The organism is Clostridium sp. C8-1-8, assembly GCF_009928445.1.
In the GTDB taxonomy this organism is placed as follows: Bacteria; Bacillota; Clostridia; order Clostridiales; family Clostridiaceae; genus Clostridium_AR.
This window is the reverse complement of sequence record NZ_JAABNO010000008.1, coordinates 115,343-230,685: the sequence shown is the minus strand read 5'-3', so window position 1 is coordinate 230,685 and position 115,343 is coordinate 115,343. Positions and strand designations below refer to the sequence as shown.

At 31.5% G+C, this 115,343-nt stretch carries 113 protein-coding genes and 1 riboswitch (1 of these 114 cut by a window edge); of the genes, 104 read left to right on the top strand and 9 right to left on the bottom strand.

Annotation, left to right across the window (positions count from 1 at the left end):
* Positions 1-222: 222 nt before the first annotated feature.
* On the top strand, positions 223-969 hold the full coding sequence (locus GXK57_RS11045) for a hypothetical protein (protein ID WP_160675811.1): 747 nt from the start codon (positions 223-225) through the stop codon (positions 967-969).
* A 227-nt stretch (positions 970-1,196) separates the two neighbouring features.
* Here the strand turns inward: GXK57_RS11045 and GXK57_RS11040 are convergent, their stop codons facing one another.
* Complete coding sequence (locus tag GXK57_RS11040; RefSeq protein WP_160675808.1) at positions 1,197-2,006, bottom strand: DUF368 domain-containing protein; 810 nt, start codon at positions 2,004-2,006, stop codon at positions 1,197-1,199.
* Positions 2,007-2,210: 204 nt separating this feature from the next.
* Between GXK57_RS11040 and GXK57_RS11035 the strand changes: the two genes are divergently transcribed.
* The 10 genes from GXK57_RS11035 to GXK57_RS10990 all read left to right on the top strand — a co-directional run bounded on the left by GXK57_RS11035 (position 2,211) and on the right by GXK57_RS10990 (position 15,005).
* Complete coding sequence (locus GXK57_RS11035) at positions 2,211-2,813, top strand: TetR/AcrR family transcriptional regulator (RefSeq protein WP_160675805.1); 603 nt, start codon at positions 2,211-2,213, stop codon at positions 2,811-2,813.
* A 181-nt stretch (positions 2,814-2,994) separates the two neighbouring features.
* On the top strand, positions 2,995-3,699 hold the full coding sequence (locus tag GXK57_RS11030; protein ID WP_160675802.1) for an ABC transporter ATP-binding protein: 705 nt from the start codon (positions 2,995-2,997) through the stop codon (positions 3,697-3,699).
* A gap of 3 nt (positions 3,700-3,702) precedes the next feature.
* Positions 3,703-7,056: an FtsX-like permease family protein gene (locus tag GXK57_RS11025; RefSeq protein ID WP_160675799.1), complete on the top strand. Its 3,354-nt coding sequence runs from the start codon at positions 3,703-3,705 to the stop codon at positions 7,054-7,056.
* 338 nt (positions 7,057-7,394) lie between these two features.
* Positions 7,395-8,285: a D-alanine--D-alanine ligase gene (locus GXK57_RS11020; RefSeq protein ID WP_160675796.1), complete on the top strand. Its 891-nt coding sequence runs from the start codon at positions 7,395-7,397 to the stop codon at positions 8,283-8,285.
* 14 nt (positions 8,286-8,299) lie between these two features.
* Positions 8,300-9,748 (top strand): PLP-dependent aminotransferase family protein, encoded by a 1,449-nt coding sequence (locus GXK57_RS11015; RefSeq protein WP_160675793.1) that lies wholly within the window; start codon positions 8,300-8,302, stop codon positions 9,746-9,748.
* A 57-nt stretch (positions 9,749-9,805) separates the two neighbouring features.
* On the top strand, positions 9,806-10,189 hold the full coding sequence (locus GXK57_RS11010) for a hypothetical protein (RefSeq protein ID WP_160675790.1): 384 nt from the start codon (positions 9,806-9,808) through the stop codon (positions 10,187-10,189).
* 32 nt (positions 10,190-10,221) lie between these two features.
* Positions 10,222-11,307 carry a winged helix-turn-helix domain-containing protein gene (locus tag GXK57_RS11005; RefSeq protein WP_160675787.1) on the top strand — a complete coding sequence of 362 codons (1,086 nt, stop codon included), beginning with the start codon at positions 10,222-10,224 and terminating at the stop codon, positions 11,305-11,307.
* A 294-nt stretch (positions 11,308-11,601) separates the two neighbouring features.
* Complete coding sequence (locus tag GXK57_RS11000) at positions 11,602-12,855, top strand: MFS transporter (RefSeq protein ID WP_160675784.1); 1,254 nt, start codon at positions 11,602-11,604, stop codon at positions 12,853-12,855.
* Between the two features lie 293 nt (positions 12,856-13,148).
* On the top strand, positions 13,149-13,889 hold the full coding sequence (locus GXK57_RS10995; RefSeq protein WP_160675781.1) for an N-acetylmuramoyl-L-alanine amidase: 741 nt from the start codon (positions 13,149-13,151) through the stop codon (positions 13,887-13,889).
* 816 nt (positions 13,890-14,705) lie between these two features.
* Positions 14,706-15,005: a Dabb family protein gene (locus GXK57_RS10990; protein ID WP_160675778.1), complete on the top strand. Its 300-nt coding sequence runs from the start codon at positions 14,706-14,708 to the stop codon at positions 15,003-15,005.
* A gap of 147 nt (positions 15,006-15,152) precedes the next feature.
* On the opposite strand, the gene GXK57_RS10985 is transcribed toward GXK57_RS10990, so the two are convergent.
* Positions 15,153-16,439, bottom strand: coding sequence for a methyl-accepting chemotaxis protein (locus GXK57_RS10985; RefSeq protein ID WP_160675775.1), 1,287 nt, complete (start codon positions 16,437-16,439; stop codon positions 15,153-15,155).
* A gap of 309 nt (positions 16,440-16,748) precedes the next feature.
* Between GXK57_RS10985 and GXK57_RS10980 the strand changes: the two genes are divergently transcribed.
* From GXK57_RS10980 to GXK57_RS10865, 24 genes are all read left to right on the top strand, one after another.
* Entirely contained in the window at positions 16,749-17,597 is an 849-nt protein-coding gene (locus GXK57_RS10980; RefSeq protein ID WP_160675772.1) for a YitT family protein, read from the top strand.
* Positions 17,598-17,708: 111 nt separating this feature from the next.
* Complete coding sequence (locus GXK57_RS10975) at positions 17,709-17,903, top strand: alpha/beta-type small acid-soluble spore protein (protein WP_160675769.1); 195 nt, start codon at positions 17,709-17,711, stop codon at positions 17,901-17,903.
* 359 nt (positions 17,904-18,262) lie between these two features.
* Complete coding sequence (locus tag GXK57_RS10970; protein ID WP_160675766.1) at positions 18,263-18,544, top strand: hypothetical protein; 282 nt, start codon at positions 18,263-18,265, stop codon at positions 18,542-18,544.
* A 139-nt stretch (positions 18,545-18,683) separates the two neighbouring features.
* Entirely contained in the window at positions 18,684-18,884 is a 201-nt protein-coding gene (locus GXK57_RS10965) for an asparagine synthase (RefSeq protein ID WP_160675763.1), read from the top strand.
* Between the two features lie 147 nt (positions 18,885-19,031).
* Entirely contained in the window at positions 19,032-19,526 is a 495-nt protein-coding gene (tpx, locus tag GXK57_RS10960) for a thiol peroxidase (protein ID WP_160675760.1), read from the top strand.
* A 139-nt stretch (positions 19,527-19,665) separates the two neighbouring features.
* Positions 19,666-19,974 (top strand): hypothetical protein, encoded by a 309-nt coding sequence (locus GXK57_RS10955; RefSeq protein WP_160675757.1) that lies wholly within the window; start codon positions 19,666-19,668, stop codon positions 19,972-19,974.
* A gap of 177 nt (positions 19,975-20,151) precedes the next feature.
* A complete protein-coding gene (locus tag GXK57_RS10950; RefSeq protein WP_160675754.1) occupies positions 20,152-21,138 on the top strand; it encodes an asparaginase in 987 nt (328 codons plus the stop codon).
* 69 nt (positions 21,139-21,207) lie between these two features.
* Positions 21,208-21,307, top strand: a riboswitch (purine riboswitch).
* Between the two features lie 67 nt (positions 21,308-21,374).
* Positions 21,375-22,733, top strand: a complete 1,359-nt coding sequence (locus tag GXK57_RS10945) for an NCS2 family permease (RefSeq protein WP_160675751.1) — start codon at positions 21,375-21,377, stop codon at positions 22,731-22,733.
* 307 nt (positions 22,734-23,040) lie between these two features.
* On the top strand, positions 23,041-23,922 hold the full coding sequence (locus GXK57_RS10940; RefSeq protein WP_160675748.1) for a YicC/YloC family endoribonuclease: 882 nt from the start codon (positions 23,041-23,043) through the stop codon (positions 23,920-23,922).
* A gap of 10 nt (positions 23,923-23,932) precedes the next feature.
* Entirely contained in the window at positions 23,933-24,202 is a 270-nt protein-coding gene (locus GXK57_RS10935) for a DUF370 domain-containing protein (protein ID WP_128213994.1), read from the top strand.
* Positions 24,202-24,840, top strand: a complete 639-nt coding sequence (gene gmk / locus GXK57_RS10930) for a guanylate kinase (protein WP_160675745.1) — start codon at positions 24,202-24,204, stop codon at positions 24,838-24,840. The genes GXK57_RS10935 and gmk overlap by 1 nt, the downstream gene beginning before the upstream one ends.
* A complete protein-coding gene (gene rpoZ, locus GXK57_RS10925) occupies positions 24,821-25,039 on the top strand; it encodes a DNA-directed RNA polymerase subunit omega (protein ID WP_128213992.1) in 219 nt (72 codons plus the stop codon). The genes gmk and rpoZ overlap by 20 nt, the downstream gene beginning before the upstream one ends.
* Position 25,040: 1 nt before the next feature.
* Positions 25,041-26,225: a bifunctional phosphopantothenoylcysteine decarboxylase/phosphopantothenate--cysteine ligase CoaBC gene (coaBC, locus tag GXK57_RS10920; protein ID WP_160675742.1), complete on the top strand. Its 1,185-nt coding sequence runs from the start codon at positions 25,041-25,043 to the stop codon at positions 26,223-26,225.
* A gap of 122 nt (positions 26,226-26,347) precedes the next feature.
* Positions 26,348-28,552, top strand: a complete 2,205-nt coding sequence (gene priA, locus GXK57_RS10915; protein ID WP_160675739.1) for a primosomal protein N' — start codon at positions 26,348-26,350, stop codon at positions 28,550-28,552.
* A gap of 11 nt (positions 28,553-28,563) precedes the next feature.
* The gene (gene def / locus GXK57_RS10910) at positions 28,564-29,010 is read left to right on the top strand and encodes a peptide deformylase (RefSeq protein WP_160675736.1); all 447 of its coding nucleotides are present in this window, start codon (positions 28,564-28,566) and stop codon (positions 29,008-29,010) included.
* A gap of 15 nt (positions 29,011-29,025) precedes the next feature.
* Positions 29,026-29,958 carry a methionyl-tRNA formyltransferase gene (gene fmt / locus GXK57_RS10905; protein WP_160675733.1) on the top strand — a complete coding sequence of 311 codons (933 nt, stop codon included), beginning with the start codon at positions 29,026-29,028 and terminating at the stop codon, positions 29,956-29,958.
* 76 nt (positions 29,959-30,034) lie between these two features.
* Entirely contained in the window at positions 30,035-30,718 is a 684-nt protein-coding gene (locus GXK57_RS10900; protein WP_160675730.1) for a zinc metallopeptidase, read from the top strand.
* Positions 30,719-30,730: 12 nt separating this feature from the next.
* Entirely contained in the window at positions 30,731-32,056 is a 1,326-nt protein-coding gene (gene rsmB / locus GXK57_RS10895; protein WP_160675727.1) for a 16S rRNA (cytosine(967)-C(5))-methyltransferase RsmB, read from the top strand.
* A 4-nt stretch (positions 32,057-32,060) separates the two neighbouring features.
* Complete coding sequence (gene rlmN / locus GXK57_RS10890; protein ID WP_160675724.1) at positions 32,061-33,098, top strand: 23S rRNA (adenine(2503)-C(2))-methyltransferase RlmN; 1,038 nt, start codon at positions 32,061-32,063, stop codon at positions 33,096-33,098.
* 12 nt (positions 33,099-33,110) lie between these two features.
* A complete protein-coding gene (locus GXK57_RS10885; RefSeq protein ID WP_160675721.1) occupies positions 33,111-33,830 on the top strand; it encodes a Stp1/IreP family PP2C-type Ser/Thr phosphatase in 720 nt (239 codons plus the stop codon).
* Position 33,831: 1 nt separating this feature from the next.
* Positions 33,832-35,829 carry a Stk1 family PASTA domain-containing Ser/Thr kinase gene (gene pknB, locus GXK57_RS10880; RefSeq protein ID WP_160675718.1) on the top strand — a complete coding sequence of 666 codons (1,998 nt, stop codon included), beginning with the start codon at positions 33,832-33,834 and terminating at the stop codon, positions 35,827-35,829.
* 91 nt (positions 35,830-35,920) lie between these two features.
* Positions 35,921-36,787 carry a ribosome small subunit-dependent GTPase A gene (gene rsgA / locus GXK57_RS10875; protein ID WP_160675715.1) on the top strand — a complete coding sequence of 289 codons (867 nt, stop codon included), beginning with the start codon at positions 35,921-35,923 and terminating at the stop codon, positions 36,785-36,787.
* Positions 36,781-37,431, top strand: a complete 651-nt coding sequence (rpe, locus tag GXK57_RS10870; RefSeq protein ID WP_160675712.1) for a ribulose-phosphate 3-epimerase — start codon at positions 36,781-36,783, stop codon at positions 37,429-37,431. The genes rsgA and rpe overlap by 7 nt, the downstream gene beginning before the upstream one ends.
* 2 nt (positions 37,432-37,433) lie before the next feature.
* Positions 37,434-38,063 (top strand): thiamine diphosphokinase, encoded by a 630-nt coding sequence (locus GXK57_RS10865; RefSeq protein ID WP_160675709.1) that lies wholly within the window; start codon positions 37,434-37,436, stop codon positions 38,061-38,063.
* Positions 38,064-38,521: 458 nt separating this feature from the next.
* Here the strand turns inward: GXK57_RS10865 and rpmB are convergent, their stop codons facing one another.
* Positions 38,522-38,713: a 50S ribosomal protein L28 gene (gene rpmB, locus GXK57_RS10855; protein ID WP_128213979.1), complete on the bottom strand. Its 192-nt coding sequence runs from the start codon at positions 38,711-38,713 to the stop codon at positions 38,522-38,524.
* A 448-nt stretch (positions 38,714-39,161) separates the two neighbouring features.
* Between rpmB and GXK57_RS10850 the strand changes: the two genes are divergently transcribed.
* The 6 genes from GXK57_RS10850 to GXK57_RS10825 all read left to right on the top strand — a co-directional run bounded on the left by GXK57_RS10850 (position 39,162) and on the right by GXK57_RS10825 (position 45,246).
* Positions 39,162-39,509, top strand: a complete 348-nt coding sequence (locus tag GXK57_RS10850; RefSeq protein ID WP_128213978.1) for an Asp23/Gls24 family envelope stress response protein — start codon at positions 39,162-39,164, stop codon at positions 39,507-39,509.
* A gap of 12 nt (positions 39,510-39,521) precedes the next feature.
* Positions 39,522-41,168: a DAK2 domain-containing protein gene (locus GXK57_RS10845; RefSeq protein WP_160675706.1), complete on the top strand. Its 1,647-nt coding sequence runs from the start codon at positions 39,522-39,524 to the stop codon at positions 41,166-41,168.
* Between the two features lie 283 nt (positions 41,169-41,451).
* Entirely contained in the window at positions 41,452-43,485 is a 2,034-nt protein-coding gene (gene recG / locus GXK57_RS10840; protein WP_160675703.1) for an ATP-dependent DNA helicase RecG, read from the top strand.
* Between the two features lie 177 nt (positions 43,486-43,662).
* Positions 43,663-44,220 carry a 16S rRNA (guanine(966)-N(2))-methyltransferase RsmD gene (rsmD, locus tag GXK57_RS10835; RefSeq protein WP_160675701.1) on the top strand — a complete coding sequence of 186 codons (558 nt, stop codon included), beginning with the start codon at positions 43,663-43,665 and terminating at the stop codon, positions 44,218-44,220.
* A 1-nt stretch (position 44,221) separates the two neighbouring features.
* Positions 44,222-44,704, top strand: a complete 483-nt coding sequence (coaD, locus tag GXK57_RS10830) for a pantetheine-phosphate adenylyltransferase (protein WP_160675699.1) — start codon at positions 44,222-44,224, stop codon at positions 44,702-44,704.
* An 11-nt stretch (positions 44,705-44,715) separates the two neighbouring features.
* Positions 44,716-45,246 (top strand): ATPase, encoded by a 531-nt coding sequence (locus GXK57_RS10825; protein ID WP_202127711.1) that lies wholly within the window; start codon positions 44,716-44,718, stop codon positions 45,244-45,246.
* Here the strand turns inward: GXK57_RS10825 and ylbJ are convergent.
* Entirely contained in the window at positions 45,229-46,383 is a 1,155-nt protein-coding gene (gene ylbJ / locus GXK57_RS10820) for a sporulation integral membrane protein YlbJ (protein WP_160675697.1), read from the bottom strand. The two genes, GXK57_RS10825 and ylbJ, sit on opposite strands and share 18 nt — an antisense overlap.
* A gap of 79 nt (positions 46,384-46,462) precedes the next feature.
* Positions 46,463-47,695, bottom strand: coding sequence for a nucleotidyltransferase (locus GXK57_RS10815; RefSeq protein ID WP_160675695.1), 1,233 nt, complete (start codon positions 47,693-47,695; stop codon positions 46,463-46,465).
* Positions 47,696-47,909: 214 nt separating this feature from the next.
* Between GXK57_RS10815 and pta the strand changes: the two genes are divergently transcribed.
* From pta to GXK57_RS10720, 19 genes are all read left to right on the top strand, one after another.
* The gene (gene pta / locus GXK57_RS10810) at positions 47,910-48,908 is read left to right on the top strand and encodes a phosphate acetyltransferase (protein ID WP_128213970.1); all 999 of its coding nucleotides are present in this window, start codon (positions 47,910-47,912) and stop codon (positions 48,906-48,908) included.
* Positions 48,909-48,942: 34 nt separating this feature from the next.
* Positions 48,943-50,139 carry an acetate kinase gene (locus tag GXK57_RS10805; RefSeq protein WP_160675693.1) on the top strand — a complete coding sequence of 399 codons (1,197 nt, stop codon included), beginning with the start codon at positions 48,943-48,945 and terminating at the stop codon, positions 50,137-50,139.
* Between the two features lie 122 nt (positions 50,140-50,261).
* Complete coding sequence (locus GXK57_RS10800; RefSeq protein WP_160675691.1) at positions 50,262-50,759, top strand: DUF177 domain-containing protein; 498 nt, start codon at positions 50,262-50,264, stop codon at positions 50,757-50,759.
* A 12-nt stretch (positions 50,760-50,771) separates the two neighbouring features.
* Positions 50,772-50,954: a 50S ribosomal protein L32 gene (rpmF, locus tag GXK57_RS10795; protein WP_128213967.1), complete on the top strand. Its 183-nt coding sequence runs from the start codon at positions 50,772-50,774 to the stop codon at positions 50,952-50,954.
* Between the two features lie 245 nt (positions 50,955-51,199).
* Entirely contained in the window at positions 51,200-52,207 is a 1,008-nt protein-coding gene (plsX, locus tag GXK57_RS10790; RefSeq protein ID WP_160675689.1) for a phosphate acyltransferase PlsX, read from the top strand.
* Between the two features lie 113 nt (positions 52,208-52,320).
* Complete coding sequence (gene acpP, locus GXK57_RS10785) at positions 52,321-52,551, top strand: acyl carrier protein (protein WP_160675686.1); 231 nt, start codon at positions 52,321-52,323, stop codon at positions 52,549-52,551.
* A 136-nt stretch (positions 52,552-52,687) separates the two neighbouring features.
* The gene (gene rnc / locus GXK57_RS10780) at positions 52,688-53,386 is read left to right on the top strand and encodes a ribonuclease III (protein ID WP_160675683.1); all 699 of its coding nucleotides are present in this window, start codon (positions 52,688-52,690) and stop codon (positions 53,384-53,386) included.
* On the top strand, positions 53,379-54,416 hold the full coding sequence (locus tag GXK57_RS10775) for a radical SAM protein (RefSeq protein WP_160675680.1): 1,038 nt from the start codon (positions 53,379-53,381) through the stop codon (positions 54,414-54,416). The genes rnc and GXK57_RS10775 overlap by 8 nt, the downstream gene beginning before the upstream one ends.
* A 206-nt stretch (positions 54,417-54,622) precedes the next feature.
* Positions 54,623-58,180, top strand: coding sequence for a chromosome segregation protein SMC (smc, locus tag GXK57_RS10770; protein ID WP_160675677.1), 3,558 nt, complete (start codon positions 54,623-54,625; stop codon positions 58,178-58,180).
* Positions 58,181-58,191: 11 nt separating this feature from the next.
* The gene (ftsY, locus tag GXK57_RS10765) at positions 58,192-59,103 is read left to right on the top strand and encodes a signal recognition particle-docking protein FtsY (RefSeq protein WP_160675674.1); all 912 of its coding nucleotides are present in this window, start codon (positions 58,192-58,194) and stop codon (positions 59,101-59,103) included.
* A 123-nt stretch (positions 59,104-59,226) separates the two neighbouring features.
* Positions 59,227-59,565 carry a putative DNA-binding protein gene (locus GXK57_RS10760; RefSeq protein ID WP_160675671.1) on the top strand — a complete coding sequence of 113 codons (339 nt, stop codon included), beginning with the start codon at positions 59,227-59,229 and terminating at the stop codon, positions 59,563-59,565.
* A gap of 10 nt (positions 59,566-59,575) precedes the next feature.
* Positions 59,576-60,934: a signal recognition particle protein gene (gene ffh / locus GXK57_RS10755; protein WP_160675668.1), complete on the top strand. Its 1,359-nt coding sequence runs from the start codon at positions 59,576-59,578 to the stop codon at positions 60,932-60,934.
* A gap of 33 nt (positions 60,935-60,967) precedes the next feature.
* Positions 60,968-61,216, top strand: a complete 249-nt coding sequence (rpsP, locus tag GXK57_RS10750) for a 30S ribosomal protein S16 (RefSeq protein WP_160675665.1) — start codon at positions 60,968-60,970, stop codon at positions 61,214-61,216.
* 49 nt (positions 61,217-61,265) lie between these two features.
* The gene (locus tag GXK57_RS10745; RefSeq protein ID WP_160675662.1) at positions 61,266-61,493 is read left to right on the top strand and encodes a KH domain-containing protein; all 228 of its coding nucleotides are present in this window, start codon (positions 61,266-61,268) and stop codon (positions 61,491-61,493) included.
* A 64-nt stretch (positions 61,494-61,557) separates the two neighbouring features.
* Positions 61,558-62,055: a ribosome maturation factor RimM gene (gene rimM, locus GXK57_RS10740; RefSeq protein ID WP_160675659.1), complete on the top strand. Its 498-nt coding sequence runs from the start codon at positions 61,558-61,560 to the stop codon at positions 62,053-62,055.
* Complete coding sequence (gene trmD, locus GXK57_RS10735) at positions 62,045-62,770, top strand: tRNA (guanosine(37)-N1)-methyltransferase TrmD (protein WP_160675654.1); 726 nt, start codon at positions 62,045-62,047, stop codon at positions 62,768-62,770. The genes rimM and trmD overlap by 11 nt, the downstream gene beginning before the upstream one ends.
* Before the next feature lie 102 nt (positions 62,771-62,872).
* Complete coding sequence (gene rplS / locus GXK57_RS10730) at positions 62,873-63,217, top strand: 50S ribosomal protein L19 (protein ID WP_128213954.1); 345 nt, start codon at positions 62,873-62,875, stop codon at positions 63,215-63,217.
* Positions 63,218-63,505: 288 nt separating this feature from the next.
* Positions 63,506-64,372, top strand: coding sequence for a ribosome biogenesis GTPase YlqF (ylqF, locus tag GXK57_RS10725; RefSeq protein WP_160675651.1), 867 nt, complete (start codon positions 63,506-63,508; stop codon positions 64,370-64,372).
* A complete protein-coding gene (locus GXK57_RS10720) occupies positions 64,362-65,186 on the top strand; it encodes a ribonuclease HII (RefSeq protein WP_243156405.1) in 825 nt (274 codons plus the stop codon). Before ylqF ends, GXK57_RS10720 begins: the two co-directional genes overlap by 11 nt.
* Positions 65,187-65,490: 304 nt before the next feature.
* Here GXK57_RS10720 and GXK57_RS10715 read toward each other — a convergent pair whose 3' ends face one another.
* The gene (locus tag GXK57_RS10715) at positions 65,491-65,856 is read right to left on the bottom strand and encodes a YraN family protein (protein WP_160675645.1); all 366 of its coding nucleotides are present in this window, start codon (positions 65,854-65,856) and stop codon (positions 65,491-65,493) included.
* Positions 65,857-66,035: 179 nt separating this feature from the next.
* On the opposite strand from GXK57_RS10715, the gene GXK57_RS10710 reads away from it, so the two are divergent.
* From GXK57_RS10710 to GXK57_RS10535, 36 genes are all read left to right on the top strand, one after another.
* Complete coding sequence (locus tag GXK57_RS10710) at positions 66,036-67,568, top strand: YifB family Mg chelatase-like AAA ATPase (RefSeq protein WP_160675642.1); 1,533 nt, start codon at positions 66,036-66,038, stop codon at positions 67,566-67,568.
* A 14-nt stretch (positions 67,569-67,582) separates the two neighbouring features.
* The gene (dprA, locus tag GXK57_RS10705; RefSeq protein WP_160675639.1) at positions 67,583-68,632 is read left to right on the top strand and encodes a DNA-processing protein DprA; all 1,050 of its coding nucleotides are present in this window, start codon (positions 67,583-67,585) and stop codon (positions 68,630-68,632) included.
* Positions 68,633-68,674: 42 nt separating this feature from the next.
* Entirely contained in the window at positions 68,675-70,759 is a 2,085-nt protein-coding gene (gene topA / locus GXK57_RS10700; protein ID WP_160675636.1) for a type I DNA topoisomerase, read from the top strand.
* A gap of 318 nt (positions 70,760-71,077) precedes the next feature.
* Positions 71,078-71,854, top strand: coding sequence for a GTP-sensing pleiotropic transcriptional regulator CodY (gene codY / locus GXK57_RS10695; protein ID WP_128213948.1), 777 nt, complete (start codon positions 71,078-71,080; stop codon positions 71,852-71,854).
* A 480-nt stretch (positions 71,855-72,334) separates the two neighbouring features.
* On the top strand, positions 72,335-73,036 hold the full coding sequence (rpsB, locus tag GXK57_RS10690) for a 30S ribosomal protein S2 (protein ID WP_160675633.1): 702 nt from the start codon (positions 72,335-72,337) through the stop codon (positions 73,034-73,036).
* 68 nt (positions 73,037-73,104) lie between these two features.
* On the top strand, positions 73,105-74,019 hold the full coding sequence (gene tsf, locus GXK57_RS10685; RefSeq protein WP_160675630.1) for a translation elongation factor Ts: 915 nt from the start codon (positions 73,105-73,107) through the stop codon (positions 74,017-74,019).
* 74 nt (positions 74,020-74,093) lie between these two features.
* Positions 74,094-74,804 carry a UMP kinase gene (gene pyrH, locus GXK57_RS10680; RefSeq protein ID WP_160675627.1) on the top strand — a complete coding sequence of 237 codons (711 nt, stop codon included), beginning with the start codon at positions 74,094-74,096 and terminating at the stop codon, positions 74,802-74,804.
* Between the two features lie 11 nt (positions 74,805-74,815).
* The gene (frr, locus tag GXK57_RS10675; protein WP_160675624.1) at positions 74,816-75,373 is read left to right on the top strand and encodes a ribosome recycling factor; all 558 of its coding nucleotides are present in this window, start codon (positions 74,816-74,818) and stop codon (positions 75,371-75,373) included.
* A 260-nt stretch (positions 75,374-75,633) separates the two neighbouring features.
* Positions 75,634-76,395, top strand: a complete 762-nt coding sequence (locus GXK57_RS10670; protein ID WP_160675621.1) for an isoprenyl transferase — start codon at positions 75,634-75,636, stop codon at positions 76,393-76,395.
* Positions 76,396-76,408: 13 nt separating this feature from the next.
* Entirely contained in the window at positions 76,409-77,203 is a 795-nt protein-coding gene (locus tag GXK57_RS10665; protein ID WP_160675618.1) for a phosphatidate cytidylyltransferase, read from the top strand.
* 186 nt (positions 77,204-77,389) lie between these two features.
* Positions 77,390-78,361, top strand: coding sequence for an AI-2E family transporter (locus tag GXK57_RS10660; RefSeq protein ID WP_160675615.1), 972 nt, complete (start codon positions 77,390-77,392; stop codon positions 78,359-78,361).
* Positions 78,358-79,512 carry a 1-deoxy-D-xylulose-5-phosphate reductoisomerase gene (gene dxr, locus GXK57_RS10655; protein ID WP_160675612.1) on the top strand — a complete coding sequence of 385 codons (1,155 nt, stop codon included), beginning with the start codon at positions 78,358-78,360 and terminating at the stop codon, positions 79,510-79,512. The genes GXK57_RS10660 and dxr overlap by 4 nt, the downstream gene beginning before the upstream one ends.
* Positions 79,513-79,523: 11 nt before the next feature.
* The gene (rseP, locus tag GXK57_RS10650; RefSeq protein WP_160675609.1) at positions 79,524-80,534 is read left to right on the top strand and encodes an RIP metalloprotease RseP; all 1,011 of its coding nucleotides are present in this window, start codon (positions 79,524-79,526) and stop codon (positions 80,532-80,534) included.
* 12 nt (positions 80,535-80,546) lie between these two features.
* Positions 80,547-81,596: a flavodoxin-dependent (E)-4-hydroxy-3-methylbut-2-enyl-diphosphate synthase gene (ispG, locus tag GXK57_RS10645; RefSeq protein ID WP_160675606.1), complete on the top strand. Its 1,050-nt coding sequence runs from the start codon at positions 80,547-80,549 to the stop codon at positions 81,594-81,596.
* A 367-nt stretch (positions 81,597-81,963) separates the two neighbouring features.
* Positions 81,964-82,425 carry a ribosome maturation factor RimP gene (gene rimP, locus GXK57_RS10640; protein WP_160675603.1) on the top strand — a complete coding sequence of 154 codons (462 nt, stop codon included), beginning with the start codon at positions 81,964-81,966 and terminating at the stop codon, positions 82,423-82,425.
* Between the two features lie 16 nt (positions 82,426-82,441).
* Entirely contained in the window at positions 82,442-83,488 is a 1,047-nt protein-coding gene (gene nusA, locus GXK57_RS10635) for a transcription termination factor NusA (protein ID WP_128213936.1), read from the top strand.
* Between the two features lie 23 nt (positions 83,489-83,511).
* Positions 83,512-83,778 carry a YlxR family protein gene (locus GXK57_RS10630; RefSeq protein WP_160675600.1) on the top strand — a complete coding sequence of 89 codons (267 nt, stop codon included), beginning with the start codon at positions 83,512-83,514 and terminating at the stop codon, positions 83,776-83,778.
* A complete protein-coding gene (locus tag GXK57_RS10625; protein ID WP_160675597.1) occupies positions 83,771-84,076 on the top strand; it encodes a ribosomal L7Ae/L30e/S12e/Gadd45 family protein in 306 nt (101 codons plus the stop codon). The genes GXK57_RS10630 and GXK57_RS10625 overlap by 8 nt, the downstream gene beginning before the upstream one ends.
* A 32-nt stretch (positions 84,077-84,108) precedes the next feature.
* Complete coding sequence (gene infB, locus GXK57_RS10620; protein ID WP_160675594.1) at positions 84,109-86,205, top strand: translation initiation factor IF-2; 2,097 nt, start codon at positions 84,109-84,111, stop codon at positions 86,203-86,205.
* A gap of 14 nt (positions 86,206-86,219) precedes the next feature.
* Entirely contained in the window at positions 86,220-86,570 is a 351-nt protein-coding gene (gene rbfA, locus GXK57_RS10615; RefSeq protein WP_160675591.1) for a 30S ribosome-binding factor RbfA, read from the top strand.
* A gap of 2 nt (positions 86,571-86,572) precedes the next feature.
* Positions 86,573-87,526 (top strand): bifunctional oligoribonuclease/PAP phosphatase NrnA, encoded by a 954-nt coding sequence (locus tag GXK57_RS10610; protein WP_160675588.1) that lies wholly within the window; start codon positions 86,573-86,575, stop codon positions 87,524-87,526.
* 2 nt (positions 87,527-87,528) lie between these two features.
* Positions 87,529-88,407, top strand: a complete 879-nt coding sequence (gene truB, locus GXK57_RS10605) for a tRNA pseudouridine(55) synthase TruB (protein ID WP_160675585.1) — start codon at positions 87,529-87,531, stop codon at positions 88,405-88,407.
* Between the two features lie 10 nt (positions 88,408-88,417).
* Complete coding sequence (locus GXK57_RS10600; protein WP_160675582.1) at positions 88,418-89,347, top strand: bifunctional riboflavin kinase/FAD synthetase; 930 nt, start codon at positions 88,418-88,420, stop codon at positions 89,345-89,347.
* Positions 89,348-89,465: 118 nt separating this feature from the next.
* On the top strand, positions 89,466-89,729 hold the full coding sequence (gene rpsO, locus GXK57_RS10595; RefSeq protein WP_128213928.1) for a 30S ribosomal protein S15: 264 nt from the start codon (positions 89,466-89,468) through the stop codon (positions 89,727-89,729).
* Positions 89,730-90,141: 412 nt separating this feature from the next.
* Positions 90,142-92,250 (top strand): polyribonucleotide nucleotidyltransferase, encoded by a 2,109-nt coding sequence (locus GXK57_RS10590; protein WP_160675579.1) that lies wholly within the window; start codon positions 90,142-90,144, stop codon positions 92,248-92,250.
* Between the two features lie 273 nt (positions 92,251-92,523).
* Entirely contained in the window at positions 92,524-93,819 is a 1,296-nt protein-coding gene (locus tag GXK57_RS10585) for a pitrilysin family protein (protein ID WP_160675576.1), read from the top strand.
* Positions 93,820-93,870: 51 nt separating this feature from the next.
* On the top strand, positions 93,871-94,146 hold the full coding sequence (locus GXK57_RS10580; RefSeq protein ID WP_128213925.1) for a YlmC/YmxH family sporulation protein: 276 nt from the start codon (positions 93,871-93,873) through the stop codon (positions 94,144-94,146).
* A 15-nt stretch (positions 94,147-94,161) separates the two neighbouring features.
* Positions 94,162-95,355 carry an aspartate kinase gene (dapG, locus tag GXK57_RS10575; RefSeq protein ID WP_160675573.1) on the top strand — a complete coding sequence of 398 codons (1,194 nt, stop codon included), beginning with the start codon at positions 94,162-94,164 and terminating at the stop codon, positions 95,353-95,355.
* A 52-nt stretch (positions 95,356-95,407) separates the two neighbouring features.
* Positions 95,408-96,106 (top strand): ClpP family protease, encoded by a 699-nt coding sequence (locus GXK57_RS10570; RefSeq protein WP_160675570.1) that lies wholly within the window; start codon positions 95,408-95,410, stop codon positions 96,104-96,106.
* A gap of 77 nt (positions 96,107-96,183) precedes the next feature.
* Positions 96,184-98,475, top strand: coding sequence for a DNA translocase FtsK (locus GXK57_RS10565; protein ID WP_160675567.1), 2,292 nt, complete (start codon positions 96,184-96,186; stop codon positions 98,473-98,475).
* An 85-nt stretch (positions 98,476-98,560) separates the two neighbouring features.
* Positions 98,561-99,904: a 30S ribosomal protein S12 methylthiotransferase RimO gene (gene rimO / locus GXK57_RS10560; RefSeq protein WP_160675564.1), complete on the top strand. Its 1,344-nt coding sequence runs from the start codon at positions 98,561-98,563 to the stop codon at positions 99,902-99,904.
* Entirely contained in the window at positions 99,888-100,478 is a 591-nt protein-coding gene (pgsA, locus tag GXK57_RS10555) for a CDP-diacylglycerol--glycerol-3-phosphate 3-phosphatidyltransferase (RefSeq protein WP_160675561.1), read from the top strand. Before rimO ends, pgsA begins: the two co-directional genes overlap by 17 nt.
* Positions 100,479-100,853: 375 nt before the next feature.
* Positions 100,854-101,918, top strand: coding sequence for a recombinase RecA (gene recA / locus GXK57_RS10550; protein WP_160675558.1), 1,065 nt, complete (start codon positions 100,854-100,856; stop codon positions 101,916-101,918).
* A 253-nt stretch (positions 101,919-102,171) separates the two neighbouring features.
* Positions 102,172-103,713, top strand: a complete 1,542-nt coding sequence (gene rny / locus GXK57_RS10545) for a ribonuclease Y (protein WP_202127710.1) — start codon at positions 102,172-102,174, stop codon at positions 103,711-103,713.
* A 342-nt stretch (positions 103,714-104,055) separates the two neighbouring features.
* Positions 104,056-104,316, top strand: coding sequence for a stage V sporulation protein S (locus GXK57_RS10540; RefSeq protein WP_072991331.1), 261 nt, complete (start codon positions 104,056-104,058; stop codon positions 104,314-104,316).
* A gap of 367 nt (positions 104,317-104,683) precedes the next feature.
* On the top strand, positions 104,684-105,412 hold the full coding sequence (locus GXK57_RS10535) for an EAL domain-containing protein (protein ID WP_202127707.1): 729 nt from the start codon (positions 104,684-104,686) through the stop codon (positions 105,410-105,412).
* A gap of 176 nt (positions 105,413-105,588) precedes the next feature.
* On the opposite strand, the gene GXK57_RS10530 is transcribed toward GXK57_RS10535, so the two are convergent.
* Together GXK57_RS10530 and GXK57_RS10525 are read right to left on the bottom strand one after the other, a co-directional pair.
* A complete protein-coding gene (locus GXK57_RS10530; protein WP_160675549.1) occupies positions 105,589-106,047 on the bottom strand; it encodes a staygreen family protein in 459 nt (152 codons plus the stop codon).
* 93 nt (positions 106,048-106,140) lie between these two features.
* On the bottom strand, positions 106,141-107,022 hold the full coding sequence (locus GXK57_RS10525) for an AraC family transcriptional regulator (RefSeq protein ID WP_160675546.1): 882 nt from the start codon (positions 107,020-107,022) through the stop codon (positions 106,141-106,143).
* Between the two features lie 133 nt (positions 107,023-107,155).
* Between GXK57_RS10525 and GXK57_RS10520 the strand changes: the two genes are divergently transcribed.
* The 4 genes from GXK57_RS10520 to GXK57_RS10505 all read left to right on the top strand — a co-directional run bounded on the left by GXK57_RS10520 (position 107,156) and on the right by GXK57_RS10505 (position 111,764).
* A complete protein-coding gene (locus GXK57_RS10520; protein WP_160675543.1) occupies positions 107,156-109,510 on the top strand; it encodes a glycoside hydrolase family 31 protein in 2,355 nt (784 codons plus the stop codon).
* A gap of 249 nt (positions 109,511-109,759) precedes the next feature.
* Entirely contained in the window at positions 109,760-110,950 is a 1,191-nt protein-coding gene (locus GXK57_RS10515; protein ID WP_160675540.1) for a GGDEF domain-containing protein, read from the top strand.
* Positions 110,951-111,093: 143 nt separating this feature from the next.
* Positions 111,094-111,396, top strand: coding sequence for a hypothetical protein (locus tag GXK57_RS10510; RefSeq protein ID WP_160675537.1), 303 nt, complete (start codon positions 111,094-111,096; stop codon positions 111,394-111,396).
* Positions 111,397-111,452: 56 nt separating this feature from the next.
* Entirely contained in the window at positions 111,453-111,764 is a 312-nt protein-coding gene (locus GXK57_RS10505; protein ID WP_160675534.1) for a nucleoside triphosphate pyrophosphohydrolase, read from the top strand.
* Between the two features lie 290 nt (positions 111,765-112,054).
* Here GXK57_RS10505 and GXK57_RS10500 read toward each other — a convergent pair whose 3' ends face one another.
* A complete protein-coding gene (locus GXK57_RS10500) occupies positions 112,055-112,540 on the bottom strand; it encodes a hypothetical protein (protein WP_160675531.1) in 486 nt (161 codons plus the stop codon).
* A 234-nt stretch (positions 112,541-112,774) separates the two neighbouring features.
* Here GXK57_RS10500 and GXK57_RS10495 point away from each other — a divergent pair, with 234 nt between their 5' ends.
* From GXK57_RS10495 to GXK57_RS10480, 4 genes are all read left to right on the top strand, one after another.
* Entirely contained in the window at positions 112,775-113,218 is a 444-nt protein-coding gene (locus tag GXK57_RS10495; protein ID WP_160675528.1) for a GNAT family N-acetyltransferase, read from the top strand.
* Between the two features lie 26 nt (positions 113,219-113,244).
* Entirely contained in the window at positions 113,245-114,138 is an 894-nt protein-coding gene (locus GXK57_RS10490) for a sugar phosphate isomerase/epimerase (RefSeq protein WP_160675525.1), read from the top strand.
* Between the two features lie 99 nt (positions 114,139-114,237).
* Positions 114,238-114,954, top strand: coding sequence for a class I SAM-dependent methyltransferase (locus GXK57_RS10485; protein WP_160675522.1), 717 nt, complete (start codon positions 114,238-114,240; stop codon positions 114,952-114,954).
* An 18-nt stretch (positions 114,955-114,972) separates the two neighbouring features.
* Positions 114,973-115,343 carry the 5' portion of a class I SAM-dependent methyltransferase gene (locus tag GXK57_RS10480; RefSeq protein WP_160675519.1) on the top strand. Its footprint extends 250 nt past the window's final position, so only the first 371 of its 621 coding nucleotides appear in the window; it begins with the start codon at positions 114,973-114,975; its stop codon lies off the right edge, out of view.

Sequence of the window (115,343 nt, the reverse complement as noted above, 5' to 3'; positions counted from 1 at the left end):
TGAAGGCTATTTATAAAAACTCTTCTGGATTTTGAAAGGAATTTTTGTGAATACAAGTAAGTATGAAGTGGTACATCTATATAATAATAAAAAATAATTTAATTCGACAATATTCATGGGAATTTTTATTAAATATATCTTATAATAACCATGATGCATATTTTATAAATAAATATTCATTATAAAACTAAAGAGGATGGTATTTATTAGGGGGATTTAACCGTGGGTAGTGGCTTTTTTAATGATGTAGAAAATATGGGACAACTTATAAAAAGAATTGGCACTGGAATATTAGTGATATTAGTATGTTTACTATATTTATTTGGTATAGAGTTAATGGTGGATAAGCTGGTTGTGAGCAATAGACAAGCCCAAAGCTTCCTAATTGCTAATACCTTTTTAAACACTGCTATATATTCAGTTATTCCTGCAATAGCTATACTAACCTTGGTTTTGTACTTTGTTATTCTAAGGATTTCTAAAAGAGATGTAGTATACGAAATAAGCTTTGGGGCAATAAATGAGATACCTTCAAAGACAAAGATTGGTTCTTTTAGATATAATGTCTGTTTTCTTATGATATTTGTATTTTTATCTGCAGCTTTTTTTTATACCATAAAAAATTATTATGAACTCTCACCAAACAAGATAGTAAGACATAATATCATTCAATCGAAAGAGATACTATATAGCTATAACGATATCGTATCTTGTGATATAAAAGCTAAGACAAGAGGGAGAGGTTATACGGATTTGGTGTATAATATAAATCTTAGAGATGGTAAATCTTTTAATGCAGCTAGTACCATTTATAATGAAGGCGGAAGGTTAGATGCAATACAGGTTCTTAATGATATAATTACGGAAAAAAAGATTAAGAAGAATGTCGATAAGAATCATTATTATGGTCTGCTAGATGGAAAAAGTGAAAATGATATAAAGGTATATGAGAAAATATTTTCTGAATAAATTAAATAGATATAATAAAAAAGGAAGTTGTGCTAACTTCCTTTTTTATTTTACTTAAAGAGTCATCACTTCCAACAAAAATCTAAATTATTTGAGAAGGAAGTAGCTCGTTTTTCTAATGTATCAAGTGGAATATAATTTAGTTATACTGAAGATACAGTTAGTATTTTAATCAATGTATTATTGGGCAGAACTTATGTTGTTTAATAACAATGAAAGTGAATTCATTAATTAGAGGCTTTAAGACTAAAAAAGTATATACCAGTCAAGCCTAAAATAAATGCAATTGCTGAGGCTAGGATGTCCCATCCCAAAGGTATTCCAGGAAATACTGCAATGAGAGAACCTAATACAAAGCCAATTATTAGCATATAGGCTTTGCTTGGGTGTTTATCCAAAAACTTTTCTATAACCTTGGTAGAGGCTAATGTACCAACCAATATTCCTAATCCTATTGGAAGTAAGAAAGTTATATTTTGAGTGTTTATAGCTTTTAAAGTAATTTCATACAAGCCTAAAGTTAAAAGTATAAAGGAGGCGCTGATGCCTGGCAATATAAGTGCTATTGCAATTACTATTCCTGCTATAAAAAGAAATAGTAAGTTAGAAGTTTCTTTACCAGATGCCATTGTACTCACAGTGTTTGGATCCGAGCCTAATAGAAGCACCATAGCAAAACCTAATATAAGAAAAAGAAAATCAGACTTAGATTTTTTTGCTTTTATATTAGATTTATTATACAACACTGGCAGTCCACCAATTATGATGCCAATAAAGAGATATTGCATCATAGTAGGATATCTATCTATAATGCTTTCTAATAATTTACTTAGAAGTCCTATTCCTAAAAGTCCTCCTAAGCCTACCTGAAACAAAAATAAGGAATGCTTTTTCCAGTCAGTGAAAAATGAACCTATAGCATGTATTAAATCATCATATATTCCTAAGATGATTGCCATAGTTCCTCCGCTAACTCCAGGCACTAACGTGGCTATTCCAATAAAAACACCCTTCAAAATACTACTCATATATTTCATTAAAACACTCCTTGTAAAAATATTAGATATGCTATTAAGGGGTTGTATAAAACCTTTAAACAAATACATTATACGATATTGTTTAGCTGCATGAAATGAATTTTACGTAGATTTAACAAAGCAATCATTGTTTGGTATGACCAGCTCAGGTTGACATTAGAAATTTTTAGGAGTAAACTTTTAAAAGTGAACGGAGGTTTTCTAATGCAATATCAAAAGGATGAAATAAGAAAAAATATAATAGAAGAGGCTATAAAAGAATTTGATTGTAAGGGATATAAATCAACTTCAGTAAGAGATATAGCTAAGAGTGCTGGTACTTCTGTAGGAAATATATATAAATACTTTCAAAGCAAAGAGGAGTTATATGAAAGCGTTATTGGTTCTGTTTACCACAAAGTAATGGACTATATAAGTCAATTCAAGAAAGTTGAGCTAAATGATAAGGCAGAAGATATTTTCTATGATCTTTTGGAAAAGATAATGGAGATATTTGATGACAACAGGCTTGAACTATCAATTCTTCTTAATAAAAGCGAAGGCTCAAAATATGAAAACTGTAAGACAACGTTTATAGATTTCATAACTAGAATAGTTACAGAAGTCATGGAGTATGCACTTTCGCTTCAAAATAGAAAAATGAAGGATAACTTTATAATTTATCTGCTTTCTTATAGCTTAGTAGAGAGTATTGCGATTATTTTGAAAGAGAAAAGTGAAAGCTTTGTTGTTAGAAAACTTATATTTGATTTAATTGACTTATTTTTCAAAGATGTTTTATCAAAACTTGAGTATGTAGAACTTTAATATGAAAATTATATAGTATACTTAAGTAAGGATGCCAGAAAAATACAAAAGATGAAACTTTATATCAATGTATTAGAAGATCAAATTTGTTACTCTTATAGTATCATTAAAGAAGGTTATTTTAGAGAAGTTTTAAATTAAAAGAGAACAGAGGTTCACAAATGAACATGGAGGGAAGTCAATGGGGAATTTTATTGAGTTAAAAAATGTAAGAAAAAGTTATACCATGGGCGAAGTTGTTATTAAAGCAGTAGATGATGTTTCTTTCTCTATTGAAAAAGGAGAATTCGTCATTGTACTCGGTGCAAGTGGAGCTGGAAAATCAACTATACTTAATCTTTTAGGTGGGATGGATCAGGTTACTGATGGTCAAATTTTTGTTGATGGCAATGAGATAAGCAAGTATAACACTAAAATGCTTACAAAGTATAGAAGAGAGGATATAGGTTTTGTATTTCAATTTTATAACTTGGTTCAAAATCTAAATGCGGTAGAGAATGTAGAATTAGCTGTGGAGATTTGTAAGGAGCCTATGAATCCAGTAGAAGTTCTTAAAAACGTAGGTCTTGAACACAGAATTAATAATTTTCCTTCTCAGTTATCAGGCGGAGAGCAACAAAGAGTTTCTATTGCAAGAGCACTAGCTAAAAATCCAAAATTGCTCCTTTGTGACGAGCCTACAGGAGCTTTGGACTATAATACTGGTAAGTCTATATTAAAGCTTCTTTCTGACACCTCTAAAAAATATAATATGACTGTTATAGTTATTACTCATAACACTGCTATTGCACCTATAGCAGATAAGATAATAACGGTTAAAAGCGGCAAGGTTGAAAGTGTTAAGAAAAATAGTAATCCAGTGCCAATAGAAAGTATTGAGTGGTAAATTATGAAGAAGACATTTTTTAAAAACTTATTTAGAGATATTAAAAAGACTCTTTCAAGATTCTTGTCTATAGTAGTAATTATAGCAGTAGGAGTAGCTTTTTATGCAGGTGTAAGAGCTACCAGCCCAGATATGAAAACATCGGCAGATGTATACCTAAATGATACTAACTTTATGGATTTTAAACTTATATCTACCCTTGGACTTACAAAGGGAGATTTGGAGGAAGTAAGGAAGCAAAAAGGAGTAATCGATGCAGAAGGTGCATACTCAATTGATGCTGTTATTGAAAAAGACAATCATGAACTAGTATTAAACATAAATACTCTTCCTGAGGAAAAGGCTATAAACAGCATACTTCTTACTAGTGGTAGAAGACCAAGCAGCGCCAATGAAGCTGTTGTGGAAGAGAACTTCTTAAAGGAATATAAGTTTAAGCTAGGAGATAAAATTAAATTTGCCTCAGGTAATGATACAAAGATTGAAGATAACCTGAAAAATGCTGAATTTGAGATTGTAGGTACTGCTAAGTCTCCAATGTACATTTCTGGCCAAAGGCAGCTTAGCTCAGTAGGAAACGGCTCTGTAAAAGGCTTTGTGTACATATTGCCAGAAGTGTTTAAGAGTGAAGTGTTTACCGAAATTTATGTAAAAGCAGATAAGGAAGTAGGTAAAAACAGTCTTTTAGAAAATGACAAATATAAAGATGCTATTGCTAGTATGGATAAGAACTTCAAGGAGCTTGGAGTTGAGAGAAGCAAGGTCAGGTATGCGGAGGTCATAAAATCTGCAGAAGATAAATTGAAAGAAGCAGAAGATAAGCTTAATAGCTCTAAGAAGGAAGCAGCAGATAAATTTGCAGATGCTCATAATAAGCTTGATGATGGCAGAAGTAAACTTGAGCAAGGTAAGGTAGAGCTTAATAAAAATCAAGATTTGTATAATAAAAAGATTGCAGATGGAGAAAAGCAGCTTAAAGATGGAAAAGCAGCTATTAATGCTGGTGAAGCAAAACTAAATGCTAGTGCTGCGGATATAGATAATGGAAAGAATGCAATAGCTTCTGGTAGAAAGCAGCTAGATGAAGGTGAAAGTAAAATTATTGCTGGAAAGAACCAGGCAGCCTCTTCTATATCTGCTTCAATAGAAGGTCAGCTTGCAACTTTAAAAGCAAGTTTAGCTAAAGACCCAAATAATGTGGCACTTTTAGCTCAGTATAATGGTCTCAATCAAGCTTATACTAACCAAGTTAAAGGAAAAGATTTTGACTCAATTTACAATTTTCTTACTACCAGTGGAATGCTAAGTCAAATACCAAATTCACAAGTTCTAACTAACAGTAAAGCTCAGTTTGATTCTGGGTTGAAAGAAATCACAAGTAAAAGAAATGAAATTTCTGCTAAGGAGAGTACCCTTCTTGCTGGAGAACAACAGCTTATAGCAGGAAGAAAAGAACTTGACGCTAATAAAGTAAAAATATCTCAAGCAGAAGCGGACCTAGAAAAAGGTAAGAGAGAAGGTCTTACAAAGATAAATGATGCTAAAAAGAAACTTGAAGATGGAGAAAAAGAATTAAATGATAATGCTGCAAAGCTAAAGGAAGAAGAAGATAAAGCAAATACAAAGATTAAAGATGGGGAAGCGGAGATTCAAAAGAATAGAGATAAATTGAAGGATATAAAAAATCCTGAATGGTATGTTCTTGGAAGATCTCAGAATGTGGGATACGAAAATTATAGACAGGACAGTGATAGAATTGATAACATTGGAAAAGCCTTTCCACTGATATTTTTCTTAGTAGCAGCTCTTGTAAGTCTTACAACTATGACAAGAATGGTGCAAGAAAATAGAATTGAAATTGGTACCTTTAAGGCTTTAGGCTATTCAAGAGCCTCAATAGTTGCTCATTACTTGATATACTCACTATCTGCCAGTCTAATGGGAAGTATTATAGGAATATCCTTTGGTTTTAGATTATTTCCTCCACTTATTATGAAAGCATACACCTCACTTTATGCTATACCTAAGGCTATAGCGCCATTTAATTTTAAGTTAGCTATCGAAGCATGCTTAGTAGCAATCTTATTTACAACTATAGCGGCAGTAGCAGCTACTTTAGGTGAGCTAAGAGAGGTTCCAGCATCCCTTTTAAGACCAAAACCACCTAAGTCAGGTAAGAAAATACTACTTGAAAGAATTACTTTCTTCTGGAAGAGATTAAGCTTTACAAGGAAGGTAACTGCAAGAAATATCTTTAGATATAAGCAGAGATTTTTTATGACGGTAATTGGAATATCAGCTTGTACAGGACTTATGATAACTGGATATGGTCTTAAGGATGGGATCATAGGTGCTGTTGAGAAGCAGTTCAATGAAATTTATATTTATGATATGCAGACCTCCTTGACTCAAAATATAGATAATAGCGAAAAGCAGAACATAGAAAATAAAGTTATGAGTAATAACAACATTAAATCAATTTTATTTACTTATTCTAAGAATTCAACAGTTAATAAGGCTGATGCTTCTAAAGAAGATGCATATTTGGTTGTGCCAGATAAGCCTTCTGAATTAAATAACTATGTGAAGTTATCTATGAACGAAAAGAAACTAGAACTTAAAGATGATGGGGTTATAATCACTGAAAAGCTATCTAAGCTTGTTAACAAAAAAATAGGAGATACTATAGAAATCAGTGTCAATGATAAGGTTATAAAAGCTAAAATTTCTGACATAACCGAGCATTATGTACAGCATTATATTTACATGAGTCCTAAGTACTATAGAAGCCTAATGGGGGAAGATATAAAGTATAGCTCATTCTATGGACGTGTGAAGGATAAGTCTCAGGAAAGTCAAAATAAAATAGCTGAAAGCTTTTCTGGCATAGATAAGCTAGGAGCAACAAGCTTTAAGAGCAATACCCATCTTGATTTTAATAAGAGTATGGATAGTATAAATTCAGTAGTATTACTTCTTATAGCTTCAGCTGGAGTTCTAGCATTTGTAGTAATCTACAATCTTACTAATATTAATATAAATGAGAGAAGAAGAGAGCTTGCAACTATTAAGCTTCTAGGCTTTTACAACCCAGAACTAGCAGCATATATATACAGAGAAAATATGATTTTAACCGTTATAGGAAGTATAGTAGGTATTGGAGTAGGCATATTTATAAATAGTTTTGTGGTATCTACTGCTGAAACCAATGTAATAATGTTTTTGAGAACCATAAAGCCTATTTACTTTTTATATTCAGTTCTGTTAACAATTCTTTTCTCAGTTGTAGTAAATCTTGCTATGTATAAGAGATTCGACAAAATTGATATGATTGAATCTTTGAAGAATGCGGAATAAAATTGTTAACTAATTATTCTTAAATTAGTAATACTGTGTTAATAATCTGCTTATATAATTAAGTTAATAAATCGATCGACCACACTTACAAATAAAAGAAAGCAGTTGGATTCCCCCATCCAGCTGCTTTTTGCTGTTTTTTAAATTATAAAATATGTGATGTTTATAGGATTCCTAACTCAACGATTAAGTTATACATTAAAAAACTTATAGGAGTTTTTATATCTCAAACCACCTATATATGAAAACTCCAATAGGGTGGTACTTAATTATTTAGCAAGCTACTCTTATACTATTGTTATAGAGAGTTATGTATAAGTATAAGGAGTGAGATTTATATGAAAATTGGAGTATTAATGGGTGGAATATCATCAGAAAGAGAAATTTCTCTTTTATCTGGCAATGAAGTGGTGAATAATTTAGATAAAAATAAATATGAGGTAGTTCCAATAATAATAGATTCTAAGGTTGAAATTTATGATAAAGTTAAAGATATAGACTTTGCGTTTATAGCTCTTCATGGAGCATTTGGAGAGGATGGTACTGTACAGGCTTTGCTGGAAGGGATAGGAATACCTTATTCTGGTTGTAATGTACTTACCAGTGCCTTATGCATGAATAAGAAACAAGCAAAAAGAATAATGAGAGATGGTGGCTTAACAGTAGCAAAGGAGATAAGCATAAAAAATAATAGCTATGACATAGAAGGCCTAGAGAGTTTAGGGTACCCTATGGTAGTTAAGCCAAACTCAGGTGGTTCCAGTATTGGAACCTTTATAGTAAAGGATAGAAATGAACTTATAGACGCAGTTAAAGAAGCCTTTAAGTTTGATAATGAATTATTAGTGGAGGAATATATAAAAGGAGAGGAATATACTATACCTTTATTAAATGGTCAGGTTTTTCCTATACTTCAGATTAAAGCAAGCAGCACTTTTTTTGATTACCAATCAAAATACTTTGATGAAAAGACTAAAGAAGAAGTAGTGAAGCTTTCTCCAGAGTTAGAAGGTAAGATGGAAGCTATAGCTAAGAAATGCTGGGACATATTTGATTGCAAAGCTTATGTAAGAGTTGATATTATAGTAAGTAGTGGTATTCCCTATGTCTTAGAATTAAATACTGCTCCAGGAATGACAAAAGGTTCCCTGTTTCCTAGAAGTGCAAAAGGTGCTAATATGGAGTACAGCGAGCTTTTAGACAAAATAATAGAATACTCATTAGTGTAAGAGGTGGGATATATTTGATTTTTTCATTCTTTGATTTTAATAAAGAAGAGCCAATTTATATACAGATTGAAAAGCATATAAAAGAAAGTATAACCAGGGGGCTGCTTCAAAAGGGAAGCAAGCTCCCTTCTACCCGTGAAGTAAGTGAAATACTAAAAATAAGCAGAAGCACAGTGGTGACAGCATACGAAAACTTAGAAAGTGAAGGGGTTATAGAAAGCATCAAGGGAAAAGGTACTTTTGTCAATACTATAACTAAAGTTAAAGAAGAAGACTTTGATATAAAGTGGGACTCTAGAATAAATAACTATGCTGATACCTGTGAAAGTCTGGATATAATAAAAACAGAGTTACCCTGGGAAAGAGGAATGATTTCCTTTAAGAGCATTGCTCCAGATGAAACCTTATTTGATATTGAAGAGTTTAAAAGAGCCTTTTTAAATACGTGGTCTTTTCAAGGAGAAAAACTCTTGAATTATGGTTATGCTCAAGGTTATAAACCTCTTATAGAGTATTTGCTAGAATATATGGCCAATAAAGGTGTAGATATAAAGGGGAAGGATATATTAATAACAAATGGATTTACAGAAGCGTTCGATATACTTATAAATTCATTAACTGTGCCTGGGGACACGATAATATGTGAAAATCCAACTCATAATACAGCTTTAAAAATAATGAGAGCCCATGGACTAAAGATTGTAGGAGTTGATATGACAGAAGAAGGTATGGATCTTGTAAAGCTTGAGAAGTTGCTTAAAAGTAGTAAACCAAAGTTAGGGTTTATAATACCTTCCTACCACAATCCTACAGGAATAGTAATGAAGGGAGAGCATAGAAGAAAGGTTCTAGAAATATTTAAAAGACATTCTGTGCCTCTTATAGAGGATGGCTTTAATGAAGAACTTCTATATTCAAGTTCTCATGTTCCTCCATTGGCCAGCTTATGTGGTAAGGGAAATGGAGTTATTTATGTAGGAAGTCTATCTAAAATACTATTTCCAGGTCTTAGAATAGGGTGGATTCTTGCTGATAAGAAATTACTAGGTACTTTAGAGAGTGTAAAAAGAGCCAGGAATATTCATAGTTCATTTTTAGATCAAGCACTTCTATACAACTATATGAAAAGCGGAGCCTTTAATAAATATCTAAAAAAGGTTAGAAAGCATTACAGAGAAAAATATAGCTTCACTTCTTCAGCAGTAATGAAAAATGTACCAAATGAGTTTATAATGGGAGAAGGGGGCTTGCATATATTTGCAAAGCTGAAAGGCATTGACTCGAGAAAAGTTTTAGAAGGCTGCTATAAGAGAGGTGTGGTTTTTACTCCGGGAGATATATTCTATACAGATGGCGGTGGGAGAGACACCTTGAGAATAGGCTTTTCCAAGGTGAGTATTGAAGACATTGAAACTGGCATAAGAATAATCGGTGAAGAGGTTAAGAAAATCAGTGATAAGTAAGTTTTTTATATGTAGGGAAAGATTCTGATTGATAAATTAAAATATGAGAGGTAGATTATGGTTAATATTTTGGTTTTGTGTGCTGGAGGAATGACTTCCAGTTTATTTGTAAGCAAGATTGTAAGCGAAGCTAATAAGCTTGGATATAATTCTACTATGGAGACATTAAGTAATAAGCATAATGAAGAACTAGATGGCAAAGCGATCAGGTTTTATTATGGTGGTGCCAACTTAAATAAAGTTAATATAAAGGCTCAGGAAGAGTTTTTTAGGACCGTTGAATTTGTCTTTCTAGCACCACAGGTTAAATATGCCTTTAACAATATCAGTGAAGCTTTGAAAATATATGATATACCTTGCAAGGTTATTGACTCAATGGCATTTGGAAGAATGAATGGAAAGTGGGTAATTGATACCCTTATTGATTATCAAATATTATAAGTATAATTTTGAAAGTAACAGAGAGGAAAAGAATGGACATAGAGATAAGAGAAAAACCTAAGGAAGTTATAGAAGTAATTGAGTGTTTTTATTACCTAGCCAATGAAGAGGCAATAAACAGTAGCCGTGCTGAAACCTTAGATAAGTACAACCTTACCAATAATACTACTCTTAAGAAAATGCATGGAGAAATAGAAAAGTATTTGAAGGCCTTCAAGAAGAAGTGTACTATAGATGCTTCTGAATTAGATTTGTTTTTTAAAGATATTTATGGTAATTATGATAGTAAACATATAGCTGGATTACTTATAAATACTGAAGCAGATGAAGACTTATTAGTATATAAAGAAAGTATCATTAATAAAAGTGAAGAAGAAGTAAAAAGTGAAGTTTTCAAAAATATTGTGAATGTATTAGAAGACGCGGAATACGATAATTTAGAAGATTTACCTTTAAAAGTGGATAAGGCAATAGAGTATTTTAGCAATAAGAATATTAGCAGTGAAGCAAAATGGAAGCTAATAGTAATATTAAATGATGCTAAGAGATATATCATAAGGCTAATTGATACAATACTTTTAAATATCCAAGCCTATAAAGTTTCAGTGAAAAATGTTTTAACTTTATCAGATAAAGTTGTTTTAGAGCTTAAGGATAGAATAAAGCAAGATGATAAATATATATGTAATCTTATTAGTATAAATATGGATGGCTTAAAGAAAATTATAGTATATCCTGCTATAGCAAACCAATATAGTGTTACTGCAAAGTTTCATGAAGACGGTTTATTTATTTACTTTGGAGTTATGTTTGAATATATGGTCAGCCTAACTTCAAAAAGTAAGGATTCGAAGAATAAGGTTCAGAACATACTAAGGATATTAAGCGATAAGAGTAAATTAGAGATCTTACAGCTTTTAAAACAAAAGGAGCACTATGGCATAGAAATAGCAGAAAAGCTAAATCTTACCACAGCCACTGTATCCTATCATATGAATAACTTGCTGCTATATGGATTTATTTGTGTTGAGAAAGTAGAAAATAGGGTTTATTATAGATTGAACAAAGATAATATTTCTGAGTTCTTAAAGGATTTAGAGGAAATTCTATTAAAATGATTAAAAGCAAGTAAATAGAGTGTTTTGTCTGATTTGTATCAAATTAGATAAAACACTCTATTTATTTTTATGATTTTATGAATAAATGCTAATTATCAATTAATATTAGATAAGTATCTAATATTAATTGACTAATATCTAATGGAAACATATAATATAATTAGAACAAAATAGAAGCTGTGTTATAGTCATAATACTTTTCAGAAAATAGAATTATAACATTAGATTACAATCTAATGTTATGTTATAAATATCTAATGTGGCTATGATGTAAATAAAATATAGGGGGCTATTATGGAAACAACACTAGAAAAGAAAACCGGCTATAAACTTGTATTGAAGGAAAAGTCTTATATGCTTTATGGAATATCAAATTTGATTTCTAGATTTGGGGACTCAATAGATACTATTGCATATGGATGGATGGTATATCAAATTACAGGATCTACTACATTACTTGCCACTATTTTTGGGGTTAATGCAATCCCTACAATACTATTCCAGCCTTTATCTGGAGTATTAGTAGGATATAGAAAGAAGAAACATGTGATTTTTATATGTAATATGGGAAGAGGAGTAATGGTGTCTATAACTGCATTACTTTTCTATTTTCATTTATTATTACCTATACATTTATTTATAATAACTTTTTTAAATTCAACTTTTGAGGCTTTTCAGAGTCCAGCTAGTATGGCTTCAATACCATATATTTTAGATAAGAAGATGTATTCTTATGGAATGTCACTTAGTTCTACAGCTTCAAGAATTACTGAAATGATAGGACTTGCTGTTGCAGGAGGAATCATAGCGGCTATAGGTATATCTGGGGCCATCTTATTAGATGCAATCACCTTTTATGTATGCGGGAGTTTAATACTTTTAGTGAAATATAAAGGAGAAGAGATTAAAAAAGATAAGATTGCTTTAGACGGTTATTTTAAAGATTTGAAAGGTGGTTTTGTATATTTAAAGAACAATAGGTTAATATTTAACATCTGTTTATTCGGTGCGTTAGTTAATATTCTGCTTATTCCAATTGATACTTTAGTTGTTGCATATGTTAAAGATGTATTAAAGAAAGGTGTAGAAGTAGTTTCAGTAATACAATTTACTGCAACTATAGGATTGGCTTTTGGAACTTTTATTTTTCCAAAAATAAGAGGAAGAGTTAAAGGACTTTATTTACTTATAGTATCAGGCTTTTTTATAGGTTTTGTATATATATTATATTTTATTGTAGGTCAACTAAAACTTGAGATTGGAATCTATCCAGCTTTAGTGACAATAGGATTAGTGTTAGGAATATCTTCAGGGGTATTGTTAATGGTAATAAATGTAGCCTTTATGGAGAAGATTGAAAAAGAGTATTTGGGTAGAGTAGCAGGAGTATTTAATTCACTTGCAATGGCAGCTACACCTTTAGGATCTCTTACAGTAGGAGGGTTATGTATGTTTTTAAATACCTCAAAACTATTTTTAGTATTTGGAATGTTAACTGTAGCGTTGTTTTTATTACAAAAATTTAATAGAAATTTGGCTAAAATATAAATCTCTATTTATAAACTTCAAGTTATATCAATTGATATAACTTGAAGTTTATTTATTATCGTATAGAAAAAATTATTTAACTTAATCTTATCCCTTAAATTTATTATCATATTTATAGCTGTAATTGAGTAATAAAATTTTAAAAAAAGCATATACATAATATTTACACTTTTCAGATATAGATGTAAAATGAAAAGTAAATATACAAATTATGTAAAACGTATAATGAAAAGATAAATTGTTTCGATTTCAAATAATAGTATATCTTTAGTGTTTAAGTTAGGAGATTCAGGATGAGAAAGAAGAGGAAGAGATATAGAATTAAAATCGGAAGATTAGCCTTTAGTTTGTCTGTAATATCAATTTTTATGTTACTTGCTATAAGTGGTATATTTTCAATATTTAAAAGTAAAGGTGATAAGATTAGCGAAAACACTCTTTTAGTAAAATCAAAACAGAATTTTGTAGTGTGTATAGATCCAGGACATGGAGCCTATGATAAGGGGACTAAAAGTGCTGATGGTATACTAGAAAAAGACGTAGTTCTCAAGGTAGGTTTAAAAGTTGGAGAAATATTGGAAAAGAATAATATTAAAGTCGTATATACAAGAAAAGATGATAAGACCATATTAGGATTAAATGATAAAGAAGATTTAAAGAAAAGAGTTAAAATTTCTCATGATAGTAATGCAGATGTTTTTGTGTCTATTCACTGCAATAGCTTTAAAGATTCTTCAATACGAGGAATTGAGCTTTGGTGTAATAAACCTAATACAAAAGATGAGCTATTAGCAAAAAGGATACAAGATGAGCTTTATAAATTAAAGTATTCTGAAAAACGTGATATAAAGTACCAAAGTAATTCCCCTTTGTACGTATTAAAGAATAATGATGCAATTTCAACTTTAGTTGAGATAGGATACTTGACCAATGAACAAGATTGTAAATTTATAGCTTCAAACAGCGGACAAGCTAAGTGTGCAGAAGCTATAGCAAAAGCTATTTTAGATTTAAAAAAAGAATTGAAAAAATAAAATCATAAACAAGGATTATTTGAATTTTCATTATATTAATGCAGATAAAAGTGCAATAGTGTTAGCCAGCCAATATGAAAGCAGTTAATTATTAGATACATTATCATGCAACCATCAATAACTAGATTTGATAAACTTAATTGACTTGCAGTAGCTTTTTTTATTCGGTGATTTAATAATATTATTAATGCACCAGGCAGCATTAATTTGAGAAGGATTGCTATAAAAGGCTTGGTAAGGAATGGTGATATAATATAATTTCCCTCATAAAAGTAGCCGCTATTAATTAAAATCAATGTAAAAAAAATATCTGTAGCATTTAACAAATATATGATAGTTAATTTTATTTTAATGGAAGTGAGGGTATAGTTTTTTAAGAATTTTACCATAAAAACCTCCTTAAAATATGAAAAATTAAAATGTAGCTATATAATTCATGTATAATCCTATATATGTAAAAATAATTAAAAACAACTTATAATGATAATTTAATTTATATGTGACTATCATATTAGTATGCATATAAATGTGAAAAATATAAGTGAACAAATTTTAAACAATGACTAAAAAGATATAGCTTCGTCCTGAAAGTAGGTGTAGCATACCCTCTACAATCATATAATCCAATCATTATTCTTACTTATAAACTTATGAAATTAAAGTATAAAATCAATAATTAACCTTGAGCTTGAAAATAATTTGCCAATAGAATAAAATATAAAATAAATAAAATGAGCCTATGTAATTATTTCAGATAGATATATGATTGCATGATATGGTTCATTCACAAATTTACAGTATAATAGGAGAAATATTATGATAAAACATATTGTCATGTGGAGATTAAAAGAATCTGCTGAAGGAAATGATAAAAAAACAAACGCTGAGAAAATTAAATCAGGCTTAGAAGCTTTGAAAGATAAAATTCCTCAAATACAAGGTATTGAAGTTGGAATAAATAATAACCCTTCCAATTCATATGATGTAGTACTATATTCTGAGTTTAAAAGTTTTGAAGATTTAGATATATATCAAAATCATGCTGAACATTTAAAGGTTGCTGGATTTGTTGGGGCTGTAAAGGAAGATAGAACCTGCGTGGATTACGAAGTATAATATTTCCATTGTCAAAAACTTTACTAGGTTAAAAAGTGCAGTTAAATAAAAAGATCACTGAAGATATTTTCTTCAGTGATCTTTTTATTCTTTAGGAACCTTACATGAAAGCAAAGTATAATAAAAAAACATTGCCTTTTTCGTAGCCTAAGAAATTTTAAATTTATTTGTGTGCTCATGTAATTCTTTTGCTATATCATTTAATTGAGAGGCAGTGCTAAGAACTTGTTCCATGTTGGCACTTTGCTCTTCTAAGGAAGCTGAAATCTCTTCAGTGTTCGCAGCGGATTCTTCAGTTACAGCAGCTATTTCCTCAATGGTATTCACAACATTTTCTTTCTTTTCATTGACAGTATTAATGCTTAAAATAAGCCTATCTACTTTGTTTAATATACTATCAACATTTTCTTTAATTGAGTGAAAAGTACTGCCAGTTTCTTCTGAAACTTGTCCAGTTTTATGTATCATGTTGGATGCCTCTGTCATGTATTCTTGTGTCTCAGATATCATTGATTGAAAATCTGTTATTATTTGTTCAATCTCTTTTGTTGATTGCTCAGTTTCAGTTGCCAATTTTTTGATTTCATTAGCTACTACTGCAAATCCTCTACCGGCTTCACCTGCTCTAGCGGATTCAATAGAGGCGTTAAGTGCTAATAGATTTATTTGACTAGCTATGTCGTTAATGGTATTTGTGATATTGCTTATATGATTTGATTGATCTTTTAAATTACTTATTCTCATAGCTACTTTATCAGAAACAATTTCATTTTCTTTAATAGTATCTACAAGCTTATTAATATTTTCAATACCAGTATCATTTGATTTTTTGGTCTTATCGATATAAATTTTTATTGTTGATGTTGAATCACCTATATCATTTATTTGGGCTGCTAGATGCTCCAATTTTTCAGTACCCTGTAAGGTGCTGCTAGATAGTTCATTTGATGAATTTGCAATTCCATTAACTGCACTAGTTATTGACTCTATTGTGCATGCATTTTGCTCAACGATTCTATTCATATCCTCTGAACGAATCTCTACTTTATCTGAACTTTCTACAATAGCTGTTATAAGTTTTTTTAGCTCTGTTCGCATATTAGAAACTGCATCTGACATTTGTTTTAATTCATCTGTTCCTTTGATTTTACTTAACTGTGAGTATGCCTTTTCATCAAGAGTAAAATCAAAATTGGCTGTTCTTTCCAGAACGTGGTTTACTACTCTAATATTTTTAGTCAAAACATAAGTTATGAAAGATGCAAAGCACATACTTAAAACAAATATCGGTATAGCTATTATAAATACAGTGTTTAAGTGGTCTTTGCTTACGTACCCATTAATTACTAGATACATATAAGTTATTGTGAATATACTGCTTATTGCTACTGCACCAAAAGAAAACATAAGTTTTTTTCTAATTGAAGACTTCATTTTATTACCACCTTGCCAAGATTTTAATGTAATGTAATAATTAATAAAAAAATTTAACCTCCTATTCATAAAAATTATACTCTCTGCCTATTATACAACTAAAATTTGTCAACTTTCAACAAAATATTTAATTATACTGTTGCTTTTATATTATTAAGAAGTATTAAAAATTCTATAAGATCGTAATCCTGCTTAAATTGCGTAAAAGTCATAAATTTGCGTTATAATTGATAATATGTTATTATAATATTATAAAAAATGATAAAAAAGTATTTTAAGACATAATAAATTGATAAGGTAGGTGATTTATTGAAAAACAAATATTTCGTAATACTTTTTAAATTTATATTTATTACATTGGGAGCAGTACTGGCATCTATTGGGCTTGAAATCTTTCTAATTCCTAACAATCTAATAGATGGAGGAGTTGTGGGTATATCTATTATGCTTAGTCATATAACTGGCATTCAGTTAGGTATATTTACTTTTATATTAAACATACCTTTTTTTATCTTAGGTTATAAGCATATAGGAAAAACTTTCACAATAGCAACTTTATATGCAGTAATCTGTTTATCTTTTTCTGTTGCATTTCTTCATCCTATCCCAGGAATAACTAAAGATATATTACTGGCAGCTGTTTTTGGCGGAGTTATTATGGGAACCGGAGTTGGGTTAATAATCAGAAATGGTGGTTCTTTAGATGGTACAGAAATAGCAGCTATTATTTTAGATAAAAGAATAAGCTTTTCTATAGGTGAGATAGTAATGTTTTTCAATCTTTTTATCCTTGGTGTATCTGGATTGATTTTCGGATTTGATAGGGCAATGTATTCATTAATAGCTTATTTTATAGCCTTTAAGGTAATTGATGTGATAGTAGAAGGTCTAGATGAGTCAAAGGCTGTTACTATAATATCTGAGAAGCATAGTGATATAACTGAGGCGATTGTGGACAGGCTAGGACGTGGTGTGACTTTGCTTGATGGTAAAGGTGGTTATAAAGGCATCGAAACAAATGTTATATATGTTGTAGTCTCCAGGTTAGAAATAGCTAAAGTAAAATCCATTGTTCAGGGATTTGATGAGAATGCTTTAATAACAATAGGTAGTGTAGAAGTATCAGGTAAGAGATACAAGAAGAAAGCAATTCATTAAAAGGATTTAAATTCTTTTAATTCCATTAATATACCTAAATATAATATTAAAAACTATACAAAATAGTATTACAAAGAAACACAAAACATATTTATTTAGGAGGGATTTACAATGGCAAGAAATAATAGAACTTTAGTTCCACAAGCTAAACAAGGTTTAAATAATTTAAAACAAGAATCTGCAAAAGAAGTTGGTGTAAATCTAAAGGAAGGCTATAATGGAGATTTAACATCTAGAGAAAATGGATCTGTAGGTGGAAACATGGTTAAAAAGATGATCCAAAGCTATGAAGATGGCTTAAAATAATTAATTAGTACGTATAATAATTTAATAGAATAGATATTGATAAACCACTTGGTGTTCTAATTTACTAACAATAAAGGACTTTAAACGTTGTTAGTGGATATTAAAATAAACTAAGTGGTTTATTGCATTTAATTTCAACAATAATCTTATACATTATTATTTTAAATAAAATACTCGTAAATGAGCATTTATATAATATAAAATTATGTGGATTTTATTAAAGAAATAATATAGTATGTGATATAGTGAAAATATGATATACTAATTTATACCATAATAAAGATGTAACACTTCGATTTGAAGGGGTACATCTATAAATTAAAAATCTGATTTTAAAAGAAGGATAAGAGGTAGATAAGATGACTATTATAGTTTTTTCAACTAATGACGAAGGTGTAAGTGTTGAACTAACAACTGAAAAAATAAATAAAGCTTTAGATAAGTTTAATGAGGATGCAGAAAACTATTTTGTTGAAATTTGGGAAGAAGACGAAGTTAAACTTGGAGAAGTAGTTTTTGACTATGAATCAGAAGATGAAGACTCTGAAAAGTTTTATTATTTTGTAGAGGAAGAGAATGAAACTAAATTTAGTAAATTCGAAGAATTAAGTGAATATATATTAAAAAGACTAAAGGCATAATATATGCCTTTTTTTATTTATTTCACTTTTGTACTAGTAATAAAGCACTTCAGCTTAGAAAAGCAAAAAGTGGAAAAAAGTTTTAGAATAATTAATATTTTTCTCCTTAAAATACTATATATGAAAGGAGTGATTATTAATGAGAATAAAAGAAGGAACAATACCAACAATTATAGGTAGTGTAGTAGTTGCTGGAACCGCAGCTCTAAGAGCAAATGAACTTAGAAAACATGGGATGAGAAAAAAAGAAATTGTACCTATGGCGGAGACTGCTCTTTTAGGTTTTGGTTTAGCTCACGTGGTTTTAGGAACTATAGATTTAGTTCAACATCATAGATAATAAAAGGAGAACCTACTGGTTCTCTATTTTTCAGTGTATTGGGCTTCAACGCATAGGCTAATGTATAACGAAAATATGATGAAAAAACTAGATTAATTTGCTTTTGATAAACTGTATCATTAAATTTTTAAATAAGGAGTGTTTTTTATGAAAGTAAAGTTTAAGGGCAATGATGTAGAGCTTAAGGGAAAACAATTTGCAGTTAATGAAACTATTCCTGAGTTTACTGTAACAGATCCTAATATGAATTCTTTAAATTTTAAAGATACAACTGGTGTAAGAATACTATTAGCAGTTCCATCTATAGATACGTCAGTATGTGATCTTGAAGTTGCTACTTTTAATGACAAGGTAAAAGAACTACCTAATATCACATGTTATACTATATCTATGGACTTACCATTTGCTCAAGCAAGATGGTGTGCAGCTAAGGGCATTGAAAATGTGAAAATATATTCTGATTATAAGGATAGGAGCTTTGCAGATGTAAGTGGTACTTATATAAAAGAACTAGGCTTATTAACTAGAGCTGCCTTTGTTATAGATTCTGGTAACAGAATTGTATATGCAGATTACCTAGAGGAAGTATCTAGTCAGCCTAATTTTGATCAAGTATTAGAAGCTGCTAAAAATGCAAAATAAATTTTAAATAGTAAAATATAAGAGAATATTTTGTTAAGGTATTTAAAGTAAGGCTAATTATAGTAAATATAATTGCCTTATTTTCATTTTTATCGCTCAAGTTGAATATATTTATAAAAAAACTAAGGGGGATAAATTGATGGATAAGTTAGCTAGTATTATTATTTTAGCTGCGGTGGCAGAAGCCTTATGGGAAACAATAAAAATGGTTTTTGATCATGGAAAAGTGGATTTTAATAAACTTGGTGCGATAATGGTTGGAATTCTATTGTGTCTAATAACAGGTGCTGATATATTGAGCTTAATTGGATTTTCTCCAAAGATAAGTTACGTTGGACAAGTATTGACGGGCTTACTTATATCTAGAGGTGCCAATTTTACACATGATTTACTGACAAGCATATATAATCTGCAGCAAAACACCAGAACTGAAAATATAAACAAGTAGTAGAATATTAAAATTATATATATTCATTTTATGCTAACAATAAAGTATAATAAACTTTGGATATAACACATATCTTTTTTTGAATTTAATAACTTATTATTCGGAAATATTCTTTATGCTTAGAAAGGTGAAAGATTTTATACGAGAATAAGTATAATATATCACTTAGGAGGAAATATGAAAAAGGTAGCAATAGTATTTAATGGCGGAACAATTTCAATGAAGGTTGACCCAAGAATAAAAGCAGCAGTTCCTGGTCTTACAGGAGAAGAAATAATGTCAATGGTAACAGGTATAGAAAGCTTTGCAGAAATAGAATCTTATACATTTTCCAGTTTACCAGGTCCACATATGACTCCTGATATTATGTTGAATTTATCACAATATGTGCAAAAAATTATAGATAGGGAAGATATAAGCGGTGTGGTTGTAACCCATGGAACAGATTCTCTTGAAGAAACGGCATATTTACTTGATTTAACAATAGATTCAGAAAAACCTGTTGTAGTTACAGGTGCGATGAGAAGCAGCTCTGAACTTGGTTATGATGGCCCTTCAAACCTTGCTGCATCAATATGTACTGCAGCTTCAGAAGAAGCTAAAAACAGGGGAGTGCTGGTATGTTTTAATGGAGAGCTTAATAGTGCATCAGAAGTAACAAAAGTAAATACAATGGCACTTAATGCTTTTAGAACCCCTAACTTTGGACCAATAGGAATTGTTGACAATAACAGAGTAATATTTTATAGAGAAGTTAATAAGGAACAATCTATAAAAATAGATAAGATAAGTGGAGAGGTTACCTTGCTAAAATGCTTTGCAGGTATGGATTCTAGACTTATTGATTTTTCAATAGCTAATGGGGACAAAGGAATTGTAATAGAAGCTATGGGAAGAGGTAACGTACCTCCAGCAATGGTAGATGGAATAAAAAGAGCTATTGATAAGGGAATAGCAGTTGTTATAGTGTCTAGATGTTTTGAAGGAAGAGTTTTTGAGTCCTATGGATATCATGGAGGCGGAAAAGAACTTAGAGATCTAGGGGTAATATTCGGTGATAATATGCCAGGACAGAAGGCAAGAATAAAATTGATAATTGCATTAAGTTATACCAATGATTTGAAATACATTAAAAATGTATTTGAGAGAGATTTATACAAATAAAGTGAATTATAAAAAATAAAAATAAAAAATAATTCGGATGTATTGACAACGATAATTGACGAATATATAATAATATTCGTGCTTATTGCTCGTATAATTTTGACGATATGGGTCGAAAGTTTCTACCAGGTACCGTAAATATCTGACTATGAGGAATCAGAAGTTGTATTACATCAATATGATGTCGCTTTGGTTCTTCACCTTTGCGGCTTTTATTTTTTAGGAGGATGGTTTTTATGCAAAATATAAAAGCTAAACAAAGAACACTAGCAATATTGGATAACAAAAATGTAGACTATAAGAAGGAGATTGTAGCAGGAATTACTACTTTCTTAGCTATGGCTTACATAATCGCAGTTAATCCAGACATACTTAGTAAATCAGGAATGCCTGTAGGTGCATTAGTAACAGCAACATGTCTTACAGCTGGATTAACATCGATTTTCATGGGAGTTTATGCAAACTTACCTATAGGACTTGCTTCTGGTATGGGATTAAATGCATTTTTTGCTTTCACTGTCTGTGGTAAAATGGGAATCTCTTGGCAGGTAGCATTAACAGCTGTTTTTGTTGAAGGACTTATATTTATAGTATTGTCACTATTTAGCGTTCGTGAGGCTGTAGTAAATGCTATACCTCATAACTTAAAACTTGCTGTTACTGGTGGTATAGGATTGTTTATAGCATTTGTAGGTATGCTTAATTCAGGACTTGTAGTAAAAGATGCTTCTACAACAGTTGCTTTAGGAAGATTTACAACACCTTCAGTAGCTATAACATGTCTTGGAATTTTAATTATAGTAGTATTAGAAAAGAAAAAGGTAAAAGGCGCTATGCTTTGGGGAATATTAGGTGGAACACTAATAGGATGGGCATATGCACTTTATGATACAGCTGGCGCTGCAGCATTTGGTATTTATCTACCTAATGGAATATTTAAATTCGAATCTCTAGCACCAATAGCAGGAAAGGTTGATTTTTCATTCCTTTCAGATACTTCAAAAATACTTACTTTTGTAGGTGTAGCACTAACATTCTTATTTGTTGATTTCTTTGATACAGTTGGTACATTAGTAGGTGTTGCTACTAGAGCTAAACTAATTGATAAGGAAGGTAAAGTTCCTAATGCAGGAAGAGCCTTGTTAGTAGATGCTGTTGGTACAACAGGTGGAGCTTTAGTTGGAGTTTCTGCAATAACTGCTTATATAGAAAGTGCTACTGGAATTGAAGAAGGTGGAAGAACTGGGGTTACTGCTGTAGTAACTGGAGTATTATTTTTACTAGCTATGTTCTTATCTCCAATTTTTGTGGCAGTTCCATCTTGCGCAACTGCTCCAGCGTTAATATATGTAGGTTACTTGATGATGGGTACAGTTAAAGATATCGACTTTGGAGATATTACTGAGGCTGTTCCAGCATTTTTAACAATAAGTATGATGCCATTTACTTATTCAATTGGTGATGGTTTAATGATAGGAATATTATCCTATGTAGCAATTAATTTAATTTCAAATCTAATTTCAAAAGATAAGAAGAAGATTTCTCCAGTGATGTACGTTTTAGCAGTTATCTTCATATTGAAATTAGTATTATAATAGCTTCCTTCAATTTATTATAGCCTTGCTGGTTTATCCAGCAGGGCCTTTTTTAATGTGTAGATCAGTATAAAACCTTTTGCTTGCTAAACCTATGTATAGTAAGGGAGGAGAATAGGAAGTTAGAGGGAAAAGTAAAAAGTGTTATTAGCATACCAAAAGAACTTCTCATACATTTAAAAAAATCAGATGGACAAAAAAATAAAAATAATTGTAAACAATCTGTGAACAAAGTGTTGACTTTTCATCCTATCATTATATACAATGGATATAGTCTCAATCTGGTATTGTTTTAGGAGGATTGACTATGATTAAAAGTATGACTGGTTTCGGTAGAGCTTCAAGTGATGAAAACAGCGCGAGAAGTTTTTCTTTAGAAATGAAGAGTGTTAATCACAGATATTTGGATATAAATATTAGAATGCCAAAGTCTATGATACCGCTTGAAGAAAGAATTAGAAGAATTGTAGGAGAAAGATTAAATAGAGGTAAAGTTGATATCTTTTTAAACTACAAAAATTATGGGCAATTTGATACTGTTGCTAAATTAAATACAGAATTAGCAGATAGTTATGTAAGTTGTTTGAAACAAATTAAGGATAGATATTCATTAAAAGATGAATTGAATTTGAATTTAATATCTAAGTTCCCAGATGTAATAGTGTTAGAAGAACAGGAAGAAAACTTAGAAGAAATTTGGAATGAATTGATGCCTTTAGTGAATAGAGCCTTAGATACCATTATAAATATGAGAGAAACTGAAGGACAAAAGCTTTACGAGGATATTATATTTAAATCTAATGATATTGAAGAAAATGTGAAGAAGATTGAAAAGAAATGTCCAGAAGTACTTAAAGCTTACAAAGAAAAATTAAAAGAGAAACTCCAAGGAATATTAGAAAATATAGAGCTAGATGAGAATAGACTTGCCATGGAAGTAGCTATATTTGCAGATAAATCTACAATTGATGAAGAAATAACAAGGTTGTACAGCCACATAAATCAATTGAGAGGTACTCTTTTACTTAAGGAACCAATAGGTAGAAAACTTGACTTTATTGTGCAAGAAATGAACAGAGAAGCTAATACTATAGCATCTAAGTCTACCGATTTGGAAATTACTAATTTAGTTATCAATATTAAAAATATGATAGAGAAAATAAGAGAACAGATCCAAAATATCGAGTAGGAGGAATAATATGAGTATCAAATTGATCAACATTGGTTTTGGAAATATAGTTTCAGCTAATAGACTTGTTGCGATAGTTAGCCCAGAATCAGCACCTATTAAGAGAATAATTCAAGAGGCTAGAGACAGAGGTATGTTAATTGACGCTACATATGGTAGAAGAACAAGAGCAGTTATCATTACAGATAGCGATCATGTTATTTTATCAGCAGTTCAACCTGAAACAGTTGCACATAGATTATCTACAAAGGATGATGATGTAGAAGAGGTTGATGAATAATGCAACAACACGATAGAGGAATACTTATAGTGATATCTGGACCTTCAGGAGCTGGAAAAGGAACCATTTGTAAAGCATTGGTTGAAAATAATGAAAATCTTTTTATTTCAGTTTCTGCTACAACAAGAAATCCTAGAGTAGGTGAAGTAGAAGGAATAAACTACTATTTTATAAGTAGAGAAGAGTTTTTGAAAAGAGTAGAAAATGATGATTTCTTGGAATGGGCTGAGGTTTACGGTAACTATTATGGAACACCGAAATCAACAGTAGATCAAATGTTAGACCAAGGCATAAATGTAATCCTTGAGATTGATATCCAAGGGGCTTTAAAAGTTAAAGAAAATGCCAAAGACGGTGTTTTCGTATTTATACTTCCTCCTTCAATGGAAGAACTAAAGCAAAGAATTATTAAAAGAGGAAGTGAAACTCAAGAATCTTTAATGACAAGATTTAAGTCAGCGTATCAAGAAATAAATTATGTATCAAAATACAACTATGCAGTGGTTAATGATACTGTTGAAGAAGCAGTTATGAAAATTGAAAGTATTATATTAGCTGAAAAATGCAGGGTTGATAGAATTAAAGAGACAATAATAGAATCAAAGGAGGGTTTAATTCATGAGCAACTCTATGATTAATCCATCAATAGTAGACTTATTACAAAAGGTAGATAATAGATATTCGCTAGTAATAGTAACATCAAAAAGAGCTAGACAAATAATAGATGGTGCAGAACCATATGTAAAGGTAGACTCTAATAAGCCTTTAACAGTATCTATCAATGAAGTTAACGATGGATTTGTTAAATATGAGCAAGTAAAGGAAGGCCTAAAGTAGAATGACTAAAAAGTGTGTTGTTGTTGGCGTTACTGGAGGTATTGCAGTATATAAAGCTTTAGATGTTATAAGTGCTTTAAGAAAAAAAGATATAGAAGTGCATGTAATAATGACTAAGTCAGCAACAGAGTTTGTAACACCACTTTCGTTTCAATCTCTAAGTCAAAACATGGTTGTTACAGACATGTTTGCAGAACCTAAGGCATGGGAAATTCAGCATATTTCTTTAGCAAAAAAAGCAGATTTAATGTTAATAGTTCCTGCTACAGCAAATGTAATAGGTAAAGTAGCAAATGGAATTGCTGATGATATGCTTTCCACCACAATAATGGCTACAAAAGCTCCAGTAGTTTTTGCTCCTGCTATGAATACAAATATGTATGAGAATGTCATAGTACAAGATAATATTGGCAAACTTAAAAGATTAGGTTATGATTTTATCGAACCAGCTAGTGGGAGACTTGCTTGTGGTGACACAGGTCAAGGAAAGCTTGCTGATACTAAATTAATTGCAGAATATACTGTAAGCAGATTAAATGATCAAAAGGACTTAGCTAATAAAAAAGTTTTAGTAACTGCAGGTCCTACGGTTTCAGATATTGATCCTGTTAGATATATAACTAACAGATCTTCAGGCAAGATGGGATTTGCTATAGCTGAAGAAGCAAGAGATAGAGGTGCAGAGGTAGTTTTAGTAACTGGACCAACAGATCTAGAAGCACCATTTGGTATGAAGGTTATAAGGGTTAGGACAAATGAAGAGATGATGGAGGCTGTTCTTGACGATTTTGATTCTTCAGATATTGTTGTAAAATCTGCAGCAGTTGCGGATTATAAACCAAAGCAATATCATGAAAGTAAAATCAAGAAAACAGAAGGAGATCTATCTATAGAGTTTGTTAGGGATAATGATATTTTAAAAACTTTAGGTGAGCGTAAAAAAGAACAGATATTAGTAGGCTTTGCTGCTGAAAGTAATGATCTTATAGATAATGCTCAAGGAAAACTTAACAGAAAGAATTTAGATTTCATAGTCGCAAATGATATTTCAAAATCTGAAACTGGTTTTGCATCAGATGATAATATTGTTACTATAATTTCTTCAAAAGGTGAAAAAGTTACCTTGGAAAAAATGAGTAAAAGAGAAGTGGCAAGAAATTTGTTTGATATTATAGAAAAGCGCTAAGGCGCTTTTTTTACTATATAGGAAAGTATAAAATTTCTTTTTGACTAAACATAGTTATTTATAGGCTTAGAATAGCTTTTTACTATATAGTAAAAAGAAATTATAATCTAAGGGTGATGATATTGAGTTTATTTGCAGGTGTAATTGTAAATAGCGATGCTTTGAAAGTAGATAAGTTATTTACATATGAGGTACCAGATAAATTTGGTGCCCTTATTGAAAAAGGGCATAGGGTTAGGGTTCCTTTTGGAAAGGGCAACAAGACCATTGAAGCTTTTGTCATGGAACTATTTAGTGAGTACCAAGGAGAGTTTACAAGAATAAAAGCTATTTCAGAAATATGTGATGATAGCCCATTACTTACAGAAGATGATTTTAGTTTGATAAGTTTTATGAGAGAAAAATATTTATGTAAATACATAGAAGCTATACGTGTTATAATACCCACAGGAATCATGAAGGGTAATAAAATAAAGACTAAGAAAGTTATTAGTTTTAATGGAGCTGAGCTTTATGGAAAGTTTAATAAACCCAATTATGAAGAAGTGCTTCAGTTAATTAAAAATAACAGTGGAATTTATACCAAAAGTGAACTTGTTGAAAAATTCAATGCATCAGCTTATGTAATAGGAAAATTAATAGAAAATAAATTTGTTTCTGTTGAGGATGAGCAAGTTAATAGAATAAATACAAGAAAATATGAAACTTACTCTTCTAAGGTATTAAATGAGGAACAGAGAAATGCAGTAGAAACAATTTTACATAGTGAGAATAAATTAATATTACTCAAAGGTGTTACCGGCAGTGGAAAAACAGAAGTGTATATGAATTTGGTAAATCATATGTTAGATAAAGAAAAGGCTTCATTGATTCTAGTGCCTGAAATTGCCCTTACTCCTCAGATGATTGAGCGTTTTAAGGGGAGATTTGGCAGGAATGTTGCAGTTTTTCATAGCAGACTTTCTGATGGAGAAAGATTTGATGAGTGGTTCAGAGTCAAGACTGGAGACGTGAAACTTGTTATAGGAGCAAGGTCTGCAATATTCCTTCCTTTTAAGGATTTGGGACTTATAGTAATAGATGAGGAGCATGAGGGAACCTATAAGTCAGAACAAAACCCAAAGTATCATACAAGAGAGGTAGCAGAGTATAAAAGTAACCTAACAGGCTGCACTGTAGTTTATGGCTCTGCCACTCCAAGTATTGAGAGTTACTATAGAGCGTTAAAGGGTGAAATGAAGCTTGTAGAATTAAATAATAGAGTTGACCATTCAAACCTGCCTACAATGGAAGTAGTTGATATGAGGGAAGAGCTTACTAACAATAACAAAAGTATGTTCAGTAAAAAGCTATACAATGCTATAGAGGATAGATTATTAAAGAGGGAACAGATTATTATCTTCCTAAATAGGAGAGGACACTCCACCTTTGTTTCCTGTAGAAAATGCGGATATGTTTTTAAATGTCCACACTGTGATATAGCAATGACTTATCATACTAATGGATATTTAGTATGTCATTATTGTGGCACAGCAAAAAGGCAAGTTAATGAATGTCCTTCCTGTAAGAGTAAGTATGTTAAGTACTTTGGAGCAGGAACTGAGAAACTAGAAATTGAAATTAAAAGGATGTTCCCAAAGGCCAGAGTTCTTAGGATGGATGTAGATACAACAAGAAAGAAAAACTCTCATGAAGAAATATATAATTCTTTCAAAAATGGTGAAGCAGATATTCTAGTGGGAACTCAGATGATATCAAAAGGATTAGATTTTCCTAATGTAACTTTAGTAGGTGTAATTACTGCAGATATATCATTGAATCTTCCGGATTTTAGGTCTAGCGAAAGAACTTATCAGCTTATAACTCAAGTGGGAGGTAGAGCTGGTAGAGGCAGCAAAGAAGGCTATGTGCTTGTTCAAAGCTATAACCCAGAACATTATAGTCTTAGTTATGCTAAAAATAATGATTATGAAGGATTTTTTGAGGAGGAAATAAAGCTTAGAAAATCTATGAATTATCCTCCATACGCTAATATAATGGTAATTAATATGAGCTCAAAAGATCAGCTTGGTCTTCAGAAGCACAGTGAAAATATTGGAGTAAACATAAAAAAGATGTTACAGTATAATGAGAAGGTAGATGTTTTGGGGCCTTGTCCTTGTATAATATCTAAAATAAATGAGATGTATAGATGGCAGATTTTGATAAAAGGTAATTTTGATGCAACATTAGCGCATAATATAAAAGATATGGTTTATGATTTATCAAATGCAGTTTATAATGAAATAAGAATCAGTATGGATGTTAATCCAAATAACTTAATTTAGGAGTGATAGCTTTGGCATTAAGAAATATAAGAACAATAGGTGATGAAATACTAAGAAAAAGATGTAGAGAAGTTGATGTGATAAATGATAGAATTAAAACACTGGCTAATGATATGATAGAAACTATGTATTCAGAAGATGGTGTTGGGCTTGCAGCACCCCAGGTTGGGATATTAAAGAGAATTTTTGTAGTCGATGTGTACGATGATTATGGACCAAGAGTTTTTATAAATCCAGAAATATTAGAAACTGAAGGCGAGCAAATTGATATGGAAGGATGTCTAAGTATACCAGGTGAGCAATCAGAGGTTACTAGACCCAATAAAGTAAAGGTAAAAGCTTTAAATTTGGAAGGCAAAGAATTTGTACTAGAAGCAGAAGGATTGCTTGCAAGAGCGATTTGTCATGAAAATGATCATCTTAATGGAGTGCTTTTCGTAGATTATTCTAAGCAGTAAGGAGAGAATTAAAGTATGAATATAGTTTTTATGGGAACTCCAGAATTTGCAGTTCCATCATTAAAAGCTTTAATATCAGAATTTGGTGTTAAAGCAGTATTTACTCAACCGGACAGACCTAAGGGAAGAGGTAAGAAACTAGCTATGTCTGCAGTGAAAGAGGTAGCGGTAGAAAATAATATACCTGTATATCAGCCCATTAGAATTAAGAATGAACCAGAAACTATAGAGGCATTAAGAGCTATGGAGCCAGATTTCATAGTAGTTGTAGCCTTTGGTCAAATATTACCGAAGTCTGTTTTAGATATACCAAAGTATGGTTGTATAAACCTTCACGGTTCTTTACTTCCAAAGTATAGAGGCTCTGCACCGATACAATGGTCTATAATAAATGGAGAAAAAGTAACAGGCAATACTACTATGCTTATGGATGTTGGTGTAGACACTGGAGATATGCTTTTGACAAATAGTGTAGAAATAACTGATGTTATGACCGCTGGAGAATTATACGATGTGCTAATGGAAACTGGCGGAAAGCTTTTAGTTGATACAATAAATGGCTTAGTGAATAACACTATATCACCGATAAAACAAGATGATACTAAATCCTGTCATGCTCCAATGCTAGATAAAAATCTAGCTAATATTGATTGGGGTAAGAGTGCAATAGAGATTCACAATCTAGTAAGGGGGCTTAATCCATGGCCTATAGCTTATACACAGTACATGGATAAGCAAATGAAGATTTATGAAACTGAAGTGATAGAGAAAGATAGTGCAAAAGCTCCAGGAACTATTCTTTCTGTTAATAAGTCAGGGGTTGAAGTATCTACAGGGAAAAATGTTTTACTTATAAAGAAAGTTCAATTTCCAAATGGAAAGCCGTTATATATCGAACAGTATATAAATGGTAATTCCTTTGAAATAGGATATATATTCAATAAATAATACAACTTGACTGTTTATAAATTATTAAGAGGGTAAAGTGTTTAGCGGTACAATATGATAAAGGGAGTGAATGTTTATGTTTTATTTTGATTCAACTTTTTTATTATTAGTTCCTGCAATGTTAGTATCTTTTTATGCTCAGTCTAAAATTTCATCAACTTTTAACAAATACAGCAAGGTTAGAAGTTATAATGGATATACTGGAGCGCAAGTTGCTAGGATGATTTTGGATGATTCTGGACTTCACGATGTACCTATAGAGCTAGTTTCAGGTAATTTATCAGATCACTATGACCCTAAAAATAAGGTTTTGAGATTATCTCAAGATGTTTATTATAATGATTCTGTTGCATCTATTGGTGTAGCGGCACATGAAGTTGGGCATGCAATACAACATAAAGATTTATATTCGCCATTAATTATAAGAAATGCTATAGTGCCAGCTGTAAATATAGGATCTAATTTTTCTTGGATACTTTTCTTTGCTGGGATGTTACTAGGCATCAAGCCTCTTATAACCTTTGGTATAGTATTATTCTCAGCGGTAGTTATATTCCAACTTATAACATTACCAGTGGAGTTTAATGCTTCAAGTAGAGCTTTAAAAATCTTAAGTAGCAGAAATATACTCTATCCTGATGAAGTTAAAGGTGCTAAGAGTGTTCTTAGCGCAGCAGCTATGACTTATGTTGCAGCTACACTTATGGCTATTTCTCAGCTAATAAGGCTTATAGCTATCAGTAATGATAGAGACAGATAATTGAGGTAAAAGATGAATAGCAGAAAATTAATAAAAGATATACTAGATAGTATTTTCTTTAAGGGAGCTTATTCAAATATAGAATTGAATAAACGCCTTAATGAAAGTGATTTAAATGATAAAGATAAGGGACTTGTCACTGAGGTTGTTTATGGAACAATAAAGTATAAGAAGACTATTGACTATATAATTACTACCTTAGTGGCTGATTTTGATAAGATAGACAAAAGAATACTAAATATTTTGAGAAGTGCTATCTATCAGATAAAATATCTTGATAGAGTACCAGATTTTGCTGTAGTAAATGAATCAGTTAATCTTGGCAAAAAGATATCTATAAACTCTTCAAAATTTATAAATGGAGTGCTTAGAAACTTCATAAGAAATAAAGATGCTGAAATTAAAAGTAATATAAGCGATATAGAGTACTTGGGTATTGAATATTCATTTGAACCTTGGATGGTTAAACTGTTTTATGAGCAATACGGAAAAGAAAACTGTGTAAACATATTAAATGGGCTTAATTCAACACCAAGTGTTACAGTGAGAGTAAATTCAGTAAAATCTGATTTTGATGAGGTTTATGATGAGTTAAAAGATCAGGGATATACAGTAGAAGAAGGAAGTATGTGTCCTGAGGCAATTAATATAATTAAGGGAAAAAGCATAGAGAATAACCCACTGTTTTCAGAAGGTAAGATAACAGTCCAGGATGAAAGTGCTATGCTAGTTGCGCCTCTATTAGAGCTTGAAGGTGACCTTAAGGTACTAGACTTATGCAGTGCTCCTGGAGGAAAAACAACACATATAGCAGAAATCTTAGAAAATAAAGGTTTGGTAGTTGGTTGCGATATATATGAGCATAAACTTCAGCTTGTTAATGAAAATAAATTAAGATTAGGTATAAATAATATAGAAACTAAGCTTTTAGATGCAGCTAAATACAGTAGTGAATATAGAGAGTGGGCAGATAGAATTTTAGTAGATGCTCCATGCTCTGGACTTGGAATAATAAGAAAAAAACCAGAAATTAAATGGACAAAATCTCAAAAGGATCTTAAGGACTTAATAAATATTCAAAGGGATATATTAAAAAATGCTTGGCTCTATTTAAAACCTGATGGAATTATGGTATATTCTACATGTACCTTGAATAAAAAGGAAAATGAAGAAAATATTAAATGGCTCAGGGAGAATTTTAAGGATGTTCAACTTGAGAAAATCTATCTAGGAGATAGTGATAATCTGATTTATAACGAAGATGGCTCAGTTACAATATTACCTAATGAGTTTTTAGACGGCTTCTATATTGCTAAGCTTAGAAAATTAAGTAGGTGAAACAATGGATAATATTTTAAACTTAACACTAGATGAATTAAAATTGTGGATGAAGGACAATAACGAAGGGCAATTTAGAGCAAAGCAAATCATGGAATGGATATATAAGAAACATATCTTCGAGTTTGAAGGTATGACGAATATATCTAAAAATTTGTTAAACAAGTTAAAAGATAATTTCTTTATAGGATTGCCACAAGTTAAAGAAATTTATGTATCAAAAAATGATGATACAAAGAAAATTCTATTAGAGCTTAATGATGGAAATCTAATTGAAGCTGTTCTTATGAAATATAAACATGGAAACTCAATCTGTGTATCCACTCAAGTTGGATGTAGGATGGGGTGTAAGTTCTGCGCTTCAACTCTAAATGGTATGGTAAGAAACTTGACTTCAGGAGAAATACTATCTGAAATATTAATAGGAGAAAAAATTTTAGGGGAAAGAATATCAAATGTAGTTTTGATGGGAAGCGGAGAACCATTTGATAACTTTGATAATGTAATGAAATTCATAGAAGTCGTTAATGCAGAATATAGTTTAAATATTGGGCAAAGACATATAACAGTTTCTACTTGTGGGCTAGTGCCAAAGATAAAAGAATTTGCAGATAAAAATACGCAAATTACTCTTGCTATTTCTTTGCATGCTTTCAGTGACGAGAAAAGAAAACAAATAATGCCAATAGCTAACAAGTATTCAATTAAAGAAATTTTAGATGCCTGTGACTATTACATAAATAAAACAAAGAGAAGAGTCACTTTCGAATATTCTTTGGTTAAAGATGTCAATGATTCTAAAGAAGATGCTAAGTCATTAGCTGGTTTATTAAAGAACATGCTTTGTCATGTTAACTTAATTCCAGTAAATGAAGTAGTGGAGAACTCATTTAAAAGATCATCTAAGAAAACAATTGATGAATTTGAGAGCATTTTAAAAAGCTATGGTGTTGAGGTAACTGTAAGGAGAGAGATGGGAACGGATATAAATGCCGCATGCGGGCAATTGAGAAGAAGCTATATCGAGTCCCAAGATAAATAGGGGGAAGATTATATGGTGAGCATTAAAACAGACGTGGGTAACAAAAGAAGTTTAAATGAGGATTTTGCTAGTTATTATGAGGGTGATAGCTATAAGATTTATGTGGTCACAGATGGAATGGGTGGTCATAATGCCGGTGAAGTAGCAAGCAAAATGGCTGCTGAAGGCTTGATTTCCTATTTTACTGAAAATTATGGTACAATAGACGAAGATAAAATTCTAAAGGCTTCTATCGAATATGTTAATAAGAGTTTGTATCAATATTCTTTAAGTGATGCTTCTTTTAGTGGTATGGGTACTACTTTAACTGCATGCTTTGTCACTAAGGATTTAATGCAAATAGCAAATGTTGGAGATAGCTGCTGCTTAGGGATAGTTGATGATAATATTATAAAAATAACAAGAGATCATTCTTTAGTTCAAGAACTTCTGGATTCAGGGTCTATAAGTGAGGAAGAAGCTAAGCATCATCCTAGAAAAAACGTGATCACTAGAGCTATGGGAACAAGTTTGAGTGTTGAAGTAGATATATTTGATATCACAGCTTCAGGTTTTAATACTTTAATTTTATGTTCTGATGGTCTTACTAATGAGGTTACAAATGATGAGATAAAAGATTTGATCAAGTCCAGATCTAATTATGATGAAGCTTGCACTGCTCTAGTTGATCTAGCAAAAGATAGAGGGGGAAAAGACAATATAACTGTAATGATTTTTGGAGGAGAGAGATAGCATGGTAGGTAAGGTTTTAGGAGAAAGGTATGAAATCCTTGAGAAGATAGGCGAGGGGGGAATGTCCTACGTCTACAAAGCAAAATGCCATAAATTAAAAAGATATGTAGCAGTAAAGATTCTAAAAGATTCATTTACAAATAATGAAGAGATAGTAGAAAAGTTTAAAAGAGAAGCTACTGCCATTGCAAATTTGATTAATCCTAATATTGTAAATATCTTAGATGTAGGTACACAAGATAATATACACTATATAGTAATGGAATATGTAAAAGGTAAAAATCTTAAGGAAATAATTAATGAGCATGGAAAATTTGCTTATGAAACTGCTATAAGCATTGCATCTAAAGTTGCAAATGCACTTGACTGTGCTCATAAGAATAATATAATACATAGGGATATAAAACCTCAGAATATATTAGTCACAGAAGAAGGAATTGTTAAAGTCACTGACTTTGGCATTGCTAAGTCCACAGACTCTTCAACAATAGCTTATACCAATAGTGTTATGGGATCTGCACATTATTTTTCGCCTGAGCAAGCCAAAGGTAGTTATGTAGATTGCAGAACAGATTTATATTCCTTAGGGGTAGTTCTATATGAAATGGTAACTGGAAGGGTTCCATTTGATGGTGATTCACCAGTAACAGTTGCTTTGAAGCATATACAAGAACCGGTGATTCCACCTAAGAATATGAATAGTAAGATACCAGATAGTTTAAATACTCTTATTTTAAAGGCTGTTGAAAAAGAACCTATAAAAAGATATCAAAGTGCTAAGGAAATTATTGCTGATTTAGAAAAGGTGAAAGAAAATCCTAATGCAGTTATAAATGTTCCTGTAGATTCTTTAGATGATGATCATACTAGAATAATGGAACCAGTAACAGCAGAAGTTATAAAGCAGGCTGCGCTTAAAAATAAAGCTAAAGCTCAAAGCAAAGCTTATGATGAAGATGAAGACGATGATGATTATGACGAAGATGAGGACGAAGAAGATGATGAGAAGCTAACACCTAAGCAAAAGAAGCAAAAAGTTATAAATAGAGTTTTATTAGGGCTTGCTTTTGTTTTAATAGTTATAGTGGCAATTGCTTCAGCTTCAATGTTTTTTGGTAATAAAATAAAACCAAATCCATCAGCAACTACTACAGTTACTCAGGTTGATGTTCCTCAAGTTGTAGGGATGACAAAGGAAGATGCTAAAAAAGCTATAGAAAATAGTGGATTAGTATATGTAGAAGATGGTCAGCAAAATAGTGATAAGCCAGAAGGAACTGTAATACAAACAACTCCTGCTTTTGGAGAAAAAGCAAATAAAGATGATAAGATTAAAGTTGTCTTAAGTGCTGGTCCAGCGACAATAAAAGTGCCAGATTTAACTTCCAAGCCGTTGTCATTAGATGAGGCGAAGAAAGCTATAGTAGGAGCTGGCTTTTCTGTAGGAAATATAAGCCAAGATAATAGTAATACTATAGAGAAGGGTAAAGTTATAAGTCAAACACCTGCTGCTAATTCTGACGCCAAAAAAGATTCTTCTATAGATATAGTAGTAAGTATAGGCGTTAAACTTACAAAGGTTCCAGATTTAGTGTCAACTGGAAGTATGAAGGTTGACGATGCTAAAGTTTTGATAGAAGCTAAAAATTTGAAAATGGAAGCTGTGGAACAGTCTACAGATAATTATGATTTGAAAAATAAAGATGGTTTTATTGTTGGTCAGAGCATAGCTAAAGATAGCGATGTACCTGAAGGTACAACTATAAAAGTTTTTTATTCTAAATATAATCCAAAACCTATAGATGTCCAAAAGGAAATATCAGGAACGACAAGAGATTATGTGGAAAATCAATGGCCTAATAGAACAAAAGTTTCTTATACTTTCGATGATAAAACACAACCAAAGGATTCTGTAGTAGTTGGTGTAAGTCCAGCTCAAGTAAATCCTGGTGATAGTGTAACAATTACTCTAAAGCCAGCAAATAAACCAGCTCAATAACAATTTTGGTGCCAGTATATTCTGGCACCATTGCATTTTTATCAAAAAAATGTTTATTATATATATAGAATATATTTTATTTGGAGGTTCTATGACAGGTACAATAATTAAAGGTATAGGTGGTTTTTATTACATAAAGACAGAAAATGAAATAGTTGAATGTAAGGCAAGAGGGAAGTTCAGGCATAATGATCTTAAACCAATGGTTGGGGATAAGGTTGAAATTGAGGTTACTAATGGAAAAGGCGTTATAAACTCAATTCATGAAAGAACTTCGGAGCTTATAAGACCTACTGTGTCAAATGTAACCCAAGCATATGTAGTTTTTGCTATTAAGAATCCTGATATAAATTTTGATTTACTTAATAGATTTTTAGTGTTGTGTGAACATAACAACATAAAAGCTATAGTTTGCTTAAATAAAGTTGATTTATGCAGTGAAGAGGAAAAAAGTGAGATAAAGAACACTATAAACAATTTAGGGTATGAGGTTTTGTTTATCAATGCTAAAGGACAGATGGGACTTGATGTTTTAAAAGAAAGACTTTCTGATAATGTCACAGTTTTATGCGGGCCTTCTGGTGCTGGAAAATCAACTTTAATAAATGCTTTTCTTGAAAGAGAGCATATGGAAACTGGTGAAATAAGTGAAAAGCTTAAAAGAGGAAAACATACCACAAGACATAGTGAACTAATACCTGTACAGCATGGCTTTTTAGTAGATACTCCAGGTTTTTCTAGCTTGGATCTAGATTTTATAGAAAAGGATGATTTAAAATATTGTTTTCCTGAATTTATGGATTATAATGATAAGTGTAAGTTTACAGGATGCAACCATTATAAAGAGCCTAGCTGCGCTGTAAAAGGTGCAGTTGAGGAAGGTATAATAAGTAGACTTAGATATGATTTTTATGTAAGATCATTAGAAGACATAATGAGGAGGAAAGTTAAATGGTAGTATTATCGCCATCAATCTTAGCGGCAGACTTTACAAAACTTGGAGAGCAAGTAAGAAGAGTAGACGAAGCGGGAGCTGAGTTTATTCATATAGATGTCATGGACGGGGTTTTTGTACCTAATATATCCTTCGGATTTCCAATAATAAAAGCAATAAGACCTATAACTAAAAAGGTTTTTGATGTTCATCTCATGATACATGAAGCTGGAAGATATATTGATGAATTTGTGTCATCTGGTGCTGATATAATAACAATTCACTATGAGACAGATAGACACCTAGATAGAACTATTTCTTATATAAAAAGCAAAGGGGTAAAGGCTGGAGTATCGTTAAATCCAGCAACACCAGTAGAGTTAATCAAGCATCTAATCCCTATGCTTGATATGGTACTTATAATGTCCGTTAATCCAGGCTTTGGAGGGCAAAAGTTTATAAATTATACCATAGATAAGATAAAGGAAGTTAAAGAATTATCTGAAAGATATAACAAGGATCTTCTTATAGAAGTAGATGGTGGTATTGATAAGTATAATATAAAGAGTGTTGTGGAAGCTGGTGCGAATGTTGTAGTTGCAGGATCTTCTGTGTTCAGTGGTGGTAATATAGAAAGTAACTTAGCTGCACTAAAGAAGGAGCTGTAGTGATGAAAGCTGTTATAGTTGCAGGAGGAACGGCACCAAGTAAGGATTTGTTTTTTAGAGAGACTGAGGATGCGAATATATTAATTGCTGCTGATAGTGGAATTAATACCTTTTATAAGTACGGTGCTACTCCTAATATAATCTTAGGTGATTTTGATTCTGCTGACTCTGAGGCATTAAATTACTACACCAAGACTAAAAAGGTTACCTTTAAGCCAGAAAAAGATTTTACTGATAGTGAGCTAGCTTTTAATAATGCATTAGAACTTGGTGCAACTGAAGTGGTCTTATTAGGATGTACTGGTACTAGATTAGATCATACCATTGCTAATCTAGGATTATTAAGAAGTGGTTTGGAGAAAAATGTGATTACATCAATTAAGGATGAAAATAATTATATTTTTCTAGTTTCAAAAAATACAACTTTTTACGGAGCACCGGGACAAACTATATCTTTCCAGGCTTTTGGAGGGAATGTAAGTAATTTTAATATATATAATGCTAAGTATCCTCTATATGATTATAATCTGACTTTAGGAGATGGTAGAACAGTTTCAAATGAGTTTCAGGATACTCCTATAGAAATATCATTTACCTGTGGTATAGTTATGGTTATGTATAGCAATGATTAACATAAACTTTTGTGAATTGAAATGAAGATAGTATTAGGTTCAAACTTCAACTATTAAACTATTAATTTAAACATGGTACTTTAATAAATCCTAAATTTTAAAAAAATATAGTAAATTAGTAGTCACCAATAAATTGCTTTTTGCATATTATATATCAAAGCAGTTTGTTGGTGGCTTTTTATATTTATTTAGGGGGGGATTTTAAATGAGGATAGTAGCAATAAAACTACCTAAGTTCTTATCTATATTCTTTAGAATATTTATAAGGAAAGACAGAAAACATACATAAGAAAAGAAATGGTTCATGCAATTTGTGCATGTTGATGTGAAAAAAAGCTGAAGTAATTTACTTCAGCTTTTTCTTTTTTACATTTACCTTAAAATAAAAAGCGTGCATTAAGCACGCTTTTTAGGTAAAAAAAATGCAATTGCTAATACAACTGCATTTCACAAGATTCTTAAACTGCTCTTTGAACCTTACCTGAACGTAAGCATCTAGTACAAACGTGAACAGTTTTTGGTGTTCCGTTAACTACAGCTTTAACTTTTTTTATGTTAGGAGCCCATTTTCTCTTGCTTTGTCTGTGTGAGTGGCTGTATTGTACTCCTGATATTACACCCTTGTTGCAGATTTCGCATTTTCTTGACATTTACAACACCTCCTTAACTCTGAAGATTGTGATCTTCAATAGGACATATAATATATTATCACAAGATGTATAATTTATGCAAGATAAAAATAATAATTATGAGTAAAATATTATTGAGTACTTTTTACTGTATAGATAGTATAAAATTTTATGAAAGCTAAACCTAGCAATATCAAGGGTCAAGAAATTTAAATAAAAGATAAAATTTATAGGAATTGTTGAAGTTTTATTTAAGATTGCAAATTAATTTTATTATCTATTGTGGACAATTGTAACCTTCAGTACAAATAAATATGGCGGTTTCAGTAAAATATAGCGTATTTATCTTATCAAATCAATGTAGTATAGATAAAAATAGCATTTCAGCCTAGAAAATTATGAGTATTGAATAATCTTCCTATTTAATATAGAATATACTTAACGGAAATTAGCAAGGAGGAATTTAATTATGTTAGGAATATCAAATGAGCTTGGAAATATATCATATTCTGATGAAGTTATTGCAAAAGTAGTTGGGCTTTCAACTATGGAATGTTACGGCGTAGTTGGTATGGTTTCTAAGAACGCTACTGATGGATTTTGGGAATTAATAAGAGTTGAAAATCTAAGCAAGGGTGTTAAGATAAATTTAAAAGAAGATAAATTAAATATAGAGTTATTCGTTATGGTTGAGTATGGTACAAAGATATCTGTTATTGCAAATAATATAATTCAAAAAGTTAGATATAATGTAGAAAATTATACTGGAATTAAGGTATCATCAATTACTGTTAACGTGCAAGCTGTGAGAGTCTAGGAGGGCAAACTAATGAATTATATTAGAATTAATGGTGAGAATTTTTACAACATGGTTATTAATGCCAGCAATAGGTTGGAAGAACAAAGTGAATATGTAAATTCATTAAATGTTTTTCCAGTTCCAGATGGAGATACAGGAACTAATATGTCAATGACTTTTAAAGCTGCTGTTAAGGAGATAGAAACCTTAAAGGGAGCTTCTTTAGGTGAGATTTCGAAAAAATTAGCAAAAGGCGCTTTGATGGGAGCTAGAGGAAACTCTGGTGTTATTTTATCTCAAATACTTAGAGGTATATCAAAAGGACTAGACAATAAGATTGAAGCAGATGCAAAAGAAGTAGCTAATGCTTTAGCAGAAGGTGCTAAGTCAGCTTATAAAGCAGTTATGAGACCAACAGAAGGTACTATACTTACTATAATAAGAGCAGCGTCAGAGGCGGCAGCAGAGTCTAATGCCAAAGATATAACTGGATTAATGGATCAAGTTTGTAAGCATAGTAAAGTAATGTTAGACAAAACTCCTGAAATGCTTCCTGCTCTTAAGAAAGCTAAAGTGGTAGATTCAGGTGGAATGGGACTTCTTATAATATTACAGGGTATGTATGAAGCTTTAGACAAGAATTTAGAAGTTGCAATAAAAGATTTCAAGCCTGCTTCCACAGGAGTATCAGCTGCTAATAATTTAGAAGATCATGATATCAAATTTGGTTATTGTACAGAGTTTATAATCGTAGGAGATAGTTCAAAAGCTAATGAGTTTAAAGCGGATATAGAGCATTTTGGAGATTCAATGATAGTTGTTGGTTATGAAGATGTAATAAAAGTTCATATCCATACTAATGATCCTGGTGCAGTACTTTCTAAAGCTGTTAAGTTAGGTGAATTATCCAAAATAAAGATCGATAATATGAGAGAAGAACATAAACACCTTCTTGTAGAGAAAGAATATGAAGCTTCAAACGAAGATTCGGTAGCTGTTGAAGAAGAAGTAGAAGAAAAGAAAAAATATGCCTTCATATCTGTTGCTATGGGTGAAGGTATAAAGAATATATTTAAAGATTTGGGTGTTGACCATGTAATTGAAGGTGGTCAAACTATGAATCCTAGCACTCAAGACATATTAGAGTGCATAGAAAAACTTAATGCGGAACATATTTTTGTATTCCCAAATAATAAAAATATAATAATGGCTGCTAACCAAGCAGCAGAGATATCTGATAAGCATATAGTAGTTATTCCAACAAAAACTATCCCTCAAGGTATAACAGCTATAACTATGTTCAATCCAGAAGCGGAAGTAGAAGAAAATATTGAAGAACTAACAAGTTCTGTAGATTTTGTTAAATCAGCTTCTGTAACCTATGCGGTTAGAGATACTGAGATGGATGGAATTGAAATAAAAGAAGGAAATATACTAGGCTTAATTGAAAGTAAAATCAAAAATGTAGGCAGTGATGTATATGAAGTAACAGAAGAACTGCTAAGTCAAATGGTTGATAAGGATAGCGAGCTTATAACTCTATTCTATGGCAAAGAATGTGATGAAAAACAAGTTGAAGATTTTGTTTCTAAGATAGAGAAAAAGTACAGTGATTTAGATGTTCAATGTTACGCTGGTGAACAGCCTCTATATTACTTCTTAATATCTGTAGAATAAAATATAATAACTTTGTACATATACTATTTAATCATAGTAAATTATTCTGTATAGTTGATGCATATATATTTCATTTATGGAAGTAAAGATGTACCACTGCAAGTGCGAAATCTATTTTCAAAGCTCTCTGGTTTTTGTGAGGACAGTTTGAAAATATAAATTTTACTATGAAGTGATACATATATAGTATATGTGCTTATAGTGTTATTTTAAGAAAGAGTACTTTCTATTAGAAAAGCGACATAGTCGCTTTTCTTTTTAACTTTTGTTTTGGGTGATAAATATGGATATATATAGTGAAATTAAAAACTTAAAAGGTGTTGGACCAAAGTTAGAAGAAAAACTTAATAAATGCGGTGTTTTTACTTTGCTTGATCTGCTTCTTTATTTTCCTAGAGATTATGAGTTCGTAGATGGTAACCCTGAAATTAGCGATATTTCTGAAGAATTAAAACAGATAATAAGTTGCAAAGTAGTTTCTTTTGATAGAGATATAAGAACGAAAAATGGGAAAAAGCTAACCTCTATAAATTTTAAATACTCTGATACAAAGGTTATGGCAAAGTGGTTTAATCAGCCTTATATAAAAAATAATTTTAAGATAGGTGAAAGCTATAATCTAATGGGTAAATACAAAAAGGTTGGTAGTCACCTTGAGGTAATAAATCCTACAGTAGTGTTTAGAGATGCAAGCGATAACGAAATCCTGCCAGTATACCCACTTAAGGGAGATATTACTAGTAGCGTGATTTCTAAGTTAGTTAACAGTATACTTTGCTCCATAGTTGTAGGAGAAAACTTGCCAGAATATCTTTTGGAGAAGTATAGCTTGATTTCTTTAGATGAAGCTATAAGAAATATACATTTTCCTTCAACAAAGGAAAAGTTAAAAGCTGCCATAACTAGACTAAAATTTCAGGAACTATTTACTTATTCAGTGAAGTTAATGATGCTTAAAAATCATCTTAAAAAAGGAAATTGTGGAATTAAATTTTCGATGAGCCCAGAATTAGGTGATTTAAAGAAATCTTTACCCTATGAACTTACTGCTGCGCAAAGTAGAGTGGTTAGAGAAATACTTCTAGACCAAAAGTCTAGTGTTCCTATGAATAGATTGGTTCAAGGTGATGTTGGAAGTGGAAAGACTGTTGTTGCGTTTATATCTATTTTTAATGTATATAAAAATGGTTATCAAACAGCAATGATGGCGCCTACAGAAATTTTAGCTTCTCAGCATTATGTTGAGGCAAAAAAGTTACTGGAAGGTTTTGAAGTTGATATTGAGCTTCTCACTGGAAGCACACCAAATAAGGAAAAGATAAGGATTAAAGAAAAAATTTCTTCAGGGGTGCCTATTGTGGTTATAGGAACTCATGCTATAATACAGGAGGATGTAAATTTTACAAATTTAGGTTTAGTTGTTACTGATGAACAACACAGGTTTGGTGTGGAACAAAGAAGTAAGCTTATTAATAAAGGAAAAGAGCCAGATGTACTTGTTATGACAGCTACACCTATTCCAAGAACTTTAGCCCTTTACCTATATAGCGATTTAGATGTTTCAATTATAGATGAACTTCCACCTGGAAGAAAAAAGATTGAGACTTTATTCTTCCAAGAAGACTCAAAGTATCAGGTATACAATCTTGCATTGGATGAAATAGAAAAGGGAAGACAGGTTTATATAGTTTGCCCTTTAATTGAAGAAGATGAAGATGGAAAGCTGAATTCTGTAGATAAAATTTACAATGAATTAGCAGAAGGTACTTTTAAAAATTATAATATTGAAAAGCTTCATGGCAAGATGGCGCCTAAGGATAAGGAATATATAATCAACAGGTTTAAAGAAGGGCATCTGAAGGCTATAATTTCAACTACGGTAATTGAAGTAGGGGTGAATGTGCCTAATGCCAGTGTAATGATTATTGAAAACTGCGAGAGATTTGGATTAAGCCAATTACATCAGCTTAGAGGAAGAGTAGGAAGAGGTCAATATCAGTCCTACTGTCTGCTTGTTGGAAACGCAAAAAATAACGTGACTAAAAAAAGAATGATGATTATGACTGAAAGTAACGATGGATTTTATATAGCTGAGCAGGATCTTAAGCTAAGAGGATCTGGTGAAATGTTTGGATTAAGACAAAGTGGTGATTCTGGGCTTATATTATCAGATATAATAGAAGATATTAATATTTTAAAATGTGCTAGTGAGGAAGCTAAGAGGATATTAAATAGCACTGATACAAACAATATAAAATTGATCTCGGAGATAAGCAAAAATCTATCTAGGAGCTCTAAGTATATATGTTTTAACTAGGTTATATTGTCATGAGCTAGTGCTTTAAAGAATAAATCCAAGTAATTGTTAAGCTATTTTTAGTATTAAATCAACTATTCTCTAATTTGTTTAGAGTAAAACTTAAATATACTTTAAAAAACTTTGAAAATAATGATCTATATGATAAAATTTAGTTAATTTAGGGAGGACATACAAATGAGAATTATATCAGGAAAAGCAAAGGGAAGAAAATTATTATCTCCACCTACATATGAAACAAGACCTACTCTAGACAGAGTTAAGGAAGCTATGTTTAGTAGTATTCAATTTTATATTCCTGACGCGGTAGTGATAGATGTATTTGCAGGAACAGGAAGTTTAGGTTTAGAAGCTGCTAGTAGAGGTGCAAAGGAGTGCTATCTAGTAGATAAAAGTCCAGTAACGTATCCAGTTTTAAGAGAAAATATTCAAAATTTAAAGTTTGAAGATTTTTGTTTTTCTTTAAATATGGATGCTTATAGCGCCTTAAACTCAATGGCTGATAAAGGAAAGGTATTTAATCTCATATTTATAGATCCACCTTACCTAAAGAATATGATTCCAGGTGCGATAAAGATAATAGAGGAAAGAAATTTATTGGATCCACAAGGAATTATTGTTACTAAGATTGATACTAGTGAAGAGATATATCAAGGAAGTACAAAAATAAAGCTAACGAATGAAAGAAAATATGGAAATACAACAGTATGTTTCTATAAACATAAGGAGGACTAAAATGAAAATTGCCGTATACCCTGGAAGCTTCGACCCAGTAACCAATGGACATCTTGATATCATTGCTAGAGGGGCTAAGGTTTTTGATGAAGTAATTGTAGTGGTCTTGGTTAACGTAGATAAAAAGGGATTATTCAAAATTGATGAGAGAGTAGAACTAATTAAAAGAGTTACAAAGGATTATCCTAATGTAAAAGTTCAATATTTTAATGGACTGCTAGTTGACTTTATGAGAGAAAAGAAGGCTACAGTAATACTAAAGGGACTAAGAGCCGTTTCTGATTTTGAATATGAATTTCAAATGGCCCTTATGAATAATAAACTTGATCCAGAAGTAGAAACTTTATTTATGATGACAAATGCAGAGTACTCATACCTGAGCAGTTCTGCTGTAAAGCAAGTTGCTAAGTTCGGAGGCTGTATACGTGGTTTAGTTCCAGATGAAATTATTGTTGATATTATTAGTAGAATAAAGGGGGAATGAGGGTGAGTAAGATGGAGGTTAATGTTATTGAGCTTCTAGAATATCTACAAGATATTGTTGAAAGTGCTGCTAAGGTACCTATAACAGGCAAAGTTGTAATTGATAAAAAAGAAGTGTTGGAAGTTGTAGATCAAGTTATTAATTATCTACCAGATGAATTCAAAAAAGCTCAATGGGTTATGACAGAAAGAGAAAGAATCTTAGGAGAAGCCCAAAAAGAGTATGAAGCAGTCAAGAAACAAACTATGGATCTCTTGAAAAAGCAAGTTGAAAATCATGATATTGTTAAAGAAGCCAATCTAAGAGCACAAGAAATAATAGCCTCAGCTCAAAGAGAAGCTAAGGCTATTAGAATTGGTGCAAGAGACTATGCTGACGAGATTTTAAGTCAGTTAGAAAAAGAAATAGATGTAAAAACAAATGAAATATTAACTGTAATAAAAACCAATGTTGAAGCTCTAGCTACCAATATGAACAATGATATGGCAAAGGCATCAACTACGATAAGAGAAAATATTAAGGAGTTACGTAGCATCAAATAAGCTTTTTATGCTAAGACTTATTATAGTTATAATCATAAATATTAAGTAAGGTATCCAAAACTGTGTGTAATTAATGCTGTTGTTTGAGCTGAATGTAGGAATAGAGTTTATAAATAAAATACATATAATCAGTGTGATTATTACTCCAATTAACCCTTGCAAAACTTTAGTCATAAAATAACGTTTTAGTGAAACTTTATATTTATAAAAGAAGGCATGGGTTTGTGCGATTATAGAGAAACCTCCGAAACAACAGAAAAAACTTATAAGGCATAATTTTATTGTGATAGTTAAAGAACTACTAGTAATTATGTTGCAACCGTTAGTAAGATCTAGACTCCCCAATAATAAAGCAGACAGAAAATCTCTGTTTATATTAAAATTTAATGTATTACTTGAAATAATGCTTGTTATAGCATTATTTTTTATTATAGAAATTAGAACTGCAAATATAATAACGTACCCACCTACCATGAGGGTGCCATTAATTGCATCATTTATGGATAGCTTAAAAGCTTCTCCAATATTTATAGAGGAATGTTTAATTTTTAAATCAAATTTTCTTGTTTTTGTTTTATTTTTTGATAAAAGACCTATTACAAAGAAAGATAAATAATTTGCTGCGAGTATTATATATCCGTAGTAAATATTGTTTAGCATTGAACTTGCTACTGAGCCTAGGATAAATATTGGTCCTGCATTAGAAGCTATGTTTAAAAGCCTTTTAAACTCATATTCATCAATATATCCATTGGAGTATAGTTCTGCACTGTATTTTGCCCCTAATGGATAACCACATAGCATGCTTGCTACAATGGCAAAACTACAATTTTTACTTAGTCTAAGCGGCTTGCAGAGTACGGGGCCAAGCAGTTTTGAGTATATAGCTATACCGTCAAAGGCAATAAGAAGGTTGCATATAACCAAAAAAGGAAAAAGTGATGGCAATACAGCTTTTATAAAAAGTTCAGCACCTTGTAGGGCTGAATCCATACAACTTCTTGGATTTACCACAAAATAAAAAATTAGAATAGTTAATGAAAAAGTTATGAAAATGCTTGTCCTACTAAAATGCAGTTTTGATAGAGTATACAGTAGCAATGCTGAAGCTGTTATTAATAAAAATATACTATACATGAGATCCCCCCTTATCTCATATATAGTATATTTTTTGTGTTTTTATTCTATTTATCATTGGTTTATTTAATAAAAGTATTTAAAGATTTTCTACAAATGGACTTGTTAAATAGTCAGAATTAAACTTTACACTAGGATTAATTAATGAGTAAATATTTGAGGAATTGATATCTATTTGGAGCATTGGGTCTTCAATCTTTTTAGGTACTTTACTTATTATATTTATGTCAGAGGCTTTTTTTATTTCTTTTATAATCTTGGCGCCTGTTGTATTTAGTGCAAGTACCCTCAAATACTTAGGTCTAGTAAGTCTTAGACTACTAGTATCATAGTGTTCGAAGCCTAAGAAATATTGGCAAAGTAGTCTAGAAAGTCTAGTGTATGTATAACGCTTGCTTTTTACCTTCATGATCAGCTCATCAATAGAAGATACTGTGTTGATTTCTTTCAAGAACTTGTTATCCAATCCCTCACCACTGTCAGGAAGCTTAGAAAAGGAATTAGGGGAAGCTAAAAGTTTATATTTAATATAAGAGAGAAAATCATTGCTAGATGGAAACTTATTAGTAGAAGTAAATGAGTCCATAATAATATTAGCTGATGGTTCTGGCATATATTGATATAGTTCATTTGAATATAAATCTGAGTATAGCAACTCTCTTATTGCTGTTGCACTAGCCAAGTTGCTTGATAGATCTTTATCGTTATAGGAAGAACCAATACGTTTTATTGTTAAAGGTTCAATTGAACTTTTCGATTTAATTATACTCTTGCAGTATTCTATAGCTAATATGTTATTTGAAGAGGACAAAAGTTCTTCTAATTCTTCAGTTGAACACTTCACATTGGTGTAATGAATAAAATATTCAATAAGACTTAATGATCTAGCTTTTACAAAAGAGTTACCGGATGATAAGTGCTTTTTTAAAATTTCTTTAAAAATTGAGGGCTCATCACATAAAATCTCAGCTATTCTTCTTATTAGTTGCGTATCTCCAGCTTCACTTCCGAAGCAAAGTGAATTAACTACAGAAGTTTGAGTTAAAATATCTACTGCGCCTTTTGCAAAAAATTCTGCTGAAGATACAGCGAAAACTGTTGGAAGTTCAACTACTAGATCTACTCCGTTAAGAACAGCCATTTTTGCTCTAGTCCATTTGTCTAGTATAGCTGGGAGACCTCTTTGAACAAAGTTGCCGCTCATAACGCAAATTATGCCTTCGGCACCAGTTGCCCGCTTGGTTTCTTCTAGATGAAGTTTGTGGCCGTTATGGAAAGGGTTATATTCTGTTATAATTCCTGTAATATTCATATTAGACCATCCTTAATTAAATTATAAATATATAATACAACAATAATAGGAGAGAATACATAAAGAATATAATTATTATAAAATTCAGATAATTAATAATTATTCAAATATAAGAATAACTATGTTTTTGGCTTTATATGTTGAAATTAACTGGTGTTTAGGAGTATATTAGTATATGTAGATATTATCCGTTCGACTGAAAGGAGAAATGAACATGGAACTTATGAAGCAAATATGGGATATGGCACAAAAAGATATAAAGAAAATTGTGCTACCTGAGGGTGATGAGGAAAGAACACTCGTTGCATCTCAAAAGATTAGAGAAAATGGATTAGCAGAGGTAACTTTAGTAGGGTCTGAATCAGTTATCAGACAAAAGGCTGCAGATTTAGGAGTTGACTTAACTGGAGTAAATGTGGCTGACCCAGATACTTCAGATAAGCTTGGAATTTATATAAATGAATTTTATGAGCTTAGAAAAAGCAAAGGTATGACTCTTGAGAAAGCGGAAAAAATAGTTAGAGATCCATTGTATTTTGGTACAATGATGGTTAAGGTTGGAGATGCAGATGGAATGGTTTCAGGTGCTGTTCATACAACTGGAGATCTTTTAAGACCAGGTCTTCAAATTATAAAGACTGCACCAGGAGTATCTGTTGTATCAAGTTTCTTTATAATGATGGTACCTGGCTCTAAGTATGGGGAACAAGGAATGTTATTATTCTCAGACTGTGCTGTTAACCCTAACCCAAATGTGGATCAACTTGCAGCAATAGCTATTGCAACTGCTGATACGGCAAAGAAATTATGTAAGATAGATCCTAAAGTAGCAATGCTATCATTCTCAACTATGGGTTCAGCTGACCATGAGGTTGTAGATAAGGTAAGAATGGCAACTGAAAAAGCTAAGGAATTAAGACCAGATCTTTTAATAGATGGAGAAATGCAATTAGATGCAGCTATAGTTGAAAAAGTTGCAAGCCAAAAGGCACCTAATAGTGATGTAGCTGGTAAAGCTAATGTTCTTATATTCCCAGATCTTCAAGCTGGAAATATAGGTTATAAACTTGTTCAAAGATTTGCAAATGCAGAAGCAATAGGACCAATCTGTCAAGGATTTGATAAACCAATCAATGACTTATCAAGAGGTTGTAGTTCAGAAGATATTGTAAATGTAGTTGCACTTACTGCAGTTCAAGCTCAAACAAGATAAATAGGACATTTTAGTCATTTTAGGAGGAATAGAAATGAACATACTAGTAATTAATTGTGGGAGCTCATCTTTAAAATATCAATTAATAGATATGACTAAAGAAGAGGTTCTAGCTAAGGGACTTGTTGAAAGAATAGGAATAGAAGGCTCTATATTAACTCAAAAGGTTGAAGGTAGAGATAAATACGTAATTGAACAAAAAATGGCTGACCATAAGGATGCTATAAAATTGGTTTTAGAAGCGCTTGTAGATAAAGATAATGGCGTATTAAAATCAATGGATGAGATATCAGCAGTTGGTCATAGAGTAGTTCACGGTGGAGAAAAGTATTCTAGCTCAGTACTTATAAATGATGAAGTTATGAAGTACTTAGAAGAGTGTGTGAAATTGGCTCCACTTCATAACCCACCTAATATAATAGGTATAGAGGCATGTAAGGCATTAATGCCTAATACTCCTATGGCAGTTGTTTTTGATACAGCTTTTCATCAAACAATGCCTGAATCATCATACCTTTATGCATTACCTTATGAACTATACAAAGAACACAATATAAGAAAGTATGGTTTCCATGGAACTTCTCATAAATATGTATCTGCAAAGGTTGCGGAAGTAATTGGAAAAGATATATCTGAATTAAAGATAGTTACTTGTCATTTAGGCAATGGATCAAGTTTAACTGCAATTAAAAATGGTAAATCAATAGATACATCAATGGGCTTTACACCATTAGAAGGTGTTGCTATGGGAACAAGATCAGGAGATCTTGATCCTGCTGTGGTAACATTTATAATGGAAGAACTTGGTTATACTGTTGAGCAAACAAACGAACTGCTTAATAAAAAATCAGGAGTATTTGGTATATCTGGAGTAAGTAGTGACTTTAGAGATATTGAAACTGCAGCTGAAAATGGAAACGCAAGAGCACAGTTAGCTTTAGATATATTCCGTTACAGAGTAAAGAAGTATATAGGTTCATATGCTGCGGCTATGGGTGGCTTAGATGTAGTTGTATTTACTGCTGGAGTAGGTGAAAATGATCCATCAACTAGAGAATCATGCTGCAAAGACTTGGAGTTCCTAGGAATTGAAATAGATCCTGCAAAGAATAATGTACGTGGAAAGATTGCAGAAATAAGCAAGGAAAATTCAAGAGTTAAGGTGTTTGTAATACCTACAGATGAAGAAATGATGATAGCTAAAGATACTCTTGAGTTAGTTAGAAAATAAAAAATAAAGTTCTTGACTTTTAAAAGTCATGTTTATATAATAAATTGTGTTGTCAGTAAAAATTACTAATTCTGCTGTAAGAATGGCTTAGCCATTCTTAGGCATGATGTGGAGTTGTACATATGATACTACAATTTTCAGATTTAATCAGCAAGAGAGAAAGAGTTAAAGCAATAGACTATGCCTTTGACATGGGATGTGTTGACCATGAAGGAGAGAAAATTAAAGCTGTTGAACCTGTAAAGGTAAAGGGTAAGTTTTCTTTCGATGAAGGATTGTTAGAGTTGAACGTAGATGTAGATACAGTTTTAGATCTTTCTTGTTCAAGGTGCTTAGAAATCTTCTCATATCCAATACACATTAGTGTTAATGAGAGATTTACAAATAATTTATCAGATGAAGATGATGATTCTATCTTCGTCGATGGTGATACTATTGATATCACTGAAATAATTGCTAACAATATTATATCAGCCTTGCCTATAAAAAGACTTTGCAGTGAAAACTGTAAAGGACTGTGTCAGCAATGTGGAACGAACCTAAACAAAAAGCAATGTAGCTGTGACAACAACGAAATTGACATTAGACTAGCTAAATTGAATGATTTGTTTAGCAAATAAGGAGGTGTAATTATGGGAAATCCTGCTAGAAAAACATACAGAGCAAAGAGAGATTCAAGAAGAGCTCAAACTTTTAAGTTAAGCATACCTGGTATTGTTGAATGTCCACAATGCCATGAAATGAAATTAGCTCACAGAGTTTGTAAGAGCTGTGGATATTACAAGGGTAAAGAAGTAGTTGCTTCAGAACAATAAAGAAAGTCAATTGACTTTCTTTTCTTTATATACAATGAAAAAATAAAACAGCTTTGGTGAATATTGTTAAAGTCAATTTGCTGTATACATTATATTTCATATCCTATTTCAGTTATTTGATTTTAATATTGTCCTAATGTATCCGAATGATTATAAGTGAAAATAAAATTATTTTAAATATTTAAGTAGAGAAATATAATTTTTGAGTAATATATAAAATTTTTAATTTACAAAGGGGTGATAAGATGAGAATAGCTATAGATGGTATGGGTGGGGATAACGCTCCTTCAGCTATTGTGGAAGGCTGTGTTATGGCACTTAAAGAATTCAACGACGTTGAGATTGTAATAACAGGCCCTGAAGATGTGATTACAGGCGAATTCAGCAAATACGACTACGATAAGTCAAGAGTTACCATATTGAATGCTACAGAAGTAATTGGCACTAATGAGCATCCAGTTATGGCTTTAAGAAAAAAAAAGGATTCAAGCTTGAATAAAGCATTGAAACTTGTAAAAGATAAAGAATGTGACGCAGTTATATCAAGTGGAAGCACTGGAGCTTTTTTAGCTGGTTGTACTTTAGTCATAGGAAGAATAAAAGGTATTGAAAGACCGGCTTTGTCTCCAATAATGCCTGGAATGAAAGGCCCATTTGTGGTAGTTGATGCTGGAGCAAATGTGGATTGTAAGCCCCAATACTTAAAGCAGTTTGCTATAATGGGTAAAGTTTACTATGAAAGTGTAATTAATGTCCCTAATCCTACTGTTGCTTTAGTAAACATAGGAGCTGAGGAGGAAAAAGGAAATGAATTAACGAAAGAAACTTATAAGCTTTTGAAAAATTCTAACCTTAACTTTGTAGGTAATATAGAGCCTAGAGATATAACTGATGGCGATGTTAATGTAGTAGTATGTGATGGATTTGTAGGAAATACGGTTCTTAAGATGTATGAAGGTGTTGCGTCTAATCTACTTGGAACTATCAAAACTGCATTACTTTCATCCCTAGTTACCAAAATAGGAGCATTATTTATAATGCCGGTGATTAAGACTTTAAAGAATAAATTTGATTATAAAGAATATGGTGGAGCGCCATTTTTAGGTGTTGACGGTATTTGTATAAAAGCACATGGAAGTTCTGATGCAAGAGCATTTAAGAATGCTATAAAACAATCTAGAATTTTCTATTTAAACGATACCCTTTCCAAGCTGAAGATTGAGTTAGAAAATAATACTGATGATGAAAAATAAAAAATAATTTTAAATTAAATGATATTTTATTATAAATAATGCTTAGAGATATATTGACGATGTAACTTATATATAATATTATCTAAGTAGATAAATTTTGGAGGTGCATTAAAGTGTTTGAAAAAATAAAAGGAATTATAGCAGATAAACTTAGTGTGAATGAGGATGATATTACACTTGAGGCTTCATTTATAGAGGATTTAGGAGCAGATTCACTAGATATAGTTGAGCTTATTATGGCTTTAGAAGATGAACTAGAAATGGAAATCCCAGATGATGTAGCAGAAGGCTTTGTTACAGTTGGCGATGTAGTAGAGTATCTTAAAGAACATAGTGAAGAGTAATATATCCCGCCTAATGCGGGATTTTATTTTACTCTTAAGAAAATAATAAAATTAAGTTTATTCTTGAATGTGTTAAACACTTTATAGAGAAATTAACATACTGAAGAATAAACCTTAAGGAGTTGAAATTAGTTAAATGTACGAGTTTAATATTGAAAAGATTGAAAGCAAACTTAATATTTATTTTGATAATAAGCAATTGCTTGAGACTGCATTAACTCATAGTTCTTATGCTAATCAGTATAAGGGCATAGATTATAACGAGAGGCTTGAATTCTTAGGTGACTCGGTACTTCAGATCTGTATATCAGAATATCTGTTCAATAATTGTAAAGATAAGTCTGAAGGAGAGCTTACAAAGATGAGAGCTCTAATAGTTTGTGAAAACTCCCTTTATGAGGTAGCCAAGATTCTCGGATTAGGAGATCTTATAAGGATGAGTAAAGGTGAAGAGCTTACTGGGGGTAGAGAGAGGATCTCTATACAAGCAGACTGCTTAGAGGCTTTACTTGCTGCCATATATTTAGATAAAGGTTTGGAATATGCCCGTGGATTTATAATTGAGAATTTTGAAGATGTTATTGCAGATGCAATAAATGATAAAATAGTGTTAGATTTTAAAACAAAGCTCCAAGAAAAGCTTCAAGAAAATGGAGAGGTTAATATAAATTATGAATTAATTAAATATGAAGGTCCTCCACATAGAAGAAAGTTTTATACTAAGGTTTTGATTGGAGATAAAACAATAGGTGAAGGCGAGGGCTTTAGTAAGAAGGAAGCAGAACAACAGTCAGCTAAAAAAGCATTGAATTTCTTGGAGGGCAAAAATGAGTAAAAATTATTATATAATTCCTATATTTGTTCCTCATTTAGGTTGTCCTCATAATTGTGTATTTTGCAATCAAAATAAGATTTCAGGTGAAGAAGGTATTGTAGATAGTAGTTATGTAGAAAGTACAGTAGAAGAATATCTGCAAACGATAAATAAAATTGATTCAACAGTTGAGATATCTTTCTTTGGAGGTACATTTACAGCGATTCCTTTATGGAAACAAAAAGAACTTTTAGAAGTTGCTCGTAAATATAAGGAGCTAGGAAAGATAAAGTATATAAGGCTTTCTACAAGACCGGACTACATAGATGAAGATATTCTAAATCATCTAAAAGAATATAACGTTGATATTATAGAGCTTGGAGTACAATCTTTAGATGAGGAAGTGCTAAGAAAATCAGCTAGAGGACATTCTGAAGAAGATGTAGAAAGAGCATCAAAGCTTATAAAAGAATTTGGATTTACTCTAGGTCATCAAGTTATGTTAGGGCTACCAGGAGATACTTTTGAAAAGGATCTTTATACTGCAAAAAAGTCAATTGATATGAAACCAGATATCTGCAGAATATATCCAGCGTTGGTTATTAAAGATACGCCAATGGAAGAAATGCTGAAAAGGGAAGAGTATAAGCCATATACATTAACTGAAGCAGTTGAAATAGCTAAGAAAATATACAGCTTATATATTGAAAATAATGTTAATGTCATTAGAGTAGGGCTTCAACCTACAGAGAACATCAATAGCGGTGGAGATATAGTAGAAGGACCTTTCCATCCAGCATTTAGAGAACTTGTTGAAGGTAGTATTTTGAATGAGCATATATATGATGTGTTAAGAAGGAAGAATGAGGATGCTGTTATAAGAATTAATAACAGATATATATCAAGGTTATATGCTAATAAAAAGCAATTTTTTAATGAACTTAAGAGTAAGTTAAGTAGTATTAGTATAAAGGTTATATTAGATAATGATTTACCAATAGGCCAGATAAATATAGATACTAATAATGATACGGAAGTAATTTCTATATAGATTAACCTTAGAGGCCACTCTAAGGTTTTCTTTTTCCCTACCATTGATATTTTACTTTATTTACTATAAACTAATATAGAATAAGGAGTGGGTAATATGAAAAAGAGAACAAGAAGAATAATAACAAATGTAATGATGTTTATTATTATTTTATCATTTATTGTAGGATTATTTTATCAGTTCGTAGGAAGATAAGGAGTGGACATATGTTTCTAAAGTCTCTTGAGATTAGGGGATTTAAGTCATTTGCAGATAAAACAGAATTAAAATTTAAAAAAGGTGTTACAGCAGTGGTAGGTCCTAACGGAAGTGGTAAAAGTAATATTTCTGATGCTGTAAGATGGGTTTTAGGAGAGCAAAGCATTAAAACGCTAAGAGGCGGTAAAATGGAAGATGTTATATTTGCTGGTACTCAATTTAGAAAGCCCGTGGGACTTGCACAGGTTTCACTTACCTTAGATAATACTGATGGAGAACTCCCTATCGAGTATAATGACGTTACTGTAACTAGAAGAATATACAGATCTGGAGAAGCGGAATATCTTATAAATAATTCCCAATGCAGATTGAAAGATATAACTACCTTGTTTATGGATACAGGTATAGGTAAAGAAGGATACTCACTTATTGGACAAGGTAAAATTGAAGCTATACTTAGTGGTCGTCCTGAAGAGAGAAGAGCTCTGCTTGAAGAAGCAGCTGGTATAGTTAAATTTAAATCTAGAAAACATGAAGCTGAGAAAAAACTAGAAAATACAGAACAAAACTTAATAAGAATTAATGATATTCTATCCACTTATGAGGAAAGAATAGAGCCATTGAGGGTAGAGAGTGAAAAGGCTGCAAAATTTATTGAACTTTCCAATGACTTAAGAGAAAAAGAAATTTCTCTTGTTGTAAGACATATAGAAAAGTTTGATGAAACAATAAACCTTCAAGGAAATAAGATAGATACACTAATAAGTGAAAATGAAAAGCTTAAACTTGAATTGAGTGCAGTAAAACATAAGACCACAAGTTTAAATAATGAACTAGAAAAGCTAGAAAGTTCCTCTAGTGAAGATAGAGAGTTATATTACAAAAATAAGGAAGCCTCTGGTGAACTCCAAAAGCAGATAGATATTTTAGAGGAAAGAGTTAAAAATATTGAGTTAAATATAGATAACAATGCTAAAGAGATAAATAGCTTGTCTGAAAAGGTGCTTTCAATTGAAAAAGAAAAAGAAGAACATATAGCTTATTTAAATGAGAAGTTAAATGAGCAGAAGACTATAGATGATGAAACAAGAGCTTTAGAAAAAGAGCTTTCAGAACTTTCTAATACGCTAAAATCAAAGGAACACAAGATAAAGCTATTAAGAGATGAGGAGTTTGAAAATATTCAAGCAGCTTCGGAACTGAAAAATAGTAGAACTATGCTTGCTAGCCAGATAAAAGTATTAGAAGAATCAATAGATAATTTACATAATAATAGTTCCAATCTGGAGAGTTCTCTTAAGATAAATGTGTCTACTAAGCTTATGCTTGAAGAAAAGGTGCTAGCTCTTAAGGAAGAGATTGAACGATTAGAATATACAGTTAAGGAAAATAATAAAAGTATAGGTATACTTTTAAGTAAGAATACTAAAAATGATGGAAGACTTAAAGCTTTAAATGCTGAAAAAAGCAAACTTGAAGCTAATAAGACCATACTATCTAATTTAGAAAAGCAGTATGAGGGATACAATAAATCAGTTAAGATTTTGATGGAACATATAGATAAGGGCTACTTAGGAAACAATTTTTCTAGTTGCTCAGTAATTGGTGAAATTATTTCTGTAGATAAATTGTACGAAACTTCAATTGAAATAGCTTTGGGTAGCTCAATATCTAATGTTGTTACTGAAGATGAAAATAGTGCTAAAAGACTTATTGAGTATTTGAAAGAAAAGAAGCTTGGAAGAGCTACATTTTTGCCTTTAACCATAATAAGAGGTACTAAACTTCAGCTTGATAGAAGAATTACTGAAGCTGAAGGCTTTATTGGAATTGCTTCTGACTTACTTTCTTTTGATAAGAAGTATGAGAAAGCAATTAATTATGTGTTAGGTAGAACTATTATATGTAAGGATATGAATAGTGCGCTTAATATTTCTAAAATAAGCGGGTATTCTCATAAAATTGTAACTCTGCAAGGGGAAATTATTAATCCTGGTGGATCTTTGACTGGTGGAAGCGTGTATCATAAACATACAAGCATAATAAGCAGAAAAAGAGAAATTGAGGATATTACAAATGAACTATTAAAGGTTGAAGCTTCAATCGAAGAACTTTTATCGCTTATCTCTGAGGGAAGAGAAGAGATAAAGAGATTAGATGAAGGTAATCTAAATCTTAAAGATGAAAGTCATTTTAAAAGTATTGAAATAGCCAAATTAGATAGCGAAATCGATAATATAGAAAAAGATACCTTAAAGCTCAGAAATAATATAAAAATTGCCCAAAGTGAAAGATTAAATACTGAAACAAAACTAAATAACTATAAGAAAGAATTAGAAAATAGTAATTCAAAAAGCGCATCTTTAGATGAAAAATTAATATCTTATAGAGAACAATTTGAGCTTGTTTCTAAGGAAGTTGATGAATTAACTTTAAAAACAAATGAGCAAAAGGAACTATTGACTAGCAAAAAAATTATAAAAGCTAAGATAGATGAGTCTATAGTAAATATAAGAAGAGAAGCAGACAGATTAGTTGCAGAAGCTAAAGAAGTAAGAAATAAAATAATTTCTTTGGAAGAATTAAATAAAAATAATATAGTTATAAAAGACAAATCTATATTGGATATTGAAGAAAATAGGAATAATATTATTATCTATAGTAAGAGTATAGAGGAGCTAGAAAGTAAATTTAAGGAATATAATGTAGAAAAGATAAAAATTAAAGATAATATAAAGATTTATGAAGGAAATGTAGAAAATCTTACTGTTGATATTAATAAAAAAGAAGAGGAAATACATAAATCGGAACTTGTAAAAGCGAAGCAAGAGGTAGAAAGAGAGAATTTATTATTGAAACTTAATGATGAGATGAATCTTACCTATGCTGAGGCTGTAGATTTGGCTGATAAGGAATTTGATGAAGCTTTATTTAGTAGTGAAGTATCTAAATTAAAGTCAGCAATAAATAGATTGGGGACTGTTAATGTTAGTGCTATTGAAGAGTACAAAGAATTGTCAGAGAAATATAGATTTATGTCTACAGAAAGAGAAGACCTTGAAAAAGGTAAAGTTGAGCTTATTTCTGTAATTGATGAGATGACAGAAAAGATGAAGGAAGTATTCAAGGAAAACTTTGTTATACTAAATGAAAACTTCAATAAGACCTTTATAGAACTTTTTAAAGGTGGAAGTGCTGAGCTTATATTATCAGATGGTGATGAACTTACTGCTAATATTGATATAAATGTTCAACCACCAGGTAAAAAACTGCAAAATATTAATCTGATGTCAGGTGGAGAAAAGGTGCTGTCTGCTATTGCTTTATTATTTGCTATACTGAAAATGAAGCCTACACCATTCTGTATCTTAGATGAAATAGAAGCTGCGCTTGATGATGCTAATGTATATAGATATGCAGAATTTTTACAAAAGTTTTCTTCTAACATTCAGTTTATCGTTATCACTCATAGAAAAGGAACTATGGAAGCCAGTGATATAATGTATGGTATTACAATGGAAGAAAGAGGAGTATCTAAAGTGGTATCAGTAGATTTAACAAATTAGGAGGCGTTTTTATGTTTGGAGGATTATTTGACAAATTAAAATCAGGACTTAGTAAGACAAGAGATGTACTTACTGATAGAATTACAGAAGTATTAAACTTGGCGGTTACAATTGATGAAGAGCTTTATGAAGAATTAGAAGAAATATTAATAACCTCAGATATTGGTATGGATACTACTGTAGAAATAATTGATAGACTTAAGGCTAGGATAAAAGCAGAAAAAATAAAAGATCCTACAGAAGTTAAGCCATGTTTGAAAAGTGTAATTGGCGATATGCTAAAAGAAGGGGAAAACGAAGAAAGTCTTGATAACAAGCAAAAAGTAATGCTTGTTATTGGCGTAAATGGTGTTGGAAAGACAACTTCCATAGGTAAACTCGCAGCAAAATATAATAATGAAGGAAAAAAAGTTATTCTAGCTGCTGCTGATACCTTTAGAGCTGCTGCTGCTGATCAGCTTGAAATTTGGAGCGAAAGAGCAGGAGTTGATATAGTTAGACATCAAGAAGGTTCGGATCCTGCTGCAGTAGTTTATGACGGAATTCAGGCGGCTAAGTCAAGAAATGCGGATATTCTTATTTGTGATACAGCAGGAAGACTTCATAATAAAAAGAATCTAATGAATGAACTTTCGAAAATTAATAGAATAATAGATAGAGAGTTTTCAGAAGCAGCAAAGGAAACTCTGCTTGTTTTAGATGCTACAACTGGCCAAAATGCTGTTATTCAAGCTAAACAATTTATGGAGGCTTGCCCTATAGACGGTATAGTATTAACAAAACTAGATGGTACTGCTAAGGGTGGAGTTGTTATTTCTATAAAGAACTCTCTAAATATACCTGTAAAGTATATTGGAGTAGGTGAAGGTGTAGATGATCTTCAAGAATTTGATCCACAAGGCTTTGCTGATGCACTGTTTTAAAAAAAATAGGTGCCGTTAAGGTACTGTGTTGAACATAGCTAAAAAATAAATTACTGTTAAGTAAAAATACTTGACAGTACTATTTTCTTCTGATAATATATTCTTTGTGAGTAAGGTGATTATATGAATGATAGATTTGAAATTTCTTTGCTTTTAGATTATTACATGGAATTATTAACTGAGAAACAACAAGATATAATGAACATGTATTATAACGATGATTTTTCACTAGCAGAGATTGCTGAGATTAATAATACAAGTCGTCAAGCTATTCATGACTTAATAAAAAGATGCGATAAAATGCTCATAAGTTACGAAGAGAAATTAAATCTTTTAGAAAAAAGCAATATAAGAAAAACAAAGAAGAATGAAATTGTTGAAAAACTTACTAACGAATATATGTTGTCAAAAGAATTAGTAGATGGTATAGATGAAATACTAGAAGAAATTATTAATTCGTAGGAGGGGTAACATGGCAGCTTTTGAAGGTTTAGCGTCTAAACTGCAAGATACGCTTAAAAAGCTTAGAGGAAAAGGTAAACTAACTGAAAAAGATATAAAAGAAGCCATGAGAGAGGTAAAGCTCGCATTACTAGAAGCTGATGTAAACTTTAAGGTTGTTAAGAAGTTCGTAGCAACTGTCGGTGAAAAATGCGTAGGATCTGAAGTTTTAGAAAGCCTTACACCAGGACAACAAGTTATAAAGATCGTTAATGATGAGCTTACTAATTTAATGGGAACCACTGAAAGTAAATTAAACTACGCAGACAATGGTCCGACAGTTTTTATGATGGCTGGACTTCAAGGTGCTGGTAAAACCACAATGTGTGGAAAGCTAGCTCTTCATATGAGAAAGAAGAATAAAAAGCCATTATTGATAGCTTGTGATATTTATAGGCCAGCTGCAATAAAACAACTTGAGGTTGTTGGTAAGCAAATAGATATACCTGTATTCTCCATGGGAGATAAAGTTCCAGCAGTTGATATTGCAAAAGCTGGAATAGCTCATGCGAAGGAACATGGTTACAATTTAGTTATTATAGATACTGCAGGTAGACTACATATAGATGAAGAACTTATGCAGGAACTTAAAGATATAAAATCAGCAGTAAATCCAAATGAGATTTTACTTGTTGTAGACTCTATGACAGGACAAGATGCGGTAAATGTTGCAGAAACTTTTAATGCTTCTCTAGATGTCACAGGAACAATACTTACAAAACTTGATGGTGATACAAGAGGTGGTGCGGCTCTTTCAATAAGAAGCATTACTGAAAAGCCAATAAAGTTTGCAGGTGTTGGAGAAAAGATGAATGATATAGAAGTATTCCACCCTGATAGAATGGCTTCAAGAATCCTAGGTATGGGTGATGTTTTATCACTTATAGAAAAAGCTCAAGCTGCCATAGATGAAAAGGAAGCAAAAGAGCTCAGTGAAAGAATGATGAATCAAGAGTTTAATTTTAACGATTTCTTAACTGCTATGGATCAGATGAAAAAGCTAGGACCTATGACTAAAATGTTCGAAATGATACCAGGAGTTAATAGTAAAATGCTAGAAGGATTAGATCTTGGTGATACTGAAAAGCAGATGGCTAAAACTAAAGCTATGATTCAATCAATGACAGCGAAGGAAAGAAAAAATCCTAACCTAGTATCAGGATCTTCTTCAAGAAAGAAGAGAATAGCAGTTGGTTCTGGTTCGACTATTCAAGAAATAAATAAGCTTTTAAAAAGTTATGAAATGATGAAAAAGCAAATGAAGCAATTTAAATCAATGCAAAAAGGTGCTAAAAAAGGACTGTTTGGTAAAATGCCTTTCTTTAGCTAGAATATATATTATCCTTTGAAGGAGGTGAAATTAATGGCAGTAAAGATAAGACTAAGAAGAATGGGATCTAAAAAAGCTCCTTTCTACAGAGTAGTAGTAGCTGATTCAAGAAGTCCAAGAGACGGAAGATTCATCGAAGAAATAGGATATTACAATCCAATCACTCAACCTGAAGCAGAAGTTAAGATAGATGCTGAAAAGGCTGCAAAGTGGTTAAACAATGGTGCTCAACCTACTGATATAGTTAAAAAGCTTTTTGTTAAAGCTGGAATAAACAAGTAAAACTTTTAGGAGGTGAATTCTGCTTAGGATTCTCCTAAAGCAGAAGTTTATGAAGACACTAGTAGAAGTTATTGCTAAATCACTTGTTGACAACCCAGATTCTGTTCAGGTTAATGAGATAGCCGGTGAACAATCGATAATAATTGAACTCAAGGTTGCTCCTGAGGATATGGGAAAAGTTATAGGAAAGCAAGGCAGAATTGCTAAAGCTATAAGAACAGTAGTTAAAGCTGCAGCTGTTAAAGACAATAAAAGAGTTGTAGTTGAGATCATTTAATAAGAGTTAGGGTTTCCTAGCTCTTTTTCCACATACTCCTAAAATGTTTTGTTGAGGTGAGCTTATGAAGGATTTTTTGAAAGTAGGTCAGATAGTTAACACTCATGGTATAAAAGGGGAAGTTAAAGTGTTTCCTTTAACTGATGATGTAACAAGATTTGATAATTTAAAAGAAATTTTAATTGATGATAAAGAAGCAGAAATTGAATGGGTGAAATATCAGAAAGATAGAGTAATCATTAAGATAAAAGGTGTAGATTCAATGAATGATGCCGAAAAGCTTAAGCAAAGATATATAAAGGTTTCAAGAGAACATGCAGTGGAGCTTCCAGAGGATACATATTTTATATCAGATCTTATTGGGTGTAAGGTTTACGATACAGAAGGATTTAACTATGGTGATGTATACGATGTCCTGCAAACTGGTAGTAATGATGTATATTGGGTAAAAGGTAATAAAGAAATTTTAGTACCTGTACTTAAAGAAATTGTATTAGACATAAATGTGCAAGATAAAAAAATTGTTATTAAACCTTCAGGAGAATGGCAAGATGAAGATTAGTATTCTTACACTTTTTCCTGAGATGTTCAATGTGTTTGAGCATAGTATAATAGGAAGAGCGAGGAACAATGGTATCCTAGATATTAATACTGTTAATATTAGAGATTACTCTATCAATAAACATAAAAAGGTTGATGACTATCCTTATGGTGGTGGGGCAGGTATGGTTATGAGTGCTCAGCCAGTAGTAGACTCTATCAAAGCTGTAAAGCAAAATAAGGACTCAAAAGTTATATTTTTGGGACCTAGAGGTAAGACCTTCAATCAGGATATGGCAAAGGAATTGTCTAAGGTTGATGAGCTTATTTTTGTTTGCGGCCATTATGAAGGCATTGATGAAAGAGCTTATAAGTATTTTGATATGGAGCTATCCTTGGGAGACTTTGTACTTACTGGTGGTGAAATGGCGGCTATTCCTATAGTCGATAGCATATGTAGGTTAATACCAGGAGTATTAAGCAGTGAAGAGAGTTTTACAGAGGAGTCCTTCTACAGTGGACTTTTAGAACATCCTCAGTACACTAGACCTGAAGTGTTTGAGGGAGAAGCTGTTCCTAGTATACTTTTATCAGGGCATCACGAAAATATTAGGAAGTACAGAAGGCAAATATCTCTTGCAATAACAAAAAAAAGAAGACCAGATTTGTTTAAGTCTGTCAAATTAAGCAAAGAGGATATAAAGCTTCTTAAAGATTATGAAAAAAATATTGATTAAATAAAGTAGTTATGTTAAAATTACCATTGTGCTAGTACGGGCGGTCCTCTGTCATATTATCATATGGTAAGAACGTCACAATTAACTAAGGAGGGAATGCACATGAACGAAATATTAAGAGCAATAGAACAAGAACAAATCAGAACTGATTTACCTCAATTTAACGTAGGTGACACTGTTAAGGTTCACGTAAAAGTTAAAGAAGGTACAAGAGAAAGAATACAAACTTTTGAAGGTACTGTAATAAAGAGACAAAATGGTGGATTAAGAGAAACTTTCACTGCAAGAAGAATAGCTTACGGTGTTGGTGTTGAAAGAACTTTCCCACTAAATGCTCCAATCATAGAAAAGATTGAAGTTACAAGAAGAGGTAAGGTAAGAAGAGCTAAGTTATTCTACCTAAGAAGCAGAGTAGGTAAGGCAGCTAAGGTTAAAGAAATAATCTAATACTTAAATTAAAAGACAGGGGCTAATTTAGCTCCGTTTTTTATTCCTTAGAAGTTTTATATTTTAGATAAATATATAGATAAGTAGGAATAATAGAATTATTAATTAAATTATAAAGTTGAATAATATATTTGCCTATGAAGTTTTATGTATCTCAGAAGAAAACTGACGGGCAAAATCATTGTTAAAATACATATTGGTGATTTTTTTACATAAATTTTAGAGAAAATAAAATGTATATTTTACTATATAGCGGTATGTTGATATTTACAAGAAAGGGATGATTTTATGGCTATAAATTGGTTTCCAGGGCATATGGTAAAAACCAAAAGAGAAATAAAAGAGAATCTAAAATTAGTTGATGCAGTTATTGAAATAAGAGATGCCAGAATACCTAAATCCAGTGCCAATCCTGATATAGATGAGTTGTGCAAAGATAAGCCAAGATTAATTTTGCTTAATAAAAGTGATTTGACTGACAGCAAGGTTACAAGGGCTTGGATTAATTCACTAAAAAGTGAATCTATTAGGGCGATTGAAGTAAACTGTCTAAAGGGCGATGGAATAAAGAATATTAAACCTGCATTAATGGAGCTTCTTAAGGAAAAACATGAGAGATTAAAAGCAAAAGGCCTTGCAAAAATAATTACAAGAGTTATGGTAGTAGGTATTCCTAACGTAGGAAAATCAACTTTTATCAACAAGATGGCAAGAAATAATATAGCTAAAACTGGTGATAGACCAGGTGTTACTAAAAATAAGCAGTGGATAAAGACTTCTATAGGTATAGAGCTTCTTGATACTCCTGGGGTTCTTTGGCCAAAGTTTGAAGATGAAGAAGTAGCTTTGAACTTAGCTTTTACTGGAGCCATTAAGGATGAAATTATGGACACAGAAGAGCTTTCTCTAAAGCTTGTTGAAAGATTACAGAATACTAATCCTGAATTGCTAAAAACAAGATATAAATTAGATGAAGTAGCAGAAGAGCCTATTGAAACACTAAATAGAATCGCTAGAAAAAGAGGTGCTATTGTTTCAGGAGGAGAAATAGATTATAACAGAATTGCTGCAATTATATTAGACGAGTTTAGAGGTGGAAAGATAGGTAATGTTTCTTTGGAGACCCCTTGGAAAGAGGAAAATGTTGAAGGATAGCATTATTTATTTAAAAGAAAAATTATCTGAATTGAGCTTTAATGAGATTAAAGAACTGGCTTCTTTAGTTCCCATAAGTTTGAGTAAAGAGGAAGAATTAGTAGAGTTAATTACTATTCTTTCTATGGACAAGAGAAAAAATGTTCTTGCTTTAGCTAATAGGATTGAAAATGCATTGCATAAGCAAGAAGCAGAATTCAATAGAGTTAAAGGAATGTATTTATTTGATAAAAGTTTCAGTAAGTTCAGATATGTTGCAGGAGTTGATGAGGTAGGGCGAGGTCCTTTGGCTGGTCCTATAGTGGGAGCTGCAGTAATTCTAGATTTAAATAATCTTAATGATGTTATTCTTGGTATTAAGGATTCTAAAGCTTTAAGTGAACAAAAAAGAGAAGAGCTAGATGTTATTATTAGAGAAAAAGCAATAGCTTATAGTATTTCTGTTTGCACAAACAAGGAAATCGATACATTAGGGATAGCTCATTGTAATAATAAGATTTTTTTAGATGCATGTAGGACACTTCCTGTAGAGCCACAACTTGTACTTTCTGATGGGTATCCTGTTAGAAATCTAAATAAGCCTAATAAGTATATTGTTAAAGGCGATGCTAAGAGTGCATCTATAGCATGTGCGTCAATTATTGCAAAAGTTTTTAGAGATAAGCTTATGAAGGAATATGATGATATATACCCAGGCTATGGCTTTAAGGATAATGTTGGGTATGGAACCCAAAAACATATTGATGCTATACATAACATAGGTACTTGTGAGATTCATAGAATGTCTTTTCTTAACAACATTTTAAGTAAGTAGAAAGTATAATAGAAGTTCACTATAATAATTTTAAGCAGAAACCTCCTATTCTGAAAGGAGGTTTTTTTAATTATTGCATATTATATTAGTGTTTTATCTACAGAATAAAATGACTCTAGAACAGTGGCTATTACTATATATTTATATGAATTTATAAATATATAATTTTAGGATAGTTATTAGATTTACTTAATTGTTTGTGAAATTTATTTTCTGTTTGTAAGTGTAAAGATTTTTTGTTTTTCAGTAAAATTTATATTTACAAAAAATCTAATATTGATTTTAAATTAATGAATTGTAGAAGTTATCTAAATGCATCTTTAACTACATTAATTGTCGAAGATGTATTTTTGTAATTTAAGTATACCTCAACTACATCAAATCTAATATTTATGTCAAATAAGTAGTTCTTAAAAATGTAATATTGACACACTCTTTTAATGGTATTTGTTTTGGTGATTGAAATTGCTTCCATTGGGGTACCATAATCTAAGGTATATCTAGTTTTAACTTCTATAAAACATAATATATCTTTATCCCATCCAATTATATCTATTTCTCCATTTCTCGAACTAAAGTTTCTTTCTAGTATTTTGTAACCATTTTTAACAAGAAATTCTGCTGCCATATCTTCTCCAGCAGAACCTATTGATTTATTAAAATTTTTCATAATAATACCTCTAACTTATCAGTATATCTTTATTCTCGACAAAAAGTAGAAAAAAATAGCTGAAGCAATATTTTTTAGTTACTTTATTACATCTGTCTTTTCTGAAATATAATTTCTTGAAGCATAAAAAATGTTATTTAACAGAAAAATGGTCAATAATCACTAAAGAGGTGATAGCAGTGGCTACAAAAATAATAAGTGCTTCTTTCAACGGAATTGATGGAGAAGTTGTATATGTAGAAGTGGATATTAACAAGGGTTTACCTTCCTTTTCTATAGTAGGTCTTCCTGATACATCAGTAAGGGAATCAAAAGAGAGAGTTCGCTCTGCCATAATAAATAGTGGGTTTAAGTTTCCACTGGGTAGAGTTGTTATTAACTTAGCTCCGGCAGATATAAAAAAGATAGGTACTTTACTAGATTTGCCAATTGCTGTAGCTATTCTGCTTGAGAGTGGTCAGATTGTCATGACTGATACTAGTAAATATATGTTGGTTGGAGAGCTATCTTTAAACGGAGAAATAAAAGCTGTGAATGGATGTTTACCTATTATAATAGAAGGAAAAAATCATAGAATAAATAATTATATTATACCTCAGCAAAATATTGAAGAAACAATGATAATTAAGAACAGTAATATATTTACTTTTGCTAATCTAAAACAAGTATCAGAGTTCCTAATTTATGAAGATCAGTATCCAATAAAATTTATGAAATATGAGAATATAACTTCAAATCATAATATAAAAGAAAACTTTAGCGATGTATTTGGAAATGAAGCAGCAAAAAGAGCATTAGAAATAGCGGCTGCTTCAAATCATAACATCATTTTATATGGACCTGCAGGATCAGGCAAAACTATGTTAGCAAGGAGATTGCCATCTATTTTGCCTGATTTAAGCTATGAAGAGTGTCTTGAAGTTACAAAGATATATAGTGTATCTGGGAATCTTAAGGACAAATCAGGAGTTATCAATTATAGACCCTTCAGGAACCCTCATCATACTACTCCTAAGAATACACTAATAGGCGGCGGTAGGGAACTTACTATTGGAGAAATCAGTCTAGCCCATAGAGGAGTTTTGTTTTTGGATGAGTTATTAGAGTTTGATAGAAGGATACTAGAATGCTTAAGGGAACCACTAGAAGATAAAGTTATAAGAATATCAAGACTTTCAGGTAAGGTGATTTACCCTGCGGATTTCATTTTTATTTCGGCTATGAATACGTGTCCTTGCGGGAAAAGTAGTGGTATTGATGGTGAAAAATGTATATGTACTGATATAGAGAAGCATAAATACAGAAAGAGGCTTTCAAAAGCTATAGCTGATAGAATTGATTTGTATGTTCAAGTTGCTCAGGTACCCTTCAATCAGTTGATGAAGGAAACAAAGAGAGAGAGTTCTGAGACTATTAAAGAAAGAGTAGAAAAAGCTAGAAAAATACAAAAAGATAGGTATAGTGAACTGGGAATACTTTTTAATTCACAATTAGACCATAGTGATATAAAAAAATATATTAAACTAGATGATGCTTGTATAAGTTTATTAGAACAAATATATGATAAATATCATATAAGTACAAGAGGATTAGATAAAATCTTAAAGGTATCAAGAACAATTGCTGATCTAAATAGTCAAGAAGATATTAATAAAGCCACAATTGTTGAAGCATTAAATTATAGAAAATTTTTTGATGGCGAAATTATATAAAGGAGAAATAAATTTTGGATTTTTATAAGATTTGGTTTTCAATGCTCCCTGTTAGTGATAACATTAAGTTAAATTTGCTTAATGAGTACGAATCTGAAGAAAATATATTTAGAAATAAGGCTATTTTCTCGCAAAGAAAATTTGTGAATAAGAACTTACTAAATAGAGTTTCACCTGATGATGCAAAAAGACTTTCTGAATATATGATGAAAAATAAAATAAAGCTAATTACCTATAAAGAGTCCCAATATCCAACACTTTTAAGCCATATAAATTGTCCTCCTTATGGCCTTTTTTATAAAGGGGATATTGACATTTTAAATAAAAAGATTACTATAGCAATAGTAGGCTCTAGAAAATGTACTGGTTATGGAAGGGAAGCAACTAAGCTTATATGTAAGCAATTGAGTGCCTTTGATACATGTATAGTTAGTGGTGGTGCCTATGGTATAGATTCAGAAGCTCATAAAAGAACTCTAGAAAATAAAGGAGTTACCTGTGCAGTATTTGGTTGTGGTATAGATGTTATATATCCAGCTTATAATAAAATATTATATGAGAATATAGAGAATAATGGGTGTATTGTTTCAGAGTTTCTGCCTGGAACAAGACCTGCACCATATAATTTTCCTAGAAGAAATAGGATAATAAGTGGATTATCTAAAGCAATTATAGTTGTAGAGGCTAATGAAAAAAGTGGTTCTCTAATAACTGCTGATGTTGGATTAAATCAAGGCAGAGATGTATATGCAGTACCAGGATCAATTTTTTCGCCTCAAAGTAAAGGAACAAATCAACTCATAGGAGAACATTATGAAGTCATTGCCTATGACATAGATAAATTGCTTGATAAACTGGGGCTATGTAGAAAGAAAAATAAAAAAATTAATGATAGCCTGAAAGCCCAGATTATGAGGTTATTAGATGATAAACCTATACATATCGATGAAATTATAAGAAACACAGATATTGACACCTCAACAATTTATGAGTTATTATTTGAAATGCAATTTAATAATGAAATTATGTGTATTTTAGGAAATTATTATGTTAAAAATAATTAAGACTAAGGGGGTGAACACTCCTAAGTTTTTAAGGAGTAAAAAATGGGTCAAAATCTTGTAATAGTAGAATCGCCTGCTAAGGCAAAAACAATAAGTAAATACTTAGGTAAAAATTATGTAGTTGAAGCATCAATGGGACATATTAGGGATTTGCCTAAGAGTCAACTTGGAGTTGATGTGGAAAACAATTATAATCCCAAATATATAACTATAAGAGGAAAAGGTGATCTTTTAGATAAGCTTAAAAAGCTTGCTAAAAAAAGTGATAAGATTTTTTTGGCAACTGACCCTGATAGAGAAGGGGAAGCAATCTCTTGGCACCTTGCAAATATTTTAAAAATTCCAGATAAAGATAAATGTAGAGTTGAGTTTCATGAAATTACAAAGAACGCTGTTAAAACCTCTATAAAAAGCCCAAGAGTTATCAATCAAAACTTAGTTGATGCTCAACAAGCTAGAAGAGTACTTGATAGGCTAGTTGGTTATGAAATAAGCCCAATATTATGGAAAAATGTTAAATGGGGCTTGAGTGCAGGTAGAGTTCAATCTGCTGCTCTTAAACTGATTTGTGATAGAGAAGAAGAAATTAATAAATTTGAATCAAAAGAATATTGGACTGTTGATATTAAACTAGAGAAGAAAGATAAAAAGTTTAATGTGAAGATTGCAACTTTAAAAGGTAAGAAGTTCGAAATTTTCACTGAAGAAGAAGCAAATAAGACTATAGAAGAACTTAAACAAAATGAATTTGTAGTAAATAAGGTGAAGAAAGGTACAAAGAATAAAAATCCTTTGCCTCCTTTCACTACAAGTACATTACAACAGGACGCTAGTAGAAAGCTTAATTTCCAAACAAAGAGAACTATGTCTATAGCTCAGCAATTATATGAAGGTATTGAAGTAAAAGGTTATGGTACTGTAGGGCTTATAACATATATGAGAACTGATTCTGTTAGAATATCAAAAGAAGCTCAAGATAGCGCATTACAATATATAAACGCTAATTATGGTGAAAAGTATGCCCCAAAAGTCCCAAGAGTATATAAGGGAAAGAAGAATATACAAGATGCCCATGAAGCTATAAGACCTTCAGTAATAGATATTACACCAGAAGTTGCAAAGGAAAATCTTTCAGCAGAACAGTACAAACTTTATAAGCTTATTTGGGAAAGATTCATAGCAAGTCAGATGGAATCTTGTGTTTTAAATACAAATAGCATTGATATCGCTAATGGAGAATACAAACTAAGAGCCAGTGGTTCCACTATCAAGTTTGATGGATTTATGAAAGTTTATGAGTATACCACTGAGGAAGATGATGAAAGTGTATTACTTCCTGAAATAGAAGAAAATGAAGCTTTAAGCTATGATAGTATAGTTGGAAAACAACATTTCACTCAACCGCCAGCAAGATATACTGAGGCATCTTTTGTTAAGCTGTTAGAAGAGAAGGGAATTGGTAGACCAAGTACGTACGTACCTACTATTTCAACTCTTCTTAGTAGAAAGTACATCCAAAGAGAAAAGAAAAATCTAATGGCTACTGAGCTTGGAATTATAGTAAATACTATAATGAGTGATTACTTTAAGCAAATAGTTGATGCAGACTTTACCGCAGACATGGAAAATAAGCTAGATTATATAGAAGAAGGAAAAGAAGAATGGACAAGAATTGTAGATGAATTCTTCAGTCCTCTTAGTGAAGCTATAGATAAAGCTGAAAAGGAAGTATCTAAAGTAGTAATTGAAGATAAAGTAAGTGATGTGAAATGTGATAAGTGTGGAAGGATGATGGTAATAAAGCAAGGTAGATTTGGTAGCTTTTTAGCGTGCCCAGGCTATCCTGATTGCCAAAATACGAAACCAATTGTAGAGGAAATTGATGCAAAATGTCCCCTTTGTGGTGGTGGAGTTGTAATCAAGAAGAGCAAAAAAGGCAATAAGTTTTATGGATGTTCTAATTATCCTGAATGTTCTTTTGTAAGCTGGTATGAACCTGCAAAGGAAAATTGCAGTAGTTGTGGTTCTCATATGGTTATCAAGTATAATAAAACAAAAGGTAAGTTCATGGAGTGTACAAATAAAGAATGTGGTAACAAAGTTTCTATTCAAACGGAAGAAAAGTAGAATTATATGTCGAATTGGCTGAAAAGACTGTTGAAATAAGTGTTTTAGTATGTTAAGATAGACTTGAACAATTTAAACAATTTGAACAATTCAAAAAATTCAAAAAATGTTTTCAGGGTTTCAATTTATTTATAGTAATGATTAATAGATTGCTATTGTGTGTGGATAAGATGAGCCACTTCTAAGAAAGAAAAATTAGGATTTATTTTAAATTTGTTTTTTAGATAATTAGAAATCATTAGGTTTTAATAATCAAAGTGGCTCATTTTAAAGGATAGACCCTGTAATATAAACAGCGGTATTATGAGGAGGAATTTAATGTCAACTCTACTTAACAAAACAAGAATGTTAAATAAAATATTACAAAAATCTGGTACAGATCCTGTAGCCTTTGAAGATATTTGTAAGTTGCTAAGTGAAGTTTTAGCATGCAACGTGTACATAGCTAGTAGAAAGGGAAAAATACTAGGATATACTTTTTCAGATAGTTTTGAATGTGACATAATGAAGAAAAAGATATTGGACGATAAAAGATTCCCAGAAGAATATAATAATAAGCTGTTGAATATTGGAGATACATTAGCGAACCTTCCAAACAAAGGACAATGTGTTTTTGATGGTGAAGGTGAATGCATGATGTCGGACAAGCTTTCCACCATAGTACCTATAGTAGGAAATAGAGAAAGACTAGGAACATTGCTTCTTGCAAGATTTAAAGAACCATTTACCGATGATGATTTAGTACTTATTGAATACAGTGCAACTATAGTTGGTTTAGAAATCCTAAGATCTAAGCAAGATGAGATAGAAGATGAGGCTAGAAAAAAAGCTGTTGTTCAATTGGCTATTGGAACACTTTCTTATTCGGAACTAGAGGCTGTAGAGCACATTTTTGATGAACTAGATGGCAGTGAAGGCTTATTGGTTGCTTCAAAAATTGCGGACAAGGTTGGTATAACAAGATCGGTTATAGTAAATGCATTGAGAAAATTTGAGAGTGCCGGTGTTATTGAATCTCGTTCATTAGGTATGAAGGGAACTCATATAAGAATTTTAAATGAGAAACTACTTGATGAATTAAAGAAAATAAAATAGTCAATAATTTAAAGGAGGAATTAACCTCCTTTTTTTATTTTTAGAAACATTATATAAAAAATAAAAAAATATTAAATGATTCAATAAAAAACGCCTTTATCTATTAACTGATGGATATGTAAATTTGTATCTATAGAAGTAATCATGTCTTCTAAACATATCTGTATGAAGTTTTTAGAGTAGATATTTTGAATAAAAATTAAAAAATAAAATCCTGACGCCTGTTAGAATTTTTTACACATAGGTTCAAAAAAGGTAGTTGCGCAAAAAAAGTCGCTAAATAATGTGTAGCTTTAGCGACTTTTCTTTCATATTAATTAATAATTTTACAAATTTATATTGCTTGACATTAAACCTTATGATATACTATCAAAGGTAAGAAAATACACACATTATCTAATTGTAAGAGTGGTGCCCTACGGGGAAGCTCTGAAAATATGATGATAGTGGAGGATACAACCAAATTTAGGAGGGACTTTTATGTCAGTTATTTCAATGAAACAATTATTAGAAGCTGGTGTTCATTTCGGACATCAAACAAGAAGATGGAACCCTAAGATGGCTCCTTATATATTCACAGAAAGAAACGGAATATATATAATAGATCTTCAAAAGACAGTTAAGAAAGTTGAAGAAGCTTATGACTTCATTAAAGAAGTAGCAACAGAAGGAAAAGATATACTATTTGTTGGTACTAAGAAACAAGCACAAGAAGCTATTCAAGAAGAAGGCGTTAGATCAAATATGCACTTCGTTAATAATAGATGGCTTGGTGGTATGTTAACTAACTTTAACACTATAAAGACAAGAATAAATAGATTATCAGAAATCGAAAAGATGGAAGAAGACGGAACTTTCGACGTTTTACCTAAGAAAGAAGTTACAAACTTAAAGAATGAAATGGAAAAACTAGAAAAGAATCTTGGAGGTATCAGAAACTTAGATGCTACTAACATAGGTGCATTATTCGTGGTTGACCCAAGAAAAGAAAAAAATGCTATATCAGAAGCAAAGATTCTTGGTATACCAGTAGTAGCAATAGTTGATACTAACTGTGATCCAGATGAAGTTGATTATGTTATACCTGGAAATGATGATGCTATAAGAGCTGTAAAACTTATAACTGCAAAAATGGCTGATGCTATTATTGAAGGAAGACAAGGCGAACAATTAGCTGAATAATTATATACTAGGTAGGTGAAGGTTAACTTCATTTACCTTTTACATTAACATTTTAGGGAGGAATTAGCATGATAACTGCTCAAGCTGTTAAAGAATTAAGAGAAAGAACTGGCGCTGGTATGATGGACTGTAAGAAAGCTCTTACAGAAACAGAAGGCGATATGGAAAAGGCTGTAGAAGTATTAAGAGAAAAAGGATTAGCTGCTGCTGCTAAAAAAGCTGGTAGAGTAGCTGCTGAAGGAATAGTTAAAACTTTTATATCAGAAGACAAGAAGAGTGCTGGTATAGTTGAAGTTAACTGTGAAACAGACTTCGTTGCTGCTAATGAAGAATTCGTAGGCTTTGCTGCTAAGCTAGCTGAAATGGCTTCTACTACAACAGTAGCAACTGTTGAAGAATTTGTTGCTCAAAAGTTTAATGAAGAGCAAACTGTACAAGAATTCTTAACTGCATTAATCGCTAAATTAGGCGAAAATATGTCAGTAAGAAGATTCCAAAAGTTCTCAGTTGAAAACGGAATAACTCAAAGCTACATCCATGGTGGTGGTAGAATTGGTGTTGTTGTAGAATTAGGTTGTGAAACTGCTAGCCCAGTTTTAGAAGAAGTGGCTAAGGAACTTTGTATGCAAGTTGCTGCTGCAAATCCTTTATTCTTAGATAAATCTAAAGTTGATACTGAATCTGTAGAAAAAGAAAGAGAAATATACAGAGCTCAAGCTTTAAATGAAGGAAAGCCTGAAAAGATCGTTGATAAAATGGTTGAAGGAAGAATTCAAAAATACTATAAAGAAGTATGTTTAGTTGATCAACCATGGGTTAAAGATGGCGATAAGACTATAACTAAATACTTAGAAGAAAAGTCTAAAGAAGTTGGTTCTCCAATCAATATCAATACTTTCGTTAGATATGAAAGAGGAGAAGGTATAGATAAGAAAGAAGAAAACTTTGCAGAAGAAGTTGCAAAGCAAGTTCAAGGGAAATAGTAATACAAAAGAGAACACACCGTGTTCTCTTTTTTTAAAAAAATAAATATATAATACATGGTGGAGGTTGTGTAATGGAAGCTAAATATAGAAGAGTAATACTTAAACTTTCTGGAGAAGCTCTAGCTGGTGATAATGGTTTTGGAATCGATTTTAATGTTGCAACAAGAATTGCTAGTGAGATAAAAGAGCTTATCGATATGGGAGTTGAAGTAGGTGCTGTAGTAGGTGGCGGAAACATATGGAGAGGCAGAAGTGGTGAAGGAATGGACAGAACAACTGCTGATTACATGGGGATGCTTGCCACTTGTATAAATGCACTTGCACTTCAAGATTCATTAGAGGGATTAGGTGTGTTAACTAGAGTTCAAACAGCAATAGAAATGAAAGAAGTTGCTGAACCTTTTATAAGAAGAAGAGCAATGAGACATCTTGAAAAAGGTAGAGTTGTAATATTTGCAGCTGGAACAGGTAACCCATACTTCTCAACTGATACAACTGCAGCTTTAAGAGCAGCAGAGATTGAAGCTGATGTTATACTACTTGCTAAAAAAGTAGATGGAGTATACGATAAAGATCCTCATAAGTACAATGATGCGAAGAAATATGATACTTTATCATATATTCAAGTACTAGAGCAAGGTCTTCAAGTTATGGATTCGACAGCGACCTCACTATGCATGGATAATAATATTCCAATACTTGTATTTGCCTTAGATGAGCCAGGTAATATTAAGAAAGCCGCATGCGGTGAAAAAATAGGAACTTTAGTTTGCGATAAATAAGGAGGTTTATGATGATTAAGGATATTATAAAGGCTTCTGAAGATAAAATGAAAAAAACTATTTCTGTTTTAGATTCAGAGTTTAAGACTATGAAAGCAGGAAGAGCTAACCCTACTATGCTTGATAGAATTCAAGTTGATTACTATGGAAGCATGTGTCCTCTAAATCAAGTTGCTAATATTTCTGCACCAGAACCAAGAATGCTTGTTATTACTCCTTGGGAAAAGCCACTTTTAAAAGAAATAGAGAAGTCCATATTAAAATCAGATTTAGGAATTAATCCTACAAATGATGGTACTATAATAAGGCTTTTAGTTCCAGAACTTACTGAAGAAACTAGAAAGAATTTAGTTAAGAACGTAAAAAAAGCTGGAGAAGAAGCAAAAGTTGCTTTAAGATCAATTAGAAGAGATTCTAATGATAAAATTAAAGCTCTTAAGAAAGATGGAGATGTGTCGGAAGATCAAATCAAGAAGGCTGAAGATGACATTCAAAAGGTTACTGATAGCTATGTAAAAGAAATAGATAAGATGATAGCAGATAAGGAAAAAGAAATTATGACAGTTTAAACCTGCTTCTTTAGCAGGTTTTTTATTCTTTAGGAAATTTGTATCAAAGATGAAATTATGGCTAAGTATGTGTGGACAGATTAAATCTAGATATGGGAGAAAGAATAAAAAAATATGTAGCCTTCCAGAATTTCTTCACATACGTTCAAAAAAGGCAGATGAGCAAAAGATTCACTAAAGAAGGTCGCTTTAGCGAATTTTTGCTCTTTAGTAAACAGGATAACTTAATTTTATAAACCTTTTATAGGAGTGTAGATAATATGTTTGAGCTCTTTAGGAAAAGAAGAAAAGATATTGATGATAATATCAGTATAGACCATGATAATATTCCAAAGCACATTGCAATAATAATGGATGGTAACGGTAGATGGGCTAAACAGAGAAATCTTCCTAGAACAGTTGGTCATAAAGCTGGTGTTGAAACCATAAGAAGAGTAGTTAAAGAATGTGATAAATTAGGTGTTAAGTACTTAACGCTATACGCCTTTTCCACTGAAAATTGGAAAAGACCTAAGGATGAAGTTAGTGCTTTGATGGATCTTTTAGTTGAATACTTGAAGAAGGAATTTGACGAATTAAATAAAAGCAATGTGGTTATAAGTCACATTGGAGATATCTCAAAGCTTCCTGATAAATGCAGTAGAGAACTTATAAGTGCATACGAGAGAACTAAGAATAACACTGGAATAGTTCTTAATCTAGCATTGAACTATGGTGGCAGATCAGAAATAATAGATGGAGTAAAAAAGATAGCACAAGATATTCAAGATGGACGTATTGGAATAGAGGATATTAATGAAAATATTGTCTCATCATATATGTACACTAAAGATATGCCAGATCCAGATTTAATAATTAGACCAAGTGGAGAACAAAGATTAAGCAACTTCCTATTATGGCAGTGTGCTTACTCAGAGTTTTGGTACTCAAATATAAATTGGCCTGATTTTTCAGAGTCAGATCTTCATAAGGCTATTTATGATTATCAAAATAGAGATAGAAGGTATGGCGGCATAAAATAACTGAGGTGATATTATGAAATCTAATAATAGATATCTGGGTGCAGTAATAATTGCTCCAATATTAATATTTATATTCTTAGGTGGAGTATATTTAAAATACTTTACTATTCTACTTTCCGCTGTAGGAATGTATGAATTCTACAAGACCATGAAAGCTAAGGATTTTAATCCAATATGGCCAGTAGGCTATGTGCTTTTGGTATGCTATTATTTCCTTAATAATGATATTGAAAAACTTATGTATATTTTAATAATAGCTTTATTAGTTTTGCTATGTGTTCCAGTTATAAATACAAAATATACGTTTATAGATGTGGCACTTACTATTTTAGGCTTTATGTATGTAGGTGTGTTCTTTAGCTTTATATATCTTGTCAATTTGATGCCTAACGGAAAGTTTTTAGTTTGGCTAGTCTTTTTGGCTTCTTGGCTTTGTGATACGGTGGCCTATTATACTGGAAAGTATTTAGGTAAAAGAAAACTTTGTCCAAAGGTTAGCCCTAAGAAGACAGTGGCAGGGTCCATAGGGGGGCTATTAGGAAGCACTTTGGCTTTAACCGTTTATGGTTTTGTTATTACACCATATGTACATACGATTCCTTTATATCATTATGTAATAATAGGAATACTGTGCGGAGTCTTCTGTCAGTTTGGTGATTTGGTGGCATCTTCTATAAAAAGATATGTAGGAATAAAAGATTATAGCAATCTTATACCAGGACATGGAGGAGTACTTGATAGGTTTGACAGTATATTATTTGCATCAACTATAATATATTTATATCTTCATATTGTACTTTCAATGTAAAATTTTATAGTTAACAAAGGTGTTTTATTATAGCTTACAATGCGAGATTATGTGTTGTAAGCTATTTTTTATTGTTTTTTGACTTAAATTTCTAAAACCTAACTGATTAATAAATATTTTAATAATATAAAATTCATTACATTAATATAATTAAGTAAATAAATAAACAGGATAAGAGGAAGCTAAATGTTAAAAGAATATTCTAAACTAATCCAATTACTTATTTTATTATTTGTAGTAGTTTTCGTATCTTTCGTGATCAAGAATTACTTTAATCCATTTCTTTATATTGTTGTTCTTTATTTATTGGCCAAGCCTTTACAAAAGTTTTTTTTAAAAGTTACAAATTCATTTAAATTATCTGCAGCTTTTAGTATAATTGTATTAAATTTACTTTTGTTTATTATTGTCTTTTATTTAAGCAATAATATAATTTTAGCTTTTCAAAAATATGTACTTGTAAACATAGACAAGCTACGTTCCTTTTATAATGACTTTTTAAATTTAGTTACTGTTACTAGTAATAATACTGGTGGACATAGTGGAAGCAGTATAATAGACGGTTCAATCATAAAAAAAGGAGCATTATATACCTCAGAAAGTATTGTATCTTATGTTATAGCTAACATTTGCGTTTATTTTGTTTTAGTAGACGAATTTATGATAAAGAGACTTTTTTATGCTGTTCTGCCAAAAAACATAGTGCTAAATGTTGGACAAACAATAAGTAAATTAAAAAAGCTTGCTGTAATAGAGGTGATGCTTGCTTTATTTAGCACAGTAGAGACTTTTTTTGGATTTATATTTTTTAAGGTGCCAGAACCATTTATGTTAGCTTTAATATGTGGAGTGCTTGATATATTACCTTACGTCGGAACTATTATTGTATTTATTCCACTAATAATATACAATATTGTATTAAAGGAATATTTTATAGCCATTGGTCTTGTGATACTATATATATTAATTCAAATAAACCGAGAAATTCTTGAAACTAAGTTTATTGGAGATAGATTAGATATACATCCTATACTTGCCTTATTATCAATTTATATAGGTGTTAAATTATTTGGTGTCATAGGTATAATATCTGGTCCTTTATATGTATTACTAGCTAAAAATATAATAATCAGTTCAACTCAGGAGGAATTTACATGAAAAATATAGCTATACTAGGGGCAACTGGTTCTATAGGAACTCAAACTTTAGAGGTGTTGAGATTTCATAAAGATGAATTTAAACTAATTGGGGTTAGTGCAAATAAAAGTGTAGAAAGTATTATAGACATAATTAAAGAATTTAATCCAAAGGAAGTTGCTATGACTGACTATGATGCATATAACAAAGTTTTGGATTATTGTACTAAAGAAGGGTATGATATAGAGGTATACTTTGGAATAGAAGGATTAAATAAGGTTGCAACAAGTAAAAGTGTTGATACTGTAGTAACTTCAGTAGTTGGTATGATTGGTCTAGAGCCTACTTTAAATGCTATCTGGGCTGGTAAGACTATAGCTTTAGCTAACAAGGAAACACTGGTGGTAGCTGGTGAACTAGTTATGGAGGAGGCAAGAAAAAATAACGTTAACATACTTCCGGTAGATTCGGAGCACAGCGCTATATTTCAAAGTCTTCAAGGCAACAGTATGAATAGAATAGATAAAATACTACTTACAGCGTCAGGAGGACCTTTTAGAGGGAAAAGTTTAGAATATTTAGAAAAGGTTTCAGTTGAAGATGCCTTAAAACATCCTAACTGGTCAATGGGACCTAAAATTACAATTGACTCATCTACACTTATGAATAAAGGTCTTGAGGTAATAGAAGCTCACTGGCTCTTTGATTGTGATTATGACAAAATTGAGGTTGTTGTTCATCCTCAGTCGGTGATACATTCTATGGTTCAATATGAAGATGGAGCTATAATTGCTCAGCTTGGAACTCCAGATATGAAGCTTCCTATTCAATATGCATTGAATTACCCAGATAGGAAGGGCAATATAGGAGGAACCCTAGATTTTAAGACATTGAGTAAAATTACCTTTGAAACTCCAGATCTTACAACTTTTAAATGTTTAGAACTTGCATTTAGAGCTGGTAGAATAGGTAAGCTTATGCCATGTATACTTAATGCTGCAAATGAAGCATGCGTAAGTTTATTTTTGAATAAAAAAATTAGTTACTTAGCAATTGCTAATATAGTTGAAGAATGCATGAATAATTTTGACTATAATAAAGAAGTAACATTACATAGTGTTAATAATATGGATAAAGAAGTAAAAGACTATGTATTTAATAAGTATGAATAGGAGGAAATGTTGTGTATATAATTTTTGCGATTATAGCGTTTAGTTTGTTGATATTGATTCATGAAGTTGGCCATTTTACATTGGCTAAGCTTAATGGTGTAAAGGTAGATGAATTTTCTATAGGGATGGGGCCAAAACTTTTTAGTATAAAAGGAAAAGAAACTGAATACATGATTAAAGCTCTGCCTATAGGTGGCTATGTTAAGATGTATGGTGAAGAAGAGACCACAAATGATAGCAGAGGGTTTATGTCAAAGTCTCCGTTGCAAAGAATATCTATAATATTTGCAGGAGCATTTATGAATTATGTGCTTGCAATAGTTTTATTCAGTATTTTCACTTTTCATTCAGGATACGCATTACTTACTGTAAATGACACTGTAAAAGATTCGCCAGCAGCTAAAGCAGGTATGCTAAAAGGTGATGAAATAATTAAGGTAAACAACAAGACAATGTTAACTAAGGATGACTTAACCTACGAAATCGCAACCTCTAAAGGAAAAGCTGTAGATGTTTTGGTTAAGAGAGGTAATGAGAACAAAGAGTTTAATATAGTTCCTATGAAAAGCGATGAAGGAATGTTGATGATAGGTATTAGTAATCAATTTGTACAAAATCCGAGCATACTTGAAAGTGTTAAGTATAGTTTTAAGGGAACAGCTTCTTGGGTAAAGCAGACTTTTTATGCATTGAAAAGCATATTTACTGGTAAAGCTAACCTTAAAACTGATGTTGGTGGACCTGTAACAATTGTTAAAATGACAGGCACAGCGGCTAAAAGTGGTATAATAACACTTATATGGTTTACTGCGTATTTAAGCATACAGCTTGCGGTGTTTAACCTTCTTCCATTTCCAGCTCTTGATGGAGGATGGATTATTATGTTATTATTTGAACTGATAACAAGAAAGAAAGTTCCGGATAAAGTAGTGGGAGCACTAAACTTTGTGGGATTTTCACTATTAATGTTATTAATGTTATTGGTTACAGTTAAGGATATATTGTTCCCAGTTAGTTTATAGGAGATGATTATTATGGACAGAATGCAAACGAAGAAAGTAAGAGTGGGCAATGTATATGTAGGTGGAGATGCTCCAGTATCGGTTCAGTCTATGACCAATACAGATACGAGGGACGTAAAGAGTACCGTTGATCAGATAAAAAGACTTGAGGAAGCTGGCTGTGATATAGTTAGGTGTGCAGTTCCTGATATGGAAGCTGCCTTAGCTATAAAGGATATAGTTAAAGATATAAATATCCCTTTGGTTGCTGATATCCACTTTGATTACAGATTGGCCTTAGAAGCTATTAAAAATGGTGTTTCTGCATTAAGGATTAATCCAGGCAATATTGGAAGTGCAGATAGAGTTAGAATGGTAGCTGAAGCAGCTAAGTTAAGAGAGATACCTATAAGAATTGGAGTGAATTCTGGTTCTCTTGAGAAAGAGTTGCTGAAAAAATACGGAAGTCCAACCCCAGAGGCTCTAGTTCAAAGTGCATTAGGGCATGTTAAAATATTAGAGGATATGGATTTTGATGATATTGTTATTTCTATAAAATCTGCAGATGTTATAAAGATGATTGATAGTTATAGGTTGATGTCGGAAAAAGTTGATTATCCACTTCATTTAGGGGTTACAGAAGCAGGAACTATTTGGAGAGGTACCATTAAGTCAAGTATAGGAATAGGAGCCTTACTTTCTGAAGGAATTGGAGATACTATCAGAGTTTCCCTTACTGGGGACCCTGTAGAAGAAATAAAAGTAGGCCGTGAAATACTAAAAACTTTTGGTTATGTGAATTCTGGAATCCAATTTATATCATGCCCTACTTGTGGCAGGACAAAAATTGATTTGATTAATATAGCTGAAGAAGTTGAGAGTAAGTTAGCTTCTTGTAAGAAAAATATAAAGGTAGCTATAATGGGATGCGTAGTAAACGGTCCTGGTGAAGCAAAAGAGGCTGATATAGGAATAGCAGGTGGAAATGGTGAAGGCCTTATATTTAAAAAAGGTGAAATAGTTAAAAAAGTAAGCGAAAAAGATCTCGTTAACGAATTGATTAAGGAAATAGAAAATTTCTAAAATATAACCATCAGGCCTATGTAAAAGATATATCTTTAAAATAACTTAGAATTATATTTGATAATTTCTGTATAATTATAGATATATGTTCTAAATATTTATTAGATTAGATCATCACTTATAAAGGTGACAAAAAGTAGCATTTCAGACTAATATAAAATAGTACTTGTAATCCAATAATTACTATGTTATGATTAGAATAGTAGATTATTTACAATGGAGCATGTTAAGAGTGGGCAGAGTAGTCCGCTCTTTCTATTTGTAAACGCAACTTGTTGAAAGTTGCGTTTTTGCTTAATAATCAATACAGATTTATTGATATGGGAATACTAATAAAAATTTGCTAGGTGTTTAAAGGAGGATAGATATGAAAAAAGACGCACTTTTAGAAAATTTAAATAACCTTTGCAAGCCTATTGTAGATGAACTTGGGTATGAACTTTATTATGTTGAGTTTGTGAAGGAAAATAATGAGTTTTACTTAAGGATATATATTGATAAACCAGAAGGTATATCTTTAGAAGATTGTGAAAAAGTAAGTAGAAGAATAAGTGATATGTTAGATGAAAAGGATCCTATAACAGATCTATATTATTTAGAAGTTTCTTCACCAGGTCTAAATAGACAGCTTTTTACCGAAGAGCACTACAATAGATATGTAGGTTCAGAAGTTTTTGTAAAGTTTGCAAAGTCTATAAGTGGTAAAAAGAATATAAAAGGTATATTAACAGAAGTAACTGAGGATGCACTAGTTATAACTGAGAACAGTGAACAATTTACTGTTCCAAAAGATAAAGTAAAGTCTGTAAACATTGAAGGGGAGATTTAGTAAGGAGGGTTCAGAAATGAATGAAGAATTTATAGGTGCATTGAAAGAGATTGTAAAAGAGAAGGGGATAAGTGAAGATCTTATTTTTACAACCTTAGAAGATGCTCTAGTAGCTGCTTATAAAAAGAATTATGCCAATTCTACTACAGCAGCTCAGAATGTAAGAGTAAGTATGAATAGAGAAACTGGTGAAATCCATGTTTATGCCCAAAAGTCAATTGTTGATTTTGTATATGATGAGGTATCAGAAATATCAATTGATGAAGCAAAAGAGATAGATCCTAGATATGAAATAGATGATGTTGTTGAAATAGAAGTTACTCCAAGAAACTTTGGAAGAGTGGCAGCTCAGCTTGCAAAGCAGGTTGTAATCCAAAGGATAAAGGAAGCAGAAAGAAATATTATCTATAATGAATTCATTCAAAAAGAGTTTGATATTATCACTGGAACTATAATCAGAAAAGATAAGGGAAATGTGTTTGTTGACTTAGGTAGAATTGAAGCTATACTAGGACCTAATGAACAAATGGCTGGTGAAGAATATAATTTCAATGAAAAGTTAAAACTTTACATTGTAGAGGTTAAAAATACTTCAAAAGGCGCACAAGTATTAGTATCAAGAACACATCCAGGTTTAGTTAAAAGACTTTTTGAGTTAGAAGTTCCTGAAATATTTGAAGGAATAGTAGAAATAAAGAGTATTGCTAGAGAAGCAGGTTCGAGAACAAAAATTGCTGTAAACACAACTGATGAATCTGTAGATCCTATGGGAGCTTGCGTTGGACCAAAGGGTGCCAGAGTCCAAAACATAGTTAATGAGCTTAAAAATGAAAAGATTGATATAATTAAATGGAGTAAGTTGCCTGAAGAATATATAGCTAACGCATTAAGTCCAGCTAAGGTTCTAGATGTTGCTATAGATGAAGATAATAAATCTGCTAAAGTAGTTGTAGATGATAATCAATTATCTCTTGCAATCGGTAAGGAAGGGCAAAATGTAAGATTGGCTGCTAAGCTAACTGGATGGAAAATTGATATAAAAAGCAAATCTCAGGCTGAATAGCTTAGTAGCTTGGAGGTGCTAAAATGAAACCAAAAAAAGTTCCTATGAGAATGTGCAATGGCTGCATGGAAATGAAGCCCAAAAAAGAACTTATAAGAATAGTTAAAAGTCCTGAAGGTGTTGTCTCTGTAGATTTAACCGGTAAAAAATCTGGTCGAGGCGCTTATATATGTAAAAGTGTTGCATGTCTAGATAAGGCTTTTAAAGCTAAAAGACTTAATAAAAATCTTGAAACAACGATAGATGATCAAATTTATAATAACTTAAAGGATGAGATTGTAAATGAATAATAAGTTTCTTCAATTTTTAGGATTAGTAAAGAAATCTGGTAATTTAATTGAAGGTTACAATCGATGTGAAGAAATATTAAAGAAAAAAAAGATTTATTTGTTTATATTCTCAACTGAGCTATCCAGTAATAGCAAGGAAAAGTTTGTCCGTTATTGTAAGGATAAAAGTATTCCTTTTTTAGAGAATTTCTCTAAAGTAGACTTAGGAATTAGCTTAGGAAGAAGTGAAATTAATATATTAGCTATAACAGAAGAAAATATGGCTAAGAAGTTAATAGAACTTGGCGAGAATATTTGATAAATCCAACGAATTTTGTCGGGGGTGAATCTATGTCAAAAATAAGAGTATATGAATTGGCAAAAGAATTAAATGTAGCAAGTAAGGATCTTATCACTTTGCTTATGGATGAATTTAGCATAGAGGTAAAGAATCATATGAGCGTGATTGAAGATGAGGATGCAGAACTTATAAAAGAACTGCTAGCAGGTACTGGAAATACATTAATACCTGAGGGCTCAGATGATGAAGAAGAAATTTCTAAAACCATAGTAGATGAATATGAAGAAATGGTTGCTGAAGAAGTTAATAAAGCAGGTAAGAAGAGAAAGAAAAAGAGATCAGATGATGAGTCTTCAGATTCAGAGGACGAAACAGCAGAACTAGATGGTGGAACTATTGAAATAAGTGACACTATAACAGTAAAGGAATTAGCTGAAAAGCTAAATAAGCCTGGTGCTGATGTCATAAAAACTCTAATATTTACTGGTGTAATGGCTGCTATAAATCAAGAAATAGATTTTGCTACAGCTGAAAAAGCTGCAGAAAAATATGGAGTTACAGTAATTAAAAAGGAAGAAGAATCTACTTTAGAAACTTTTGATGAGGAAGTTGAAACTGAAGAAGAAGAAAACCTAGAAGGCAGACCTCCAATAATAACTGTTATGGGACACGTTGACCATGGTAAGACATCTTTACTTGATGCAATAAGAAAAGCAAAGGTTACTGAGTCAGAAGCTGGTGGTATAACTCAGCACATAGGTGCTTATACTGTTAATGTTAACAATCAAAAGATAACATTCTTGGATACACCAGGACATGAAGCTTTTACAGCTATGAGAGCTCGTGGTGCTCAGATTACAGATATAGTTATCTTAGTAGTTGCTGCAGACGATGGTATAATGCCTCAAACAGTTGAAGCTATAAATCACTGTAAGGCAGCAAATGTTCCTATGGTTGTAGCTATAAACAAGATGGATAGACCTGGTGCCAATATCGATAGAGTTAAGCAAGAGCTTACTGAATACGGTCTAGTATCAGAAGATTGGGGCGGAGATGTAATATGCGTTCCAGTTTCAGCCAAAACTCATGAGGGTATAGACACTCTATTAGAAATGGTTCTTTTAACTGCAGAAATGCTAGAGTTAACTGCTAATCCATCAAGAAGAGCTAAGGGAACTGTGGTAGAAGCTAAGCTTGATAAAGGTAGAGGAGCTGTGGCTTCATTACTTATTGGCAATGGTACACTACATTCCGGTGATTCTATAGTAGTTGGTTCAACTTATGGTAGAATTAGAGCTATGTTTGATGACAAGGGTAAGAAGATTAAGCAAGCAGGTCCTTCAATACCTGTAGAAATACTTGGTTTATCTGATGTTCCTTCAGCAGGTGATAGATTCATAGTTGTTAAAGATGAGAAGACTGCTAGACAGATGGCTGAATCAAGAAAAGAAAAGCATCGTGAAGAAAGCTTTAATAATTCAAACAGAGTATCTCTTGAAGATTTATATAGTCAAATAAGAGAAGGTAAAGTTAAGGAATTAGCTATAATAGTTAAAGCTGACGTTCAAGGTTCTGTTGAAGCTATAAGATCATCCTTAGAAAAGTTATCTACTGATGATGTTAGAGTAAGAGTAATTCACGGAGCTGTTGGTGCAATAACTGAAACTGATATAACTCTTGCAACTGCTTCTAATGCTATAGTTATAGGTTTTAACGTAAGACCAGATAATAATGCTGTAGTTATAGCTGAAAAAGAAAAGGTAGATATAAAGACTTACAGAATAATATATGATGCTATTGAAGATATAAAGTCAGCAATGATAGGTATGCTTGAACCAGAATATAAGGAAGTTGTTCTAGGTAGAGCTGAGGTTAGACAGACATATAAGATTTCTAATGTTGGTACTATTGCTGGATCTTATGTTTTAGATGGTAAATTAGTAAGAAACTCAGAAGTTAGAGTTATCAGAGATGGTATTGTTATATTAGAAGGTAAACTTTCATCATTAAAGAGATTTAAGGATGATGTTAAGGAAGTAAATGCAGGATATGAATGCGGATTAAGCTTAGAAAAGTTTAATGATATCAAAGAAGGAGATATCGTTGAAGCCTTTACTATGGAAGCCATTCAAAGAAAAGAACTTTAAAAGAGGTGATTTTCATGCCTAATTATAGAGGCGGAAGAATTAACGAAGAAGTGAAAAAAGAAGTTAGTGATATTATAAGAAATAATATAAAAGATCCTAGACTTACAGCTATGGTCAGTGTCACTGATGTAAAAGTTACAAAAGATTTAAGATATGCTAATATATACCTTAGTATATTTGGTAAAAGTGAAGAGGAAAAAGAAGCTTCATTTAATGCTTTAAAAGGTTCTAGTGGATTTGTTAGAAAAGAACTTGGACACAGAATAAATTTAAGGCATACACCTGAAGTGATTTTTCAAATAGATGATTCTATTGAAAAAGGAATGCATATAGATTCTCTTTTAGAGAAGATAAAGGAGAAATAATAATGACACTACATGAAATTGCTAATAAAATTTTACAGATGAATAAAATAGGTATTACATTTCATGTTTCTCCCGATGGTGATGCTGCTGGCAGCGTTCTATCGTTATGTCAAGCTTTAAGAAAAATTGGTAAGGAAGCTTATATGATATCGAAAGATGCGATATCATATAATTTAAGCTTCCTTCCTTTTTCTAATATGCTAAATGGAGAATGTGTAAAACCTAAGGATGGTACAGATTGTGTCATAATACTTGATTGTGGCAATAAAGAAAGAATTTCAGCAGAACTTGATAACTTTGAAGGAACTGTTATAAATATAGATCATCATATGTCAAATGATCTTTACGGTGATTTTAATTATCTTGATGTTAATGCTGCTGCTACAGCAGAAATAATATATGAGCTTATAAACCTATTAAAGGCTCCAATAGATAGCGATATAGCAAGATGCTTATATACTTCTTTAGTTACAGATACCGGTTCTTTTAGACATTCTAATGCCACTACTACTACACATATAATTGCATCAGAACTTCTGAAATTCAATATTTCTCATTCAGATATTCACAGTAATATATTTGACAATAAGCCATATGAAAAGTTGAAATTAACAGGTTATGTGCTTAGTAACACAGAGCTTATGTTTAATGGAAAACTTGCAGTTATGGAGATAAGTAAAGAGATATTAGAAAAACTAAATATGATCTTAGATGATTCGTCTGATATTATTTCACAAGGACTTCAGATAAGAGGCGTGGAAGGCTCTGTTTTATTTAGAGAAGTAGACGGCGGTGTAAAAGTGAGTCTAAGATCTAAGAAGTATTTGAATGTAAATAAAGTGGCCTCTGTTTTTGGTGGTGGAGGACATGTAAGGGCCTCAGGAATAACAATGAAGGATATATCTTTAGAAGAGGCAAAAAAATTAGTTTTAAATCAAATTAAAGAAGAGATATAGATATGAATGGGATAATAAATATAAATAAGAGCACAGGGATGACTTCTTTTGATGTGGTTAGGAAAGTAAGATTTTTAACCAAGGAGAAAAAGGTCGGACATACAGGAACCCTTGATCCTGAAGCTTCAGGGGTTCTTCCTGTTTGCATGGGAAAAGCAACTAAGATAATAGATTATATTATGGAAAATCAAAAGTCATACAGAGTAACCTTTAAGCTAGGCGTTATAACAGATACATATGATTTAGAAGGAACTATTATAAAAACTTCTCCAACTGACCATATTAAGGAAGAAGAAGTTGCTGAGGTAATATCTAAATTTGTAGGCGAGATAGAACAAGTTCCGCCAATGTATTCAGCACTTAAAGTAAACGGAAAGCGATTGTATGAACTTGCTAGGCAGGGTAAAGAAATTGAGCGACAAGCAAGAAAAATTTTTATTTACGATATAGCTAATATAGAGATAAAATTGCCTTTTGTATCGATGGATGTAACTTGTTCTAAAGGGACTTATATAAGAAGCTTATGTTTTGATATAGGAGAACAGCTAAAGGTTGGTGCTGTAATGACTGCATTATGTAGAACAGCTAATGGTGCATTTACTTTAGAGAATGGTGTTACGCTAGAGGAGTTAGAGAAATCTAATATAAGTGATTATATTATTTCAATAGAAGAAGCACTAAAGTTTTATGATAGTATTACAGTTAATGATAAGTTTGCTAAGCTATTAATTAATGGTGTAAGAGTGAGTGACAATAGTATGGTTAAAGAAAAACTTGACTTTGATAGGTTATATAGAGTATATAGTAAAGAGAAGTCTTTAATTGGGCTAGGTAAAATGAATAGGGATGGCTTTAAGTTAGAAAAATTATTATTAGATTAGAGGTACAAAGATGATAATTATTGATGAAAATAGCAAAATCTCTTTAGAAAAAGCTTCTTATATAGCTCTAGGAAGTTTTGATGGTTTACATTTAGGTCACTTAAGCTTAATAAGTAAAACCATAGAGCTAGCTAAGAAGAACCATTGTTCTAGCATGGTATATACTTTTAGGAATCATCCATTAACAGTTGTGAATAAGGAAAGGGCTCCTAAGTTACTTCTTGATAATGAAACAAAGCTTGAAATTCTTGAGAAACTTGGTATTGATGTTGCATGCCTTGTGAATTTTAATGAGAACTTTATGAAGATAGAGCCTGAAGCTTTTATAGAACAACTCCTAACCAACTATAATGCAAAGGGTATTATTGTTGGATTTAATTATAGATTTGGCTTTAAAAATAAGGGGGATGTGGAGCTTCTAAAAACTCTAAGTAAAAAGTATGGATTTGAACTTCATATAATGGGTGCATTAATGAATGAAGAAAATATAATAAGCAGTACTAAGATTAGAAACCTTCTAGCTGAAGGAGACTTAGACAGCGCAAATGCATTGTTAACTAGACCCTACGTTCTTAGAGGTAAGGTTGTATTAGGAAAACAGTTAGGCAGAAAGTTAGGTTTTCCTACTGCCAATATAGAAGTTGATTCAAATGCTGTTTTACCTAAGATAGGAGTTTATTATACTAACACGATTTATAAGAGTAAATTGTTTAAAAGTATAACTTCAGTTGGTTATAATCCTACTGTAGATGGAAAGAATATTACTATAGAAACTTATATTTTAAACTTTAATAAAAGCATATATGGTGATGAATTAAAAGTATATTTCCTAGAGAGAATAAGAGATGAAGAGAAGTTTGATAGTCTAGAAGCGTTAACGCAACAATTGAAAAGTGACAAAAATTTTGCAGAATCGAGAAAAAAACTAAAGGGATTGTAAAAAAATTCATTTACAACGAAAATCAGTTCTGCTATAATACGTTTGAGAACCTAATCCTAAGATCAAAGGTTTGCCATCTTTTTCTTGGAACTAGGGGATAATTTTGGAGGTGTATACAATGGATAAGGCAAGAAAACAAGAAATTATTGCTCAACACGCAAGACATGAAGGAGATACTGGTTCACCAGAAGTGCAAATAGCACTATTAACTGAGAGAATCAACTACTTAACTGAACATTTAAAGGTTCATAAAAAGGATCACCATTCAAGAAGAGGTCTTCTAATGATGGTTGGTCAAAGAAGAGGTCTTTTAAACTACCTATCTTCTCAAGATATCGAAAGATACAGAGCAATAATCGGAAAATTAGGTATAAGAGGTTAATCTGATAAGAGCGGTTATACCGCTCTATTATTTTACTCTCTACAAAATTGTAAAATTTTAAGTAAATAATGAATAATTTCTTAAGATTTAAAGAGAAAATAATATATATTAGTCTATAAAAACCTTCTTATACAAATCCTCAGAAGAAAATACACGTAAAATAATTTATAAAAAGTGTATTGGACAAATTTTACTCTTAAATCAACTGCGTTTTTTATAAATCAGTGAATAACTATGCTGTATTATATTTAAAATAGTTATGACATAAGAGTAAAATCAAAAAATCCGCCTTTAGCTTTAGTTTTAAACTTTTTAAAGGCAGATTAGAAAATACTAATGAAACTCGCTTTAGCGATTTTTAAACAATTTAAAGTAAAGTTTTACATAAGTAACCGGAAGGAGGTATTAACACATGAACCATTTTCATGAAACCACTGTAGCTGGTAGAAAAATGAAAGTAGAATTTGGAAAGATTGGAATGCTTTCTGATGCTGCTATTCTTATGAGTTATGGTGATACAGTAATATTAACAAATGCAAATGCTTCAGAAGCACCAAGACAGGGGATTGACTTCTTTCCTCTAAGTGTAGAGTATGAAGAAAGATTATATGCAGTAGGAAAAATACCTGGAGGATTTATCAAGAGAGAGGGTAAGCCTTCAGAAAAAGCAATTCTAAATGGTAGAGCTGTCGATAGACCGCTTAGACCACTTTTCCCAAAAGGATATAGAAATGACGTACAAGTAGTTTGTACAGTAGTTTCTGTAGAGAATGATAACCTTCCAGAAATTCTTGCGATAAATGCAGCTTCAACTGCTCTTTGTCTATCAAGTATCCCATTTACAACTCCAGTAGCTGCAGTACAAGTAGGTTTAATTGGTGATGAGTTTATACTTAACCCAACATCAAAACAAAGAGAAGAAAGTATATTATTCTTAACTGTATGTGCAACTAAAGATAGAGTTATGATGATAGAAGCTGGCGGTCATGAAATACCAGAAGAAACTATGATCAATGCTATTAACTTTGGTTTTGAAGCATGTAAAGGTATAGTTGCATTCCAAGAAGAAGCAATGAAGCTTTATGGAAAAGAAAAGAAGGAACCTTTAATATATAAGGTTGATGCTGATTTAGAAAAGACAGTACGTGAATACTCTTTTGAGATGATAAAGAAGGCTATGTACATTATTGATAAGAACGAAAGAAATGTAGAAATGGATGAAGTTAAGAAGAGTGTAATAGATCATTTTGCTGAAATTTATCCTGACAACATGTCTGATGTTAACGATGTTGTATATAGAATTCAAAAAGAAATCGTAAGAGATATGCTTTTACATGAAAGAAGACGTCCTGATGGAAGAGCTTTTGATCAAGTAAGACCAATAAACTGTGAAGTAGGAGTTTTGCCAAGAACTCATGGAACTGGTATATTTACTAGAGGTCTTACACAAGTTATGACTGTAGCTACTTTAGGTGCTATAGGAGATGTTCAGATTTTAGATGGTATTGGAGAAGAAGAATCTAAAAGATATATGCATCACTATAACTTCCCTTCTTACAGCGTTGGTGAAGTTAGACCTTTAAGAGGGCCAGGTAGAAGAGAAATAGGCCATGGTGCTTTAGCAGAAAGAGCTTTAGAGCCACTTATACCATCAGAAGAAGAGTTCCCATACACAATAAGATTAGTTTCAGAAGTTTTAAGTTCTAATGGTTCTACATCACAAGCATCTGTATGTGGATCAACATTAGCTTTATTAGATGCAGGAGTTCCAATTAAGAGACCAGCAGCTGGTATAGCTATGGGATTGATAACTTCAGAAGACTTATCAGAAGAAGAAGTTTTAACTGATATACAAGGTATCGAAGATTTCTTTGGAGATATGGACTTTAAGGTTGCAGGAACAGAACAAGGTATAACTTCTATTCAAGTTGATACTAAGATAGCTGGGTTATCAGAATACTGTATAAGAACAGCTATATATGATGCTAGAAAAGCAAGACTTGGAATTCTTGAAAAGATAAAGGAATGTATACCAGGCCCTAGAGAAGAAGTTTCATTATATGCTCCTAAGACTTCTGCTATACAAATTGATCCAGATAAGATTAGAGACGTAATCGGAGCTGGTGGAAAAGTAATTAATAAGATAATTGCTGACACTGGTGTTAAGATAGATATAAAAGATGATGGTAAGGTTTTTGTATCTTCTTCAGATCATGAAGGTGTTAAAGAAGCATTAAAGATAATAGATGGACTTACTCGTGAAGTAAAAGCAGGCGAAATTTATCTAGGTAAGGTTGTTAAGATAGCTCAATTTGGAGCTTTTGTTGAAATACTACCTAATAAAGAAGGTTTGGTTCACATTTCTAAACTAGATGTAAGTAGAGTAAATAAGGTTGAAGATATTGTATCTGTTGGTGATGAAATATTAGTAAAGGTTACTGATATAGATAATCAAGGAAGAATAAACCTATCTAGAAAAGATGCTATAGCAGAATCACAAGAAGAAAAGCCAAAAGAATAAATATGAAAGGGCAACTTAAAAATTGCCTTTTTATTCTTATATTCAAAAAATCACTAATGAAAGTCGCATTAGCGATTTTTTCATTTTAAAAACTATATTAATAGATGTAGCAAATTAGTATATAACATATAATTAAAAGCACAATATAATCGAAAGACTAAAAAAATATATCGCCTTGAAGGATGTTTTTCAATGAACTTGAAAAGGCGGATTCGCAGAAAATTCTTTAAAGTAGCACCTTTATAGAATTTTTTATTATAAGGAGGTATTTTTATGTATAATCTGTACACATTATCCAATGGCCTAAGAGTTGTAACAGAATATATAGATCACGTTGACTCTATAAGCATAGGATTACATGTTGAAAATGGGTCAAGAAATGAAAATCTAAATAATAATGGTATCTCACATTTTATAGAACATATGATGTTCAAAGGTACAAAAAACAGAAGTGCTAAGAAGATAGCAGAGGATATTGAGAATGTAGGAGGCCAAATAAATGCATATACAAGTAAAGAGTCTACTTGTTATTATTTTAAAGCGCTTTCTACTCATGCAGAACTATGTTTAGAAGTGTTATCTGATATGATGTTCAATTCTAAATTTAGTGAAGAAGATATTCAAAAAGAACAGGGAGTTGTTGTTGAAGAAATAAATATGGGTGAAGATACTCCAGAAGATGTACTTTCTGATATTCATGCTAAAGCTGCTTTTGGTGATGATTCATTATCCTATCCAATATTAGGAACACCTGATACAGTAAGGTCTTTTAACAGAGAAATTATAACAAAATATATAGAGTCACACTATACACCTAAAAATTCTGTATTATCAATCTGTGGGAAATTCAATTATAAAGAACTTATAAAGTTAGTAGAATATTATTTTGGTAACTGGTCTGTGAAAAGAGACATTGTAACTGAGTATTCTACTCCAAGCTTAATGAATAATTTTGTCAGTGCAGAAAAAGATATTGAACAACTTCACATAAACTTAGGCTTAAAAGGGGTTCCAATTGGTGAAGATAATGGGTATAATTTAATAGTTCTTAATAATATCTTAGGTGGTGGAGCCTCCTCTTTACTTTTTCAAAAGATTCGTGAAGAAATGGGAGTTTGTTATTCGGTATACTCATATCCTTTGTCATATAAAAATGTTGGAATGATGAACATTTATGTAGGACTTAACCCGGTGTATGCTGAGCAGACACTTCAAGCAATAAATGAAGAATTGCAGCTTTTTATGACAAAAGGAATAACCAAAGAGCAACTAGATATTAATAAAGAAAAGATAAAAGCAAATTATGTTCTAGGCCTAGAAAGCACTAGCAGTAGGATGTTCAGCAATGGTAAATCAGTACTGTTTTTAAATAAGATAAATAAGCCAGAAGATATAATAAGCAAAATTGATAGAATAAACTTTGAAACTGTACATAGCATGCTTGAAGAATGCTTCAAGCCTGGAATTATAAACGGAGCTTTTGTCGGAAAAGAAATTGATTTAGATACATTGTCCACGCTAGCACAAAAAGATATAGCTGCATACAATACTAGTGAAGGAAATATCTAAGCATAAAATCCTCCTTGGTATCATAACTTGATGTTAAGGAGGTGTGCTATCATGAGTGACAATATTAAGTATTTATCTGAGATGGAAAGATATGAAATAATAAACGTCAATGATGGAGAAAAGTACAATTCTTTATCAAGCAATGATATAGTTATAGATGATGAAGGAAAATTAAAATTTCTTATCATTAATATTAATATATCAAAGTTTAGCCTATTTGGTGGAGATGAATTCCTTGAGATACCATGGGATTATGTAAAAAAGATAGGCGCGAAAACAATTATTCTTGACGTTGAAGAGGAAATGATTAAAAGAACTAAGCTTTAACAAAGGAGTGATATTTTGAAAATCATCATACAAAAGTTTGGTGGAACTTCAGTATCTACATCTGAAAGAAGAGAACAAGTCATCGAAAAAATTAAAGAAGCAATAAACAAAGGGTATTCACCTGTTGTTGTAGTTTCTGCTATGGGCAGAAAAGGTGATCCTTATGCCACAGACACACTACTTTCACTATTAAATAGTGATTTTAAAAAAGCAAACAAGCTTACAACAGATATGTTGATGTGTTGTGGAGAAATAATTAGTTCTACAGTATTATGCCAGGAGCTGTATATAAATAATATTAAAGCTACTCCTTTAACTGGAGGACAAGCTGGTATAATAACTAATAGCGATTTTTCTAATGCCCGTTTATTAGATGTAGATACAAAGAGAATTCTACATTTATTAAACGAAGGTATAGTGCCTGTAGTTTGCGGATTCCAAGGGATGGATAGCGAAGGCAATTTTACTACCATAGGAAGAGGTGGAAGTGACACTTCAGCATCTATATTAGGTGTGGCTCTTAAAAGTGAGCAGATAGAAATATTCACTGACGTGGATGGAATTATGACTGCTGATCCAAGAATAGTAGAAGATGCTAATTTAATAGATAAGATTAGCTATAACGAAGTCTTTCAGTTTGCAGATCAAGGAGCCAAAGTTATACATCCAAGAGCTGTTGAAATAGCTATGAGAGGCAATATACCTCTTGTAATAAGAAATACTATGTCTAAGTGCAAAGGTACAGTTATTGACAATGTTGGTGATAGCAGCGATCCTCGTATTTTAACTGGTATTACTCACATGTCTGGAAGAATTCAAGTGACTATAACTGAGTCAGACAACGAAAATAAAAATGAATATAAGAAGGTATTGGATACCCTAGCTGAAAATAAGATAAGTTTAGATCTTATAAATATATTTCCTAAAGAAAAAATATTTACAATAGATTCAGAAGACTTAACAAAGCTGGAGACAATATTAAAAGATAGAAGTATTGTTTATCATTTGGTTAAAGAATGTAGTAAAATTTCTTTAATAGGTTCTAGAATGAAGGGAATTCCTGGAGTAATGGCAAAGATAATAAGAACCTTAGATGATAATAATATAGAAGTACTTCAAACAGCAGATTCTCACGCTACTATATGGTGCTTAATACATTCCTTCGATGTTGAAAAAGCAATTAATGTACTTCATAAAGCTTTTATGTAAATAATTGAATAAATGATTACTCTCTTGTACAAAATATAGTAGTACAGGAGGAATGATCATGAGCGAAATAAAAAATGAAGAAAAAAGAACAGATGATAAAATTGAATCCATAAAGGAACTTGGCAATACGAATTCTACTCAAGATGTGCAGCAAAGAATTCATATATTATCTATAATTGGTCAGATAGAGGGGCATGGTGTATTACCTCCGCAAACAAAGACCACTAAATATGAGCATGTAATACCTCAGTTAATAGAAATGGAGCAAAATGATAAAGTAGAAGGTATTTTAACCATTTTGAATACTGTTGGTGGTGATGTAGAAGCTGGGCTTGCTATATCTGAGATGATAAGAAGTCTGAGCAAACCTACTGTATCTCTAGTAATAGGTGGAGGACACTCTATAGGCGTTCCATTAGCAACTGCCTCTGATTACTCATTTATATCACCTTCTGCTACAATGATACTACATCCTATAAGAATGAATGGATTAATACTTGGAGTTCCTCAGACCTTTAAGTATTTTAATAAAATGCAGGAGCGTATAAATGAATTTATAGTAAGAACCTCTAATATAAACAAAGAAACCCTTAGAACTCTTATGCTTCAAACTGATGAGCTTTTGAATGATATGGGAACTATTTTAGTAGGTAAGGAAGCAGTGGACTATGGGCTTATAGATGAAGTTGGGGGTATAAAAGAGGCACTTGACAAATTGAACTCAATGATAGATAGTGTAAATAAACCATAGGTAAATCCTATGGTTTATTTATGGTTTTTGGAGGAAATTTAGCTCTGTGTGTAGAAGTAGTAAAAGGGGTGAAGAATATGGCAAAGAAGAAAACTTCAAGTAAAAAAAATCAGAAAAAGAAGAACTCAGATATTACTGGAATAATACTATTAGCTATAAGTTTGGTATTAGCTATAAGTATATATACGGATGCAGCTGGGTATCTTTCATATTTTTCTAAGTATTTTTTTACATCAGCAATTGGAATAGGTACTTTTATATTGCCTTTATATATGATTTATTTATCAATAATATATATAAAATCTAAAGGAAGTATAATACTTTCTAAAACTTTTATAATTTTAACTGCCGGTATAATAAATTCATTAATATTTATACAAGTTATTTCAATAAGCAACTATTACGATAGTACTAGCTTTACCAACTCTTTAAAAGCTATAATTGGTTCTAAAAGCTATTTTCACAGTGGAGTTATTGGCTTTTCTATAACCTTGCCTATATATAGATTAATAGGTACAATAGGTACATTTATTATTAATATAGCTGTATACGTAATACTTTTTATTGTTGGCTTTGATTTTTCTTTAGATTCAATAAACATGAATATTAGGCTGTTACCAGAGAAAAAGGATAAGAATGTTGAAAAGTCTAATAAAGTAGAGACTAAAGAAGAATTCCTTGTACTTGAGGAAAAAAATAATGATCAAAATGAATTCATAAATGGAATAAATAATAAAATAAAAATATTGGACTTTATGAAGAATGCATCTATTCATGAAGAAGTGGTGTCAGAAAGTGCTCCAACAAAAGTTGAAATAACAGATACTACTGCTAATAGTAATAGAACTTCAGATAAGAAAAAAGCTTTAGATAACGAAGTTAAAGAGGATGTAAATAAAGAGTTAACAGAGAGACTGTTATCTTCAGAGGAAACTGAATATAAAATTCCTTCCACTGAGCTTTTAAATGTAAATTCTGCATCAAAACTAAAGAAAGAAGATAAAAAAGACTTACTTCAAAACGTAACTAAATTAGAGGATACTTTAAATAGTTTTGGAGTAGAGGCGAAAATTGTACAAGTAACAAAAGGGCCTTCAGTAACAAGATTTGAGTTACAGCCTAGTGCTGGAGTAAAAGTAAGTAAGATTGTCAATTTATCTGATGATATAGCTTTAGGACTTGCAGCCAATGGTGTAAGAATAGAGGCACCTATTCCAGGAAAAGCAGCGGTAGGAATAGAGGTGCCAAACAAGGAACTTACTCCAGTGTTTCTTAGGGAAGTTTTGGATTCTGATGAATTCATAAATTCAAAAAGCAATTTGGCTTTTGCACTTGGAAAGGATATAGCTGGTAAGTCAATCGTAGCAGATTTGAGTAAGATGCCTCACTTATTAATTGCAGGGGCTACAGGATCTGGTAAGAGTGTATGTATAAATACTTTGATAATAAGTATTCTATACAAATATTCTCCAGCGGAAGTTAAGCTTTTAATGGTGGATCCTAAGGTTGTTGAATTGAATGTATATAATGGAATTCCACAACTATTAATTCCAGTAGTAACTGACCCTAAAAAAGCTGCGGCAGCATTAAACTGGGCAGTAAATGAGATGACTAGAAGATATAAATTATTTGCTGATAGCGGTGTAAGAAATATAGAATCGTATAATAACTTATTTGACAAGGGAATCATTACAGAGAAGCTACCTTGGATAGTAATAATTGTTGATGAGCTTGCAGATCTTATGATGGCTTGCCCTAATGATGTGGAAGATTATATAGCAAGACTAGCGCAGATGGCTAGAGCTGCAGGTATGCATCTTGTCATTGCAACACAGAGACCTTCTGTAGATGTCATCACAGGAGTTATTAAGGCTAATATTCCGTCTAGAATATCCTTTGCTGTTTCTAGTCAGATTGACTCAAGAACCATACTAGACTCTTCTGGAGCTGAAAAATTATTAGGAAAAGGGGATATGCTTTTCTACCCTGTGGGAGAGGCAAAACCTGTAAGAATTCAAGGAGCATTTATCTCAGAGGAAGAAGTGGAGCAGGTGGTTAATTTCATAAAGGGTACGTCAGAAGAAACAACTTATGAAACTGAGATAATAGATCATATAAATAGCGAGGTTACTTCTTCTTCAAATACGGCAAATCCAGATGATGGAGATGAACTCTTAGAGGAAGCTATAAGAATAGTAGTTGAAACTGGTCAAGCATCTACCTCCTTCCTTCAGAGAAAGCTTAGGGTAGGATTTAATAGGGCTGCAAGAATTATGGAACAGCTAGAAGAAAATAATATTATATCGCCAAAGGATGGAAGTAAGCCAAGGCAAGTACTTATAACTAAGGAAGAACTTGAGAATATGTAGAAAAAATACTTGTTTTAATGGTAAAACAGTTTTAAAATTAATTTGTATTATTTATTATATTGTATTGAACACAGGAGGAATTACGTTGACGAAATATAAGGTGGGCTTGATAAGCCTAGGATGCGACAAAAATAGAGTTGATTCTGAAATTATGCTGGGTAAGCTAAAAAGAGATTACGAATTAACTAATGACCCTAAATCTGCAGATATAATTATAGTTAATACTTGTGGCTTTATAGAAAAAGCTAAACAAGAGTCTATTGATACAATATTAGAAATGGCAGAATATAAAAATAAATATAACTGTAGGTTGCTTATCGCCACAGGTTGCTTAACTCAAAGATATGGAAGTGAGCTTACTGAGCTTATGCCTGAGATTGACATTATGCTTGGAGTTAATGATTATAATAAAATCGATGAGCTTATAAATTCTTTCATTAACAGTGAAAAATCAAAAATAACTAAATTGGAATACAGCAATATAAACATTAATGAAGGTGATAGAGTTATTACAACTGATAAAGCTACTGCTTACATAAGAATATCAGAAGGCTGTGATAATTTCTGTACTTACTGTATTATACCTAAAATAAGGGGTAAATATAGAAGCAGACAGTTAGAAAGTATAGTAGAAGAGGCTAAAAAGTTAGCTCTTAATGGAGTTAAAGAACTTATTCTTATTGGTCAAGATACAACTAGATATGGTATTGATTTATATGATGCAAACAAACTCCATGTATTAATGAATGAATTAAGTAAAATAGATGGTATTCAATGGATAAGAGTGCTTTATTGCTATCCTGAAGAGATATATGATGAATTGATAGACGAAATTGCATCAAATCCTAAGGTATGCAAATATTTAGATTTACCTATACAGCATATAAGTGATAATATATTAAAGGCTATGGGAAGAAAAACTACAAAACAAGCAATTATAGATAAGATTAATCTTTTAAGACAAAAAGTTGATGGAATAACTTTAAGAACATCGCTTATAGTAGGATTTCCAGGTGAAACAGATGAAGATTTTAGTGAATTAAAAAATTTCTTAAAAGAATATAAATTAGACAAAGTTGGGGTGTTTAAATATTCTAAAGAAGAAGGAACAGCAGCTTATGCAATGCCAAATCATGTTGATGAGGAAGTTAAAGCTAAAAGAGAAGATCTTCTTATGCTTACTCAAATGGAAGTTTCAGAAGCTATCAACAAAGAAAAGATTGGCAATGTATATGATGTTTTAGTAGAACAACTAGAAGAAGGAAGTTATTTAGGAAGATCTTATGAAATGGCTCCTGAAATAGATGGTAATATTATAATCAATGCTGTGAATAATGAACTAAATATTGGTGACATACTGAAAGTTAAAATTGTTGATTCTACTGAATATGATTTGTTAGGGGTTGTTTATAATGAATCTTGCAAATAGACTTACTATAATCAGGATATTCTTGGTGCCTATTTTTTTGGTTTTTATAGCCTTTAGAGATTTAACATATAGCACTTTTATAGCTACTTTTATATTTGTATTAGCTTCATTAACTGATAAATTAGATGGATACATAGCTAGAAGTAGAAATCAAATTACTAGATTTGGTAAGTTTATGGATCCTTTAGCAGATAAGCTTTTGGTTACATCAGCACTTATATCCTTAGTTGAATTGCATGTGGTACCAAGCTGGGCTGCAGTTATAATAATAGCTAGAGAGTTTGCGGTATCTGGACTAAGAACTATTGCAGCAGCTGATGGTACTGTTATCGCTTCTAGCTGGTGGGGAAAAATAAAAACTGTAATTCAGATTATTGCAATAATATTGCTTTTATTAAAAGTTAATATTGGATCTTCTAAATACTTAACGAATTTAGTCACTGATAATAGTTTTATGAATAAGTTTTTTGATATAGCGCCAACAGTATCTTTGTATTTAGCGGTAATTGTAACAATACTTTCTGGAATAGATTATTTTGTTAAGAATAAAGCTGCTATTAATACAGAAAAATAGGTTTAACATTCATGTAAAAGGTAATAATTTAAATATGTAAGTATTTGCCACTTCTTTATGGAAATTACTTTTTAATTTCTTTACTTTTAAGAATTAAAAAAATGTAAATTCTATACTGAAGTGGTACATCTATATTTTGATAACAATAAAATCATTATTTCCTAAATTATTTTTTTGCTTTATAATTCATGTGAAGATTCAGAGTTTATTTTCAATTGATATATGGTTTGTTTTTAATAAGTTGTATTTAACTATAACTTAGTATAACAGTAAAGTATTACTTAAATTAAAAAACTATATTGATGTTGACTTATAAAATAAAGTAATTTATAATAAATATAGAACAAACGTTCGTTAGAGAGGATGTGTTTATCAATGGGTATTGATATGGAAAAACTTAAGGCCATAGAATCAGCTATGGGACAGATAGAAAAACAATTTGGAAAAGGCTCAATAATGAAATTAGGTGAGCATAGTACTTTAAATTTAGATGTGATTTCAACAGGATGCTTAGACTTAGACATAGCTTTAGGAATTGGTGGAGTGCCTAGAGGTAGAATAATAGAAATATATGGGCCAGAAAGTTCAGGTAAAACTACTGTTGCTTTAAACATAGCTGCAGAAGCACAAAGAGTTGGTGGGGCTGTAGCATACATAGATGCAGAACATGCTTTAGATCCAAGCTATGCTAAAACTATAGGTGTTGACATAGATAATCTAGTTGTATCTCAACCAGATACTGGTGAGCAGGCGTTAGAAATTACAGAAGCCTTAGTTAGATCTGGTGCAGTAGATGTAGTAGTTATTGACTCTGTTGCAGCCTTAGTTCCAAGAGCAGAAATAGAAGGAGAGATGGGTGATTCACACGTTGGATTACAAGCTAGACTTATGTCTCAAGCTCTTAGAAAATTAGCAGGAACTATAAATAAGTCAAAATGTGTAGTTGTATTCATTAACCAATTAAGAGAAAAAGTTGGTGTAATGTTTGGGAATCCTGAAACTACAACTGGTGGTAGAGCTCTTAAGTTCTATGCTTCTGTTAGAATGGATATAAGAAGAATTGATTCTATAAAGCAAGGCGAAGGTGTTGTAGGAAGCAGAACAAGAGTTAAGATAGTTAAAAATAAAGTTGCACCCCCATTTAAGCAAGCTGAATTTGATATTATGTATGCAGAAGGCATATCGAAGACAGGTAACTTAGTTGATGTAGGTGTTAAGGATGAAATAATACAGAAAAGTGGTGCATGGTTCGCTTATGGTGATGTAAGATTAGGCCAAGGAAGAGAAAATGCAAAGCAATTCCTTAAGGATAATCCTGAAATAGCATCTGAGATAGAAAATAAAATTAGAGCGAAGTATGAGTTGCCAATATATAGTGAAGCTAAAGCAGAAACAAAAGCAGAAAAAAAACAAGCTAAAGCTAACGAAGAGCAAAAATAAATCGCTTATGCGATTTATTTTTTTGTTATAAAATACGAACAATTGAGAATAATAATATATAGATAATATTAAATTGTTTATATAACGCTTTAATCTATCAACTTGACATAATTTTAAAATTAATATAAAATAATAACAAATACTGGTTTATCATATTCATTTGTTTACAGTCTGAATTTAATATGACACCTTACTAAGCCTTCATATTTACTAATAATATAAATTGCTAAAATAGTGCGAAGGAGGTGTTATGATGCATTACATTATTGAAATTATAGTTTGTGTACTAGTTTTAATAGTGCTAGGAATTGTTGAGTATTCAGTAATAAAAAATACTTTTAAACGTAGAATGTCCAGTTTAGAACAGGAAGCTGAAGCTAATTTGGAAAACGCTAAAAGAGAGGCTGAAGCTCTAAAAAAAGAATCGATTTTGGAAGCTAAGGAAGAAGTTCATAAATTAAGAAATGATTTTGAAAAAGAATCCCGTGAAAGAAGAAATGAAATTCAACGTCTAGAGAGAAGAATGATACAAAGAGAAGAATCTCTAGATAAAAAAAGTGATGCTTTAGAGAAGAAAGATGAGGGCCTTAACAAAAAGATACAAGAGGTTCATCAATTGGAAGACAGTGTACATGAATTATACACAAAGCAGCGCGAAGAGCTAGAAAGGATATCAAACCTATCTAGTGAAGAAGCAAGACAAATTCTTCTTGACGAAATTAGTAAAGAAATCAAACATGATGCTGCTATAATGATTAAAGAAGTTGAAACAAAAGCCAAAGAAGAAGCTGATAAGAAGGCAAGAGAAATAATTACAACAGCAATACAAAGATGTGCCGCTGATCACGTTTCAGAATCTACTGTACATGTAGTAGCTCTACCAAATGACGAAATGAAGGGCAGAATTATAGGTAGGGAAGGTAGAAATATTAGAACTTTAGAGACATTGACAGGAGTTGATTTAATAATTGATGATACTCCAGAAGCAGTAATACTATCAAGTTTTGATCCAATTCGTAGAGAAGTAGCGCGAATTGCTCTAGAAAAATTAATTGTAGATGGTAGAATTCACCCAGCTAGAATAGAAGAAATGGTAGAAAGAGCGACTAAGGATGTGGAAAATGATATTAAGGAAGAGGGAGAACAAGCTACCTTCGAAACCGGAGTACATGGACTACACCCAGAATTAATTAGACTTCTAGGTAGATTAAAGTACAGAACTAGTTATGGCCAAAATGTGTTGAAACATTCAATAGAGGTTTCATATTTGGCTGGGCTAATGGCATCTGAATTAGGTTTAGATGTTACATTATCAAGAAGAGCAGGATTGTTACATGATATCGGCAAAGCTGTAGATCAAGAGTATGAAGGACCTCATGCCTTAATTGGTGGAGACTTAGCTAAGAGATATCACGAATCTCCGATAGTAGTAAATGCTATTGCAGCTCATCATGGTGATGTTGAGATGATGTCACTTGAAGCAGTGCTAGTTCAAGCAGCTGATGCAATTTCAGCAGCTAGACCAGGAGCAAGAAGAGAAACCTTAGAGGCTTATATTAAGAGATTAGAAAAGCTCGAAGAAATTGCAAATTCATACGAAGGTGTAGAAAAGTCATATGCCATTCAAGCTGGAAGAGAGATTAGAATTATGGTTAAACCAGATCAAGTTGATGATGCAGGGTCCATTGAAATGGCAAGGAATATTGTAAAGAACATAGAAGAACAATTAGAATATCCTGGACAGATTAAAATAAATGTTATTAGAGAAACCCGTGCAGTTGACTATGCTAAATAAGTACAAAATACATTTTGTGAAAGCAAAATGTATTTTTTTTTATTATTTATGTTAACTACAATATTTTCTTCTTGCTCAGTGGGAAAGGCAGATGTGCAAAAATAGCTAAAGAATGTCGCTTTATCTATTTTCAGGATAATAGAATATTACATGGATGCTAAAAATCGCATAAAATATGATGAAAAAGTATATAAAATACATTTATAATAATAAAAAAAAATAAAAAATAAAAAAAATTATAAAAAAGAAGGTTTTTCCTAATATGTGTAGAATATATATAGAGTAAAAGATTATTAGAGCTTATGTAAACGATATCGTTAATTTCTAGGAGGTTATGTAATAATGGAAGTATTAAAAGTATCAACTAAATCTAACCCTAACTCTGTGGCAGGAGCTTTAGCTGCTATAATAAAAGAAAAAAATATCGTAGAAATACAAGCTGTAGGAGCTGGAGCTATAAACCAAGCTGTAAAAGCTATTGCTATTGCTAGAGGCTTTGTTGCTCCTAGTGGAAAAGATATAGTATGTGTACCAGCTTTCACAGATATTCAAATCGATGGAGAAGAAAGAACAGCAATAAAATTAATAGTTCAACCAAGATAAAAATAAAGAGAGCTTTTGAACAATGAATGGATTTTCATGTACAATAGCTCTTTTTGTATACGATTTAATAAAGTATAATTATTAAATTAAATTTTTACCAAAGGACAACCTTATCTATAAAATTATATAGATAAGGTTGTTTTTGCGTGTGGCAATAATGCCTTTAATCTAATGGGAGAAATTGCTCTAATAGCTTATTAAAAATATAAAGTTTATTAATAAGTTGACCATATATATTTAAATATTATTATTCTATTTAAATGAAATCAATCTAATTAATGGCTTTTGAATCGAAGTAAATCTGGTGGTATAATTAAAGATATATTATGTTTGTAATATAATAAAGATGTATATAAGGGGTGGGGCAATGACAGGAAAATGTGGTTTCTGCAGTATCCCTCTTGATTTCGATTTTACCTTTGCATATCAACCTATAGTAAATACAAAGAAAAATTCTATATTTGCTTATGAAGCATTGGTTAGAGGAATTAACGGAGAGTCTGCGTATTCTGTATTATCACAAGTTACAGAAGAGTTGAAGTACAGTTTTGATCAAAAGTGTAGGTATAAAGCAATAGAGCTTGCGTCTAAGTTAGATTGTGATTCTTATTTATCTATTAATTTTATGCCTAGAGCGGTTTATAAACCTGAAATTTGTATAAGTTCTACATTAGAATCTGCTAAAAAGTTTGATTTTCCTTTGAATAATATAATTTTTGAAGTATCTGAGCAAGAAAAAACTGATGAGTTTGAACATATAGCAGAGATTTTTAAATCATATAAGGGAATGGGATTTAAAACTGCAATCGATGATTTTGGAGCAGGAAATTCAGGTTTGTTATTATTAGCTAAATTTGTACCTGATATAATAAAACTTGATCGTGAACTAGTGAAGGACATACATAAGGATGATGTTAAATATAAAATAGTGGCTAACATAGTAAAAATGTGTAGAGACTTAGGTGTATTAATAATAGCAGAAGGAATAGAACAAGCTGAAGAAGTTGAAGTATTGACTTCCGTAGGAATAGACTTGATACAAGGATATTATTTTTCTAAACCGATTCTTGAGACTTTACCTAAGATTATATTTTAATGTGATGTTAAAGTTATCTTAGTTAAGATAATTTTTATAGTTTGTACCAAAATCAAAACAGCGTCTAAATTTTTTAGATGCTGTTTCGATTTATAATCTAGTGGTATTCTAGTTATATATAAATGTAACGACATTTTTAATATACATATCTATTTATATAATTGCATCACAATAGATTATTTTTCTTGTATACCATAATTGTGGTATGGGCCATAGCTCTCAACTTTATTAAAATGCTCACAGGTTGAAAGAAAATGTACTATAATTTCTGACTTATCAAGTTCTGGATAAGTGTTGAAAAGCTGACTATCACCATACCTTATTGCTTCTATTGCGAGAGGAAGTTCTTTTCTAAAAATATAGTCTCTTATAGCGGTTAATATAGGATTTAAGTCTTTAGATACAACTAAGTATATGTGAAAATATAGTTCGTTATTTTTCTTTATCCATTCCCCTAACACTTCATCTTTAGTAGAATTGGTTTTATCATAAGCATAGTTTAGGCCAATGGTTAAAAATAGTTCAGCAGTTATATCTGAGTGAGTAAGAGTATAACGTCTTCCTATGATTGGTGCTACAGTGGTAACACCATCTCTAAATTCTACAAAAAGTTTCTCTGGATTTAATTTTGACATTGCTTTACCTCAACAATATTTCTCTTAGGATTATATTATGTGATATAAGTAGGTTTGTTTAAATAATTTAGCATATGAGTTCTAAAAAGTGTTTTAACTAAAGGATTTTCTGTATTGATTTGGAGTGCACTTTTCGTACTCTTTGAATTTTTTTATAAAGTAGCTAAAGTTTTCAAAACCAACTTCATAGCATATGTCAGATATTTTCTTATCAACGTTTTTAATTAGCTTTGTTGCTTGTTCTATTCTGTATTGGTTTATAAAATCAACAGGAGTTTTACCAGTGTTAGCCTTGAAAAATCTACAAAAGTATTGAGGATTCATGCTAACTTCTTTGGCTAGATCTTGGGTGTAGATCTTGTCTGCATAATTTTTTTGTATGTAGTTTAAGACTCTTTTTAAAATAGTGATTTTATAGCTTATAGCTGATGTGTAGGTAGATTCATTTATAAGGAAGTCGCCATCTCTAGCTATAATTGAAAATATTTTATATAGGGATGCTTTTATAGCAATCTCCCATCCAAAATATTTTTCGTTGTAAGCCTCTAGTATTTCCTTAATTTCATAAATAACTTTTTTCCCCCAATTTGTATTAGTATCTATACTGGTAGGAAATCTATAGTACCCCGACAGTAGTGGATTTAAGTAGTTTAATTGACAGGAATCGTCATGCTCACTATTTAAGAAATTTAGATCAAATAATAAAGCATGATGTATACAATCACCATTGCCAATAGTGTGTGCTGAGTGAAGTTGGCCACTATTTATTATTATAAATTCACCTTCTGAAACTTTTGTAGGGATTGTATCAATAGTATATACTAAAGAACCTTTTTCTACGTATATTATCTCAACTTCATTATGCCAATGAAGATATAGGGTAAAGTTACTCCAAATATGATTATAGGAGTAAAAGGGTATGACAGCTTCTCCTCGATCCACAGTTTCTCTTAATGTACCTTTTTCTGTTTCCATCACAAATACCTTTCTTATGTCAAAATAGTGTTATTTATAGTTAAAATAGAGCAAGTATTACAAGTAAAAAATATATATACTATTAATATAAGGTTTACATAATAAATTGACAAGTGCTATAGGAGGATTAATTATGTTTGGAAAGCTAGTAAATCATAGAGTAGAAAAAAATAAAATATATTTGGATTTTGAGAACAATAAAGGAATAGTAGAAGTTATAAATCCAGTAGTGATTAATATATTTTCTCCGTTAAAATACCAGAAGCATTATTCAAGAGCTATTGAGGAGCTTAATATAGAAGAATGTAGTATTGCAGTTGAAAATAAGACTTCGTATTTAGAGATAAAAACAAATCATCTAATGGTTAAGGTATACGATGATTTTAAGGTGGATTTCTATAAAATCGATGGAACAATATTATGCGAAGATTTAAGAGAAGAAAGAAGACCTTTTTTAAGAAGAGGCACTGTAAGTGTAGCTGAAGATGAAGGGCATAACGTTGAGAAGGATTTTGATAGACACAAAATTGAAGTAGTAAAGAAAATGTTTGGTGACGAAAAGTTTTATGGACTTGGAGAAAAAACTGGTCATTTAAATAAGAGAGGTTGCTATTATGAAATGTGGAATACTGATGATCCATCTCCGCATGTAGAAAGTCATAAATCCTTGTATAAGTCCATACCGTTTTTTATCAATCTAAGAGAAGATAGTGTATTTGGAATATTCTTTGACAATACATTTAAGTCTTATTTTGATATGGGCAAAGAGAACTCAGAATATTATTATTTTGGTGCTGATGATGGTAACCTTGATTACTATTTTATAGGTGGAGAATGTGTTAAAGATATACTTGCAAATTATACAGAGCTTACTGGAAAGACACCTTTACCACAAATGTGGACACTTGGATTTCATCAAAGCAGGTGGTCTTACTCACCAGAAAGCAGGGTAAAAGAAATAGCGAAAAACTTTAGAGAAAAAGATATACCATGTGATACTATTCATCTAGATATTGATTATATGGACAATTTTAAAGTATTTACTTGGGATAAAAATAGATTTCCAGATGAGAAGAAAGCCTTAGATGAACTAAAAGAAGATGGCTTTAAGATAGTTACAATAATCGACCCAGGTGTTAAAAAAGAAAAGAACTATCATATCTACGAAGAAGGATTGAAAAATGACTACTTTGCGACAGATAAGGATGGAATAACTTATGTGAATAAAGTATGGCCAGGAAACTCAGTATTTCCTGATTTCTCTGATGCAGATACTAGAAGCTGGTGGGCAGAAAATCAAAGGATAATGCTTGAATCAGGGGTATCAGGTATATGGAATGACATGAATGAGCCTGCGAGCTTTAACGGGCCGTTACCAGATGATGTTCAGTTCAAAAATGAAGGAAGAAATACAGATCATAGAGAGATTCATAATGTTTATGGTCACCTTATGTCTAAAGCAACTTTTGAAGGAATAAAGAAATATAGTGGGAAAAGACCGTTTGTTATCACCAGGGCAGCTTATGCTGGAACTCAGAAGTACTCAACTGTTTGGACTGGCGATAATCAAAGTTTCTGGGAACACTTAAGGATGTCTGTTCCTATGCTTTTAAACTTAAGTATTAGCGGAATAAGTTTCTGTGGTACGGATGTAGGAGGATTTAGCTTTGATTGTACACCGGAATTGTTATCAAGATGGGTACAGGTCGGATGCTTTACACCACTATTTAGAAATCATTCAGGAAGTTATACAAGAGATCAAGAGCCTTGGGCTTTCGATGATCAGACCCTTGATATAAACAGAAAATATATAAAGCTTAGATACAAGCTTTTACCATATATATATGATTTAATGTGGAGTGGAGAGCATAGTGGTTTACCTGTAATGAGACCATTACTGCTTCATTATGAAAAGGATAAAGAAGTTCACCAGATTAATGATGAATTCTTATTTGGAGAAAATATATTGGTAGCGCCTATACTAGAGCAAGGAAAAACCGTGAGAACAGTATATCTACCAGAAGGTAAGTGGATAGATTATTGGACTAAAGAAGTGTTAGAGGGAGGAACTTATGTAATTAAGAAAGCACCTCTTGATATTTGCCCAATATATATGAAAGCCGGTTCTATAATTCCAAACTTTCCAGAACAAAGTTATGTTGGAGAAAAGGAAATAGATCAATTAACCCTTGATATTTATCCAGGTGATGTAAGTTATTCTCATTTTGTTGATGATAAGGAAAGCTATAATTATAGGAATGGTGAATATACTTTATATGAATTTATGATGAATTATGGAAAAGAAACTGTTATTAATGTAAATATTAAGCAAAATGCATTTAAAGGATATGAGACCTTTAAGATAGCTTATAATGGAGCTTCAGTAAAGGAAGTGTACTTTAATGATAGCAAGTTAGAATTTACAAAGAGAGACTGTGGTGTAGAATTTGTTATTCCAGCTGAACAAGGAACAATCAAAATTAGATAAAATTAGTTAGATAATATAAAACACTAGGAAGCTTATATATACCTCCTAGTGTTTTATTAAGTTACAGCTGTATCACTTCGTATTATAATTTATATTTTTAATACTAATCTCTGAAGCCAGAGGAGTTTTAAGAATAGATTTCTGATCGAAGTGGTACATCTTTATATACAAAAGCTTTATATATGTGATAGAATTTATAAAAATACTTAAATATATAAACTTCATTTATTAGCAAAAGAGGGCATAGAATTGATAAAAACTTTTAGAGAGATATTTAGTTTATCCAATGACATAATTTTAACTGACGTTCAGAGTGAAGGTGTAAGAAAAGATATAGTTATCACAAATATGAGAAGGCTTAGAATTGGATTAAGCATATTGGTGGTTTTTGAAACACTTCTAGCAGTATTCTATGACTTAAATAAAATCGAAGCTGGATCAGTGGAAAATAGGTTGATTTATTTTGGATACTTATTTTTACATCTATCCATTGCATTGGTATCATTAATTGGCTTTATACTGTTTAATAGGGCTATAAATAAGAAGTTGATTAATAAAGCTAATATAAGGCTATATGAAGTACTTGTTTATTTAGCGCTGGGTTTAATATTAATTTTCCTTACTCTAATTACTGGACTTGATCAGATTACCACAGGTCAGATTATAGTTTTTGGAGTAAATATAATCTATAGTGGGCTGGTTATATTAATTAAACCTAAAGTAGAGAATGTGATGTATGCAATAACTTTTATTATATATATAATAGTTATTATTGTATTTCAGCATAATAGCGAAATTTTATTTTCAAATCTGATAAATGGAACCTTGCTATTTATTTCAGCGCTATTTCTATGTAAGTTTGTATATAATAATCACTTCATGCATTTGGCCAAGAATATAAAGTTGGAAGAAGTAAATAAGAGGTTACAGTATCTTTCAGACAACGATTTGCTTACAGGCATACCTAACAGAAGATATTTTATAGATAGTCTGAAGGAAGATATTCATAATACAAGTGAGGATAACAAAGGCTCCTCAATTTCTATAATGGATATTGATCATTTTAAGCAAATAAATGATACTTATGGACATCCAGCAGGAGATCTTGTACTAAAACAAATTGCATCTATATTAAATTCCAATATACAGAAGGAGGACATGGTAGCCAGATTTGGTGGTGAAGAATTTATCATACTGTTTTATGATACTTCTTTGGAAGAGGCTAAGATAAAGACCGATAACATTAGGAATGTAATAGATAAGTGTGTATTCAATTTTCAAAATCAAATAATTCACGTAACTGCAAGTTTTGGCATATCAGAATTAAATAATGTGACAGAAAAAGATTTTGATAAAGCTTATAGTACTGCTGATATGGCACTTTATAGAGCTAAAAAGAATGGAAGAAATAGAGTGGAACTAGGCATTTTTGAAGAATAAGTGGTATTGTTTTAGATAAATTTAAATTGATTTGGCATTGTTTTAAGTAATTGAGTTGAGCTATAATATATCTAAAGATAGTAAATTTGATTATAAGATGAGATTTATCTAAAAAGTAAAAAAATGATTGTAGGAGAGATAAGATGCTGAACAATATTATACAGGTAATAGTGGTATGTGTTGCAACCTTTGGGTTTGTGGGAGTATATAGAAAGTTTGATCTTCCAATGTTAGTAAGAAGGAATATAAAAATAAAAAATAATTTTATATTGTTGGCAGTTGTTAGCATAATATATTTAATACTAGAGTCTTTAACCGCACAGTTACTGTATTTCATACACGTTCCTGTGAATGCCGTATCAACCTTTGAGAGTATATTATTTGGATTCTTTTTAAGTCTTGCAGGAACTATGCCTTACAAAACAAATTATACAAAGAAAAAGTAGTACTAGCTATTTTAATAAAATAGGTATGTAAATATGGAGAGTTATGGGGTATAACTATGAAATATTATAATAAATTAGTTAGGGATAAAATTCCCAAGGTTATAGAAGATAGTGGGAAGAGTTGCAAATACATAAAAGCAAATAAAACAGATATACCTGGGTTACTTGTTAAAAAATTAGATGAAGAAGTGGTAGAGTTTAAGGAAGACAATAATCTAGAAGAACTTGCGGATATTATGGAAGTACTTTTTGGACTAGCTGAAAGTTTAGGCTTTAGTGAAGAGGAGTTAATAAATAAAAGGCAGGAAAAAAGTGCGGCAAGAGGAGGATTTAAGGATGGAATTGTTCTTGAATCTGTAGAAGAGTAGTAAGCTAGATACTAAATATTAGCTATGTTGAATTAACGTTTCTAATTACTAAACATAGACTAAATAACTATAAGAATATCTCTTTTTGTATAAATAAGAACCAATAAAAGTTACGCTTAAAGCCTCCTCTATAAGTTAGGGGAGGCTTTAAAAATATAAAATATGTGCAAGGGATAGATTAAGAGTATAGGGTTCCATTACGAAAACTTAAGTTACGCATGTTCGAAAATCGTGACTTCTGAGGATTTTCGAACACGCATAACTTAATAGTTGAAGTTGGAACCCTGTTTCTATATAAAAGGTGAAAGTTTCATTATTCCGTTGTTACCATTCTTTGATTGTTCCAAAATTATATATTCGCAAAGTTCTCTATACCTGCCTTCTCTACATAGGCTAATGACTAAAGTGTCTATAATAAAATCATCCTCATCTTTTTTTCCTAATACCAATTTTAATATGTTATAAATTTCGTCAATTTTTGGCTTGTTATCAACTAATAATAACTGTTTGACAGGTTCTTCTATAAAATCTGATTCTATAGGTTGACTTATATACTCAGAATTTAACCTTTGGGTAAGAATAAAAAGTGCAAACTCAAGCTTTCTCTTCTTTTCTATATCTATTCCGTTTATCAATCTCCAGTTGGCATATGGGTTTCTAGGATCAGGTGCTTTAGCCCTATTTAAAAGATTTACCATGTCATTTAACAAAGTAAGCTTTCTACTAAGCTCTTGGATTTTATCCTGCATTTCAATTATTAGTAGTTTTTCGTCCATAGTATACCATCCTTTTTACTGAAAATATTTATACATATTATAGCATAGATTTTAAAAATAGTAATTATTTTGAAATTAATATGTTGATTTACCAAAATATTATATAAATGATTTGAGTTTGACATAAGAATTCATAGAAAATTTCTAGAACATCTGGTATAACTAATTAAAAAGACATTTATAGTTCAGGATAGCATTCTTTTGGAGAATGAATTTAATACTAGGAGGAAAGTTATGATTTGGCAGCTAAAGAAGTTTAATGAGTTAAGTGGTGAAGAAATATATAAGCTTTTAAGACTTAGGAGTGAGGTTTTTGTAGTAGAACAGCAGTGCATCTATTTAGATCCTGATGGTAAAGACTTCAAGGCTTATCATTTATATTTAGAAGATGGTGGGGAAATCGTAGCTTGTACAAGAATATTTCCAAAGGGCATTGCTTATAGTGAGGCATCTATTGGTAGAGTAATAGTGAAAAAAGATTATCGAGGAAGAGAGTTAGCTAAAGATATGTTATCAAAGGCTATGGAATATCTTGAAGCAGTTCTAAAGGAATCAGTTATTAAAATTCAAGCACAAGCTTATTTATTTGATTTTTACAGAGGTTTTGGGTTTGAACCGATTTCTGAAGAATATTTAGAGGACGGAATTCCCCATATAGATATGGTTTGTAAAAAGTAATTTCTAATTTATGAGAGGTAAGATATATGAATTGTTTCATGATTGGTATGCATGAGGGATATGATTTTAATAAATTTAATAGAGATTTTCTAACAGGCTTCTATGGGGTAGAAGTCTGTTCTTTTAAAACAGAAAAGGAAATAGAATGTTTAGTGGAGCAATCTTGTGAGAAAGGTTTCAAGTACGGAGTACATTTTCCATTGAGAGCGGGATTTTCAGAGCATAGGGATGCACAGTTTTTAGCCTTGAATGAGAACATAAGAAAAAAAGCATATGTATATATAGAAAATGAGCTTCGATATATTAAGGAAAGACAGCTTAAACCAGAATATATATTATTCCATTATCCAAAGCCTGTGGTAATAAAAGAAGATTTTGATATGGTTAACTGGAGGTTTGCAGATAGAAGCGAATATGCTTATGAATCTCAGTACTCCTTTGAGGATCTTAAAGCAAGAACCGAATATTTGTTTAAATGGTTATCAATTAAAGCCATAGAGTATAACTTTGTTCCAGTCTTAGAGCTTGATGCCTTAAATAAATATATTTGTGCAAGTGGATTTTTAGAAGAGCTTCTGAATAGATATAATTCCATAAGGATTTGTTTAGATACTGGAAGATTGCAGCTTCAGAGTTTGATAGATAAAAATTTTGATGCCCTTAACATAATAGAAAGATTTGCAAAATACACAGATATTGTACATCTATGGAATGCTAGAATAGGAGAAAATAATCACTATCCAGCATTACCAGAGTTAAAAGAAGAAGACGGTTGGGCGCCAATAGAAAGATACCTGGATACTATTAAACAACAGAATACTAACTTTAAGATAATGTTTGAACACAGATCAGATCTCATAAGTGATCAACAGTTATACAGCTGTTATAGTTGGATAAAGTCAATTATAGAGAGCAAATAGAGTAAGGAAGAAAGGTGATTTATATAATGTGATTAATTAAAATTTGTTCCTATTTATGGTATAATTATATGCATATATGATGATTATATGGAGGTACAAATGAACAGTAGTTTAGATTTAGAGATAGTAAAAACTGAGGAAGATGTAATGAATATGTTGGACAACCTTCTGGAAAAAAGGGATAGTGAGTGGTGGAATAAATTTTATAAAAGAGATGAAAGTTCAGTTCCTTTTTTTAAGAACATTCCTGATGAAAACTTAGTATCGTATGTTGAAATGGGGATATTACATGGTGGAGATGCCTTAGATATAGGCTGCGGTAAAGGAAGAAATTCAATATACTTAGGGCAGAGCGGTTTTAAAGCTTTAGGAATTGATTTTTCTAATGCATCTATAGAATATGCAGAGAAACGTGCAAAAGAGCAGAAAACAGACGTGAAATTTATCTGTGAATCTATATTTGATCATAGTGATGATAAAAAATATGATTTTGTATATGATGGAGGATGCTTTCACCATATTAAGCCTCATAGAAGGAATAAGTATTTTGAAATAATATACGATAGCATGAAGGAAGATGGATATTTTGCAATGACTTGCTTTAATTTGAAAGGTGGCGCAAACATATCTGACTATGATGTATATAGAGACAAATCTATGAGTGGTGGAATGGGATTTTCTGAATATAAGTTAAAAAATATATTACAGCAGTATTTTGAGATAATAGAATTCAGAGAGATGAAGAAAGTAGAAGGTGGAGAGTGTTTTGGTGAATCCTTCCTATGGACAGTTTTAATGAAAAAGAAAGTATATTAATTTATTAGGAGGTAAAGCATGAGATTTGACGAGCTTGCAGGAAGTTGGGATACGGAAGAAAGAAGAAAAAGAGCAAAGATAGTAGCAGAAGAAATAAGAAAATCGGTTCCTTTCAGTAAAGAAAGCACTGCAATGGAGTTTGGTTGTGGTACTGGCCTCGTTAGCTTTAATCTTTATGAACATCTAAAAAGTATTACGCTTATTGATTCTTCAAAAAACATGGTTGAGGTTGTAAACTATAAGATAGAGCAATTTAATACTTCTAACTTGAAATCTTTTAATCTTGATATAATGGCTCAAGATAGTCTAAAAGAAAAATATGACTTAATATATAGTTCCATGGCTCTTCATCATATAAAAGATATAAAAGCAATTAGTGAAAAGTTTTA

What these genes read in the sequence shown, in the direction of transcription:
- GXK57_RS11040 (WP_160675808.1), bottom strand. Translation starts at nt 2,006, where the DNA reads ATGAAATATATGAGTAGTATTTTGAAGGGTGTTTTTATTGGAATAGCC.
- GXK57_RS11035 (WP_160675805.1), top strand. Translation starts at nt 2,211, where the DNA reads ATGCAATATCAAAAGGATGAAATAAGAAAAAATATAATAGAAGAGGCT.
- GXK57_RS11030 (WP_160675802.1), top strand. Translation starts at nt 2,995, where the DNA reads ATGGGGAATTTTATTGAGTTAAAAAATGTAAGAAAAAGTTATACCATG.
- GXK57_RS11025 (WP_160675799.1), top strand. Translation starts at nt 3,703, where the DNA reads ATGAAGAAGACATTTTTTAAAAACTTATTTAGAGATATTAAAAAGACT.
- GXK57_RS11020 (WP_160675796.1), top strand. Translation starts at nt 7,395, where the DNA reads ATGAAAATTGGAGTATTAATGGGTGGAATATCATCAGAAAGAGAAATT.
- GXK57_RS11010 (WP_160675790.1), top strand. Translation starts at nt 9,806, where the DNA reads ATGGTTAATATTTTGGTTTTGTGTGCTGGAGGAATGACTTCCAGTTTA.
- GXK57_RS11005 (WP_160675787.1), top strand. Translation starts at nt 10,222, where the DNA reads ATGGACATAGAGATAAGAGAAAAACCTAAGGAAGTTATAGAAGTAATT.
- GXK57_RS11000 (WP_160675784.1), top strand. Translation starts at nt 11,602, where the DNA reads ATGGAAACAACACTAGAAAAGAAAACCGGCTATAAACTTGTATTGAAG.
- GXK57_RS10995 (WP_160675781.1), top strand. Translation starts at nt 13,149, where the DNA reads ATGAGAAAGAAGAGGAAGAGATATAGAATTAAAATCGGAAGATTAGCC.
- GXK57_RS10990 (WP_160675778.1), top strand. Translation starts at nt 14,706, where the DNA reads ATGATAAAACATATTGTCATGTGGAGATTAAAAGAATCTGCTGAAGGA.
- GXK57_RS10985 (WP_160675775.1), bottom strand. Translation starts at nt 16,439, where the DNA reads ATGAAGTCTTCAATTAGAAAAAAACTTATGTTTTCTTTTGGTGCAGTA.
- GXK57_RS10975 (WP_160675769.1), top strand. Translation starts at nt 17,709, where the DNA reads ATGGCAAGAAATAATAGAACTTTAGTTCCACAAGCTAAACAAGGTTTA.
- GXK57_RS10970 (WP_160675766.1), top strand. Translation starts at nt 18,263, where the DNA reads ATGACTATTATAGTTTTTTCAACTAATGACGAAGGTGTAAGTGTTGAA.
- GXK57_RS10965 (WP_160675763.1), top strand. Translation starts at nt 18,684, where the DNA reads ATGAGAATAAAAGAAGGAACAATACCAACAATTATAGGTAGTGTAGTA.
- tpx (WP_160675760.1), top strand. Translation starts at nt 19,032, where the DNA reads ATGAAAGTAAAGTTTAAGGGCAATGATGTAGAGCTTAAGGGAAAACAA.
- GXK57_RS10955 (WP_160675757.1), top strand. Translation starts at nt 19,666, where the DNA reads ATGGATAAGTTAGCTAGTATTATTATTTTAGCTGCGGTGGCAGAAGCC.
- GXK57_RS10950 (WP_160675754.1), top strand. Translation starts at nt 20,152, where the DNA reads ATGAAAAAGGTAGCAATAGTATTTAATGGCGGAACAATTTCAATGAAG.
- GXK57_RS10945 (WP_160675751.1), top strand. Translation starts at nt 21,375, where the DNA reads ATGCAAAATATAAAAGCTAAACAAAGAACACTAGCAATATTGGATAAC.
- GXK57_RS10940 (WP_160675748.1), top strand. Translation starts at nt 23,041, where the DNA reads ATGATTAAAAGTATGACTGGTTTCGGTAGAGCTTCAAGTGATGAAAAC.
- GXK57_RS10935 (WP_128213994.1), top strand. Translation starts at nt 23,933, where the DNA reads ATGAGTATCAAATTGATCAACATTGGTTTTGGAAATATAGTTTCAGCT.
- gmk (WP_160675745.1), top strand. Translation starts at nt 24,202, where the DNA reads ATGCAACAACACGATAGAGGAATACTTATAGTGATATCTGGACCTTCA.
- rpoZ (WP_128213992.1), top strand. Translation starts at nt 24,821, where the DNA reads ATGAGCAACTCTATGATTAATCCATCAATAGTAGACTTATTACAAAAG.
- coaBC (WP_160675742.1), top strand. Translation starts at nt 25,041, where the DNA reads ATGACTAAAAAGTGTGTTGTTGTTGGCGTTACTGGAGGTATTGCAGTA.
- fmt (WP_160675733.1), top strand. Translation starts at nt 29,026, where the DNA reads ATGAATATAGTTTTTATGGGAACTCCAGAATTTGCAGTTCCATCATTA.
- GXK57_RS10900 (WP_160675730.1), top strand. Translation starts at nt 30,035, where the DNA reads ATGTTTTATTTTGATTCAACTTTTTTATTATTAGTTCCTGCAATGTTA.
- rsmB (WP_160675727.1), top strand. Translation starts at nt 30,731, where the DNA reads ATGAATAGCAGAAAATTAATAAAAGATATACTAGATAGTATTTTCTTT.
- rlmN (WP_160675724.1), top strand. Translation starts at nt 32,061, where the DNA reads ATGGATAATATTTTAAACTTAACACTAGATGAATTAAAATTGTGGATG.
- GXK57_RS10885 (WP_160675721.1), top strand. Translation starts at nt 33,111, where the DNA reads ATGGTGAGCATTAAAACAGACGTGGGTAACAAAAGAAGTTTAAATGAG.
- pknB (WP_160675718.1), top strand. Translation starts at nt 33,832, where the DNA reads ATGGTAGGTAAGGTTTTAGGAGAAAGGTATGAAATCCTTGAGAAGATA.
- rsgA (WP_160675715.1), top strand. Translation starts at nt 35,921, where the DNA reads ATGACAGGTACAATAATTAAAGGTATAGGTGGTTTTTATTACATAAAG.
- rpe (WP_160675712.1), top strand. Translation starts at nt 36,781, where the DNA reads ATGGTAGTATTATCGCCATCAATCTTAGCGGCAGACTTTACAAAACTT.
- GXK57_RS10865 (WP_160675709.1), top strand. Translation starts at nt 37,434, where the DNA reads ATGAAAGCTGTTATAGTTGCAGGAGGAACGGCACCAAGTAAGGATTTG.
- rpmB (WP_128213979.1), bottom strand. Translation starts at nt 38,713, where the DNA reads ATGTCAAGAAAATGCGAAATCTGCAACAAGGGTGTAATATCAGGAGTA.
- GXK57_RS10850 (WP_128213978.1), top strand. Translation starts at nt 39,162, where the DNA reads ATGTTAGGAATATCAAATGAGCTTGGAAATATATCATATTCTGATGAA.
- GXK57_RS10845 (WP_160675706.1), top strand. Translation starts at nt 39,522, where the DNA reads ATGAATTATATTAGAATTAATGGTGAGAATTTTTACAACATGGTTATT.
- recG (WP_160675703.1), top strand. Translation starts at nt 41,452, where the DNA reads ATGGATATATATAGTGAAATTAAAAACTTAAAAGGTGTTGGACCAAAG.
- rsmD (WP_160675701.1), top strand. Translation starts at nt 43,663, where the DNA reads ATGAGAATTATATCAGGAAAAGCAAAGGGAAGAAAATTATTATCTCCA.
- coaD (WP_160675699.1), top strand. Translation starts at nt 44,222, where the DNA reads ATGAAAATTGCCGTATACCCTGGAAGCTTCGACCCAGTAACCAATGGA.
- GXK57_RS10825 (WP_202127711.1), top strand. Translation starts at nt 44,716, where the DNA reads ATGGAGGTTAATGTTATTGAGCTTCTAGAATATCTACAAGATATTGTT.
- ylbJ (WP_160675697.1), bottom strand. Translation starts at nt 46,383, where the DNA reads ATGTATAGTATATTTTTATTAATAACAGCTTCAGCATTGCTACTGTAT.
- GXK57_RS10815 (WP_160675695.1), bottom strand. Translation starts at nt 47,695, where the DNA reads ATGAATATTACAGGAATTATAACAGAATATAACCCTTTCCATAACGGC.
- pta (WP_128213970.1), top strand. Translation starts at nt 47,910, where the DNA reads ATGGAACTTATGAAGCAAATATGGGATATGGCACAAAAAGATATAAAG.
- GXK57_RS10805 (WP_160675693.1), top strand. Translation starts at nt 48,943, where the DNA reads ATGAACATACTAGTAATTAATTGTGGGAGCTCATCTTTAAAATATCAA.
- GXK57_RS10800 (WP_160675691.1), top strand. Translation starts at nt 50,262, where the DNA reads ATGATACTACAATTTTCAGATTTAATCAGCAAGAGAGAAAGAGTTAAA.
- rpmF (WP_128213967.1), top strand. Translation starts at nt 50,772, where the DNA reads ATGGGAAATCCTGCTAGAAAAACATACAGAGCAAAGAGAGATTCAAGA.
- plsX (WP_160675689.1), top strand. Translation starts at nt 51,200, where the DNA reads ATGAGAATAGCTATAGATGGTATGGGTGGGGATAACGCTCCTTCAGCT.
- rnc (WP_160675683.1), top strand. Translation starts at nt 52,688, where the DNA reads ATGTACGAGTTTAATATTGAAAAGATTGAAAGCAAACTTAATATTTAT.
- GXK57_RS10775 (WP_160675680.1), top strand. Translation starts at nt 53,379, where the DNA reads ATGAGTAAAAATTATTATATAATTCCTATATTTGTTCCTCATTTAGGT.
- smc (WP_160675677.1), top strand. Translation starts at nt 54,623, where the DNA reads ATGTTTCTAAAGTCTCTTGAGATTAGGGGATTTAAGTCATTTGCAGAT.
- ftsY (WP_160675674.1), top strand. Translation starts at nt 58,192, where the DNA reads ATGTTTGGAGGATTATTTGACAAATTAAAATCAGGACTTAGTAAGACA.
- GXK57_RS10760 (WP_160675671.1), top strand. Translation starts at nt 59,227, where the DNA reads ATGAATGATAGATTTGAAATTTCTTTGCTTTTAGATTATTACATGGAA.
- ffh (WP_160675668.1), top strand. Translation starts at nt 59,576, where the DNA reads ATGGCAGCTTTTGAAGGTTTAGCGTCTAAACTGCAAGATACGCTTAAA.
- rpsP (WP_160675665.1), top strand. Translation starts at nt 60,968, where the DNA reads ATGGCAGTAAAGATAAGACTAAGAAGAATGGGATCTAAAAAAGCTCCT.
- GXK57_RS10745 (WP_160675662.1), top strand. Translation starts at nt 61,266, where the DNA reads ATGAAGACACTAGTAGAAGTTATTGCTAAATCACTTGTTGACAACCCA.
- rimM (WP_160675659.1), top strand. Translation starts at nt 61,558, where the DNA reads ATGAAGGATTTTTTGAAAGTAGGTCAGATAGTTAACACTCATGGTATA.
- trmD (WP_160675654.1), top strand. Translation starts at nt 62,045, where the DNA reads ATGAAGATTAGTATTCTTACACTTTTTCCTGAGATGTTCAATGTGTTT.
- rplS (WP_128213954.1), top strand. Translation starts at nt 62,873, where the DNA reads ATGAACGAAATATTAAGAGCAATAGAACAAGAACAAATCAGAACTGAT.
- ylqF (WP_160675651.1), top strand. Translation starts at nt 63,506, where the DNA reads ATGGCTATAAATTGGTTTCCAGGGCATATGGTAAAAACCAAAAGAGAA.
- GXK57_RS10715 (WP_160675645.1), bottom strand. Translation starts at nt 65,856, where the DNA reads ATGAAAAATTTTAATAAATCAATAGGTTCTGCTGGAGAAGATATGGCA.
- topA (WP_160675636.1), top strand. Translation starts at nt 68,675, where the DNA reads ATGGGTCAAAATCTTGTAATAGTAGAATCGCCTGCTAAGGCAAAAACA.
- codY (WP_128213948.1), top strand. Translation starts at nt 71,078, where the DNA reads ATGTCAACTCTACTTAACAAAACAAGAATGTTAAATAAAATATTACAA.
- rpsB (WP_160675633.1), top strand. Translation starts at nt 72,335, where the DNA reads ATGTCAGTTATTTCAATGAAACAATTATTAGAAGCTGGTGTTCATTTC.
- tsf (WP_160675630.1), top strand. Translation starts at nt 73,105, where the DNA reads ATGATAACTGCTCAAGCTGTTAAAGAATTAAGAGAAAGAACTGGCGCT.
- pyrH (WP_160675627.1), top strand. Translation starts at nt 74,094, where the DNA reads ATGGAAGCTAAATATAGAAGAGTAATACTTAAACTTTCTGGAGAAGCT.
- frr (WP_160675624.1), top strand. Translation starts at nt 74,816, where the DNA reads ATGATTAAGGATATTATAAAGGCTTCTGAAGATAAAATGAAAAAAACT.
- GXK57_RS10670 (WP_160675621.1), top strand. Translation starts at nt 75,634, where the DNA reads ATGTTTGAGCTCTTTAGGAAAAGAAGAAAAGATATTGATGATAATATC.
- GXK57_RS10665 (WP_160675618.1), top strand. Translation starts at nt 76,409, where the DNA reads ATGAAATCTAATAATAGATATCTGGGTGCAGTAATAATTGCTCCAATA.
- GXK57_RS10660 (WP_160675615.1), top strand. Translation starts at nt 77,390, where the DNA reads ATGTTAAAAGAATATTCTAAACTAATCCAATTACTTATTTTATTATTT.
- dxr (WP_160675612.1), top strand. Translation starts at nt 78,358, where the DNA reads ATGAAAAATATAGCTATACTAGGGGCAACTGGTTCTATAGGAACTCAA.
- ispG (WP_160675606.1), top strand. Translation starts at nt 80,547, where the DNA reads ATGGACAGAATGCAAACGAAGAAAGTAAGAGTGGGCAATGTATATGTA.
- rimP (WP_160675603.1), top strand. Translation starts at nt 81,964, where the DNA reads ATGAAAAAAGACGCACTTTTAGAAAATTTAAATAACCTTTGCAAGCCT.
- nusA (WP_128213936.1), top strand. Translation starts at nt 82,442, where the DNA reads ATGAATGAAGAATTTATAGGTGCATTGAAAGAGATTGTAAAAGAGAAG.
- GXK57_RS10630 (WP_160675600.1), top strand. Translation starts at nt 83,512, where the DNA reads ATGAAACCAAAAAAAGTTCCTATGAGAATGTGCAATGGCTGCATGGAA.
- GXK57_RS10625 (WP_160675597.1), top strand. Translation starts at nt 83,771, where the DNA reads ATGAATAATAAGTTTCTTCAATTTTTAGGATTAGTAAAGAAATCTGGT.
- infB (WP_160675594.1), top strand. Translation starts at nt 84,109, where the DNA reads ATGTCAAAAATAAGAGTATATGAATTGGCAAAAGAATTAAATGTAGCA.
- rbfA (WP_160675591.1), top strand. Translation starts at nt 86,220, where the DNA reads ATGCCTAATTATAGAGGCGGAAGAATTAACGAAGAAGTGAAAAAAGAA.
- GXK57_RS10610 (WP_160675588.1), top strand. Translation starts at nt 86,573, where the DNA reads ATGACACTACATGAAATTGCTAATAAAATTTTACAGATGAATAAAATA.
- truB (WP_160675585.1), top strand. Translation starts at nt 87,529, where the DNA reads ATGAATGGGATAATAAATATAAATAAGAGCACAGGGATGACTTCTTTT.
- GXK57_RS10600 (WP_160675582.1), top strand. Translation starts at nt 88,418, where the DNA reads ATGATAATTATTGATGAAAATAGCAAAATCTCTTTAGAAAAAGCTTCT.
- rpsO (WP_128213928.1), top strand. Translation starts at nt 89,466, where the DNA reads ATGGATAAGGCAAGAAAACAAGAAATTATTGCTCAACACGCAAGACAT.
- GXK57_RS10590 (WP_160675579.1), top strand. Translation starts at nt 90,142, where the DNA reads ATGAACCATTTTCATGAAACCACTGTAGCTGGTAGAAAAATGAAAGTA.
- GXK57_RS10585 (WP_160675576.1), top strand. Translation starts at nt 92,524, where the DNA reads ATGTATAATCTGTACACATTATCCAATGGCCTAAGAGTTGTAACAGAA.
- GXK57_RS10580 (WP_128213925.1), top strand. Translation starts at nt 93,871, where the DNA reads ATGAGTGACAATATTAAGTATTTATCTGAGATGGAAAGATATGAAATA.
- GXK57_RS10570 (WP_160675570.1), top strand. Translation starts at nt 95,408, where the DNA reads ATGATCATGAGCGAAATAAAAAATGAAGAAAAAAGAACAGATGATAAA.
- GXK57_RS10565 (WP_160675567.1), top strand. Translation starts at nt 96,184, where the DNA reads ATGGCAAAGAAGAAAACTTCAAGTAAAAAAAATCAGAAAAAGAAGAAC.
- pgsA (WP_160675561.1), top strand. Translation starts at nt 99,888, where the DNA reads ATGAATCTTGCAAATAGACTTACTATAATCAGGATATTCTTGGTGCCT.
- recA (WP_160675558.1), top strand. Translation starts at nt 100,854, where the DNA reads ATGGGTATTGATATGGAAAAACTTAAGGCCATAGAATCAGCTATGGGA.
- rny (WP_202127710.1), top strand. Translation starts at nt 102,172, where the DNA reads ATGCATTACATTATTGAAATTATAGTTTGTGTACTAGTTTTAATAGTG.
- GXK57_RS10540 (WP_072991331.1), top strand. Translation starts at nt 104,056, where the DNA reads ATGGAAGTATTAAAAGTATCAACTAAATCTAACCCTAACTCTGTGGCA.
- GXK57_RS10535 (WP_202127707.1), top strand. Translation starts at nt 104,684, where the DNA reads ATGACAGGAAAATGTGGTTTCTGCAGTATCCCTCTTGATTTCGATTTT.
- GXK57_RS10530 (WP_160675549.1), bottom strand. Translation starts at nt 106,047, where the DNA reads ATGTCAAAATTAAATCCAGAGAAACTTTTTGTAGAATTTAGAGATGGT.
- GXK57_RS10525 (WP_160675546.1), bottom strand. Translation starts at nt 107,022, where the DNA reads ATGGAAACAGAAAAAGGTACATTAAGAGAAACTGTGGATCGAGGAGAA.
- GXK57_RS10520 (WP_160675543.1), top strand. Translation starts at nt 107,156, where the DNA reads ATGTTTGGAAAGCTAGTAAATCATAGAGTAGAAAAAAATAAAATATAT.
- GXK57_RS10510 (WP_160675537.1), top strand. Translation starts at nt 111,094, where the DNA reads ATGCTGAACAATATTATACAGGTAATAGTGGTATGTGTTGCAACCTTT.
- GXK57_RS10505 (WP_160675534.1), top strand. Translation starts at nt 111,453, where the DNA reads ATGAAATATTATAATAAATTAGTTAGGGATAAAATTCCCAAGGTTATA.
- GXK57_RS10500 (WP_160675531.1), bottom strand. Translation starts at nt 112,540, where the DNA reads ATGGACGAAAAACTACTAATAATTGAAATGCAGGATAAAATCCAAGAG.
- GXK57_RS10495 (WP_160675528.1), top strand. Translation starts at nt 112,775, where the DNA reads ATGATTTGGCAGCTAAAGAAGTTTAATGAGTTAAGTGGTGAAGAAATA.
- GXK57_RS10490 (WP_160675525.1), top strand. Translation starts at nt 113,245, where the DNA reads ATGAATTGTTTCATGATTGGTATGCATGAGGGATATGATTTTAATAAA.
- GXK57_RS10485 (WP_160675522.1), top strand. Translation starts at nt 114,238, where the DNA reads ATGAACAGTAGTTTAGATTTAGAGATAGTAAAAACTGAGGAAGATGTA.